The following is a 115,343-nucleotide window of genomic DNA, read 5'->3' as shown; positions in this document are numbered from 1 at the left end:
GGCCCGCCGTGTTCACGACCGCGCGCGGCAGCCACATGACCGCCGAGGACGGCCGCACCTACCTCGACTTCTTCGCCGGGGCGGGCACGCTCAACTACGGCCACAACAACCCGCTGCTGAAACAGCGCCTGATGGAGTACCTCGCCGGGGACTCGATCGTCCACAGCCTCGACATGTACACGGCCGCCAAGCGCACCTTCCTGGAGCGTTTCGAGGAGATCGTCCTCAAGCCGCGCGGGCTGGACTACAAGGTCCAGTTCCCGGGCCCGGCGGGCAACCACTCGGTCGAGGCGGCGCTGAAGCTGGCCCGCAAGTACACCGGGCGCGAGACGGTCGTCAGCTTCACCAACGCTTTCCACGGCATGACGCTCGGCGCGCTCGCCGTCACCGGCAACTCGATGAAGCGCACCGGCGCGGGCGTCCCGCTCGGCCACGGCGTCGCGATGCCCTACGACAACTACCTCGACGGCCGCACGCCCGACTTCCTGCTGTTCGAGACGATGCTGGACGACAGCGGCAGCGGCCTGGACAAGCCCGCCGCCGTCATCGTCGAGACCGTCCAGGGCGAGGGCGGCATCAACGCCGCGACCGCCGAGTGGCTGCGCGGGCTCTCCGACCTGTGCCGCCGCCACGACATCCTGCTCATCGTGGACGACGTCCAGATGGGCTGCGGCCGGACGGGCGCGTTCTTCTCCTTCGAGGAGGCCGGGATCGTCCCGGACATCGTGTGCCTGTCCAAGTCCCTGTCCGGCTACGGCCTCCCGTTCGCGATCACGCTCATGCGCCGCGACCTCGACGTGTGGGAGCCCGGCGAGCACAACGGCACGTTCCGCGGCTTCAACCCCGCGTTCGTCACGGCCGTCGGCGCGCTGGAGGAGTACTGGACGGACCCGGGCATGGAGCAGCAGACCCTCGCCAAGGGCCGGCTCGTCGAGCGGGGCCTGGACGAGATCGCGCTGCTCAACGCCGGCGCCGTCGAGACCGTGCGCGGCCGGGGCCTCGCGTGGGGCCTCGTCATGCGGGACCCGGAGCTGGCGCCGCGCGTCTGCGCCGAGGCGTTCGAGCGGGGCCTGCTCATGGAGACGTCCGGGCCCGAGGGGGAGGTCGTGAAGCTGCTGCCGCCGCTGACCACGTCCGAGGCGGACCTGTCGCGCGGCCTGGAGATCATCGCCGCGTCGGTGAGCGCGGTCCGCGACGCGGTGACCGTCTGACCCGCACCCGAAAGGAGAACGCCACCGTGATCGTCCGCTCCCTGAAGGACATCATCGGCACCGACCGCGACGTCCAGGCCGAGACCTGGTGCAGCCGCCGCTTCGTCCTCGCCGGGGACCGGGTCGGCTTCTCGCTGCACGAGACGATCCTCTACGCCGGTACCCGGACGCGGATGTGGTACGCGAACCACATCGAGGCCGTGTACTGCGTCGAGGGCGAGGGCGAGCTGCTCGACGAGGAGACCGGCGAGACGCACCGGATCGAGCCGGGCGTCATGTACCTGCTCGACAAGCACGACCACCACGAATTCCACGCCATCACCGATGTCCGCACCGTCTGCGTCTTCAACCCGCCCGTCACGGGCCGCGAGACGCACGACGAGAACGGGGCCTACCCCCTGCTGACCGAGGAGGACGCGTGAGCGTCATCGAGTCCCATCCGTCGATCGACGACACCTACCCGACCCGCAAGTCCGGCGAGGCGGCGCTGCTGTACCGGCAGGACCCCGTCGTGTACGGCCGTCCCGAGGACGGCCCGATCGACGCCGAGACGCTGCGGTCCTACGACGCCAACGGCTACCTGACCGTGGACGAGCTGCTGGCGCCCGACGAGGTCGAGACCTACCGCGCCGAGCTGCGCCGCCTCGCGTCCGACCCGCGGATCCTCGCCGACGAGCGGACGGTCACCGAGCGCGGCACCCGCGAGGTCCGGTCGATCTTCGAGGTGCACCGGATCAGCGAGGTGTTCGCCGCGCTGGTCCGCGACCCGCGCGTCGTCGGCCGCGCCCGGCAGATCCTCGGCTCGGACGTCTACGTCCACCAGAGCCGCGTGAACTACAAGCCCGGGTTCACCGGCAAGGACTTCTACTGGCACTCGGACTTCGAGACCTGGCACGCCGAGGACGGGATGCCCCGGATGCGCGCGGTCAGCATCTCGATCGCGCTGACGGAGAACTTCGTCCACAACGGCGGCCTGATGATCATGCCGGGGTCGCACCGGACGTTCGTGTCCTGCGTCGGCGCGACGCCCGCGGACCACTACAAGGAGTCGCTGGTCGGCCAGGAGATCGGCACGCCCGACCCCAACAGCCTGTCGATCCTCGCCGACAAGCACGGCATCGAGCTGTTCACCGGCCCGGCGGGCTCGGCGACGATGTTCGACTGCAACTGCATGCACGGGTCCAACGGGAACATCACGCCGTTCCCGAGGTCCAACGTGTTCATCGTGTTCAACAGCGTGGACAACGCCTGCGCCGAGCCGTTCTCGGCGCCCGGCCGGCGCCCGGAGTTCATCGGCGCCCGCGACTTCACCCCGGTCGTGTAACAACCGCGTCCAACCCCGACTCCGCGCCCGCCGGGACCCCCGCCGCCGACGGCGGGCGCGGACCCCCACCCCCTCAAGGAGATCGACGATGACGTCCTCACGACGTGATTTTCTGCGCACCGCCGCGCTGCTCGGCGCGGCCGTGCCCCTCGCCGCGGCGGGCTGCTCGACCACCGACCCCGAGCAGGAGCGGACCGGCGGCGGCACGCTGGAGCGGGCCAGGAAGGACGGCGCGATCCGCGTCGGCTTCGCCAACGAGGCGCCCTACGGCTACACCGACACGTCCGGCAAACTGACCGGCGAGGCCCCCGAACTCGCCCGGGTCATCTTCAGGGAACTCGGGATCGGCAAGGTCGAGGGCGTCCAGGTGGACTTCGGCGGCCTCATCGGCGGGCTGAAGGCCAAGCGGTTCGACGCCATCGCCGCCGGGATGTTCGTCACGCCCGACCGCTGCAAGGAGGTCGCGTTCGCCGACCCCGAATACGTCGCCAAGAGCGCGTTCCTCGTCCCGAAGGGCAACCCGAAGGGGCTCGTCCAGGCCACGGACCCGGGGAAGAAGGGCGTGAAGGTCGGCGTGCTGACCGGCGCGGTCGAGGCCGACTACGCCGCGAAGCTCGGCGTGAAGGCGGGCGACATCAAGACGTTCACCGACCAGGCCAGCGCCTACGAGGGCCTGAAGGCCGGACGGGTCGACTGCGTCTGGCTCACCCGGATCTCGCTCGCCGACGTCCTCGCCAAGCACAAGGGCGCGCCGTTCGAGGTCACCGCGCCGTTCGGCCCGGTCATCGGCGGCAAGGAGCAGTTCGGCGCGGGCGCGTTCGCGTTCCGTCCGGCCGACGCCGACCTCGTCAAGGCGTTCAACGGCAAGCTCGCGGAGCTGAAGTCGGCGAACCGGCTGCTCCCGATCCTGCAGCCGTTCGGGTTCACGCAGGCCGAGATGCCGACGGCCGGCGACACCGCCGCCAAGTTCTGCGCGAGCTGATCCGTCATGTCCGACGTCCTGGACGCCTACCCGCAGCTCCTGCGGGGCGCGTGGACGACCGTCCAGCTCACCGTGTACGGGAGCGTCCTCGCGCTGGTGCTCGCGCTGGTCTTCGGGCTGGCGGGCACCGCCCGCAGCGCGTGGGTCCGCGCGGTCGGCCGCGTGTACGTGGAGTTCTTCCGCGGCATGGCGACGCTCGTGCTCATGTACTGGTTCTTCTACGCGCTCCCGCTCGTCGGGTTCCGGTTCACGCCGATGGCCGCGGCCGTCCTGTCGCTCGGCCTCAACATCGGCGCGTACGGCGCGGAGGTCGTGCGCGGCGCCGTCCGGGCCGTCCCTAAGGCCCAGTACGAGGCGACGGTCGCGCTCAACTTCACGCCGGTGCAGCGCATGCGGCGGGTGATCCTGCCGCAGGCCGTCGCGCTGATGCTGCCGCCGTTCGGCAACCTCGTCATCGAGCTGATGAAAGGCTCGGCCGTGGTCTCGCTCATCACCATCGGCGACCTGACCTTCCGCGCCAAGCAGATCCAGAACGCCACCGGCGAGACGCTGTGGACGTACGTGGCGATCCTGCTGATCTACTTCGTGATCGCGCAGGCGCTGCAGTCGCTCGTCCGGCTCGCCGAACGGCGCGTGGACCGGATGCTCGGCCGCCGGGCGGAGGCGACCTGATGGAGTGGGACTGGCACTACACCGGCGACATCCTGCCCGACCTGCTGGACGGGCTGCGCGTCACCGTCACCGCGACGCTGCTCGGCTACGTCATCGCCGTCCTGCTCGGGCTCGTGTGGACGCTCCTGCGCCGCACGCCGAGCGCGGTCGTCAACCAGACCGTCCGGTGGGTCACCGAGTTCGTCCGCAGCACGCCGCTGCTCGTGCAGCTGTTCTTCCTCTACTACGTGCTGCCGACCTGGGGGATCACGCTCGGGCCGCTCACCGCCGGGGTGATCGGGCTCGGCCTGCACTACTCCACCTACACCGCCGAGGTCTACCGGGGCGGGATCGACGACGTCCCGCGCGGGCAGTGGGAGGCGGCCGTCGCGCTGAACCTCCCCCGGTCGCGGACCTGGCTGGACGTGATCCTGCCGCAGGCGATCCGCCGCGTCGTGCCGACCCTCGGCAACTACCTGATCGCGATGTTCAAGGACTCCCCGCTCCTGCTCGGCATCAACGTCGCCGAGCTGCTGAACACCGCGTACACCACCGGGACGCACACGCTGCGGTTCCTGGAGCCGATCACGCTGGTCGGCGTCCTGTTCGTGCTGGTCAGCGTTGTGTCGTCCGTTCTCGTCCGCCGCCTGGAGAGGCGCAGCCATGCCACCGACTGAGAAGAAGGCGCTGCCCGCCGGGCAGGCGCCGGGCCTGAAGTTCGAGAAGGTCGTGAAGCGCTTCGGCGCCAACGCCGTGCTCCGCGAGCTGGACTTCGCGGTCGCGCCCGGCGAGCGGGTGACGCTCATCGGGCCGTCCGGGTCCGGCAAGACGACGATCCTGCGCCTGCTGATGACGCTGGAGCGGCCCGACGGCGGGCTGATCTGGATCGGCGACGACACACTCTGGCACAGGGAGCGCGGCGGGAAGCGCGTCCCGGCCAACCAGAAGCACCTGCACGAGATGCGCAAGCAGGTCGGGATGGTGTTCCAGCAGTTCAACCTGTTCCCGAACATGAGCGTCCTGCGCAACCTCACCGAGGCGCCGGTGCGGGTGCTCGGCCTGTCGCGGGACGAGGCCGTCGAGCGGGCGACGTCCCTGCTGGACCTCGTCGGCCTCGCCGACAAGGCCGACGCGCACCCGACCCGGCTGTCGGGCGGGCAGCAGCAGCGCGTCGCGATCGCGCGGGCGCTGGCGATGCAGCCGAAGGTGCTGCTGCTGGACGAGGTCACGTCCGCGCTGGACCCCGAGCTGGTCGTCGGCGTGCAGGACCTGCTGCGCGACATCGCGCGCGAGTCCGACCTGACGCTGCTGTGCGTCACGCACGAGATGCGGTTCGCCCGCGACATCTCCGACCGGGTGCTGATGTTCGACCAGGGGCAGATCGTGGAGCAGGGGCCGCCGGACCAGATCTTCAACGAGCCGACGGAACAACGGACGCGGGACTTCCTCCAGGCCGTCCTCGCGACCTGACGGGGCGCCGCGGCTCAGCCGAACTGGATTCGGTACGGTGGCGGCGACCGACGGAAAGGGAGGAAGGTCGTGAACGCCGCCATCGCCGGACTCGGCATGACCGAGCTGGGCAAGGTCTTCGGGCGCAGCCCCCGCCGCCTCGCCGCCGACGCCGTCCGGCTCGCCGCCGCCGACGCCGGGCTGGACCTCGCCGACCTGGACGGACTCGTCGTCAGCCACGGCCTCGGCGGCTCCCCCGGCATCGAGCTGGCCGAGACGCTCGGGCTGCGCGACCTGCGCCTGCTCACCACAATGGACTCCTTCGGCGCGACGGCCGGGGCGATGGTGTCGTACGCGGCGATGTCCGTCCTCAGCGGCGCCGCAACGACGGTCGCCTGTGTCTTCGCGGACGCTCCCTTGCAGCCGCAGCAGTCGTCCGGGGCGGCCTACCAGCGCGACGCCCGCGAGTGGTACGGGTTCGGCGGGATGACCGCCGCGCTCGGGCTGCGCAGCGTCAACGCCTACTACGCGCTCGCCGCGCAGCGCCACATGGCCCGGTACGGGACGACGAGCGAGCAGCTCGGCGCCATCGCCGTCGGCACCCGGCAGTGGGCCGCGCGCAACCCGCTCGCCCAGATGCGCGAACCGATCACGCTCGCCGACCACCAGGCGTCGCGGTGGGTCGCCGAGCCGCTGCACCTGCTCGACTGCTGCCTGGTGTCGAACGGGGCGATCGCCGTGATCGTCACCGGCGCCGACCGGGCCGCGTCGCTCGCGCGTCCGCCGGTCCATTTGTGGGGGTGGGGGCAGGGGCACCCGGGGCACCGGCGCGAGCGCGGCAGCGGGTTCGGGCTGACCACCGGCGCGGCCGTGTCCGGGCCGGTCGCGATGAAGATGGCCGGCGTCACCGTGGACGACGTGGACGTCTGCCAGTTGTACGACTGCTACACCTACACCGTCCTCGTCTCCCTGGAGGACTACGGGTTCTGCGCCAAGGGCGAGGGCGGGCCGTTCGCCGCGTCCGGCGCGCTGGCGCCCGGCGGGTCGCTGCCGACCAATACCGGCGGCGGGCAGCTCTCCGGCTACTACATGTGGGGCATGACGCCGCTGTCGGAGGCCGTCATCCAGGCGCGCGGCGACGGCGGGGAGCGGCAGGCGCCCGCGAACGACGTCATCCTCGTCAGCGGGAACGGCGGCATCCTCGACCACCACTCCACGCTGATCCTCAGCCCGCACGCGAAGGGGGCCTGACCGATGCCGCTGGAGATCGGCGTGCTGCGCCGCGACTTCCGCACCGACCCGTTCTTCGACGGCGCGGCCGAGGACCGGCTCGTCGTCCGGCGCTGCGCGGCGTGCGACCGGTGGCTCGCGCCGGACGCCGCGTGCTGCCCCGGCTGCGGCGACGAGGACCCGGGCTGGGCGGAGGCGTCGGGCGCCGGAACGCTCGTGACCTGGACGACCGTCCACGGCCGTCCGGCCGCCGACGGGACCGTCCCGCCGCCCGCGCTGCTCGCGCTGGTCGAGCTGGCCGAGGGGCCGTGGCTCTACACGCGGCTCACCGGCGTGGACGCGCCGCGCGAGGGGCTGCCGCTCACGGCCGTGTTCGAGCATCCGGACGAGGGCGAGGCGTACCTTCTGTTCCGTCCGGCCTGACCGCTCAGCCGTACGGGTGCAGCGCGCGGCCCGGGCCCTTCTTCACCTGGTCGACGAACAGGGCGCCGAGGGCCTGCTGGCCGCGCACGGTCGGGTGGAAGCTGCGCGGCTCGGCCTCCAGCGCGGCGAGGTTCACCGCGAGGCCGTTCATGTACGGGTCGCCGCTGCCCGCCTCGTGGCCCGCGAACGCGCTGTAGGCGTCCACGTACTCGACGCTGCCGGCGCCGCCCGCCGCGTCGATCCGGTCGTCGGCCTCGGCGGCGGCCTGCTTGATCAGCGCGTCGAGGTCGTGGGTCTCGGCGTTCAGCCACTGCTGCTCGGACACGCTGATGTTGTCGCCCGCCGCGCCGTTGACCTCGGAGAACGCGCGCGGGTAGCCCATGATCAGGACGCGTGCGCGGGGTGCCCTGCGGGTGATCTGGTCGAGCAGGTCGGGGAGCGTCTGGCGGAGCGTCGCCATCCGCTTGGCGATGGCGCCGCCCTGGTCGGTGCAGCTTCCGCTCCACGGCAGCTTCACGACGCAGGCCGCGATGATCTTGGAGAAGCCGATGTCGTTGCCGCCGATGCTCAGCGTCACGAGCGTGGTGTCGGCGTGGACGCGGTCGATCTGCGGGGGCTCGCCGAACCGTCCGTGCAGGACGTCGTTCACCGTCGCGCCCGAGCAGGCGAAGAACCCGGCGCTCGTGAACCGGAACGCGCCGGCGACCGCGTGGTAGTAGGCGTTGGACGTCCGGTGGCAGCGGGCCAGCGGGTTCTGGTCGGCGACGGTCGTCTCCGCGCCGACGCCCGCCGAGTAGGAGTCGCCGAGCGCCGCGTACCCGCCGGACGCGGCGGCGACGGCGGGCGCCAGGGCCTGCCGCGCGCGGGGGGCGTCGCCGTGGACGCTCGCCAGGGGCGCCCGGCAGCCCGCGCCGAAGATCTCGCAGCGCGCGGCGGGGAACACGGCCAGCGGCACGATCGCCGCGAGGACGAGCGCCAGCAGGACGACGGCGGTCACGGCCCGTTCGCCGAAGCGCTCGCGGGCGCGGTGCGCCCAGGCGGCCGGTCCCGTCATCGTCGTCCCTCCCCCGTTCGTGAACGCAGACGTTGTCGGGTTCTGAAAAGTTCCCCGCGTCGTCCCGAAGAATATTTCTCTTCCGCTGGCCCCTACGCACAAACTCTGGCGAAATGGTTGAATGCGGACTAGCCGGGAATAGCCGCTGAAGGCCGGTAGGTGCTTCGGCGTCCGACCCGGCCGCTCCCCGCCCCGGAAGGGATCGACCTTGACGCCCCACGACGCGAGCGACGGCACCGCCACCGAGATCTGCTTCGACCCGTCCGGCCTCACGCCCGCCCAGCGCACCGGACGGGCCTGCGTGGTCTGCGGCAAGCGCTGGCCCGCACCGCCCGTCCGGGTCGGCCGCGTGGCCGGCGGCGGCGCGGTCTACGCCTGCGCCGACGACGCTCCGGTCATCGAGCGCGCCCGCGCCTTCACCGCCACCTGACCGTCCGCGCCGGGCTGCGGGACGGCACGGCGCACTCAGAACGGAACGCTCCACCGCCGGGCCCTCGGGAGGCCCGGCGGAGCTGCGCGTCCGTCCGGGCCGAGCGTAGGCCGCCGGACGAACCGGGACCACCGGGATTTCCCGGGTGGCGGCGGCGCGCGGCGTGGGACAGGATGCGTCGTCATGGGAACGGGGCGGGCCGCGCTGCGGCGGTGGCGGGACGGGCAGGGCGCGCTGCCGACCACGCCCGCCGGGGTGGAGTGGTGCGCGGTCGCCGTGGTCGTCGGCGTCCGGGCGGTCAATTTGGCCCAGCTCGCCGTCGCGTTCCCGCAGGCGCAGGCGCACGCGACCCGTCCGGGCGTCTTCGCGGCCGTGCTCGGCGGCTATCTCGCCGAGTCGGCGGTCGTCGCGGTGCTCGTCCTGCGCGCCGGCTCGTACCGCAACCGCCCGCTGGCCTGGGCGGACACCGGCGCGGCCTGCCTGGTGCTGCTGGCCCAGCCCGCGTTCAGCTCCGCCGCCGACCGCACCGGGAGCTGGACGGCCTTCGGGTTCGCCTGCACGCTGAGCACGGCCGTCGGCGCGGCCGTCGCGTTCGGGCGGCGGCGGGAGACCGCGCTCGTCGTCGTGCTGCTCGCCGGGTGCTATCTGGGCACGTCGCTGGACGTCCCCGCCGTCCACCGCTCCACCGTGCTCGGCAACGCCGTCGCCTACGCCGGGTTCGCGGCGCTCGGCCGGCTCCTCACCGGCTACCTGCGGCGGCTCGCCGCCGACGCCGAGCGGGCCCGGGCCGAGGCGGCGCGGGCCGCCGCCGAGACGGCGCGGCTGCGCGAGCTGGAGCGGCAGCGGGTCCTGCTGCACGACAACGTGGGCGTGCTGCGGCTGCTCGCGGGTGGAACGGTCCCGGCCGCGCTGGACGGGCCGCTGCGCGCCCAGGCCGAGGCGCTCGCCAACCGCGTCCGCGCGTTCCTGGACGAGCCCGACCGCGTCCCCGACGGCGCGACCCTCGTCGGGGCGGTGCGCGCGGCGGCGGGCGAGTACGCCGACCTGCCGCTGGAGGTCGTCACCGACCTCGCGGACGGCGTCGTGCTGGACCCGGCGACGGCGCGGGCCGTCCGGGCGGCCGTGGCGACGCTGCTGGCGAACGTCCGGCTGCACGCGGGCGCGACGTCGGTGGTCGTCCACGCCGACGCCGACCCCGACGAGGGCGAGTGGGAGGTCACGGTCGCCGACGACGGGCGCGGCTTCGACCCGGCCGCCGCGCCGCGCGGGTTCGGGCTCGGCGTGACGGCCGGGTCCGCGCTCGCCGCGCACGGCGTCACCGTCCACGTCCACTCGGCGCCACCCCGACCAACCGACCCCGACCGACCTCCCGTGCCACCCCGACCAACCGACCCCGACCGACCTCCCGTGCCGTCCCGGCCGGCCGTGCCCGGCGACGGGACGCGCGTCACGCTGCGCGGTGCGCTGCGGTGAGCGTCCGCGCCGTCGCGATCGACGACGACACGCTGATCCGGGACGGGCTGGCGCGGCTCGTCCCCGGCCTGGACGTTGTGGCTGCGTTCGCGGGCGTCCCCGACTTCCTCGCCGCCGCCCCGGCCGCCGACGTCGTCCTGCTCGACCTCGCGCTCGCCGGGACGGGCGCCCGGCCCGGCCCGCGCGGCCCGGACGCCGTCGCCGCCGTCGCGCGCGCCGGGTTCCGCGTCCTCGTCTACACCGGGGAGCGGCGGCGGGCGGTGCTCGTCGCGTGCCTGCACGCGGGGGCGCGCGGGATCGTCCACAAGGCCGAGCCGCTGGACGCGCTCGCGACCGCCGCCGCCGACGTGGCCGCCGGGCGGATCGTCATCACGCCGGCGCTGACCGGGCTCGCCGAGCTGGCCGGACGGCGCGGCGCGCTGCCGTCGCTGTCGCCGCGCGAACGGCAGGTGCTCGCCGGGCGGGCGCGCGGCGAGTCGTTCCGCGGCATCGCCGGGCGGCTGTTCCTCACCGAGAAGACCGCCGCCGGCTACATGGACCAGGTGAAGGCGAAGTTCGCCGCCTACCTGCGCGACCACTCCCCCGCCGACCTGGAGCGGGCCCTCGGGCTGGAGCCCCTCGGCCTCACCGACCGTCCCCCCGCCTGACCCCCGGGCCGGCCGCTCCCGCCGCCCTTCACGAAGGAGACCGCGTGCCCCGTTCCGGCATGCCGCGCGTCCTCGCCCTGCTCGCGGGGCTGTTCGTCGCGCTGAGCGTCCTCGTCCTGGCCCCGGCCGGGGCGCGCGGCGACGGGCCGTCCCTGCACGTCTCGCCCGCGCACCCGAACAACCGCGAACCCGTGACGGTCAGCGGGCGGTTCCCCGGCGCCGGGTCCGGACGCGACGTCCGGTTGGAGCGGGAGGGCGGCATGTTCGGCGGCGAGTGGGAGGCCGCCGCGAACGTCACGACGGCCCGGGACGGCTCGTTCCGCGTGCTGTTCTCCCGGCTCGACTCCGACGAGGAGTTCCGGGCGGTGCTGCTGTCGTCGGCGGGACGGGTCGTCGCGACGTCGGCCGCGCTGAAGGTGACGGTCGCCTACCAGTCGGTGGACCACCGGTGGAAGCGCGGCGATGCCGGGGCGAACCGGTCGGCGCTGTTCGACTGCTTCGGGGACAACCCCGACTGCACGAGCAACGATTCCGCCCATATGGGGCCGCTTTGGCTGATGGTGATCTTCGTGGCGTGCTTCGTCGCGGTCGCGGTGCTGCTCGTCTGGATCGGCGTCCAGATCCCCCAGCCCGCCGGGGGGATCGTCGCCGTCCTGTCTCTCGGTGCCTGGGTGCCGGTGTTCAACAACCTGGCGTTCGGTTACGCGTTGCCGCGCATCGGGCTGGAGGTGAACGTCATCGGGGCGACGTTCCTGTATCCGGCGTATCTGCTGGTGCTGCTGCTCGGCCTGGCGGTGATGATCGGGTATCCGCTGCTGGCGGGCGGCCTGATCGTGTCGGGGGCGGTGCCGCCGGGACGCGTCCTGCGGTTCATCGTCTACGCGATCGTGCTCGGCGTGCTGTTCGGGTGGAAGGCGATCTACGAGCACTCGGCGGCCATCGCGGCGGGACCGTTCGCGATCCGGACGCCGTGGCTGCACGACGCCCTGAACACCTGGGCGCTCGAATGGCCGGTGACCGCCCTGTGGGAGGTGCTGAAGTTCTTCGCGTCGGCGGACGGGCTGCTGCTGTTCGCCGTGATCGCGGCCGTGTCGGTGGCGCTGCCCGACCCGGGATCGCCCGGCGAGCTGACGGCCGGGTCGCTCGCGCAGGGCGCGGTGGCGAACGTCGCGGGGCTGATCGTCGGGACGGCCGTGATCACGATCGTGTCGATCATCGTGTTCGCGGTGCTCGTGCTCGCGGCGGTGGCGCTGATGATGTACGTGTTCTTCTACATCCTCGTGGCGTTCACGACGATCGCGTTCCTGACGTTCCTGTTCAAACGGTGACGCGCCGGTAGAGTCCGGCCGATGGACGAGCAGTGGAACCACAACGTCCACTACCACCCGCTCGTGCTCGGCTTCGTGCCGGACGGGTGCGGGCGCGCGCTGGACGTCGGCTGCGGAGACGGAACACTGATCCGGAAGCTCGCCGCCCGCGCGCGGCACGTGACGGGCGTCGACCGCTCCCCGGAGATGATCGCGGCGGCGCGCGCCCACTGCGGCGATCTCCCGCACGCGCGCTTCGCCGAGACGGGCTTCCCCGGCACCCACCCGGAGCTGTTCGCACCGGGGTCCGGGACCCCCGCGAGTCCTGGGGCGAGATGCGCCGGACGTCCCGCCGCGTCCTGCCCGGCAGCCGCTTCCGCCGCCGCCTGCTCTGGCTACTCCCTGCTCTGGCAGAAGCCCTGACCGCGCCCGGTGGTCGCGCCCGGCGGTCTTGCCGGTCAGAAGGTGGCGATCGGGTTGACCGGGCTGCCGGACGTCCCGGCGAAGCGGACCGGCGCGACCGCGAGCTGGAAGTCCCACTGGCCGAGGTCGGCGGCCGTCGCCGCGCACGCCTCCAGGTCGCAGTTGTCGAGCAGCCACAGGCCCATCGCGACGAGGCCCACCGCGTGGACGGGCATCAGCACGTCCCGGTAGCCGGACGGCTGGACGTCCTGCGGGGTGTCGGCGCCGATCAGCGCGACCCGGCGTTCGTGAAGCCAGGGCAGGCAGGACGCGTGCCATCCGGCCTGCGTGTGGCCGCCGCCCGCGCCGTTCTCGTGCCGGAACCGGCCGTACCCGGTCCGCAGCAGCACCGCGTCGCCGGGACCGACCCGCACGCCCTGCCGACGTTCGGCCGCTTCAAGATCCTCGGGGAACACACCCTCGCCCGGCTCCAGCCACGGCACGCCGCGGACGTGCGCGACGTCCAGCAGGACGCCGCGCGTGACGATCCCGTCCGCCGCCGCCGTGACGGCCGCCCACCCCGATCCCGTGGCGGGGTCGACCAGCGCGTGCGACCGCCCGTTGTACATCGCGCCGTCCCAGAAGATGTGGCACGGCGAGTCGACGTGGGTGACGGTGTTGCCGTGGAACATCAGGCCGAGCCGCTCGGACGAGAAGCCCCAGCGCCGGTCGTTGGCGAACGTGGGCGACGGCATGTGCTCGGCGCCCGGCATGTCGGCGGCGCACGGGCACGCCGTGGTCGACCGCTCCATCTCGTCCGGCACGGCGATCTCCCACGCGCACGACACGCTCCGGCCGTGCCGCACCGCCCGCGCCGCCGCGAGCCGGACGTCGTCGGTGATGTGGTTCAGCGTGCCGCGCTCGTCGTCGTCGCCCCAGCGCCCCCAGTTCGACAACGTGTCGAAGTACCCGAGCACGTCGTCCTGCGTGGGCATCGCCGCCGTCATCCCGCCCATTCCTCCGGTCGTATCAGGAACACTCACAGCGGACGCGGGGTCAGCTCACACCGGCCTCTTTCATCTCGCGCAGTTCGCGCTTCAGTTCCTTGATCTCGTCGCGCAGGCGGGCGGCGAGTTCGAACTGCAGGTCGGCGGCGGCCTGGTGCATCTGTTCGGTCATCTGCTCGATCAGCGACTCCAGCTCGGCGCGCGGACGCTCGCCGACGAGGTCGGCGGCGTGCCGGCCCGCCTCGCGGCTGCGCGACGCCAGCCCCGGCACGGGCGCCTTGCCGCGGCTCTGCTGTCGGCCCCCGCCGCCGATCAGGGTCTCGGTGTCGGCGTCCTCGCGGGCGAGGGAGTCGAGGATGTCGGCGATGCGCTTGCGCAGCGCGCGCGGCTCGATGCCGTGCTCGGCGTTGTACGCCTCCTGCTTGGCGCGGCGCCGCTCGGTCTCCTCGATCGCCCGCTGCATCGACGGCGTGACCTTGTCGGCGTACATGTGGACCTGGCCGGACACGTTCCGCGCCGCGCGGCCGATCGTCTGGATCAGCGACGTCTCCGACCGCAGGAAGCCCTCCTTGTCGGCGTCCAGGATCGCGACGAGCGACACCTCGGGCAGGTCCAGGCCCTCGCGCAGCAGGTTGATGCCGACGAGGACGTCGAAGTCGCCCGAGCGCAGTTCGCGCAGCAGCTCGATCCGCCGCAGCGTGTCGACCTCGCTGTGCAGGTAGCGGACCTGGATGCCGAGTTCCAGCAGGTAGTCGGTGAGGTCCTCGGCCATCTTCTTGGTGAGCGTGGTGACGAGGACGCGCTCGTCCCGCTCGGTGCGCTCGCGGATCTCGTGGACGAGGTCGTCGATCTGCCCCTTGGTGGGCTTCACGACGATCTGCGGGTCGACCAGGCCCGTCGGGCGGATGACCTGCTCCACCACGTCGCCCTGGACCCGGCCCATCTCGTAGGGCCCGGGCGTCGCGGACAGGTAGATCGTCTGCCCGATGCGCTCCAGGAACTCCTCCCACTTCAGCGGCCGGTTGTCCATCGCCGACGGCAGCCGGAAGCCGTGCTCGACCAGCATCCGCTTGCGGGACGCGTCGCCCTCGTACATCGCGCCGATCTGCGGGACGGTCTGGTGCGACTCGTCGATGACGAGCAGGAAGTCCTCGGGGAAGTAGTCCAGCAGCGTGTTCGGCGCCGTCCCGGCCGCGCGGCCGTCGATGTGCCGCGAGTAGTTCTCGATCCCGGACGCGGTGCCGACCTGCCGCATCATCTCGATGTCGTAGGTGGTGCGCATCCGGAGCCGCTGGGCCTCCAGCAGCTTGTTCTGCGCCTCCAGGACGGCCAGCGTCTCCGTCAACTCGGCCTCGATGTCGCGGATCGCCCGTTCCATCCGCTCCGGCCCGGCGACGTAGTGCGACGCGGGGAAGACGTACAGCTCCTCGTCCTCCGACAGCACCTCGCCGGTCAGCGGATGCAGGGTGGCGAGCTTCTCGATCTCGTCGCCGAACATCTCGATCCGGACGGCCAGTTCCTCGTACTGCGGGATGATCTCGATCGTGTCGCCCCGGACGCGGAAGGTGCCGCGCGTGAACGCCAGGTCGTTGCGGGTGTACTGCATCGCGACGAGGTCGCGGAGGAGCTGGTCGCGCTCGATCTCCTGCCCGACCCGCAGCGTGACCATCCGGTCCACGTACTCCTGCGGCGTGCCGAGGCCGTAGATGCACGACACCGAGGCGACGACGATCGTGTCCCGCCGGGTGAGCAGCGAGTTCGTCGCCGAGTGGCGCAGCCGGTCCACCTCGTCGTTGATCGAGGAGTCCTTCTCGATGTAGGTGTCGGTCTGCGGGATGTACGCCTCGGGCTGGTAGTAGTCGTAGTACGAGACGAAGTACTCGACCGCGTTGTTGGGCAGCATCTCGCGCAGCTCGTTGGCGAACTGGGCCGCGAGCGTCTTGTTCGGCTGCATGACCAGCATCGGCCGCTGCACCTGCTCGGCCAGCCAGGCGACCGTGGCGGTCTTGCCGGTGCCGGTGGCGCCGAGGAGCACCGAGTCCTTCTCGCCGCGCCGGACGCGTTCGGCGAGCTGCCGGATCGCCTCGGGCTGGTCGCCCGAGGGCTTCATCTCGGTGACGACCTCGATGGGCGCCACACGGCGCTTCAGGTCCGTGACAGGCCGCATGACCACCCTCCCGCGCGGGCCGCTCCGGACGTTCCGGCAACCGGCTCCCCACACTCTATGCAAGAGGTACGACAATCCCGGTCGGCCGATTATTTCCGCAGGTCAGGAGGCGGGTAGCGGCAGCCGGGCGGTGACGGAGTAGCCGCCGCGCGCCCCGGGACCGGCGGCGAACCGGCCGCCGAGCGCGGTGACCCGCTCGCGGAGCCCGACCAGGCCGTTCCCGCCGCTCGGCAGGCCGTGCCGGGGCCGGTCGCGCGGCGGCTCGTTGACGATCTCCACCTCGACGGCCTCGGGCAGGATCCGCAGCGCGACGGACGTGGCGGCGTCCCCGGCGTGCTTGTGGACGTTCGTCAGCGCCTCCTGGACGATGCGATAGACCGTCCGTCCGACGGCGGGCGGCATGGGCCGCTCCTCCCCGTGGACGTCCAGCTCGACCCGCAGCCCGGTCGCGCCGGACTGCCCGACGAGGTCGCGGACCTCGGCGACGCCCGGGACGTCCGACGCGACGGCCTCCTCGCCCTGCCGCAGCACCCCGACGACCTGCCGCAGCTCCTGGAGCGCCTGCCGGCCCATCTCGCCGATCACGGCGGCCGTCTCGGCGGCCCGCTCGGGGTCGTTGCGGGCGATCGCGCGCAGCGCCCCGGCGTGGACGACCATGACGCTGACCCGGTTGGCGACGACGTCGTGCATCTCGCGGGCGATGCGCGTCCGCTCCTCGGCGCGGGCGCGCTCGGCGAGCAGCCCCTGCTCGCGCTCCAGCCGCGCGGCGCGCTCCTGCAGCGAGGCGAGGAGTTGCTTGCGCGCGCCCATGTAGAGGCCGAGGACGAGCGGCAGCGCGGTGAACGCCAGCCCGAACCCGGCCTGCGCGACGAACGACCCGTCCGCGTCCGTGGGGCCGGTGAACACCAGCGACACCGCGTAGCCGACCCCGGTGACGGCGAGGGCGGTCCGCCGTGACGGCGCGTACGCGCCGAGCGAGTACAGGATGACGAGGACGGCGAAGCCCGCGCCGCCGGTGACCGTCCCGAAGACCAGGGAGAACAGCGCGAGCGTCACCGGGAACCGGCGCCGGACGACGATCGCCAGCGCCCCGACCGCCCCGCACGCCGCGACGACGCCGGGCGGGAGCCAGAAGTGCTGGTAGGCGAAGTAGAGGAACAGACCGTCCACGACGGCGAACCCGACGGCGAGCGCGACGTCCAGGACCGCCGACCGGACCGTCGGCCACCGCAGCGCGCGGGCGCACGGGGCGAGGACGGCGTGGATCCGGGCACGGGCAGGCGAACGCCCCGGCGGCGACGCTGCCGCCCGGGACGGTGCGTCGAACCCCCGCCCGTGCATGGTCAGGACCCTATAACCCCCGTTGAACCGGCGCGGACCCCGCGCGGCCCGGGCCGCCGCCCGCCCGCGGCCGGTGGCCCGCGTCCCCGGCCGTGGTTACGATGTCGGCGCCGACAAGGACGGGGATGCCGCCAATCATGACCCGATTCGCCGTGTGGCTCGGGAAGAACGCCGACGCCTTCGTCGCCCTCGTGATCGCCGTGGTGGTCGCGGTCCTCGGGCTCGGGGTGAACATTCCGCACGAGACCGAGGTGACCAACAGCGCGGTGCTGGCGGTGGTCGGGCTGATGGCCACGTCCGTCCTGCGGGACCGGGCGCGGCGCGGGCCGGTGGAGGAGGAGGTCCGCGACTCCCTGCGGGACTCGACGCGGACGCTCGCCGAGCTGGCCGGGCGGATGGAGCAGATCGAGCGGTTCGAGGGCGTCGTGGACGGGGCGCGCCGCGCGCTGGACGAGACGTCCGTCGTCCGCGTGGTGAGCCGGGCCCAGGTCGACCAGGTGCTGGACGAGGCGCGGCGCCGCACCGACCGATGGTTCTACAAGGGCGGCACCGGCTCGTACTTCCGGGACCGGACGCTGCCCGACTGCGTCGCCGAGGCCCGCCGCGAGCGCCGCACGCTGCTGTTCCGGGTGGAACTGGTGGATCCGACCGACGACGTGGTGTGCGAGACGCTGGCGCGGCACAAGGCGTCGCTGCCCGAGCCGCGTCCGGGCGACGTCGGCGGCCGGTGGACGGGCGAGCGGGTCCGCAAGGAGGTCATGGCGACGATCCTCGCGGCGTGCTGGCACAAACAGCGGTTCGCGATGCTCGACATCGACCTCGGCCTGTCCCGGACGATGACGACGCTGCGCTACGACCTGTCGGCGTCGCACGTGATCGTCACCCGGGACAACCCGGCGAGCGACGTGCTCGTCGTGGACAGCGGCAAGTTCTACTACGGCTGGTGCGCGGCGGAGCTGCAGACGAGCCTGGACCAGGCGCGGCGGGTGCCGCTGGAGCGGGCGCGGACGGTGCCGCTCGGCGACGAGCCGACGATCGAGGAGATCCGCCGCCTGTTCGAGGTGCTGGACCTGCCGGTCCCGCGTTCGTACACCGACCGCGACGTGATCGACATCGTCCGCAAGGCGCTGCGTCCGGGGGCGCCGTCGCCCGCGTGACCGGTCCGGAGGAGGCGCGTGAAACGGGACGAGCTGGCCGCGCACCTGTCCGGGACGCCCGACCACGGGGCGCTGCGGGCGTGGGCGCGGGAGATCCTGGAGCGGGCGGCGGGTCCGGGCGTCGCGGCGGTCCATCATCCGCTCGGGTTCGTGTGCCTGCCGGTGGAGCGGGACGGCGGCGCGGGCGTGTGCCTGCACGTGTGGACGTCGGAGCTTCCGGCGGCGGCGCCCACGACGTCCGCGATCCACTGCCACAGCTGGGAGCTGGACAGCTACGTGCTGTTCGGCGCGGTGGGGAACCGGCTGCCTGAGCTGGCGCCGGACGGGCGTCCGACGCACCGGCTGTTCGCGGTGACCAGCGGCCCGGACGGCGACGAGCTGCGCCCCACGGAGCGGACCGTCCGGCACGCGGCGGGCACGGCCGAGCGGTTCGGGGCGGGCGCGGTGTACCGGCTGCGGGCCGGGGTGTTCCATGAGAGCGTCGTCGCCGCGGACGGCGCGGCGACGATCGCGCTCGGGGCGGAGCGGCCCGGCCTGCCGAACCTGTCGCTCGGTCCGCTCGGCGGCGCCGCGCACCGGGTGGCGCGGCGGCCGTGCGAGGGCGCGGCGCTGCGGACGGTGGCGCGGGCCGCGCTCGCGGGCCTCAGCGGGTGAACACGCCGATGCCGTTGGCGACGGCGCGTTCGGACCCGTCGGACGGGTGGTTGCGGACGGTCGTGCCGCGCGCGCCGGGCGCCCGGGCGACGAGCGCGGACGAGCCGCCGCCGTCGAGGTTGACGGCGTCGTCGGCGCCGGCGCGGGCGAGCAGCGCGGACAGTTCGCCGAGGGTGAGGCCGCCGCTGTCCTCGGAGCGTCCGTCCACGACGACGAGGTAGACGCGGCGGCCGTCGCGGCTGACGCCCGCCGCCGTGCGCGGCGCCGCGCCTCCGGGGACGAGCCCGTCGGACGGCGCGCCGTCGCGCAGGATCGGGAACCCGCCGACGGCGAACCGCAGTTTGTGCGGCCCGGTGAGCCGGTATCCGACGCTGACGCGGTCGCCCGGACGCAGTTTGCGCAGCGACCGCGCCGCGCCGTCGCGGCCCACGAGCACGGTCGTGCCCGCCGGGATCGCGCCGCCGCCCACGCCCACCTTCACGGTGACGACCCGTCCGCCGCGCACGGCGACCTCGGCGGTGTCGGACGAGCACGGCCCGCGCCGGTCGGAGTCGGTGCCGCACACCGCGCGCCGCCGCGACGCCGTGCCCCACGCGGACGTGAACGCCCCCGCGCCGCCGACGGGCAGCGCGTACTGGTTGAGGCCGCGCAGCGCGACCTGCACCCCGCCGGACCGGACGCTGCCGGTGAGGTGCAGGCGCGTGACGTAGGCGCGGCGGGCCGCGCTGACCCCGAGGACGTCCTCGGTGGTCGCGGCCGGCGGGGGCTGCGGCCCGAACCGCTGCCCGTCCGGGACGGCGGCCTTGAGCGGGCGCCCGTCGTCGATCTCGGGCCCGTTGGACGCGCCGGTGGTCGTGATGTCGAAGAAGTCGCCGTTGATCCCGGCGACGGCCCGCCGGGACGCGGCCATCGCCGAGACCGTCCGCCGGGCGGCGACCGCGGGCGGGTGCAGCAGCCCGAGGCGCACGCGGCGCTCGCGCAGGTCGACCTCGACCAGGACGCCGCGGACCTTCCCGGCGGACCCGGACGTCTCGAACGTCCGCAGCACCGCGCCGGGCGCGATCCGGGCCGCGGCGGTGTAGCGCGGCGCGACGACGGCCCGCGCGGACGTGACGGTCCGGCGGGCGTCGGGCCGCTCGCCGGACCCGGCGCCGTCCCACGTCCGGGCGGACGGCGGGCCGCCGCCCCAGGCGGGCGCCGCCCCGCCCACGACGACCACGAGGGCACCGGAAGTGAACCTCTTCAGCACGGGTCACGCCTTTCTCAGCAGGAGCACGCCGTGCCCGAGCATGACGCATGACCGCGCGGAGAGTAGTGACATCGACACGAATGGTCAGTGAAAAGGTTCTAGGTCAGGAGAAGCGCGCACGTCGCGGCGGCGGTGCCGAGCACGGCGAGGGCCGTCCCGGCCAGGAGGAACCGGACGATCGGCACCTTGACGTCGAACCGGCGGCACCACTCGAACCACAGCAGCGTGGCCAGCGACCCCCACGGCGCGATGACCGGCCCGACGTTCGTCCCGATGAGCAGCGACAGGAGCTGGTCGTGGTTGGCGGCCGGGACGGCGGCCTCCCCCGCCACGTACGCGGGCAGGTTGTTGAGGACGTTGGACAGCCCCGCGCCGGAGAACGCGGCCCGCAGCGCGCCCGCGACGCCGTCGTCGCGGCCGACGAGCGCGGCCATCGCGTCGTCCAGTCCGAACCGCTCCAGCGTCGGGACGACGAGGAACAGGCCCGTCACGAACACGAGGAGCTGCCAGGGGATCAGCGCGGGCCGCAGCGCGCGCCGGTCCCGGACGGCGAACGCGGCCACCGCGATGACCGCGGCGACGGCGGCGGCGATCCCGAGCTGGAACCCGGTGTGGACGCCCGCGAGGATCGCGCCGACGAACAGCAGGCACGCCAGCGACGTCGCGCCGAACAGGACGCGGTCCCCGGCGGGCGCGGGCGGCGGCGGGTCGTAGCGGTCGGCGCCGCGCTCGCCGCGCCGCCAGAAGAACCACCACAGCAGCGCCATCGTCACCGCGAGGACGGCGAGCTGCGGCGCCCACATCCGCGCGGCGAACCGGGGCGTCTCCAGCGCGACGCGGTCGGCGGCGAGCAGGTTCGTCAGGTTGGACACCGGCAGCAGGAGGCTCGCGGTGTTGGCGAGCCACACGGTCGTCATGGCGAGCGGCAGCGCGGCGATCCCGGCGCGGGCGGCGAGCGCGAGCATGACGGGCGTGAGCAGCACGGCCGTCGTGTCCAGGTTGAGGAACGCGGTGAGGACGGCCGCGAACGCGACGCAGAGCAGGAACAGCGCGGGGTAGCGTCCGCGTCCGGCGCGGGCCAGCGCGCCCGCGATGCGGTCGAAGACCCCCGCCGCCTTGGTCAGCTCGGCGAGGACGATCACGCTGACGAGGAACAGCAGGATCGGGGCGATGCGGTCCAGGCTGGCGCGGGCGTCGGCGGCGGGGAGCAGCCCGGTGGCGACGAACACGACGCCGAGGGCGAGGACGCCGAGGCGGATCGCGTCGAGCACGCTCAGCCGGGAGGACACGGCGGCCATGATCGCACGTCGCCCGCGGGGCCCGCGCGGGGACGGCGCGTCACGCGATACTGAGCGCATGAGTTCCCCCGGCGACGCGCGCGGACAGGACCGTCCGACCGACTTCTTCATCAGCTACTCCCCGGCGGACGAGCGCTGGGCGTCGTGGATCGCCTGGCAGCTCGAAACGTCGGGGCACCGCACCATGATGCAGGCGTGGGACTTCGTGCCGGGCACGAACTTCATCGACTTCATGGACCGCGGGCTGACCGAGGCCAAGGTCGTCATCGCCGTCCTGTCGCGCAACTACCTGCGGTCCCGGTACGGGCGGTGGGAGTGGATGACCGCGCTGCGCGCCGACCCCGACGACCCGGCGCGCAAGCTCATCACCGTCCGCATCGAGGACTGCCCGATCGACGGCCTGCTGTCCACGATCACCTACGTGGACCTCGTCGGCGTGGACGACCCGGCGCGGGCGCGGGCGCTGCTGATGCGGCGGATCGAGGAGGCGCTGGCCGGGCACGCCCGCCCGTTCGAGGGGCCGGGGTTCCCCGGCGGGCCGGTGCCGCCGGGTCCGCCGCCCGCGCAGGACGCGCCCGCGCCCCGGATCGTCCGGTCCCCGACGGGCCTGGCGGCGGCCGAGACCGGCACGCAGCGCCCGCCGCTCACCGGGGAGCGCGCGACGCGGCGGATCCCGGTGCGCGCGCCGCACTTCCCGGCCGCCGAGGACGGCGCGGACGGGCCGCGCGAGACGCTGAGCGTCCTGCACGTGCCGGGGCCGCGCTTCGGCCGGACGCTCGGCGGCCCGGACGACCCGACGACCGCGACCGAACTCCAGGACCGCGTGTGGAGCGACGTCACGCGCCTCGCCGACCAGGGCGTCCCGCGCCCGGAGCTGCTGGTCGTGACGGGCAACCTCACGCACTCGGGCAGCCGCCGCGAGTTCACCGAGGCGCTGTCGTTCCTCACGAGCCTGCGGGCGCTGCTCGGGCTGGAGGCGCACCGGGTCGTGGTCGTCCCGGGCGAGCACGACGTGACGCGCGCGGCGTCGCAGGCGTACTTCGCGAGCTGCGAGGCCGACGACGTGGAGCCGCAGCCGCCGTACTGGCCGAAGTGGCGGCACTTCGCGGGCCTGTTCGCCGAGTTCTACCAGGGCCTGGACGAGCTGATCTTCGACAGCGCGCAGCCGTGGACGCTGTTCCCCGTCACGGACCTGAAGGTCGTCGTGGCGGGCCTGAACTCCACGCTCGCGCTCACCCACCGCCCCGAGGACCGGTACGGGCTCGTCGGCCGGGCGCAGGCGGCGTGGTTCACCGAGCGGCTGCGCCGGTTCGAGGCCGACGGGTGGCTGCGGATCGGCGCGGTCGCGCACTCCCCCGCCGCCGGGGAGCCGGACGCGGTGCGCGACGCGGGCGACCTCGACGCCGTCCTCGGCCGCCATCTGAACCTGCTGCTCCAGGACGCGCGGGCCGAGTTCGGCGCGGTGCCCGAGCTGGCGTCGGGGGCGCCGTCGGTCCCGTCGCCGGGCGCCGGACGGCACCAGATCGTCGTGGTCGGCCGGGACGGGCTGCGGCGCTGGATCCCGTCGGCGGAACGTCCGGGCCCGACCGTCATCGACCGCGTGTGGGTCGACGCGGGCGGCACGTTCCCGGCCCCGCGCGCCGCCGAGCCGCCCGCGCTGCCGCCGGGCGCCGAGACGTCGGCCGAGCCGCGCCGCGACGTCCGCGACACGCCGGGCCCCGACCCGACCGCGCGGCTGCTGGACCGGATCGCCGAGGCGTGCGAGACGCGGTTCGAGCGCGCCACGATCCGCCGGGTGGACGCCGACCCGCCGCACCTGCTGCTGACGCACCTGGAGTCGGGGTTCGTCCGCCAGTACCGGATCGGCGCGCACGTCGGGCCGCTCGCCGAGGACGACGTGGACGCGTTCGTCCGGCACGTCCACGCCGACGGCGCCGACCACGGCTCGGAGCTGGTCTTCCTCGGCCCGCCGCCGCCCCGCGCGCTGCGCGACGACGCGCTGCGGCGCGGGATCAGGCTGCGCAGCTTCACCGAGTTCCAGGGCCTGCTGGACCTGTCGGAGTACGTCGCGGGGCAGACGGCGCGGCTGACGTCGGGCGGCCTGTACCCGCCGGCGCTGTACGTCCCGCAGCGGTTCCGCGAGCTGGACCGGGTGACGGGCGAGGCCGACCGCGCCGGGGACGACGCCGTCGCCGAGATGCTGCGGCTGCTGTCGGCCGACCACGGCCGGTTCCTGCTGCTGCTCGGCGACTTCGGGCGCGGCAAGACGTTCGCGCTGCGCGAGCTGGCCCGCCGCATCCCGGCCGAGCTGCCGCACGTCGTCCCGATCCTCATCGAGCTGCGGGCGCTGGACAAGGCGCACTCGGTGGACGCCCTCGTCGCCGCGCACCTGGCGAGCCAGGGCGAGGAGCTGATCGACCTCAAGGCGTTCCACTACATGCTGCGGCAGGGCCGGATCGCGCTGCTGTTCGACGGGTTCGACGAGCTGGTCACCCGCGTCTCCTACGACCGCGCCGCCGACCACCTCGACACGCTGCTGCGCGCCGCGACCGACAACGCCAAGATCGTCGTCGCGGGCCGGACGCAGCACTTCAAGTCGCAGGCGCAGGTGCTCACCGCGCTCGGCGAGCGGGTCGGGGTGCTGCCGCACCGGCGCGTCCTCGGCCTGGAGGACTTCTCGCCCGCGCAGGTCCGGACGTACCTGGTCAACCGGTACGGCGACGAGCAGGCCGCCGACGAGCGGCTGCGGCTGCTGCAGGGCGTCGAGGAACTGCTCGGCCTGACCGCCAACCCGCGGATGCTGAGCTTCATCGCCGACCTGCCCGAGGAGCGGCTGCGCGCCGTCGCGCAGGCCCGGCACACCGTCAGCCCCGCCGACCTGTACCGCGAGATCCTGACGACGTGGCTGCGGTTCGAGGCGGCGCGGGCCCGTCCGGCGGGCGGCGCGCCCGGCCTGGACGTCGACGACATGTGGCGGGCCGTGACGACGCTCGCGCTGCGGTCCTGGGAGGGCAACGAGCAGGTCCTGCGGCTCAGCGAGCTGTCGGACGTCGCCGAAACGCTGGCCGGGCTGAGCCGCGACCGCATGTCGCCGCAGCAGGCCGCGCACGCGGTCGGGGCGGGGAGCCTGCTCGTCCGGACCGACGAGGGGCTGTTCGGGTTCATCCACGCGTCCGTCGCCGAATGGCTCGTCGCGCGGCACATCGCGGCGGGGTTCGCCGACGGCGTCCCGGACGAGCTGGCGCGCGGCGCGCTGAGCCAGCTCACCGTGGACTTCCTGTGCGACCTCGCCGACACCCGCGCGCTCCAGGAGTGGGCGGCGGGCGTCCTCGCCGACACCGCCGCCGGGGACGCCGCCCGCGCCAACGCGATCAAGGTGACGACGCGGCTGCGCACCCCCGCCCGCGCCGACCTGCGCGGCGCGAACCTCGCGGGCGAGGACCTGTCCTACCGCGACCTCCAGGACGTCGACCTCACCGGCGCGGACCTGACCGACGCGCGGCTCGTCGGCGCGAACCTGTCCCGCGCGGTGCTGCGCGACGCGACGCTCGCCGGGGCGCGGCTGGACGAGGCCCGCCTCACCGGCGCCGACCTGCGCGGCGCGGACCTGTCGCGGGCCCGGCTCGCCCGCGCCGACCTGCGCGACGTCGCGGTGGAGGGCGGCAAGTGGACGCGCGCCGCGCTGATCGGCGCGACCGTCCCCGACCGGATCGCCCGCGCCCCCGAGCTGTACGAGGCGGCGATCGCGCCCGGCAGCCCGATCGAGACGCAGCTCGCCCCGGCGGCGGTCGGCGTCCCGTACGGCTTCCACTTCCGGCAGAGCCGGCTGCCGCAGCCGCTCGCCTACAGCCCGGGCGGCGCGATCGTCGCGATCGGCGCCGAGGACGGCGGCGTGCTCGTCTGCGACGCCGTCACCGGGGCCCCGCTGCGCACCCTCCAGGGCCACCGGGACCGGACGTACGCGGTCGCGTTCGACGCGGCGGGCTCCCTGCTGGTCACGGGCTCGGCGGACGGCGCCGTCCGCGTCTGGGACCTCGCGACCGGCGCGTGCGCGCACACGCTGACCGTCCATCCCGAGGGCGTGTGGCCGGTGATCGTCGCCGGGTCCGCCCGCGACGGGTCCGCGCGGATCGCGGCGGGCGCCGCCGACGGCGTCCTGCGGATCTTCGACGCCGGGACGGGCGCGCTGCTGCGCGAGCTGCCCGGCCACACCGCGCCCGTCTACACCGCCGTGTTCGACCCGACGCTCACACTGCTGGTCACCGGCGACGCGGGCGGCACGCTGCGGGTCTGGGACGTCGCCACCGGCGAGCTGCGCCGCACCCTGACCGGCCACCGGGGCGCGGTGTTCCGCGCGGTGTTCCATCCCGGCGGGGCGCTGCTGGCGGCGGGCGACGAGGCGGGCGTCGTCCGGCTGTGGAACATCGCGACCGGCGAGATCGCCGACGAACTGCTCGGGCACACCGGCCGCATCTACGCCATCGCGTTCCACCCCGAGGGCCGGCTGATGGTCACCGGCGACACCGACGGGTCGCTGCGACTGTGGGAGGACGGCGACCACCGCCGCACCCTGTCGGGCCACACCGCCGCGATCTACCAGGCGGCGTTCAGCCCGGACGGGACGCGCCTCGCGACGTCCGACAGCGACGGCTCGGTCCGGCTGTGGGATCCGGCGACCGGCGCGCAGCGGCTCACCCTCGCCGGGCACCGGGGCGCGGTGTGGCCGTTCGCGTTCCGTCCCGACGGCGCGCAGCTCGCCACGACGAGCAACGACGGCACCGCGCGGCTGTGGGACGCCGGGACGGGCGACTGCCGCGTCGTCCTGCGCGGCCACGGGCGGCGCCTCACCGGGGTGTCGTTCAGCCCGGACGGCGGGCTGCTGGCCTCCAGCGGCAACGACGGCGTCGTCCGGCTCTGGGAGCCCCGGACGGGGCGGATGGTGCGCGAGCTGCACGGCCCGGCCGACAACCTCACCTCGGCGGCGTTCAACCCGGCGGGCGTGCAGCTCGCCACCGCGACCAACGACGGCGGCGTGCACCTGTGGCAGGCGGCGGCGGGCGTGTTCGAGCGGGAGGTGAACGTCGAGACCGACCACGTGTGGGCGCAGGCGTTCGGCCCGGCCGGGGACGTCCTCGCGACCGCCAACGACGACGACACCGTCCGCGTCTGGTACTGGACGACGGGCCGGGAGGTCTCCAACCTCGCCGAGCACCGGGGCCGCGTCCGGTCCATCGCGTTCGCGCCCGGCGGCGCGACCCTCGCGACGGGCTGCGACGACGGCGTCGTGCGGATCTGGGACCCCGAGGAGGGCACGCTGCTCGCGAGCCTCGCGGGGCACTCCGACCGCGTGTACCAGGTCGCCTACGACGCGACCGGGGAACTGCTCGCGACGGCGGGCAACGACGGGACCGTCCGGATCTGGGACGTCGAGGCCCGCCGCACCCGGCACGTCCTCACCCGGCACACGGGGCGGCTGTGGACGGCGGCGTTCGCCCCGTCCGGATCCCTGCTCGCCACCGCAGGGGACGACCTGGTCGTCCGGCTCTGGGACGCCCGCACCGGCCGCCACCTGCGCACCCTGTCCGGCCACACCCGCCGGATCTGGTCGGCGGAGTTCTCCCCCGACGGCACGACCCTCGCCACCGCCGGCGACGACGGCGCGGTCATCCTGTGGGACGTCGCCGACCGCGACGCCGCGTTCCGCCGCGTCACCCTGCTCGGCCTGCCCGAGGGCTGGGCCGCGCTCGCGCCCGACGGCCGGTACAAGTCCGAGGGCACCGCCGGGGGCGAGTTCTGGTACGCGATCGGGATGGTCCGGTTCGAGCCCGGCGAACTCGACCCCTACCTGCCCGAGGTCCGGCGGATCCCCCTGGAGGCGCCGTTCTAGGCCGAGGTGATCGTTCCGGCGCGGCGGCGGAGGTCGTCCCACAGGGCGTCCACCGCCGCGTGCAGGGCGTCCAGCGGGCCTGAGTTGTCCAGGACGACGTCGGCGGCGGCGCGGCGCTGTTCCCGTGTGGCCTGCGCGGCGATCCGCGCCCGCGCGGCCTCCTCGGTCATGCCGCGCCTGCCGGTGAGCCGTTCGAGCTGCGTCTCGACGGGCGCGTCCACGACCACGACGACGTCGTAGAGCGCGCCGAGGTCGTTCTCGACCAGCAGCGGGACGTCGTAGACGACGATCGCGTCCGGCGGCGCCGCGTCCATGATCTGCTGCGACCGCTCGGCGACGAGCGGATGGACGATCGCGTTGAGCGCCTTCAGGCGGTCGGGGTCGGCGAAGACGATCGAGCCGACCTTCTCCCGGTCCATGCCGCCGTCCGGCAGCAGCACGTCGTCGCCGAACTCGGCGACGACGGCGGCCAGGCCCGGCGTGCCCGGCTCCACGACCTCGCGCGCGATCCGGTCCGCGTCGACCACCACGGCGCCGTGCGCGGCGAGCCGCGCCGACACCTCGCTCTTGCCCGAACCGATCCCGCCGGTGAGTCCCACTGTCAGCACGGGACCCACCGTACTCACGGCGTGCGCGGCGCCGCGTCCAGGGGCTTGCGGAGGTGGACGAGCGTGAGGTGCCCGGCGACGCGCTCGCGGTGCGTCTCGGCGTACCCGGCGCGGCGGTAGAGGCGCAGGTTCGCGTCGCTGAGGTGGCCGGTGAACAGGACGCACGCGTCGGCGCGTTCCGCCACGGCCGCCTCCAGCGCGGCGAGCAGCGCCCGTCCGGTGCCCCGGCCCTGGGAGTCGGGGGCGACGACGAGCCGTCCGACCAGGCAGGTGCTCCCGGCGACCCGGCCGCGCACCGCGCCGACGATCCGGCCGCCGGACACGGCCTTGAGCACGACCGCGTCGGCGTCGGCGACCGCGCGGCGCATCTGGTCCAGCGACTCCACCAGCGGCGCGATGAACGGGTCGCCGTAGAGCTGCGCCTCGGTGACGTACGCGGCGCGCTGGACGGTCAGGATCTCCCCCGCGTCCGCCGGGTCCGCGACGGCGATCTCCACGTCGCTCATCCCGCGACGCGCACCGTGACGGTCACCGGACGGTGGTCGGACGGGCCGCCCGGCGCGACCCGGTAGTCGTCGAACGCCAGGTCGTCGGTGCCGAGGATCCAGTCGACGCGGGTGCCGTGCGGGCCGGTCGGGGCGCCGTCGCCCGTCCCGGCGCTGCGCAGGCCCGTGTCGGTCGTCAGCCGGATGATCTCGTCGGAGCCGGGTTCGGCGTTGAGGTCGCCGCCGATGATCGTCCGGGGCGCCCGCGACCAGGCGCGCAGCAGCGACGACGCCTCGCCGAGCCGTTCGCCCGGGCCGCCGTAGGCCAGGTGCGTGGACCACACGTCCAGCGTCGTGGACCCGACGGCGAGCCGCGCCCACACGTACCCGCGGATCTGCGACCAGTCGGCGCGCGGCATCCGCCCGGTGCCCGAGCGGCGGACCGGCAGCGAGGTGAGGATCGCGTTGCCGAACTGGCCGTCGGCGGCCGGTCCCCACAGCAGCTTCATGCCGAGCCGCCGCGACAGCCACACCGCGACGTCGGCGGTGCCGGACGGCAGCGACCCACGTCCGGTCTCCTGGAGCAGCACGACCTGGGGGCGCTGCGCGGCGATGGCCGTCGCGACCGCGTCCGGGTCGAGGCGGCCGGTGCCGTCGACGGCGTCGTGGATGTTGTAGGTGGTGATCCGGACGCGTCCGCCGCCGGGCGCGGAGGGCGCGTCGCCGGACGGGGACGCCGCCGCGTACACGGCCGTCCCGGCGAGCAGCACGAGCGCCGAGCCGCCCGCCGTCACCGCGCGCAGCGGCGCCCGCGCGGGCAGCGGACCGCCGCGCGCCGCCGCGATCGCCGCGAGCCCGCCGAGCAGGATCCCGGCGAGGCCGGGCAGGACGTTGTTCGGGACCGGCACGGCCTTCACCGCGCTGACCTGGTACGCGACGAGCACGACCGCGACGAGGAACGCGCCGAGGCCCGCCGTCAGGTCCACCCGCCACACGGCGCCGCCCGTCCCGGCGCGGCGCAGCGGGGCGCGGCACGCGACCGCCAGCAGCCACGCCGCCAGCAGTTGCCCGCCGACGACGACCGGCAGGATCTCGACGCCCGACACCGCGTACGTCCCCGCGATGGCGCCCGCTCCGACGCCGAGCAGCGTCCCGCCGAGCACGCACACCCCGCCCGGCACCGCCCGCACGGCCAGCCCGGACGCGAGGAACGCCAGCGCGAGGCCCTGCCCGACGACCACGACGACGTGCGCGACGGTCAGCGACTTCCAGCCCGCCGACGCCACGAACGCCGGGCTGGACAGCACGAGGATCTGCAGCGCGAGGAACGGGCCGAACGCGGCGGCGCCGAGCGCGTCCCGCCACGTCACGCCGGGCGGCGGCACCGGCCCGGACGCGATCTCCCGGTACAGCGCCGCCGCGCCGAGCCCGGCGAACACCAGGCAGACGAGCCACGGCCCGACGCCGTCCTGCCAGATCGGGTCCCAGGTCCCGAACGCCATCCGGACGGCGGTGTCGGCGGCCAGGCCCGCGACCGTCGCGGTCGCGAACCCGACGCCGGACAGACCGCGCGCGCCCTCGTACAGCGCGGCGACGGCGACCGTCCCGACGACGGCGCCCGCGACGGCCAGCCACGCCTGCGGCCCGGCGGCCTGCGCGGCGACCCGGACGAGCAGCAGCCCGCCGATCCCGGCCGCGAGCAGCCCGCGCGCGCCCGCCGCGCGGCGCACCAGCGGGGACAGCGCCCCGGCGGCGAGGACGACGAGGACCGCGACCACGGCGGATCCCGCGCCCGCGCCGTCCCCGTGGTCGAGCTGCGGCAGGGCGTACCGGACGATCTGCGCGAGGACCGCGACGGTGACCGCGATCAGCGTGAGGCGCGCCGGACCGCGCGGCACGATCGACGGCCCGGACGGCGCGGGGCCGCCGGGTCGCGGTGCGGGGGCGGTCGGCGGGGTGGCGCCGGTGCGGGATTCGGATTCGGTGCTGGCCAATGGAACGAACGCTCCGGGAGGGGGTCGTGGGGGCGGGAAACGGGTCACGGCCGGCCGACCCGTCCCGGATCGGCCTCCGACCGTGTTCATCCTGCCATCGCACGGCGCGCGGCGTCCGCGAACACCCCGCCCGGCCGGTTCACCCGCGGCGAATCCCGGCGCGTCCGGCCCGGAAAGCCGAAAGGCGGCCCCGGAACGAGGCCGCCGCAACAGCGAGCAACAAAACTCACCCCGAAGGGCGGCGAGCAGGGTGGATGACCCCTGCTCGCCGCCCGTCGGCGACTACTACTGGCCTCCGGAGAGCTTCTCGCGCAGGGCGGCGAGGGCCTCGTCGGTCGCGAGCGCGCCGCCGGTCTGCTCCTCGTCGGCACCGCCCGAGTAGGAGGTCTCGGCGCCGCTGCTCGTCGGAGCACCGCCGGTCTCGGCCTCGGCCTCGGCCTTGCGGGCCTCCTCGATCTGGCGCCGGTGGGCGTCGAAGCGGGCGCGGGCCTCGGCGTACTGCCGCTCCCAGGTCTCGCGCTGCTCGTCGAAGCCTTCCAGCCACTCGCCGGTCTCGGAGTCGAAGCCCTCGGGGTACTTGTAGTTCCCCTGGTCGTCGTACTCGGCGGGCATGCCGTACAGCGTGGGGTCGAAGTCCTCTTCGTCCACGCCGGCCGCGCTCTCGTTGGCCTGCTTGAGCGACAGGCTGATCCGGCGCCGGTCGAGGTCGATGTCGATGATCTTCACGAAGATCTCGTCGCCGACCTGGACGACCTGCTCGGGGATCTCGACGTGGCGCTCGGCCAGCTCGGAGATGTGGACCAGGCCCTCGATGCCCTCCTCGACCCGGACGAACGCGCCGAACGGCACCAGCTTGGTGACGCGGCCCGGCACGACCTGGCCGATCTGGTGGGTGCGGGCGAACTGCTGCCACGGGTCTTCCTGGGTCGCCTTGAGCGACAGGGAGACGCGCTCGCGCTCCATGTCGACGTCCAGGACCTCGACCGTGACCTCCTGGCCGACCTCCACGACCTCGGACGGGTGGTCGATGTGCTTCCAGGACAGCTCGGACACGTGGACGAGACCGTCCACGCCGCCGAGGTCCACGAAGGCGCCGAAGTTGACGATGGAGGAGACGACGCCCTTGCGGACCTGACCCTTCTGCAGGGTGTTGAGGAAGGTCTGGCGGACCTCGCTCTGCGTCTGCTCCAGCCACGCCCGGCGGGACAGGACCACGTTGTTGCGGTTCTTGTCCAGCTCGATGATCTTGGCTTCGAGTTCCCGGCCCACGTAGGGCTGCAGGTCACGCACGCGCCGCATCTCGACCAGCGACGCCGGCAGGAAGCCGCGCAGCCCGATGTCGAGGATGAGGCCGCCCTTGACGACCTCGATGACGGTGCCGGTGACGATGCCGTCCTCGTCCTTGATCTTCTCGATCGTGCCCCAGGCGCGCTCGTACTGGGCGCGCTTCTTGGACAGGATCAGCCGGCCCTCCTTGTCCTCCTTCTGGAGAACAAGGGCCTCGACGTGGTCTCCGACGGCGACGACCTCGTTGGGGTCGACGTCGTGCTTGATGGAGAGCTCACGGGAGGGGATGACACCTTCCGTCTTGTAGCCGATGTCGAGGAGGACCTCGTCTCGATCGACCTTGACGACGGTGCCTTCGACGATGTCGCCGTCATTGAAGTACTTGATGGTCTCGTCGATCGCCGCGAGGAAGGCTTCCTCGGACCCGATGTCATTGACCGCTACCTGCGGGGTGGTCGAGGTGGCCTCGGTGCTGCTCGTCATGTGTCGGCTGGCTCCGGATACGGACATAGTCGGTGTCTTCCGCGCGCGGAGGGCCTTTTTCCGCCCTGCCGAGGACCGGGTAGGGACGCGGGTTCACCGCGTCGAAGAACCGAACCGATGTCGACGACCTGACCGAGCGCGAGCCTGCTCCGTCCGAAGCACGCGCAAGCCCACAGCGCAGCGATCAGCATATGACAGCGACCGCACCCGGTCAATCTCCGGGCCGCAGCGCCGGACGAAACGGTCAGTACCGACGACCGTAGGGCCGGAACGACGGGGCGAGCCGCTTCTCCTCGGCCGCAGGGAACGTCACCGTCGCCGGATCCCCGTCCGATGTATAGCGTTCCATCGGGTGTTTGTCCAGGTAGTCCAACCAGGCCGTCGAGCAGAACTGACGGCAGTCGTTCTCCTTGATCTTCCCCTCGGACCGGACGCGGTCGATCGCCCACCGGTCGAAGCCGGTGGTGAACGGCGACGCCGACGGCTTCCAGCCCGCGAGGAAGACGCCCTTGAACCCGTACCGGGCGCCGTCGGCCCGCGCCCACTCGCTCTTGCGCGGGACGGCGCCGAACGGGTAGGCGAACGTGGTGGTGTGCGCGCCGGTCAGGGCGACGATCTGGTCCTCCATGCCGCCGATCTCGGCCCGGACGCCCTGCTTGGACAGCCGCGAGAGATCCGCGTGGGTGACGGTGTGGTTACCGATCTCGTAGCCGTGTGAGATGAGCCACTTCAACCCGTCGGCGGCGCGGTCGCCGAGCCCGAAGATGTCCTTGTTGAGGTAGAAGGTCGCCGTCGCCCGGAACCCCGGATGGGTGCGGGCGGCCTCCTGGAGGATCGCGACGGCCGTGTCGGGCGCGGGGTTGCCCGCCGCGTCCAGCCCGAAATGCCCGGGCGTGCTGTCGTCGAACGTGAGGACGACGGGGTGGCGGCCCGCCGGGACGTCGATCCGGCCCGCGACGAACTCGGCGGCGGTGATCGGCGCGTAGCCCTCGTCGGCGAGGCGGTTCACCTCGTCGCGGAACTCCTGCACCGACCGGTCGAGCGACAGCTCGGGCTTCTTCATGATCCGGTGGTACATGAGCACGGGGACCATGCCCAGCTCGTCGGCCCGCACGCGCGCGGCCTCGGCGGTGGCGGGCGGGATCGGCGCGGTCACGGACGGAGTCGGCGTCGGCGTCCCGCTCGCCCGAGGGCTCCCCGGCGCGACGGACGGCACCGGCGGGCGCCCCGCCGCGGCCTTCTCCCCAGCGGCGGCCCGGACGGCGGTCGCGGCCCGGCGCGCGTCCCGGTCCCCGGGCAGCGTCAGCCCGAGGACGACGGCCACGACGACGAGGACCGCGGCGAGCTTGTGGAGGAGCGGCACGGGCCTCCCGTCATCGGAACACCGTCATGATCGAACGACAGCGTACGACCCGGCGGCCCGCCACAACAGGGATCCGACACACCCGAACCCGCCCCGCTCCGGCAAACCCTCCCCCAAAGCCCGGCCGCTAGTGCGCGGCATCTTGCCAGGTGCCGCCGGTGCCCATGGAGACCTCCAGCGGGGCCTTGAGGGCGTAGGCGCCGGCCATCTGCTCGCGGACGAGGTCCCGCAGGGCGTCCGCCTCGCCGGGCGCGACCTCCAGCACCAGTTCGTCGTGGACCTGCAGCAGCATCCGGGAGCGGAACCCGCCGGCGCGCAGCGCGCGGTCGACGTTGAGGCTCGCGACCTTGACGATGTCGGCCGCCGAGCCCTGGATCGGGGCGTTCAGCGCCATCCGCTCGGCCATCTCGCGGCGCTGCCGGTTGTCGGACGTCAGGTCGGGCAGGTAGCGGCGGCGGCCGAGGATCGTCTCGGTGTAGCCGTCGCGGCGGGCCTGCGCGACGACGCCCTCCAGGTAGTCGCGGACGCCGCCGAACTGCTGGAAGTACTCCTCCATCAGCCCGCGCGCCTCGTCCGGCGGGATGCGGAGCTGCTGCGACAGCCCGTACGCCGACAGCCCGTACGCCAGCCCGTAGTTCATCGCCTTGATGCGGGCGCGCAGCTCGGAGTCGATCTGCTCGGGCGGCAGCCCGAACACCCGCGACGCGGTGATCGTGTGGAAGTCCGCGCCGGACCCGAACGCCTCCAGCAGCGCCTCGTCGCCGGACAGGTGCGCCATGATCCGCAGCTCGATCTGGCTGTAGTCGGCGGTGAGCAGCGACTCGTAGCCGGCGCCGACGACGAACGCCTCGCGGATCTGGCGTCCCTCGGCGGTGCGGATCGGGATGTTCTGCAGGTTCGGGTCGGTGGACGACAGCCGCCCGGTCGCCGCGATCATCTGGTTGAACGTGGTGTGGATGCGGCCCGCGTCGTCGGCCATCGGGATCAGCGAGTCCACGATGCTCTTGAGCTTGGCGACCTCGCGCCAGCGCAGGATGTGCGCGAGCACCGGGTGCTCGCTCTTGGCGAGCAGGTTCGTCAGCGCCTCGGAGTCGGTGGTGTACCCGGTCTTGGTGCGCTTGGTCTTCGGCAGGCCCAGCTCGTCGAACAGGACCTGCTGCACCTGCTTGGGCGAGCCGAGGTTGAACTCGTGGTCGACGGCGGCGTGCGCGTCCTGCTCCTCCTGCTTGACCTGGCCGCCGAGCGACGCCGACAGGCCCGCCAGATGGTCGGCGTCGACCGCGATCCCGGCGCGCTCCATCCCGGCGAGGACGCGCACCAGCGGCAGCTCCACCTCGTGCAGCAGCCGCGTCGCGCCGCGCCGCTCCAGGTCGCGGTCCAGGACGTCGGCCAGCTCCCCGACGGCGCGGGCGCGGACGGCGAGGTCGCGCGCGGCCTCCTCCTCGCCCGACCCGTCCAGCGTGAGCTGCCCGGAGTCCTCGGTCTCGCCGCGCAGCTCCCGGTGCAGGTAGCGCAGGACGAGGTCGCCGAGGTCGAACGTCCGCTGCCCGGGCAGCGCCAGGTACGCCGCGAGCGCGGTGTCGCTGGTGAGGCCCTCCAGCTCCATGCCGCGCGCGTACAGCGCGAGCATCGGCCCCTTGGCCTCGTGCATCGCCTTGGGCCGGGACGGGTCGGCGAGCCAGGCCGCCAGTGCCCGCTCGTCGTCGGCGATCAGCTCGACCGGGTCCAGCCGGACGGCCGCGCCGGACGCCGCCGCCAGCGCGATCCCGGTCAGCTCCCCGGTGCCGCGCCCCCAGGTGCCGGTGACCGCGACGCCGGTGCGGCCCTGGACGGTGTTCTCGGCCAGCCACGCGGCGAGCGCGCCGGGCTCCAGCTCGTCCAGCCGGATCTCGAAGCCCTCCTCGGCCTCGGGTTCCACCGCCGACAGCGACGCGTACAGCCGCTCGCGCAGGACGCGGAACTGCAGCGAGTCGAACAGGGTGTGGATCTCGTCGCGGTCCCACTGGCCGATCTTCAGGTCCAGCGGGGCGGCGTCCAGCTCGACGTCGCAGTCCAGCTTGTTGATCTGCTGGTTGCGCAGGACGTCGCCGAGGTGCTCGCGCAGGCTCTCGCCCGCCTTGCCCTTGATCTCGTCGACCTTGGCGACGAGCGTGTCCAGGTCGCCGTACTTCACCAGCCACTTGGCGGCGGTCTTCGGGCCGACGCCGGGCACGCCGGGCAGGTTGTCGCTGGACTCCCCGACCAGCGCCGCCAGCTCCCGGTACCGCTCGGGCGGCACCCCGTACTTCTCCTCGACGGCCGCCGGGTCCATCCGCTTCAGCTCCGACACCCCGCGCACCGGGTACAGCACGGTGACGTTCTCGTCGACGAGCTGGAACGCGTCCCGGTCGCCGGAGACGACCAGCGTCTGCATGCCCGCCGCGGTCGCCCGCACCGACAGCGTCGCGATGATGTCGTCGGCCTCGAACCCCGCGACCGACAGCCGCGGGATCCGCAGCGCGTCCAGCACCTCGAAGATCAGGCTGACCTGGCTGCGGAACTCGTCGGGCGTCTTCTGCCGGCCCGCCTTGTACTCGACGTACGCCTCGTGCCGGAACGTCGGCTCGGACCGGTCGAACGCCACCGCGATGTGCGTCGGCTGCTCGTCGCGCAGGACGTTGATCAACATCGAGGTGAACCCGTAGACCGCGTTGGTCGGCTGCCCGTCGGTGGTGGAGAAGTTCTCCACCGGCAGCGCGAAGAACGCCCGGTAGGCGAGCGAGTGCCCGTCCAGCAGCAGGAGCCGGGGCTTGTCAGGGGTCGGTACTGTCGTGGCCACGCCTTGACTCTAGTCTGCGCGTACGACAGTTCGAGGAGGCTTGATGGCAGAGGACCTGCGCGAACTCACCGCGCTGCTCAACGGGGCCAAGGGCGATCTCCCGCAGACCATGGGGATCGAGTTCGTGGAGGCGTCCGCCGAGCGCGTCACCGCCCGGATGCCGGTCGCGGGCAACACCCAGCCGTACGGGCTGCTGCACGGCGGCGCGTCCTGCGTCCTCGCCGAGACGCTCGGCTCGGTCGGCGCGGCCATCCACGCGGGCGCCGGGCGCATCGCCGTCGGCATCGAGATCAACGCCACGCACCACCGGTCGGCGACCGAGGGGACCGTCACCGGCGTCGCCACCCGCGTCCACGGCGGGCGCAGCCTCGCCACCTACGAGATCGTCATCACCGACGACCGGGACCGCCGGGTCTGCACCGCCCGCCTGACCTGCATGCTGCGCGACGCTCCGTGATCTGAGTCGCCCCCTTTGCGGTGGACCGTCCCCTCTCGCTACCGTTGATGAGAACGGCTCGGGATCGCCGAGTAGACAACGTACGCGTCCGGAGACGGGCCGTACGGCCCCAAAGGCGATCCCGGGCCCGGCATCTTTCCGGGCACGGTTCGGTCGCGGCCGTTCCCCGCGCATGGTGCGCGCGCCTACCGTTCGGGGATGCGCCCCCGCGCCGCTCTCCTCGGCCTCGTGCTGGTCCTCTCCGGGTGTTCCGGACACGACGACCGGCGTCCCGCCGTCTACGACCTGCCCGCCCGCACCGTCCGGCCCGACGAGACGGCCGTCCACGCGCCGCCGACGGCCAGCGGCGAACTCACCTTCCAGGTCATCGGCTTCACCACCGGCATGACCGGGCTCGCCGGAAGCCACGCCGACCGGTCCCCGCGGGGCCGCTACACCCGCGTCCGCATCGTCGTGGTCAACACCAGCCGCACCGACCAGGCCTACGACGCGCGCAACCAGAAACTCCTCACCGCGGACGGCGCCCAGTACACCCGCGACCTCGAAGCCACCCTCATCAAACGGCAGCCCGCCGAGGACCTGGAGATCGGCGCGGCCATGCGCGTCGAGATGGACCTCTGGTACGACATCCCGGCGACCGCGCGGCCCACCGCGCTCCGCGTCGTCGGGACGGCGCCGCTCGGGTCCGTCACCCCGACCGCGCCGCCCGCCGACATCCGGCTCCCCTGACGGGCCCGGCTCACGCCTCCCCGGGCTGCTCCGCCTCGGCCACGTCCGTCCCGCCGCCGAGGTAGGCCGCCCGCACCTGCGGGTCGTCCAGCAGCTCCGCCGCCGGGGCCGACTTCACGATCCGCCCCGTCTCCAGCACGTACGCCCGGTGCGCGATCTGCAGCGCCTGCGCCGCGTTCTGCTCCACCAGCAGGACGGTCGTGCCGCGCCGGTTGATCTCCTCGATGATCGAGAAGATCTGCTGCACCAGCATCGGCGCCAGGCCCATCGACGGCTCGTCCAGCAGCAGCACCTTCGGCCGCGCCATCAGCGCCCGCCCGATCGCGAGCATCTGCTGCTCGCCGCCCGACATCGTCCCGCCCATCTGGCCCTTGCGCTCGGCCAGCCGGGGGAACAGCTCGTAGACCTCCGCCAGCTCCTTGGCGGTGTCCCCGCGCCGCGCGTACGCGCCCATTGCGAGGTTGTCGGCCACCGTCATGCCCGGGAACACGCCCCGGCCCTCCGGCGACTGCCCGATGCCCGCCAGCACGCGCTTGTGCCCCGGCATCCGGCTGATGTCGCGGCCGTCGAACCGGATCCGGCCCCGCGACAGCGGACGCAGCCCCGAGATCGTCTTCAGCGTCGTCGTCTTGCCCGCGCCGTTCGCGCCGATCAGCGTGACGATCTCGCCCTCGGCGACCTCGATCGACAGGCCCCGGATCGCCGCGATCTTCCCGTAGTGGACGTGGACGTCCTCGACCTCAAGAAGCATCGGCGGGAGCCCCCAAGTACGCCTCGATGACCCGAGGGTCGTTCTGAATCTCCGCCGGCAGGCCCTCGGCGATCTTCTGCCCGAAGTCCAGCACGGCGATCCGGTCGCTGATGCCCATGATCAGGCTCATGTCGTGCTCGATCAGCAGCACCGTCCGGCCCGAGTCGCGGATGCGGCGGATCAGGTCCTGCAGCTCGATCTTCTCCGCCGGGTTCATCCCCGCCGCCGGCTCGTCCAGCAGCAGCAGCTTCGGCTCGGTCGCCAGCGCCCGCGCGATCTCCAGCCGCCGCTGGTCGCCGTAGGGCAGGTTCTTGGCGTTCTCGTCCACCCGGTGCGCGACGCCCACGAACTCCAGCAGCTCCCGCGCCTTCTCCCGGCCCTCGCGCTCCTCGCGGCGGTGCCACGGCAGGCCGAGGGACGCGCCCGCAAGGCCCGTCCGGTGATGCGCGTCCGCGCCCACCATCACGTTCTCCAGCGCGGTCATGTTGTGGAACAGCCGGACGTTCTGGAACGTCCGCGCCACCCCGCGCTTGGTCACCGCGAACCGCTTGCGGCCGTCGATGCGGTCGCCGTCGAACACGACCGCGCCCTCCGTCGGCCGGTACACGCCGGTGATCACGTTGAACACCGTCGTCTTGCCCGCGCCGTTCGGGCCGATCAGCGCGAAGATCTCCCCGGCGCGCACCGCGAGGTCCAGCCCGTTGATCGCGACGACGCCGCCGAACCGCATCGTGATCTGCTGGAGCTCCAGCAGGCCCGCCTGCCCGCTCATCCGGTCACCTCCGCCTTGGCCTCGTGCGGATCACCGTCGGGCCCCGCGACCTCCGCGCCGAGACCGCCCATGCCGCCCGTGCCCTCCTGCAGCTCCGCCTTCCGCCGCCGCGACGGCAACAGCCCCTCCGGACGCAGCGCCATCATCACCACCAGCGCCAGCCCGAAGAAAAGGACCCGGTAATCGTTCAGCGCCCGGAAACGCTCCGGCAGCCACGCCACCAGGAAGGCGCCCAGGATCACCCCCGGCAGGTTCCCCGAACCGCCCAGCACCACGGCCGCCAGAATCAGCGCCGACACCATGAACTCGAAGTTCTTCGGAATGATCGACGTCGCCTGCGAACCGTAGATCACGCCCGTCAGGCCGCCGATCGCCGCGCCGATCGCGAACGCCGCCAGCTTGAACTTGAACGTCGGCACGCCCATCAGCTCGGCCGCGTCCTCGTCCTCACGGATCGCCGCCCACGCCCGTCCCACCCGGCTCCGATTCAGCCGGACCACGAACACGATCACCACGATGATCGCCAGCAGCATCAGGTAGTAGTACGGACGCGAATCCAGCGCCCCGTACGTGAACGGCTGCAGACCGCCGAGACCGAGACCCGAGAACGGCTGCACGTCCGGCACCGCCCACTCCGTCAGCGTCGGCGGGTGCGGAATCCCCGAAATGCCGTTCGGCCCGCCGATCGAGTCGGTGTTCTGCGCCACGATCCGGATGATCTCCCCGAACCCCAGCGTCACGATCGCCAGATAGTCGCCCCGCAACCGCAGCGTCGGCGCGCCCAGGATCACCCCCGACGCCGCCGCGATCACGATGCCCACCGGCACGATCGCCCAGAAATCCCAGCCGTGCAGCTTCCCGAGCACCGCCATCGAATACGCGCCGATCGCGAAGAACGCCACATACCCGAGATCCAGCAGGCCCGCCTGCCCCACCACCACGTTCAACCCGATCGCCAGCAGGATGTACCCGCCGATCGGGAAGAACAACAAGTCCGACCAGTTGCTCGACGGCGACATGAAACTGCCGATCGAATCCGCCGGAAGAATCAGCGCGCCCAGGACCAGCAGCGCGTACACCGGCCACCGCACCCGTCCCGGCGCCGACGCCCAGCCGTCGCGCACCCGCGCGACCGTGCCGGTGACCGCCCGCAGCGACGCCATCGGTCCCCCTCCGCTCGTCTTCGCGCCGCTCATGCGCGCGCCCGCTGCAACGACTCGCCCAAAATCCCTGTCGGCCGGAACATCAGCACCAGGACCAGAACGCTGAACGCCACCACGTCCCGCCACTCCGCACCGAAGATCGACGACCCGTACATCTCCAGCAGCCCCAGCGCCATCCCGCCGATCAGCGCACCGCGCAGATTCCCGATCCCGCCCAGCACCGCCGCCGTGAACGCCTTGATGCCCAGCAGGAACCCGACCGTATAGACCGTCTCCTCGAAACGCATCATGTACAGCGCCGCCGCCACACCCGCCATCGCACCGCCCAGCGCGAACGTCGCCATCACGATCCGGTCGATGTTCACGCCCATCAGCACGGCCGTCTCCGGATCCTGCGCCGTCGCGCGGATCCCCCGGCCGAGCCGCGTCCGGCTCACGAACTGGTCCAGCGCCACCATCATCAAAAGCGCGCCGACGAAGATGATGACCTTGTCACTGCGGAAATCCACCGACCCGATCGAGAACAGGTTCACCGGATCGGTGAAATCGTTCGACTGCACCGGCAGATGCCCACCCGCCAGCGGCCGGTCGAAGAACCGCGGGATCACCACGATCGCGAACAACTGCTGCAGGAACAACGACGCGCCGATCGCCGAGATCAACGCCGCCAGCCGCGACCCGCCCGACCGCCGCAACGGCCGGTACGCCACCAGCTCCAGCAGCACCGCCGAACCGCCCGCCGCGACCGCCGCCACGACCGCCAGGACCACGATCAGGCCGATCAGCGCGAGCGTCCCCACCGGGGAATTGATGCCCAGCGCCTCCACCGCGCCCACCACCGCGAACGTGCCGATCATGAAGATCTCGGAATGCGCGAAATTGATCAGCCGCAGCACGCCGTAGACCATCGTGTAGCCGAGCGCGACCAGCGCGTAGATGGCGCCGAGCGAAAGACCGTCGACCGTGGACGGCCAAAACTGATCCAGGAAGTTCTGCACGATGAGCCGCCTTCGTCAGAAGGGGCGGGAACGCATGCGCGCCCCCGCCCCTGCGCGTCGACGGGAACCGCCCGCCGCAGCGGGCCGTCCCGCTACTTCAGCTTCGCCGTCTTCGCGTCGCCGACCAGCGGAAGCGTCGCGCCCTTGATCTCGTAGACGTAGATCGCGCTGCTCGCCGGGTCGCCCGTCGGCGTGAACTTGATCTGCTTCGAGACGCCGGGGACGTCCACCGTCGAGAGGAACTTGTTGATGTCCTCCGCCTTGGTGTTCCCCGCCTTGATCGCCGCGATGAAGGCGCTCGCCGCGTCATAGCCCTCGGCCGAGTAGATCGCCGTGTCCGTCTTGTACTTCGCCTTGTACGCCTCGGAGAACTTCTTCGACGCCGGGCTCGCCTTGCCCGTCGGGTCGATCAGGCACGGGCAGCCGATGACCGAACCGTCCGCGACGGTCCCGCCCGCGCCCTTCGCCAGACCCGGGTCCAGCGAACCGTCGCCCGACAGGAACCGGCTCTTCACGCCCGCCTGCCGCAGCTGCTTCACGAGCTTGCCGGCCTGCGCGTAGTACCCGCCGAAGAACACCGCGTCCGGCGCGAACGCCTTCACCTGGTTCACCGTCGCCGAGTAGTCCGACGCGTTCGGGTCGATCACGCCGACCTGCGTCGTCGCGCCCGCCGCCTTCACCGTGCTCTCGACCGTCGTCCCGAGCGGCTTCCCGTACTCGGAGTTGTCGTGGACCACGAAGACCTTCTTCGCGCCGAGACCGTTCGTGATGAACGTCCCGATGCCCGACCCCTGCACGTCGTCGTTGCCGACGATCCGGTGGAAGAACTTCCACCCGTTCTTCGACAGCGCCGCGTTCGTCGCCGACGGGGAGATCGACGGGACCTTCCCCTCCTCCAGGACCGGGTCGACCTGCTGCGACTCGCCCGAGAACGCCGGCCCGATCAGACCGACGATCTTGTCCTTGGTGAGCGCCGTCTTCGCCAGCGGCACGGCCTGCTCGCCCTTGCCCTGGCTGTCGTAGGTCTTGAACTTGATCTTGACCTTCGGGTTCGTCGCGTTGTACTCCTCGATCGCCAGCGCCGCGCCCTGCTTGGGCGGAATGACGATGCCCGCGCTCTCACCGGTCAGGTCGCCCATGAAGCCGATGGTGACCGAGTTCTTGTCGCCCGAACCACCCGAGTCGCCGCCGCAGGCGGAGGCACTGACCGCGAGCACCGCGCTGAGGGCCACCGCGCCCGTGGCCCGCATGATGTTGCGCCGCAAGGTGTCACCTTTCCATCCGGATCCGGGGGGATCAGGTACGAGTCCGAGCCCGGTGAACGCTCTCCCGCTGAAAACGGTCACTCCGGGACCAGGTATGTCGTACACCTCCCGGCCGAGAGGTAACAGGACCCGGCACACGAAGGGTTACTCACTCGTTATCCCCCCGTGCCCATTCGCGCAGCGCCACGGCCAGCGACGATGACGGAAAGTGAAGCCGGTTCGGCCCCCGCCGCCGGGGCTCCCGACCGGTTCCGGACGGATTCCCCGGCCTTTTTGTCAACACCGTTTCACCCGCATGACAGCCGTGTTACGGGCGGTGTCGTCGATTACGGCCCGTCCGAAACCCGGCATCCGGCCTCAGCCGGCCGCGTCGGACCCGCCGTCCTGACCCGACCCCTTCGACGCGCCCGCCACCACGGCCTCCGCCACCGCCCGCATCGTCAACCGCCGGTCCATCGACGTCTTCTGGATCCACCGGAACGCCTCCGGCTCCGTCCAGCCGTGCGCCTGCTGCAGCAGCCCCTTGGCCCGGTCGACGACCTTGCGCGTCTCCAACCGGTCCGAAAGCCCCGCGACCTCCGCCTCCAGCGCCCGCAGCTCGGTGTAGCGGCTCACCGCCACCTCGATCGCCGGCGTCAGGTCCGTCTTGCTGAACGGCTTGACGAGATAGGCCATCGCGCCCGCGTCCGTCGCCCGCTGCACCAGCTCCCGCTGCGAGAACGCCGTGAGGATGACGACCGGCGCGATCCGGTCCGCCGCGATGCGCTCGGCGGCGGAGATGCCGTCCAGCACGGGCATCTTGACGTCGAGGATCACGAGGTCGGGCCGGTGCTCGGCGGCCAGCCGGACGGCCGTCTCACCGTCCCCCGCCTCGCCCACGACCTCGTACCCGTCCTCCTGGAGCATCTCCTTGAGGTCCAGCCGGATGAGGGCCTCGTCTTCTGCGATCACAACTCGCCGAGCGGTCTCCGTCACGCCCCCGAGACTACCGGGACCGGCTAGCATGGTCGGAGCCAGGTGGGACTTCCCGCACGGGACACAACCAGGCGGGAATGTCCGAAAAAATTGGATAAATGCCGGGATGATGGAATAGGCAGACATTGATCCCTCAAAAGGATTTGTCCGAAAGGGCGTGCGGGTTCGAGTCCCGCTCCCGGCACTTGCACTAGCCCCCGAACCGCCATCCGCTATTGGATGGCGGTTTTTGTCATACCCGCCTGTGACGATCGGCGCATGTACGATCCACGACAACGCCCCCTCGCCCTCCGACTGCTCCGTGAGGGCTTCTCCCTCACGGAGATCAGCCGCCAGACCGGAATTTCACGGCAGACGCTCTACAACTGGAAGAAAGACCCAGATAAGGCCGCCGCGCGCGTGGTGCCCTCCTGCCCCAGGTGCCACGAGCGGGCGCTCGATCGACCCGCCTACTCCTACCTGCTCGGGCTGTACCTCGGGGACGGCCACATCGCCAACGCGCCCAAGGCGGGGATCTACCGCATGGAGATCACGTGCGCGGACAGTTGGCCCGGCCTGAGCGAGGAGGCCGCGCAAGCGCTCGCCGTCGTCATGCCCGGCCAGAAGATCGGCCGCAGGGCGAGCATCGGCTGCACCAACATCGGCGCCTACTCGAAGCACTGGCCGTGCATCTTCCCCCAGCACGGACCGGGCATGAAGCACACGCGCAAGATCGCGCTCGCCGAATGGCAGCGGGAGATCGTGGACGAGTTCACCGAGAAGTTCGTTCGGGGTCTGATCCATTCGGACGGCTGTCGCGCGATGAACCGCATCAAACACGTCCGGAACGGTGAGACGGTCTGGTACGAGTACCCCCGGTACTTCTTCACGAACGCGTCCGACGACATCCGGACGCTGTACACCGACGCTCTTGACCGGCTCGGGATCGCCTGGAAACAGAACAGCGCTCGGAACATCTCGGTCGCGCGGCGGGAGGCGGTGGCGCGGCTGGACGCGTTCGTCGGGCCGAAGTACTGATCGCGGGGACCGGCGGCCGGTGGTGTCCGGCCGCCGGGAAGGGTGTCAGTGGCCGGCGATGGCGTCGCCGATGCGGTGGACGCGCAGGGCGTTGGTGGAGCCGGGGGTTCCGGGCGGGGAGCCCGCGACGACGACCACGCGGTCGCCCTTCTGGTAGCGGCCGATTTCGAGGAGCGCCTGCTCGACCTGGCGGACCATCTCGTCGGTGTGGTTGACCTCGGGGACGATGAACGTCTCGACGCCCCAGACGTGCGCGAGGCGGCCCCGGATGGCGGGGACGGAGGTGAACGCCAGCAGCGGGATCGGCGAGCGGTAGCGGGAGAGGCGGCGGGCGGTCTCGCCGGACATGGTGAACGCGACGAGGGCCTGCGCGCCGACGGTGGCGCCGACTTCGGCCGCCGCGCGGGCGATGGCGCCGCCGACGGTCTCGGGGATGCGGTTGAGGGTGTGGGTGGCGTGGAGGGTGGATTCCTCGGCGGTGCAGACGATGCGGCTCATGGTCTCGACGGCGAGGATGGGGTATTGGCCGACGCTGGTCTCGCCGGAGAGCATGACGGCGTCGGCGCCTTCGAAGACGGCGTTGGCGACGTCGGAGGTCTCGGCGCGGGTGGGGCGGGGCGAGGAGATCATGGATTCGAGCATCTGGGTCGCGACGATGACCGGGCGGGCCTTTTCGCGGCAGAGTTCGATGGCGCGTTTCTGGACGATCGGGACCTGTTCGAGGGGCAGTTCGACGCCGAGGTCGCCGCGGGCGACCATGATGCCGTCGAAGGCGGCGACGATCTCGGGGAGGGCGTCGACGGCCTGGGGCTTCTCGATCTTGCCGATGAGGGGGACGCGGACGCCTTCCTCTTCCATGATCTGGTAGCAGATGTCGGCGTCGCCGGGAGTGCGGACGAAGGAGAGGGCGACGAGGTCGACGCCGAGGCGCAGGGCCCAGCGCAGGTCTTCTTCGTCCTTGTCGGTGAGGGCGGGGACGCTGACGGGGACGCCGGGTAGGTTGAGGCCCTTGTTGTCGGAGACCATGCCGCCGACGGTGACGGTGGTGTGGACGCGGGGGCCGTCGACGGCGGTGACTTCGAGGGCGACGCGGCCGTCGTCGATGAGGACGGTGTCGCCGGCGGCGACGTCGCCGGGGAGGCCGGTGTAGGTGGTGGAGACCTGTTTGCGGGTGCCGGGGACGTCCTCGGTGGTGATGGTGAACGCGTCGCCGAGGGTGAGGCGCACGGGGCCGTCGGGGAACCGGCCGATGCGGATCTTGGGGCCCTGGAGGTCGGCGAGGATGCCGACGCCGCGTCCTGCGGCGGCCGAGGCGGCGCGGAGGCGGTGGTAGACCTCTTCGTGGGCGGCGTGGTCGCCGTGGCTCATGTTGAGGCGGGCGACGTCGACGCCGGCGTCGACGAGGGCGCGGATCTGCTCGGCGCTGGAGCAGGCGGGGCCGATGGTGCTGACGATCTTCGCTCGACGGGTCACGGACACAAAACTACTTAGTTACTTGCTGGTATGGATATTCGTGCAGGATGTGGCCATCCACGATTCACGCAGTGGTCCAGCCCAAAGGTCTAGACCACCACGGAATCGGTGGATTCGGGCCGAAACCCTCGCCGGGATCGGTCAGGCGGCGAACACATCGACGGCCGTCTTGACGAACGCGGGGAGGTCGTCGGGCTTGCGGCTGGTGACGAGCGTGTTCGGCCCCGCCTCGCAGACCTGAACCTCCTCGTCCCGCCAGAGCGCGCCGGCGTTGGTCAGGTCGGTGCGCAGGCTCGGCCAGGACGTGAGGGTGCGTCCGTTCACGACGTCGGCCTCGGCGAGCAGCCAGGGCGCGTGGCAGATGGCGGCGACGGGCTTGCCCGCGTCGAAGAAGGCGCGGACGAACGCGACGGCCTCCGGGACGGTGCGCAGGAAGTCGGGGTTGGCGACGCCGCCGGGGAGCACGAGCGCGTCGAACGCGTCCGGCACCGAGGCCGAGAGCGGCGCGTCGACGGCGAGGGTGTCGCCCTTGTCGAGATGGTTGAACATCTGGATCTCGGTGTCAGTGGTGGAGATCAGGCGGACGTCGGCGCCCGCTTCGCGGAGCCCGTCGCGGGGTTCGGTGAGTTCGACCTGCTCGGTGCCCTCGGGCGCGGCGAGGACGGCGATGGTCTTGCCTTTCAGGTCGTGCGCCATGGTGGCCTCCTTGATCGTCCGGTTGCGCAGCCCCTTCCCGTGCTTTCGGGTGGTATGCAGGGATTCATGAATCCGTCCGGATACCGGGAGCGGGCCACGCCGCGCGGTGCGGGCCTGGCGTGCGTGTGGACGTCGGCGCTGCCGCGCTCGGCGGCGGGTCCGTTCGTGCAGCGCGTGGTCCCGGACGGCTGTGTGGACGTCTACTGGTCGGAGCGGGCGGGCCGCGTGTTCGTGGCGGGCCCGGACACCGGTCCGAATCCGGCGCCGATGATGCCGGGCGACCGGTTCGCGGGCGTGCGTTTCCGTCCGGGCATGGCGGGACGGGTCCTCGGCGTCCCACCGGCGGCCGTACGGGACGCGCGGATGCCTCTGGCCGACCTGTGGGGCGCGGACGCCGAGCGCCTGGAGCACGAGGCGGCTACCGGAGCCCCGGAGCAGGCGCTGACCTCGGCGCTGCTGGCGCGGGCGGCAGCCGCTCCCCCGCCCGATCCCCTGGTCCCCGGCCTGATCCCCGCGCTGGCGCGCGGTTCGGTGGCGGACGCGGCGGACGCTCTGGGCTTCAGCGAACGGCAGTTACGGCGCCGTGCGGTGGACGCGTTCGGCTACGGCCCGAAGACCGTCCAACGGGTGCTGCGCTTCCAGCGGGCGCTGCGGCTGGCCAGAGCGGGCACGCCGTTCGCGGAGGTCGCGCAGGCGGCGGGCTATGCCGACCAGACGCATCTGGCGCACGAGGTGCGGGAGCTGGGCGGCGCGCCGCTCGGCGCGTTCCGGTGAGATGCCGGATTTGGGACAGGCGTTCCCAGTAGCCTCGTCGTCCGGGCAACGGGAACAGGGGTCAACGTGATCATCGGATGGATGCGGGCGTTCGTGGACCGTCCGGCGGAGCTGCGGGCGGAGGCGGTGCGGTTCTGGGCGGCGGTGACGGGCACGGAGCCGGCCGACGGCGGCCTGCTGGTCCCGGCGAAGGGCGACGCGCACGTGGAGGTGCGGTCCGGCGCGGCGCTGGCCCTGGAGGTGGCGGACGTGGAGGCGGCGCTGACGGTGGCGCGGGCGCTCGGCGCCGAGGCGATCGAGGCGGGCGAGACCGAGGCGGTCGTCCGGAGCCCGGGCGGAACCGTGTTCCGTTTGGAGCAGTGGTCGGGCGCGGCCGAGCGGTCGCCGGTCGTGGGCGACGCAGACGTGTTCCAGGTCTGCGTGGACGTCCCGGCGGCGGCGTTCGACGAAGAGGTGGCGTTCTGGTCCCGCTGGACGGGCTGGCCCTCCCGGGAGGCGGCCCGGCCCGAGTTCGCGGTGGTCCAGCCCCCGGACGCGATGCCGTTCCGCCTGCTGATCCAGCGGCTGGAGGACGGCGGCCCCGGCGCGCACCTGGACCTGGCCTGCCCCGACCGGGCCGCGACGCGCGCCCGGCACGAGGAGCTGGGCGCCCGCGCGCTGCGCGAACTGCCGTGGTGGACGGTCATGGAAGACCCGGCGGGCGGGACGTACTGCCTGATCGCCGCACGCCCGGCAAGCTGACCGGCGCGGTGACCGGCAGCACGCCCGGCAGGCTGACCGGCGGCGCGCCCGGCGGGGTGATCGCCACGCGCCCGGCAGGGCGACCGGCGACGTGACCGGTGGAGTGACCGGCGCCGCGCCCCGGGGGGGTCCCGGGGCGCGGCGGACGGGTCAGGCGATCGGCCGCGCGGTCGGCGGGATCGGGTAGGGCAGCGCGGTGTGCCCGGTGCCGGAGAGGTAGGCGTCCACCCCGTGCGCGGCGGCGCGTCCCTCGGCGATGGCCCAGACGATGAGCGACTGGCCGCGTCCCATGTCCCCGGCGGCGAAGACGCCCGGGACGGTGGTGTGGTAGTCGCGGTCGCGGACGACGTTCCCGCGCTGGTCCAGTTCGACGCCGAGCTGCTCCAGCAGCCCCTGCTTCTGCGGCCCGAGGAACCCCATCGCGAGCGTGACGAGCTGCGCGGGCAGCTCCCGCTCGGTGCCGGGGACGGGCGTGAACCCGGTCTCGGGCCCGCCCACCTCGACGATCTTCAGAGCGCGGACGTTGCCGTCGGCGTCGCCGAGGAACTCGACGGTGTTGACGGCGTAGACGCGCTCGCCGCCCTGCGCGGCCAGTTCCTCGTGGGCGCTCTCCATCTTGAACAGCATGGGGTACGTCGGCCACGGCTGGCCGCCCGGACGGGCCTCCGGCGGACGCGGCATGATCTCCAGCTGCGTGACCGACGCGGCGCCCTGCCGGATCGCGGTGCCGATGCAGTCGGCGCCGGTGTCGCCGCCGCCGATGACGACGACGTGCTTGCCCTCGGCGGTGATGGCCGGGACGTCGGCGTCGCCCTCCTGCACCTTGTTGGCGAGCGGCAGGTACTCCATCGCCTGGTGGACGCCGTTCAGCTCGCGTCCGGGGACGGGCAGGTCGCGCCAGACGGTGGCGCCGCCCGCGAGGACGACGGCGTCGTACCGCTCGCGCAGGTCGTCGGCCGTGACGTCCTCGCCGACGTTCACCGAGGTCTTGAACTCGGTGCCCTCGGCGCGCATCTGGGCGATGCGGCGGTCGAGGTGGCGCTTCTCCATCTTGAACTCGGGGATGCCGTAGCGCAGGAGCCCGCCGACGCGGTCGGCGCGCTCGTACACGCGGACGTCGTGCCCGGCGCGGGTGAGCTGCTGGGCGGCGGCGAGCCCGGCGGGCCCGGAGCCGACGACCGCGACCCGCTTGCCGGTCTTGACGGCGGGCGGCTGCGGGTGGACCCAGCCCTCGGACCAGGCGCGGTCGATGATCTCGGCCTCGACGCGCTTGATCGCGACGGGGTCCTGGTTGATGCCGAGGACGCAGGCGCTCTCGCACGGCGCGGGGCACAGCTTCCCGGTGAACTCGGGGAAGTTGTTGGTGGCGTGGAGGCGTTCGATGGCCTCACGCCAGTCGCGCCGGTAGACGAGGTCGTTCCACTCGGGGATGAGGTTGCCGAGCGGGCAGCCCTGGTGGCAGAACGGGATGCCGCAGTCCATGCAGCGGCTGGCCTGCTTCTCCAGGCGGTCGGAGCCGAAGGTCTCGTAGACCTCGGTCCAGCTCTTGATGCGGACGTCCACCGGGCGGCGGCGGGGAAGCTCGCGCCCGACGGTCAGGAATCCCTTGGGGTCGGCCATGGTGGTCCCCCTCTCAGCTCTTGGCGGCGGCCATGATGGCCTCGTCGACGTCGCGGCCCTCGGCGCGGGCGGCCTCGGCCGCGTCCAGCACCCGCCGGTAGTCCCGCGGCATGATCTTCGTGAAGCGCCCGAGCGCGGCGTCCCAGTCCGCGAGCAGCGCTTCGGCGACGGCCGAGCCGGTCTCCCCGAGGTGCCGTTCGACGAGGTCGCGGACGAGCGCGGCGTCGTCGGCGGCGAGCGGTTCCAGGTCGACCATCTCGGGGTTGACGCGTTCGGCGACGAGGTCGAGGACGTAGGCGACGCCGCCCGACATGCCGGCGGCGACGTTGCGTCCGGTCGCGCCGAGGATCAGCGCGCGCCCGCCCGTCATGTACTCCAGCGCGTGGTCGCCGACGCCCTCCACGACGGCGGTGGCGCCGGAGTTGCGGACGCAGAACCGCTCGCCGACGACGCCGCGGGCGAACAGCTCGCCGGACGTCGCGCCGTACAGGATGACGTTGCCGCCGATGATCTGGTGCTCGGCGGTGAACGGCGCCTCCGCCGGGGGACGCAGCGTGATCCGGCCGCCCGACAGGCCCTTGCCGACGTAGTCGTTGGCGTCGCCGGTGAGCCGCAGCGTGACGCCGCGCGGGATGAAGGCGCCGAAGGAGTTGCCCGCCGACCCGGTGAACGCGATGTCGATGGTGTCGTCGGGCAGTCCCTCGCCGCCCCACTTGGCGGTGAGGCGGTGGCCGAGCATGGTGCCGACCGTGCGGTTGACGTTGCGGATCGGCAGGTCCAGCTTGACCTTGTCGCCGAACGCCAGCGCGCCCTCGGCGAGCTGGATCAGCGTGTTGTCCAGGGCCTTCTCCAGCCCGTGGTCCTGCACGGTGACCTGCCGCAGGGACGCGCCGGCGGGCAGCTCGGGACGGTGCAGGATCGGCGACAGGTCCAGCCCGGACGCCTTCCAGTGGTCGACGGCCTCGCGGGCGTCGATCAGCTCGACGTGCCCGATGGCCTCGTCCAGCGTCCGGAACCCGAGGGCCGCCAGGTACTCGCGGACCTCCTCGGCGATGAACTCGAAGAAGTTCACGACGAACTCGGGCTTGCCGGAGAACCGCTCGCGCAGCACCGGGTTCTGCGTGGCGACGCCGACCGGGCAGGTGTCCAGGTGGCAGACGCGCATCATGACGCAGCCCGACACCACGAGCGGCGCGGTCGCGAAGCCGAACTCCTCGGCGCCGAGCAGCGCGGCGACGACGACGTCGCGGCCGGTCTTCATCTGCCCGTCGGCCTGCACGACGATGCGGTCGCGCAGCCCGTTGAGCAGCAGCGTCTGCTGGGTCTCGGCGAGGCCGAGCTCCCACGGGGCGCCCGCGTGCTTCAGCGAGGTGAGCGGGGACGCGCCGGTGCCGCCGTCGTGCCCGGAGATCAGGACGACGTCGGCGTGCGCCTTGGACACGCCGGCCGCGACCGTCCCGACGCCGACCTCCGCGACGAGCTTCACGTGGACGCGCGCCGCCGGGTTGGCGTTCTTCAGGTCGTGGATGAGCTGGGCGAGGTCCTCGATGGAGTAGATGTCGTGGTGCGGCGGCGGCGAGATGAGGCCGACGCCGGGCGTGGAGTGCCGCGTCTTGGCGACCCACGGGTACACCTTGTGGCCGGGGAGCTGGCCGCCCTCGCCGGGCTTGGCGCCCTGCGCCATCTTGATCTGGATGTCGTCGGCGTTGGTGAGGTACTCCGACGTCACGCCGAACCGGCCGGACGCGACCTGCTTGATCGCGCTGCGGCGCAGGTCGCCGTTCTCGTCCGGGGTGAAGCGGCGCGGGTCCTCGCCGCCCTCGCCGGTGTTGGACTTGCCGCCGAGGCGGTTCATCGCGATGGCGAGGGTCTCGTGCGCCTCGGCGGAGATCGACCCGTAGGACATCGCGCCGGTGGAGAACCGCTTGACGATCTCCGATACCGGCTCGACCTCGTCGATCGGCACCGGCGGGCGGACGCCCTCCTTGAGCCGGAACAGGCCGCGGAGCGTCATCAGCCTGGCGGACTGCTCGTCCACGCGGCCGGTGTACTCCTTGAAGATCTCGTACCGGCGGGTGCGGGTGGCGTGCTGGAGCTTGAACACCGTGTCCGGGTTGAACAGGTGCACCTCGCCCTCGCGACGCCACTGGTACTCGCCGCCGACCTCCAGCGTCCGGTGCGCCGCCTCGTTCCCGCCCGGCGGGTAGGCGCGGCGGTGCCGCTCGGCGACCTCGGTGGCGATGACCTCGAAGCCGACGCCGCCGAGCCGGGACGTGGTGCCGGTGAAGCAGCGGTCCACGACCTCGCGGCCGAGGCCGATCGCCTCGAAGATCTGCGCGCCGGTGTAGGACGCGACGGTCGAGACGCCGATCTTGGACATGACCTTCAGGACGCCCTTGCCGTACCCCTTGACGAGGTTGCGGACGGCCGTCGGCGCGTCCACGCCGGTGAGCGCGCCGGTCGTGACGAGGTCCTCGACGGTCTCGATCGCGAGGTAGGGGTTGATCGCCGACGCGCCGTACCCGATGAGCAGCGCCATGTGGTGGCACTCGCGGGCGTCGGCGGTCTCCACGACCAGGCCGACCTGCGTGCGGGTCTTCTCCCGGATCAGGTGGTGGTGGACGGCGCCGGTGAGCAGCAGCGACGGGATCGCCGCGAGCGCCGAGTCCGACCCGCGGTCGGACAGGACGATGATCCGCGCGCCCGCGACGATCTCGCGGGACACCTCCGAGCAGATCTCCTCCAGCCGCGCCTGCAGCGCCTCGCCGCCGCCCGCGACCTCGTACAGGCCGTGGACGACGTGCGCGCGCAGGTGCGGCAGCGAGCCCTCGTCGTCAATGTGGATGATCTTGGACAGCTCGTCGTTGTCCAGGATCGGGGTGGGCAGCACGAGGCGGCGACAGGAGTGCGGCCCCGGGTCCAGCAGGTTGCCCTCCGGGCCCAGCGTGGACTGCAGGCTGGTGACCAGCTCCTCGCGGATCGCGTCCAGCGGCGGGTTCGTGACCTGCGCGAAAAGCTGCTTGAAGTAGTCGAACAGCAGCCGGGGGCGCTCCGACAGCACCGCGATCGGGGTGTCGGTGCCCATCGACCCGATCGGCTCGGCGCCGGTCCGCGCCATCGGGGACAGGATGATCCGCTGCTCCTCCAGCGTGTACCCGAAGGTCTGCTGGCGCTTGACGAGCGTCTCGTGCGTCGGGATCTCGCGCTCGCGGCGCGGCAGCTCCTCGAACCGGACGAGGCCCTCGTGCAGCCACTCGCCGTAGGGGTGCTCGGCGGCGAGTTCGGCCTTGACCTCGTCGTCCTCGACGATCCGCCCGGCGGCGGTGTCGACCAGGAAGATCTTGCCGGGCTGCAGGCGGCCCTTGCGGACGACCGACTCGGCCGGGATGTCCAGCACGCCGGCCTCGCTGGCGAGGACGACGAACCCGTCCTCGGTCACCCAGTAGCGGCCGGGGCGCAGGCCGTTGCGGTCCAGGACCGCGCCGACGACGGTGCCGTCGGTGAAGGTGACGCTCGCGGGGCCGTCCCACGCCTCCATCAGCGTGGAGTGGAACTCGTAGAAGGCCCGGCGCGCCGGGTCCATCTCGGTGTGGTTCTCCCACGCCTCGGGGATCATCATCAGCACGGCGTGCGGCAGCGACCGGCCGCCGAGGTGCAGCAGCTCCAGGCACTCGTCGAAGGACGCCGTGTCGCTGGCCTCGATGTCGATGACCGGGTTGATCCGGGACAGGTCGCCGGGGAACAGGTCGGACTTCAGCAGCGCCTCGCGCGCGCGCATCCAGTTCCGGTTGCCCTTGACCGTGTTGATCTCGCCGTTGTGGGCGACGAACCGGTACGGGTGCGCCAGCTCCCACGCCGGGAACGTGTTGGTCGAGAACCGCGAGTGCACGAGCGCGATCGCGCTGGCGAAGCGGCGGTCCGACAGGTCGGGGAAGAAGGGCTCCAGCTGCGGGGTCGTCAGCATGCCCTTGTAGACGATGGTGCGGCTGGACAGGCTCGGGAAGTACACCGCGACGTCCTGCTCGGCGCGCTCGCGCATGCAGAACACGACGCGGTCCAGCTCGATGCCGGTCTTGCCCGCGTGCGGGCCGGCCGCGGCGGCCGTCACGAAGAACTGCGCGAAGTGGGGCATCACTCGGCGGGCGGCGGGGCCGGCGAACGTCGGGTCGAAGGGCAGCTCGCGCCAGCCGAGGGCGGTCAGGCCCTCCTCGACGCACAGCTCCTCGATGCGCGCGACGGCGTCGGCGCGCTCCCGCCCGTCGGCGGGGAGGAAGGCGATGCCGGCCGCGTAGGAGCCGACCGGGGGAAGCGCGAAGTCGCAGACCTCGCGGAAGAACGCGTCCGGGATCTGGACGAGGATGCCGACGCCGTCGCCGTCGTCGGGCTCGGCGCCGACGGCGCCGCGATGGTCCAGGTTCTTCAGGACGGTCAGGGCGTTCTGCACGATGTCGTGGCTCTTGCGGCCGTGCAGGTCCGCGACCATCCCGACGCCGCAGGCGTCGTGCTCGTTGGCCGGGTCGTACAGCCCCTGGTCCTGGGGGCGGCCCGGCGTGAGGGCAGCAGCAGCCATCAACCCTCCCGTCGTCGTCGTGTCACTGCTTCGAGGTCAGTGCAGTCCCGGGACGACGTTGGCCCTGCTGCGGTGTGAAGACCTTACATCACTGCCGGGAACATGCCCGACTCAACCGGAACGCGAAACTTCGTGGACATCCCGGAACCCACGGGCGCGACCAGTGGTATAGACCAGCATACAGTCGCCTAAAGCGACGCTAACGGGCTGACCTGCGTGATCATCATCACCGGCCCCGGATGTTTAACGCGCGTCCAGGGCAACACGGCGGTAAAAACTGCCGTCCGGCGGTGTCCGGACGGACGTACGGGCCGTCGCCGCGCGCCCGCCGCCCCGGAAGCGGCCGGTCAGCCCGCGTCGGCCGCGCGGCCGAGAGCGGCCGGGGCCTTGCCGCCCTCGATGAGCAGGGCCAGCAGCGTCGCGTCGGACGCGTCGCCCGAGCCGTCCAGGCGCTCCGCCCACGCGATCACCGCGTAGTGGCCGACCGCGAGGCCCCGCGCCATGCTGAACCCGCCGCCGAACGCCGCGCCGTCCAGCGGGCGGACGAACCCGGCGGCCCGGCCCGCGTCCAGGCCCCGCACGAGGCGGTCGGCGTCGGCCGCGCCCGCCAGGTTGAGCACCGTCACGGCCAGCGCGTACCCGGGCTTCGGGTCGCGCGCCGTGTAGAGGGTCCGGACGGCCTGCGTGCAGCCCGACCGGGCCAGGTCCGCCGCGAAGCCGCCGCCCCAGACCGCCGCCGGGCAGCCCTCCAGCCGCTTGGCGCGCAGGGTCAGCCGCGCGCCGCCGTCGGTGCGGATCTCGCGGGCGTAGGACGGGAACGCCTCCCCCGCCGTCAGCGGCGCCGCGTCCCTGGACCGCTGCGCGATGGCCGCGAACGCCGGGGTGTTGGCGGTGCTGGAGTAGGACGCGGGCGACGGGCCGTCCTCGGGAACGTTCCGGGCGGCCGGGTCCGGCGCCGCCGCGCGGCGCGGGTCGTCGCCCCCGGACGCGACGACCGCGATCAGCAGGACGACGACGGCCAGCAGCGCCGCCGCAGCCGCGAAGTACAGCCGGTGGTCCAGGTTCGCGAGGGTGGTGTTGCGCCGGGGCCGCCGTACGGCCTTCGGCGGTGCGGGCGCCGGGGCCGGCCGCGGCTTCTCGCGCGGCGCCTTCGGGCGGCCCTGGCCGGTGGCGCGCCGTGTCCGCGCGGAGCGGGCCGGGGCGTCGCGACGGGGACCCGCGCGCCGCACCGGCCGCGTCGGCCGGGCCGGTCGCGGACGGGCCGTGCCGCGTCCCTGGTCCTCGTCGTCCACGGGGACCGCGCTACCGCCGGGCGGCGCGGGCCGTCACTTGCCCGCCCCGTCGGCCATCTGCACCCGCGCCCACACGAAGAACGCGGGCTTCTCCACCGGCAGGCTCGCGCTGACCGCCTGGTCCAGCGACTTCGGCAGCCCGCCTCCGGACTTCTGCACCCAGCAGACCACCGCGTAGTGCCCGTACGCCTGGGCGTAGGCGGCGCTGAACCCCTTGGCGAACGCCGGGGCGCCCGGCGCGGCCAACGGCAGGACGAACCCCGACCCGGTCGCCGGGTCCAGCATCCGCAGCACCTGCCGGACGCCGTCGGCGTCGGCCAGGTCCAGCACGGTGAACTGCCCGACGAACCCCTGCGCCCTGCTGACGTATGCGCCGCGCACCACCGCGCGGCACCCGGACTTCGCCAGCTGCGCCTGGAGCGCCGCGCCCCACGTCGCCGCCTTGCAGTCGGCCTTCAGGTCCGTCCCGGCGAGCGTGTAGGTGAAGCCGTTGGACGCGACGGTCTTGACGTCGTCGCCGAACACCTCGGCGAGCGTGACCGGACGCGGGTCGGCCGAGCGCCGCGCGATCGCGGACGTGCCCTCGCCGTCGTACTCGGGCGTGTAGGCCGTGGGGCTGAGGTGCGGGACGGGCTTGTCGCCGCCGCCCCGGGTCAGGAAGAAGGCGCCCGCCCCGGCCAGCACCAGCAGGACGGCCAGGGCCGCCCCGCCGTACAGCAGCAGCGGCCTGCGGTTCCCGCCGCCGGGAGCCTGGTCCTCGGCGGGCCAGAAGTCCTTTCCGCCACGTCCGGACGTCGTCCCGGACGCACCTGAGTCACGCGCCTCGATCACACCGGGAGCCTAGCGTCAGCGGCGGGGCGCTCGCTCCCAAAAGGCGGTTTCGTCCAGATATCGAATCGGGTGCTCAGGGGGCGTCCTTCACGGGCTCCGGACGGGCCCCGCCCGCCTCGGCCTCCTTGTCGCCGCGCGGCTCCGCGTCGGCGGGGTCGTCCGCGCGCGCGGGCTCGTCGGCCGCCGCCGCGGGCTCCGCGTCCTTCACGGGCTCGTCGGCCGCCGTGGGCTCGTCCACCGCCGCCGCAGGCTCGGCTTCCTTCGCGGGCGCGGACTCGTCCGCCGCCGTCACAGGCTCCGCGTCCTTCGCAGGCGTGGGCTCGGCATCCGCGGGCTCGTCGGCCGCCGTGGCGGGCTCCGCGTCCTGCTCGGGTGCGGGCTCGTCGGCGACCGTCGGGGGCTCGGCGTCGGTCGCGGGCGCGGGTTCGTCGGCCTTCGTGGCGGGCTCGTCGGCCTTCGTGGCGTCCGCGGGCTCGTCGGGGGTCGTCGCGGACGCGGGGCCGCCGCCGTCGGGCACGGCGCCGATGCGCTCGGGACCCGAGCGGTTCCGGGCCAGGTACAGGTACGCGACGGCCAGCAGGAAGATCACGATGGACGTCCAGTCGTTGAGCCGCAGGCCGAGGATGTGGTGCGCCTCGTCCACCCGCAGCGCCTCGACCCAGCCGCGCCCCGCCGTGTACGCCGCGACGTAGAGCGCGAACGTCCGGCCGTGCGTCAGGTTCCAGCGGCGGCCCGCCCACACCACGAGGATCGCGACGCCCACGCACCAGATCGACTCGTACAGGAACGTCGGGTGGTAGGTGGCGACGTCGGCGTACTTGGCCTCGCGGTGCTCGGGGTCGATCTTCAGCGCCCAGAACGTGTCCAGCGGACGGCCGTACAGCTCCTGGTTCCAGTAGTTGCCCCACCGTCCGACGGCCTGGGCGAGCGCGACGCCGGGCGCCGCCGCGTCGGCCAGCGCGAGCGCGGAGATCCCCCGGCGGCGGCAGCCGAGCGCCGCGCCGACCGCGCCGAGGATGATCGCGCCCCAGATCCCGAGGCCGCCCTCCCAGATCATCAGCGACCGCAGCGGGTCGCCGCCCGACCCGAAGTAGCGCTGCCAGTCGGTGATGACGTGGTAGAGCCGTCCGCCGACGAGCCCGAACGGCACCGCCCACACCGCGACGTCCACGACGACGCCGGGCTCGCCGCCGCGCGCCGTCCAGCGCCGCTCGGTCACCCACACCGCGATGACGATGCCGATGATGATCATGAAGGCATAGGCCCGGAGCGGGAACGGCCCGAGGTGCCAGACACCCTGTGAGGGGCTCGGGATGAACGCGAGCGGCTGCATGAGCGATGACGTTACCGCTTTCCGGACGGTGCCACGGCCGTCCCGGAACCCTGGAAAGCCGAACGCCACCGGACGGTGCTCCGTCCGGTGGCGCCGGGGGCCGCTACTTGCCGGCGGCGGCCTTCGCGACCGTGCCGGGCAGGTCGGCGAGCTGCTGGTCGTTGATCTTCTGGCCGTCCAGGAACAGCGTCGGCGTCGAGTCGACCTGGCGCTTCTGGCGCGCGTAGTCGGTCATCGCGGTGACCTGCGGGACCTTCTGCTGGTCGGTGACGCACTTGGCGAAGTTCGCGTCCGTCACGCCGACGTCCTTGCCCCACGCGACGAGGTCCTTGGGCGCGAAGCCGTCGGTGCCCTCGGTGGGCTGGAACTCGTACAGCGCGTCGTGGAAGGAGAGCCACTGCGGCGCCGGGACGCACAGGGCCGCCGCCGCCGACCGCAGCGAGTTGGCCTTCACCGGGTCCTGCTGCTGGCTGAACAGGTGGAACGGCCGGTAGACGACCTTGACCTTGCCCTCGGCGGCGAGCTGCTTGACCGTCTTGCCCTCGGACTGCTCGAACTGCTTGCAGGCCGGGCACTGGAAGTCCTCGAAGATCTCCAGCACGGGCTTGGTGACGCCGGCCTTGGCCATCACGATCGACCCGTCGGACTCGCGGGTGAGCGGCGCCTGCGGTCCCGTGTAGCCGTGGGCGACCTGGTTGCGCTTGCTCTTCTGGTCCGCGACGACGACCACGATCGCGACGACGGCGGCGACCGCGACCACGGCGCCGACGACGAGCGCGAGCAGGCGGACCTGCTTCTGGCGCGCCGCCTGACGGGCGCGCTCGGCGGCCAGCCGGTCGCGCGCCGACCGCTCACGTGCGGCCTTGCTCATGGAGTTCTCCTCGGGGGTTCCTCGATCTGGCCGATCCGCCGGAACTCATCGGAAAGGACAAGGACGAAAAGCAGGATAGTGACGATGTGGACCCCGGTGCACCACTGGCAGAGGTGCCGGAGGATCACCTCGGCGGTGATCAGATAGACCACGAACAGGACGCCGACGGACACCGCCGCGAGCCTGCTCCACCGCAGCAGCGGGAGCGGCGACCGCAGCAGCGGCGGCGTGATCAGCACCGCGAAGCCGACGAAGAACGCCAGCCCGAGCAGCGGCATCGGGATCCCGAGCAGCTCGGAGTACTTGCTCGTCGTGACGGCGCTGCAGTCGATCACGCCGCTCGCCGAGCACACCAGCGCCCGCGGACGGTAGTGCGCGACGGTCAGGTAGACCGAGATGCCGAGCCCGACGAGCGTCAGCGCCCAGGCCGGGTAGAGGAACCACCGCGCGACGGGAGGCGGTCCGGACCGGCCGGACGCGCCGTCCCTGCCGGTCTCCACGCGCTGCGCCATCCTGTTCCCCTCCGCGACCGCGACGACCTGTCCGGGCCGCGGCGCTCCGCGACCCGGACACACCCTAGAGGACCCCGGATAAGGTCCGCGTACGGCGACGCGCGGACGGTTCAGGCGCGTCCCGCGCGGACCCCGGCCGCCAGGTCGGCGGCGAGGGCGCGGACGGCCGCGACGCCGGACGCGGTGTCGGGCGCGTCCAGCAGCCGCCGGATGAACGCCGACCCGACGATGACGCCGTCGGCGAACCCGGCGACCTCGGCGGCCTGCGCGCCGTCGCTCACGCCGAGCCCGAGCCCGACCGGCAGGTCCCGGCCGTTCTTGTCGAGGATCGCGCGGGTGCGCTCCACGAGGCGGGGCGCGCCGGTGTCGATGGCCGTGCGGGTGCCGGTGACGCCCATCAGCGACGCCGCGTACACGAAGCCCCGGGACACGTTCGTGATCTTGTCGATGCGCTCGTCGGTGGAGCTGAGCGCGACGAGGAACACCCGGTCCAGGCCGTGCGCGTCGGACGCCTCCAGCCAGGGACCGGCCTCCTCCGGCGTGAGGTCCGGCGTGATCAGCCCGGTGCCGCCCGCTGCGGCGAGGTCGCGGGCGAACGCGTCCACGCCGTAGCGGTCGACGGGGTTCCAGTACGTCATGACGAGGGTCGCGGCGCCGGTGGCGGCGACGGCCTCGACGGTCCGGAACACGTCGGCCAGGCGCGCCCCGCCGACGAGGGCCCGGTGGACGGCGTCCTGGATCGTGGGGCCGTCCATCATCGGGTCGGTGTAGGGCAGGCCGATCTCGATGACGTCGCAGCCGGCCTCCACCATCGCGGTGGCGGCCTCGATGGCGCCGTCCACCGACGGGAATCCGGCGGGCAGATACCCGACGAGCGCGGCGCGGTTCTCGGCGCGGGCCCGGTCGTAGGCGGCCTTGACGCTCACTTGGCCTCCCCCTCGGGCATCAGGCCGAAGTACGCGGCGGCCGTGTGCATGTCCTTGTCGCCCCGTCCCGACAGGCAGACGAGCAGCGTCGCGTCCGGGCCGAGTTCGCGGCCGACCTGGAGCGCGCCCGCGAGCGCGTGCGCCGACTCGATCGCCGGGATGATGCCCTCGGTGCGGCACAGCAGCGCGAACGCCTCCATCGCCTGGGCGTCGGTGATCGGGCGGTACTCCGCGCGGCCGGTGTCGTGCAGCCAGGAGTGCTCGGGGCCGACGCCGGGGTAGTCGAGCCCGGCGGAGATCGAGTGCGACTCGATCGTCTGGCCCTCCTCGTCCTGGAGGAGGTAGGTGCGCATGCCGTGGATGACGCCGACGGACCCGCCGGTGACGGTCGCGGCGTGCCGTCCGGTCTCGACGCCGTCGCCCGCGGCCTCGAAGCCGATGAGGCGGACGGACGCGTCCGGGATGAACGCGTGGAAGGCGCCGATGGCGTTGGAGCCGCCGCCGACGCAGGCGAGGACGGCGTCCGGCAGCTTCCCGGTCAGCTCCATGACCTGCGCGCGGGCCTCGACGCCGATGACGCGGTGGAACTCGCGGACCATCATCGGGAACGGGTGCGGGCCCATCGTGGACCCGACGCAGTAGTGCGTGTTCTCCACCGTCGCGACCCAGTCGCGGAACGCCTCGTTCACGGCGTCCTTGAGGGTGCGGCTGCCCGCCTTGACCGGGACGACCTCGGCGCCGAGCATCCGCATCCGGGCGACGTTGAGCGCCTGGCGCTCGGTGTCGACCTCGCCCATGAACACGGTGCACTCGAGCCCGAGCAGGGCGGCGGCGGTCGCGGTCGCGACGCCGTGCTGGCCCGCGCCGGTCTCGGCGATCAGCCGGGCCTTGCCCATGCGGCGGGCGAGCAGCGCCTGCCCCAGCACGTTGTTGATCTTGTGGGAGCCGGTGTGGTTGAGGTCCTCGCGCTTGAGGAGGACCCGCGCGCCGCCCGCCTCGGCGCCGAACCGGCGGGCCTCGGTGATCAGGCTCGGCCGGCCGGCGTAGGTGGTGAGCAGCTCGGTCAGCTCGGCGGTGAAGACGGGGTCGCGGCGGGCGGCCTCGAACTCGGCGGTCAGCTCGTCCAGCGCGGCCATCAGGGCCTCGGGGGCGAAGCGCCCGCCGTAGACGCCGAAGCGTCCGGCCGCGTCGGGGACGGATGCGGGCACGGCGGAGCCGCGCTCGGAATGGATGGTCATCGAAGAGTGCGTCCTGTCAGGCGATGGAAGGCGGTCCGGTCAGTGCGACGTCGGGACGGCCCGCCATCGCTCGCGCAGCGGCTCCATCAGCATGCCCGTACCCTACCGGTTCCCCGTCAGCTGCCCTGCCGCAGCGCCGGGTGCGCGCCCGCCGCGACGAGGTCGGCGACGGCGGCGCGCGGGTCCCGGCCGCGGACCAGGCTCTCCCCGACCAGGACGGCGTCGGCCCCGGCGGAGGCGTAGGCGAGCAGGTCGTGCGGGCCGCGCACCCCGGACTCGGCGATCCGCACGACGTCCTTCGGGACGAGCGGGGCGAGCCGGGCGAACACGTCGCGGTCCACGCGCAGGGTCTTCAGGTCGCGGGCGTTGATCCCGATGACCTTGGCGCCCGCGTCGACCGCGCGGGCCACCTCCTCCTCGGTGTGCGCCTCGACGAGCGGCAGCAGCCCGATCGACTCGGCGCGCTCCACGAGGGACACCAGGGCGTCCTGGTCGAGCGCGGCGACGATCAGCAGCGCGACGTCGGCGCCGTAGGCCCGCGCCTCCCACAGCTGGTAGGACGTGACGATGAAGTCCTTGCGCAGGACCGCGATGTCCACGCTGGCGCGGACGTCGGCGAGGTCGGCGAGGCTGCCACCGAACCGGCGGCCCTCGGTGAGCACGCTGATGATCTTCGCGCCGCCCGCCTCGTAGTCGCGGGCGAGCGCGGCCGGGTCGGCGATGGCGGCGAGCGCGCCCTTGGACGGGCTGCTGCGCTTGACCTCGGCGATCACCCCGACGCCCTGCCCGCGCAGCGCCGCGAGGGCGTCCCGGGGGGCGGGGGCCTGCTCGGCGCGGGCCTTGAGGTCGTCCAGCGACGTCTCCCGCTGCCTTTCGGCGAGATCGGCACGCACGCCTTCGATGATCTCGTCGAGCACGCTCACGGTAGGCCCCCAGACTCGGTCGATCGGTGGCCCCGATCGTATCCGCAGGGTCCGACGCTCCCGAACGTCGGGGCGGCGCCGGACCGCCCGGATTCACTCACGGCGCCAGGACGTGTGCGAACGGCAGATTGCGGACGATCCAGTACACGAGCGCGATGCCGAAGGCCGTCCAGCCCGCGGCGGGCGTGAACAGCGCGGAGCGCATCCGCTCGCCGTGCGCCGCGAGCCACGTCCAGCGGCCCCACAGGTAGAGCGCGACGGGCAGCAGCAGGAACGCGAGCGGGTTCGAGCCGAACGCCGCGCCGACGTGCCCGTGGACGAGCGAGTTCACCATCCGCAGGCCGCCGCAGCCGGGGCAGTAGTAGCCCGAGATGGCCAGAAACGGGCAGGACGGGTAGTGGCCGTGCTCGTGCGGATCGACCAGCCCGATGAGCGTCACCGCGCCCACCGTCACCGCCGCGACGACCGCGGGCCCGGCGAGGGCGCGCGGGACGGGACGGCGCGCGGTCAGCGTTCGGCTCACCGCTCCAGCCTAGGCGTCCAGGACGTACCCGACGCCGCGCACCGTCCGGATCGAGCCGCCGTCGCCGAGCTTGGCGCGCAGCTGCGCGATGTGGACGTCGACCGTCCGGCTGCCCGACGACGACGCCGGACCCCACGCGCCCGCGAGGAGCTGCTCCCGGGTGAAGACGCGGCCCGGGCTGCCCGCGAGGAACCGCAGCAGATCGAATTCTGTGGCGGTGAGGGCCACCGGATGCTCACCGATTCCGGCCGTCCGCGCGGCGGGGTCGAGGACGAGCGCGCCCGCCCGCAGCGGCTCCGCGCCGTCGTCCCGGCGCAGGGCGGCGAACACGGCCGCGACGAGCGTGCGGGGGCCGAACGGACGCGTCAGCCGGTGCGGCCCGAGATCGCCGGGGCCGGGCCCGGTCACGGCGAGGACGGGCGCGGCCCCCGCCGCGTCGGTGACGCGCCGCACCAGCGCCGCCGGGGCCGGGGACACCGACAGGTCCAGGACGACGGCGGCGGGACGGGCGCGCGCCGTCCGTCCCGCCGCCCGCTCGGGGTCGCGCTCGATCTCCACCTCGAAGCCCTCGCGGGCCAGGTAGCGGCGCTCCAGCTCGGCGACCGCCGGATCGTGCTCGGCGACCAAAACCAGGTCGGCGCCGCCCGTCACCGCCGGCGGCCCGCAGGACGCTCGGCGTCGTCAGCGGTGTCGTCGGCGGCGGTCGGGTCCTCGCCCCGGTCCAGCGACTTCCACAGCGCGGCGGGGTCGTCGGACGCCTCGGGACGCGCGACGGCGGCGCGCTCGTACCGCGCCGACATGCCCGGCCAGCGCGCCCCGCGCACCAGCGCGACCAGCCCGCCCGTGGCCAGCAGGACGCCGCCCGCCGCCGAGGCGAGCCACCACAGCGACGTCGTGACCTCCGGTCGCGCCCCGAGCCGCAGCAGCGCGCTTTTCTCCCCGGCCACGGCGATGACGTGCGCGTGCCCGACGGCGGTGACCGACGCGTAGACCATCAGCCCGCCGAACACCGCGAGCAGGGCGCCCACCGCCGACCGGCCGCGTCCCGGGACGGCGAACAGCGCGGCGAGCCCGGCGAGCCCGGCCCACCCGAGCGCGCCCGCCCAGCCGAGGTCGCCGCCGGTGAGATGCCCGGTGAACGGCGTGATGGCGCCGCGGGCACGGACCGCGGCCCACGGCCGTCCGGCCGCGAGCAGCGTCAGCCCGGCGCCCGCCGCGCACAGCAGCGCCGCGAGACCGCGCTCGCGCGCCGCCGAGCCCTCGCGCCCGCTCATGACGAGACGGCGGGCCGCTCCCCCACCACCGCGTCCAGGACGTCGGCGTCCCAGCAGGTGCGGTCGCCGGTGTGGCACGCGCCGCCGACCTGGTCCACCTTGACGAGGACGGCGTCGGCGTCGCAGTCGAGCGCGACGGACTTCACCCACTGCTGGTGCCCGGACGACTCGCCCTTCACCCAGTACTCCTGGCGGCTGCGCGACCAGTAGGTGCAGCGGCCGGTGGTGAGGGTGCGGTGCAGCGCCTCGTCGTCCATCCACCCGAGCATGAGCACCTCGCCGGTGTCGTACTGCTGGGCGATGGCCGGGACCAGCCCGTTGGGGTCCCGCTTGAGACGTTCGGCGATCTTGGGGTCCAGGTTGGACGAGGAAGACATGCTCCCTATTGTGCCGTGCCCCCGGCGGCACCCGCCCGGAGTCGTCCCCGGGCCCCGGCCCGGCCGGGGCGGCGCAACATAAAACGGCCCGCGTCCCTGGCCGGGACGCGGGCCGTTTCGACGACTGTGGGCGGTGTTACAGGGGGGTCACCTGGTCGGCCTGCGGGCCGCGGTTACCCTGCGTCACCTCGAACTGGACGCGCTGGTTCTCGTCCAGCGTGCGGTACCCGGAGGTCTGGATGGCCGAGTAGTGCACGAAGACGTCCGGCCCGCCGCCGTCCACGGCGATGAAGCCGAAGCCCTTCTCGGCGTTGAACCACTTCACGGTGCCCTGCTGGGGCATGTCTTTCTCCTTGCGGCAAAACGTGGGTCCACACCTCGCGGACCCAGTGCGGTCGCCGCGGAACGCTCTCGCCTCCGGTACGGTCCCGGAAAAGCCAAAACGCCCGCTGTCATCAGTCCGCGGGCGTCTGGACAAACGATCGAGAACCACGACTGCAACCGACGACCCCACCGTATCACCGGTTCCGCGTAAAACGGAGGGGCGGCAAGGCCCGTGATTCACCTCTCGGCGAACTGCCCCGCCAAAATCCCCGACCCTTCTCCGTCAGGGCGTTGACCGCGCCGGTCGGGAGCCTCTCGCCGGACGCGCCCGACGGCCGTCCGCCCGCCGCGTACGGGGCGTTCCGGACGTCCGGCCCGCACGGCCGCGCACAATCGCACGACCTGCCAGGTTCGCGATGAACACCGATGTCCGGAGCGCCGCAGGACGCCGGGACGACGCCGCACGTCGCCCCGCAGGTGCTCACTTTTCTTAGGACAAAACGGACCATTTTGATACGCGCCCACAAGGTTTCCCCGGGCGCGCGTCGACCGGCGCCCGGCGGCGGCCCCGCCGCACGGCCGCGATGTCCCCGTGATGAACAAGAAACCCGGCGTTGATGGCCCATTCGTCCACTTCGGAACGCACGCCCGGGCACGCCGCGGGAGGTCGGCGGCGAATCGGCCGGATCGGCGGCGGGAACGGCGCGCGGGCCGGGAGGTGAGTGGCGGTTCGGAAGCCTCGATGCGGTCGGACGGGAGCGGACGGACGGCCCGGCGCGCGACCGGGACCGTGCCCCGGACGAGAGTACGCGCACGAACCCCCTGCTCCGATCGTACGCGGATCAAGCCGGGAATAGCCGTCATCGTCGGATGGTAGGCATAACCAGGCCGAAACCCCCGCGAAGCGCCTCGCGGGGGCTCGTGCCGTGCGCCGAGAACGACGAAGGAGTCCGCCGTGCCACCGAACGCTCCGCCCAGCGCGCCGTCCCAGAAGCAGAACGCCCCGCGCCGGGTCGATCCGCGCATGCTGCGGGAGGGGCTGGGGGTGATGGGGGTCGCCGTCCGGGCCGAGCCGCGCGCGTTCGCGGTGGCCGTGGGCGCGAGCGCGCTGTACGCCGCGACGACCGTCGGCACCGCCCAGGTGCTCGGCCGCGTGACCGAGCACGTCGTGCTGCCCGCGTTCGCGGCGGGCCGGACGACGGCGGGCGCGCTGACGGCGTCGGCCGCCGCGATCGTCGGGGTCGCGTTCCTCAAGGCGCTCGGGGTGGCGGGCCGCCGCTTCTACGCCGGGCTCGTCCAGTACCGGATGCAGGCCGCCTACCGCCGGGCCGTGACGCGCCGCTACCTGGAGCTGCCCGCCGCCTGGCACGCGCGGCACCCGGCGGGCGAGCTGCTGTCGAACGCCAACGCCGACGTCGAGGCGGTGTGGGCGCCGCTCGCGCCGCTGCCGATGGCGATCGGGGTCGCGTTCATGCTGGTCATCGCGGCCGTCGCGATCGTGCTGGTGGACCCGGTGGTGGCGCTGGTGGCGCTGCTGGTGTTCCCGGCGGTCGCGCTGCTGAACGTCTTCTACCAGCGGCGGCTGGCCCCGGCGGCGACGCGTGCGCAGCGGCTGCGGGCCGGGGTGAGCGAGGTCGCGCACGAGAGCTTCGAGGGCGCGCTGGTCGTCAAGACGCTCGGCCGGGAGGCCGCCGAGACCGAGCGGTTCGCGCGGCGGGCGACCGAGCTGCGGGACGCGAACATCGCCGTCGGACGCGTCCGCGGCCTGCTCGACCCGCTGCTGGAGGCGCTGCCGAACCTCGGCGTGCTGGCCGTCCTGCTGGTCGGGACGATGCGCGTCGAGGGCGGCGCGATGACGGCGGGCGACCTGGTCAGCGTGGCGTACCTGTTCACGCTGCTGGCGTGGCCGATCCGCGCGCTCGGCTGGGTGCTGGCGGACGTGCCGCGCAGCGTGGTCGGGTGGCGGCGCGTCCGGGCCGTCCTGGACGAGCGGGACACGATGCCGCACGGCGACCGGGACGTCCCGGGCGACGGCGCGGCGGCGCTGGAGGTCCGCGGCGTCCGGTTCGGGTACGGCGCGGGCGACGTCCTGCGGGACGTGTCGTTCGACGTCGCGCCGGGCCGGACGGTCGCGGTGGTCGGGCCGACGGGCGCGGGCAAGTCCACGCTGACGAACCTGCTGGTCCGGCTGGTGGACCCGGACGATGGCGCGGTGCTGCTGGACGGCGTGGACGTCCGCGAGACCGGCCCCGGCGTCCTCGCGGCGAACGTCGCGCTCGTCCCCCAGCACGCGTTCCTGTTCGACGACACGGTCCGCGGGAACGTCGCGCTGGGCGCCGACGTGACCGACGACCGCGTGTGGGAGGCGCTGCGGCTGGCGCAGGCCGACGGGTTCGTGGCCGGCCTCGCGCACGGCCTGGACACCCGCGTCGGCGAGCGCGGCACGACGCTGTCGGGCGGGCAGCGGCAGCGGCTCGCGCTGGCGCGGGCGCTCGTGCGGCGGCCCCGGCTGCTGGTGCTGGACGACGCGACGTCCAGCGTGGACCCGAGCGTGGAGGCGCGGATCCTGGCGGGCCTGCGGGACAGTTCGGCGGGCGTGACGGTCCTGGTCGTCGCCTACCGCAAGGCGACGATCGCGCTCGCCGACGAGGTCGTCTACCTGGAGCACGGCGCGGCGCAGGCCCGCGGCGCCCACGCCGACCTGCTGGAGCGCTCCCCCGGCTACCGCGACCTCGTCACCGCCTACGAGCGGGCCGAGGCCGAGCGGGCGGCGGACGCGAGCGGCGAGGAGGCCGTCCGATGACCGCCCCGGTGACCGCGCCCGTGACCGGGCTGAGCGGCGCGGCCGACGCCGAGGGCGCGCTGCGGACGCTGCGGCGCGGCCTGCGCCTCAGCCCCGAGTTCACGGCGGGCCTGCCCGTCACGCTGGTCCTGGCGCTGCTGGCCACGGCGGGCCGCGTGGTCGTCCCGGTCGCGGTGCAGCAGACGATCGACCGGGGCCTCGGCGGCGACGACGGCCCGGACCTGGCGTTCGTCCGCCTGATGGTGCTGGCGTGCGCGGGGGCGGTGCTGCTGACGGCGGTGTGCGCGTACGCGATGAACGTGCGGCTGTACCGGACGTCCGAGACCGGCCTGACGAGCCTGCGCGTGCGGGCGTTCCGGCACGTCCACGACCTGTCGATGCTGACGCAGAGCGGTGAGCGGCGCGGCGCCCTGGTGTCCCGCGTGACCGGCGACGTCGACCAGATCAGCCAGTTCATGCAGTACGGCGGACTGATGATGATCATGGCGACGGGCCAGCTCGTCGTCGCGACCGTGCTGATGGCCGTCTACTCCTGGCCGCTGGCGCTGCTGGTCTGGGCGGCGTTCGTGCCGCTCGGGTTCGCGCTGCGCCGGTTCCAGCGGATCATCTCGGCGGCGTACACGCGGGTCCGCGAGCGGATGGGCGACCTGCTGGCCGCCGTCAGCGAGTCGGTCGTCGGCGCGGCGGTCATCCGCGCGTACGGCGCCCAGGAGCGCACGGCCCGGCGCGTGGACGCGGCCGTGGACGGCCACAAGACCGCCCAGACCCGCGCCCAGGCGACGGTCGCGCTGACGTTCCCGACGTCGGAGCTGGTCGCGGCGGTCGCGACGGCGGCGGTCGTCGTCGCGGGGACCCTGCTCGGCATCGGCGGGCACCTGAGCGCCGGGAAGCTGGTGGCGTTCCTGTTCCTCGTCACGCTGTTCGTCAGCCCGATGCAGACCGCGACCGAGGTGCTGAACGACGCGCAGAACGCCATCGCGGGCTGGCGGCGGGTGCTCGGCGTCCTGGACACCGAGCCGGACGTCGCCGACCCCGGCGAGCGCGGCCGGACGCTCCCGCGCGGCCCGATCGAGGTGCGGTTCGAGGACGTCGGGTTCGCCTACCCCGGCGGCCCGCCCGTCCTGCACGACGTGAACGCGGTCATCGCGCCGCGCTCGCGGATCGCGGTCGTCGGCGAGACCGGGTCGGGCAAGACGACGTTCGCCAAGCTGCTGACGCGGCTGATGGACCCGGTGTCCGGCCGGATCCTCGTGGACGGCGTGCCGCTGGACGAGATCCGCTTCTCCTCGCTGCGGGAGCGGATCGTCATGGTCCCCCAGGACGGGTTCCTGTTCGACGACGCGCTCGGCGCGAACCTGCGGTACGGGCGGCCGGAGGCGTCCGACGACGACGTGCGCCGCGCCGTCGCCGACCTCGGCCTCGCGGGCTGGCTGGACGGCCTGCCGCGCGGCCTGGACACCCCGGTCGGGCAGCGCGGCGAGTCGCTGTCGGCGGGCGAGCGGCAGCTCGTCGCGCTGGTCCGCGCCTACCTCGCCGACCCGGACCTGCTGGTGCTGGACGAGGCGACGTCGGCGGTCGACCCGGCCACCGAGATCCGCATCCAGCGGGCGCTGGAGCGCCTGACGCGCGGCCGGACGGCCCTGTCGATCGCGCACCGGCTGTCCACGGCGGAGGCGGCGGACGAGGTGATCGTCTTCGCGGCGGGCCGGATCGTCCAGCGCGGCCCGCACGCCGAGCTGGCGGCCGTCCCGGGCGTCTACGCCGACCTCTACGCGTCGTGGACGGCCCAGCGTGAGCTGTAATGGGACGGGCGACCGCTCCGGCGGAGGGAACAAAACACTTGCCCGGATTCTGGTCGGCTGCGCATTCTGGCGAGGTGAGCGACATCAGGGAAGCGGCGACCACGCTGCACGGACAGTTGCAGCGCGGCCTCGGACGGGCGGCCCGCCGGGCGGCGGACCGCCCCGGCGCGGGCGAGTACGTGTACGACTGTGTCCGGCGCGATCCCCGGTGGGACGCGCGCTGTGACGACCGCTCCCTGTATTACGCCCGGTTGATGGTCGACCTCGAACTGCCCGTCGGCCCGGTCGCCGAGCACCTGTTCGACCCGGACGACCACGCCGAGGGCGACGAGACGCGCGTCCGGCTCGCGCTGGACGTCCTCGCCGACCTCGTGCGGCTCAGCCGCCGCGAGGCCGCGTCCGCGCTGCGCCGGTACGCCGAGGAGGGCGCGCACTGGTTCGAGGCGGTCGAGACGCTGGTCCGGCTCGGCGACCCCCGGCTCACCGACGGGCTGGAGACGCTCGTCGCGGCGCGCTGCGACGACGACGCGCTCGCCGACCTGTTCGCCGGCTCCGGCGGCCCGGTCGCGGCGGCGTGGGCGGCGCGCTCCCCCCGGATCGCCGCCGCGCTGGACCGCCGCCGCGGCCGGGGTCGGCCCGTCCCGCCGGTGGCCGCCGCGCGGTCCCGCCGCGACCGCACCGACGACGAACTGCTCGACCTCGCGCGGCGCCGCGACGACGGCTCGATCGCCGCGATCTTCGAGCTGGGGCGGCGGCGCGCGCCCGTCCTGCTGGACCTCGCCGAAGAACTGCTGGCCCGGCCGAGCCGGTGGGGCGGCGCGGTGGCCCGCGCCCTGTGGGACTACGGCCCCGAGACGCTGCCGCGCGCGCGGGACTGGGCGGCCGAGCGCGGCGGCTGCCGGGGCGTCGGCCTCGGCCTGCTCGCCCGGCACGGCACCCGGGAGGACATCCCGCTGCTCATGAACCATCTGGACGACGCCCTGGAGCGCCGCGACTGGGCCGCGTCCGCCGCCCCGATCGAGGGCCTCGGGCGGCTGCGGGCGGGCGAGGCCGTCCCGCTGCTGAAGACGGCGTGGTCGGAGTCGTCGTACTCCTACCTGCGCCCGCGCGTGCTGACCGCGCTCACCCGGACGGCCCCGCACACGGCCGAGGCGTTCACCGCCGAGGGCCTGTGGGACTGCGAGGAGGCCGTCCGGGCGATCGCCGTCCAGACCGCGCCGCTCACCGACGACACCCGCGTCCGGCTGCGGCGCCTGCATCTGGACGAGGCGGAGGACCCGGGCGTGCGCGCGGCGTCGGCGGCCCGTCTCGTCTGACTGTCGGACCCGGCCGTTACCCTGCGGATCATGCGGACCATCAGCACCGACGAGCGGCGCGCGCGGCTCGCGCTGCGGCACCGGCTCGCGCCGGGACGGCGCACCGACGACCCCGCCGAGACCGCCCGGTCGCTCGTGGCGCTGCACGCCACCGATCCGGCCACCGTGTACCTGTCGGCGGCGGCGCGGAGCCGGAACCTCGTTCCGTCCGCGCTGGAGGCGGCGCTGTACGACGACCGGACGCTCCTGCGGCTGCTCGCGATGCGGCGGACGATGTTCGTGGTGCCGGTCGAGCTCGCGCCCGTCCTCCAGGCGTCGTGCGCGGACGCGCTGGCCGCCAAACAGCTCGCCAAGTACAGCGGGTACATGGAGAAGTCGGGCGTCCCGGACGCGCGGGCGTTCTTCGCCGCGACCGCCGAGGAGGCCCACGCGACGCTGCTGAAGCTCGGCAGGGCGACGGGCGCGCAGCTCTCCAAGGAGGTCCCGGCGCTGCGGACGACCGTCCAGCTCGCGCCCGGCAAGTCGTACTCCACCCCGACGAGCATCACGACGTGGGTGCTCGTCACGCTCGGGCTCCAGGGCCGGATCGTGCGGGGCCGCCCGAACGGGTCGTGGATCAGCAGCCAGTACGTGTGGCAGCCGATCGAGGAGTGGATCCCCGGCGGCGTCCCGGTCATGCCCGCGAAGGAGGCCCGCGCCGCGCTGGTGCGCGAATGGCTGCGCGCGTTCGGCCCCGCGCCGGTCAGCGACATCAAGTGGTGGACGGGCTGGACCGTCGCCGAGGTCAAGTCGGCCCTCGCCGAGATCGCCACGGTCGAGGTGGACCTGGACGGCGTTCCCGGGCTCGTCCTCGCCGACGACGTCGACCCGGTCGCCGCGCCGGAGCCGTGGGCGGCGCTGCTGCCCGCGCTGGACCCGACGCCGATGGGCTGGAAGGAGCGCGACTGGTTCCTCGGCCCGCACGCGCCCGCGCTGTTCGACCGCAACGGCAACATCGGCCCGACCGTCTGGTGGGACGGGCGGATCGTCGGCGGCTGGGCGCAGCGCGCGGACGGGGAGATCGCCGTCCGGTTCCTGGAGGACGCCGGGGCCGACGCCCGCGCGGCGGTGGCCGCCGAGGCCGAGCGGACCGCGGCGTTCTACGGGACCATCCGGGCCGTCCCGCGCTTCCGCACGCCCCTGGAACGCGAGCTGTCCGCCTGACGCGCGAGGATGGGTCCATGCCCGCTGAACGGATGCTCCCCACGCCCGAGGCCGAGGACCTGATCGCCCTCACCCGCGAGATCGTCGGCAAGGAGCTGGCGCCGCGCGCCGCCGGCGCCGAGGAGGCGGGCGCGTTCCCGCGCGAGGTGTTCCGGACGCTCGGCCGCGCCGGGCTGCTCGGCCTCCCCTACCCCGAGGACGCGGGCGGCGGCGGCCAGCCCTACGAGGTCTACCTCCAGGTGCTGGAGGAGATCGCGGCCGTGTGGGCGTCGGTCGCGGTCGGGGTGAGCGTCCACAGCCTGGCGTGCTTCGCGCCGCACGCGTTCGGGTCGGCGGAGCTGCGCGGGCGCCTGCCGGACCTGCTCGGCGGCGACCTGCTCGGCGGGTACGCGCTGTCGGAGGCGCAGGCCGGGTCGGACGCGGCGGCGCTCGCGACCCGGGCCGTCCGCGACGGCGACGGCTACCGGATCACCGGCACCAAGATGTGGATCACGCACGGCGGCGATGCGGACTTCTACGTGCTGTTCGCGCGGACGTCCGACGACGGCGGCCGGGGGATCTCGTGCTTCCTGGTCGACGGCGACCAGCCCGGCCTGACGTTCGGGCCGCCCGAGCGGAAGATGGGCCTGACCGGCTCCACGACCGCGCAGCTCCACTTCGACGACGCGCCCGTCCCGGCGGAGCGCCGCATCGGCGCCGAGGGCCAGGGCTTCCCGATCGCGCTCGCCGCGCTGGACTCGGGCCGGCTCGGCATCGCCGCGTGCGCGACCGGCCTCGCGCAGGGCGCGCTGGACCACGCCGTCGCCTACGCGGCGGAGCGGACGCAGTTCGGCCGTCCGATCATCGAGCACCAGGGCCTCGGGTTCCTGCTCGCCGACATGGCCGCCGCCGTCGAGTCGGCCCGCGCGACGTACCTTGAGGCGGCGCGGCGCCGCGACCGGGGCCTGCCCTACGCGCGGCAGGCGTCGGTGGCCAAGCTCGTCGCGACGGACGCGGCGATGCGCGTGACGACCGACGCCGTCCAGGTCCTCGGCGGCTACGGCTACACCCGCGACTTCCCGGTCGAGCGGTACATGCGCGAGGCGAAGGTCATGCAGATCTTCGAGGGCACCAACCAGATCCAGCGCATGGTCATCGCCCGCCACCTGGCCCGGTCCGTCCGGCCGTAGCGATGGCCGGGCCGACCGAGAACGTGCGCACGCGGCGGACGCGCAAGCTCCTCCGCGAGGCGCTGACCGAACTCATCGCCGAGCGCGGTTTCGAGCGCACGACCGTGAGCGCCATCACCGAACGCGCGATGGTGAGCCGGGCCGCCTTCTACCGCAATTACCAGGACAAATACGATCTGGTGGAGACCATTTTCGCCGAGGCGGTCGCCCTTCTCACCGCGCATCCGCCGGACGGAAACGACGAGCCCGTCGAGCGGCGGTGGATCGCCTTTTTCGAGCACTTCGCCGAGCACCACCGGATCTACGCGGCGCTGCTCGGCGATTCGGGCGGCCAGTGGTTCGCGGGCCGGATGCGCGCGCGGCTCACCGACCTGATCACCGCGCACCTGCCCGACGCGTCCGCCGCCGGGCCGCCGGGCGGCGGCCCGGCCGGGGCGGGCCTGGTGCCCACGCTGATCTCGGCCCTGTTCGTCCAGTCGATCGCGTGGTGGCTGGCCAACGGCCGGCCCGCGACGGCCGCGGAGATGGCCGACCGGTTCGGCAGGATCGCGACCGCGGTGGTGCACGAGGTCAACAGCTGGCCGCCCGCCTCAGCGTGACAGTTTCCGCCAGCTGTCTCGACTGAGCCATCGCGGCCGGACTGATACTTGCCGCACCTCTCCGCAGGACGGCACGCTTCAAGCACCGGGCAGCGCGACGACATATTCGCGCTACGAACTACTGGACCGCCCGGGCTCTGGAGGAATGGAACATGCGTATCGTCCGCGTGCGCGAATTCGGCGCGCCGCAGGTCATGCGGATCGAGGAGACCGACGCGCCGCGTCCGGCGGCCGGCCAGGTCGCGGTGGACGTGAAGGTGGCCGGGGCGACCTATGCCGAGACGATCGTCCGCTCCGGGCGCTACCCGCTGCCGCTCCCCTACGACCCGGGCATCGAGGTCGGCGGCCGGGTCACCGAGGTCGGGCCGGGCGTGGACCCGTCCCTGCTCGGCGCCCGGGTCGTCGCGACGACGCTCGGCAACACCGGCGGGTACGCCGAGGTCGCCGTCGCCGAGGCCGGCAACGTGTTCGCCGTGCCGGACGGCCTGACGCTCGACCGGGCCGTCCCGGTGTTCCAGGCGGGCGCGGTGGCGGTCGGCGTCCTGGCGGCGATGCGGGTCCGGGCGGGCGAGAGCGTGCTCGTCACCGCCGCCGCCGGGCGCATCGGGTCCGTGCTCGTCCAGCTCGCCAAGCGGCTCGGCGCCGAACCCGTCATCGGCGGCGTCGGCGGCCCCGGCAAGCTCGCCGCAGCCGCCGGGTTCGGCGCGGACGTCACCGTCGACTACGGCGACCCCGGCTGGGTCGAGGCCGTGCGGGACGCCACCGGCGGGCGGGGCGCGGACGTCGCGGTCGACGCGATCGGCGGCGACGTCGGCGCGCAGGCGCTCGCCGCCGCCGCGAACGGCGGGCGCCTCGGGATCTACGGCTTCGCGTCCGGCGCCTGGACGCCGCTCGACGCGATCGAGATCGTCCGGCGCGGCCTGTCGGTCGTCGGCCCGCTCGGGATCGCGTTCGCCAAGCCGCTCGACGAGCAGCGCGCCGACGCCGAGCGGGCGCTCGCCGCCGCCGTCGCCGGCGACCTCACCACCCGCGTCCACGCGGTGTACCCGCTGGAGGACGCCGTCCTGGCCCACCTCGACCTGGAGAGCAGGCGGACCGTCGGCGCCGTCCTGCTCGCCGTCTGACCGCATCCATCGACCAGCGCATCAGGAGTCGCCCCCATGACCTCGACCCTCGTCTACGCGTTCCTGGCCGGCCTGCTCGGCGCGAACGGCTTCCCCCACTTCGTGAAGGGCATCAGCAAGGAGGAGTTCGCGAACCCGTTCAGCACCGCGCCGATCGTGAACCTGCTCCTCGGCTGGCCGCTGCTCGTCATCGCCGTCTACCTCGGCGGGCTCGCTCACATCGGCGCGCATCCGGTGGCCGCGCTCGCGGCGGGCGCGGTGGGCGTGCTGCTGGCGGGCGTCTTCCACGCGCAGGTCGGCGCGCTCGGCAAGAAGCCGGAGCCCGCCCGCGAGCGGTGACGCCGTCCCGGTCCGCCGCTCCCCGCGCGGCGGACCGTCAGCGGACGGGGTTGCCGGCCGCGCGCAGGGCCGTCTTGACGTCGCCGACCGTCATGTCGCCGAAGTGGAACACGCTCGCGGCGAGCACCGCGTCGGCGCCCGCCGCGACGGCCGGGGCGAAGTGCTCCACCGCGCCCGCGCCGCCGGACGCGATCACCGGGACGGTCGTCGCCGCCCGGACGCGCTCCAGCATCTCCAGGTCGAACCCGGCCTTGGTGCCGTCCGCGTCCATCGAGTTCAGCAGGATCTCGCCGACGCCCAGCTCCGCGCCGCGCCGCGTCCACTCGACCGCGTCGATGCCGGTGCCGCGCCGTCCGCCGTGCGTGGTGACCTCGTAGCCGGACGCGGTCACCGTGCCGCCCGTGACGCGGCGGGCGTCCACCGACAGCACGACGCACTGCGACCCGAACCGGTGCGCGGCCTCCCGCAGGAACTCCGGGCGCGCGATGGCCGCCGTGTTGATCGACACCTTGTCGGCGCCCGCGCGCAGCAGCCGGTCCACGTCGTCCACCGTGCGGACGCCGCCGCCGACCGTCAGCGGGATGAACACCTGCTCGGCCGTGCGGCGCACCACGTCGTAGGTGGTGGACCGGTCGCCGCTGGACGCCGTGATGTCGAGGAACGTCAGCTCGTCGGCGCCCTCGGCGTCGTAGCGGCGCGCCAGCTCCACCGGGTCGCCCGCGTCGCGCAGGTTCTGGAAGTTGACGCCCTTCACCACGCGGCCCGCGTCGACGTCCAGGCAGGGGATGACGCGCACGGCCACGCCCATCAGCGCACCGCCTCCAGCGCCTCTTCCAGCGTGAACGCGCCCGCGTAGAGGGCCTTGCCGACGATCGCGCCCTCGACGCCGTCGCCGGTCAGCTCCGCCAGCGCCCGCAGGTCGTCCAGCGACGACACCCCGCCGGACGCCACGACGGGCTTGTCGGTGCGCGCGCAGACCTCGCGCAGCAGCTCGGTGTTCGGGCCGCGCAGCGTGCCGTCCTTGGTGACGTCGGTGACGACGTAGCGCGGGCAGCCGTCGTCCTCCAGCCGCGCCAGCACCTCCCACAGGTCGCCGCCCTCGCGCGTCCAGCCGCGCGCCGCGAGCGTCGTGCCGCGCACGTCCAGGCCGACGGCGATCCGGTCCCCGTGCGAGGCGATGATCTTGCGGCACCACTCCGGGTTCTCCAGCGCGGCCGTGCCGATGTTGACGCGCGCGCAGCCCGTCGCGAGCGCGGCCTCCAGCGACGCGTCGTCGCGGATGCCGCCCGACAGCTCCACCTTGACGTCCAGCCGTCCGGTCACCTCGGCGAGCAGCTCGCGGTTGGAGCCGCGCCCGAACGCCGCGTCCAGGTCGACCAGATGGATCCACTCCGCGCCCGCCTTCTGCCAGGCCAGGGCCGCGTCCAGCGGGGCGCCGTAGGAGGTCTCGGTGCCCGCCTCGCCCTGCACGAGCCGGACGGCCTTGCCGTCCGCGACGTCGACGGCGGGAAGGAGCGTCAGTGTCATGGAACTTCCTTGTCGGAACCGATGGGGGTGGGCGGCCGTCAGCGGACGGTCGCGAGCCAGTTCGCGAGCACCTGCGCGCCCGCGTCGCCGGACTTCTCCGGGTGGAACTGCGTCGCCGACAGCGCGCCGTTCTCCACGGCCGCGACGAACCGGTCGCCGTGCTCGGCCCAGGTGACGAGCGGGGGCCGCAGGTTGCCGTTGGCGTCGGGCTCCAGCTCCCAGCGGCGCACGCCGTAGGAGTGGACGAAGTAGAAGCGCGTCCCGGCGTCCAGGCCCGCGAACAGCGCGGACCCCTCGGGCGCGTCGACGGTGTTCCAGCCCATGTGCGGCAGGATCGGCGCGTCCAGGCGCTCCACGGTGCCGGGCCACTCCGCGCAGCCCTCGGTGCTGACGCCGTGCTCGACGCCCTTGCCGAACAGGATCTGCATGCCGACGCAGATACCGAGGACGGGTCGGCCGCCGGCCAGCCGCCGCCCGATGATCTGGTCGCCGCGGATCGCGCGCAGCCCTTCCATGCACGCCGCGAACGCCCCGACGCCCGGCACGACGAGCCCGTCCGCCGCGAGCGCCGCGTCCCAGTCCCCGGTGACGGTCACGTCCACGCCGTGCCGCGCGACGGCCCGCTCCGCCGACCGCAGATTCCCCGACCCGTAGTCGAGCACGACGATGGAAGTCATAGCGCGCCCTTGGTGGACGGAATGCCGCGGACCTTGGGGTCGAAGGCGACGGCGTCGCGCAGGGCGCGGGCCAGGGCCTTGAACTGCGCCTCGACGATGTGGTGCGCGTTGCGGCCGTAGGGGACGTGGACGTGCAGCGCCACCTGGGCGTTCGCGACGAACGACTCCAGGATGTGCCGCGTCATCGTCGTGTCGTACTCGGGGCCGATCATCGGCGCGAGGCCGTCCGGCTCGGAGTGGACGAGGTAGGGCCGCCCCGACACGTCCACCGTGACCTGCGCCAGCGCCTCGTCCAGCGGGATCGACGCGTCCGCGAAGCGCCGGATGCCCGCCTTGTCGCCGAGCGCCTGCCGGAACGCCTGCCCGAGCGCGATCGCGGTGTCCTCGATCGTGTGGTGGGCGTCGATGTGCAGGTCGCCCTGCGTCTTCACGGTCAGGTCGAACGAGCCGTGCTTGCCGAGCTGCGCCAGCATGTGGTCGAAGAACCCGACGCCGGTCGCGACGTCGACCTCGCCCGTGCCGTCGAGGTCGATCTCGACCAGGACGGACGTCTCCTTCGTCGCGCGCTCCACGCGTCCCTTGCGCATCACAGGACCTCCTTCAGGGCCGTGCGGAAGGCGGCCGTCTCCTCCGGCGTGCCGACGCTGACGCGCAGCCAGCCGGGCGGCCCGACCTCGCGAATCAGCACGCCGCGCTCCAGCAGCCCCTCCCACACCGCGCGGCGGTCGGAGAAGGAGCCGAACAGGACGAAGTTGGCGTCGGAGTCGGCCACGGTCAGCCCTTCGCCGCGCAGCCAGGCGACGAGCGCGTCGCGTTCGGCGCGCAGCGCGTCCACGGTGCCGAGCAGTTCGGCGCGGTGCGCGAGGGCCGTCCGCGCGACGGCCTGCGTGACGGCCGACAGGTGGTAGGGCAGCCGGACGAGCAGCAGCGCGTCGATCACGGCGGGGTCGGCGGCGAGGTAGCCGAGCCGGGTGCCCGCCATCGCGAACGCCTTGGACATCGTCCGAGTGACGATCAGCCGGGGGCGGCCGGGCAGCAGGTTCAGCGCGGACGGCGTGCCGCCGCGCCGGAACTCGGCGTACGCCTCGTCCACGACGACCATGCCGGGCGCCGCGTCCAGGACGGCCTCGATCGTCGCCAGGTCCAGCGCTGTGCCGGTCGGGTTGTTGGGCGAGGTCAGGAACACGATGCTCGGCTCGTACTTCTCGATCGCGGCGACGGCCGCCGCCGGGTCGAGCCCGAAGTCCTCGTCGCGGTGGGCGTCGACCCAGGCCGTCCCGGACACCTTGGTGATGATCGGGTGCATCGAGTAGGACGGCTCGAACCCGAGCGCGGTGCGTCCCGGCCCGCCGAACGCCTGGAGGATCTGCTGCAGGATCTCGTTGGACCCGTTCGCCGCCCACACGTCGCGTCCGGTGCGGCCCGCGCCGGGGGTGTCGGCGTTGAGGAAGTCGGCGAGGTCGGCGCGCAGCAGCGTCGCGTCCCGGTCGGGGTAGCGGTTGAGGCCGCCCGCGACGTCCTCGACGGCCTTGCCGAGCGCCGCGACCAGCGCCGGGGACGGCGGGTAGGGGTTCTCGTTGGTGTTCAGCGCGTACGGGACGTCGAGCTGCGGCGCCCCGTACGGCTCCCGGCCGCGCAGGTCGTCGCGCAGCGGGAGGTCGGCCAGGGACGTCACGACGGGACCTTCCAGTCGAAGCGGGCGCGGACGGCGGCGCCGTGCGCGGGCAGGTCCTCGGCGTCGGCGAGCACGACGACGCGCGCGGCGGCGTCGGCGAGCGCGGCCTCGTCGTAGCGGACGACGTGGACGCCGCGCAGGAACGACTGCACCGACAGCCCCGAGGAGTGGCAGGCGCACCCGCCCGTGGGCAGGACGTGGTTGGACCCGGCGAGGTAGTCGCCGAGCGACACCGGCGCGTGCGGCCCGACGAAGATCGCGCCCGCGTTGCGGACCCGCGCGGCGACCGCGTCGGCGTCGGCGGTCTGGATCTCCAGGTGCTCGGCGGCGTAGGCGTCGACGACCTTCAGCCCGGCCGCGACGTCGTCCACGAGCACGATGCCCGACTGGCGTCCGGCGAGCGCGGCGGTGATCCGCTCGCTGTGCTTGGTGCGGGCGACCTGGGCCTTCAGCTCGGTCTCGACGGCGTCGGCGAGCGCGGGCGCGTCGGTGACGAGGACGGCGGCGGCGAGCGTGTCGTGCTCGGCCTGGCTGATCAGGTCGGCCGCGACGTGGACGGGGTCGGCGGTCGCGTCGGCGAGGATCGCGATCTCGGTCGGCCCGGCCTCGGAGTCGATGCCGATGACGCCCTTGAGCAGCCGCTTGGCGGCGGCGACGTAGACGTTCCCGGGCCCGGTGACGAGGTCGGCGCGCGGGCACTCGTCGGTGCCGTAGGCGAACATGGCGATCGCCTGCGCGCCGCCGACGGCGTGCACCTCCTCGACGCCGAGCAGCGCGCACGCGGCGAGGATCGTCGGGTGCGGCAGGCCGCCGAACTCCTTCTGCGCGGGCGAGGTCACGGCGAGCGAGCCGACCCCGGCCTCCTGCGCGGGCACGACGTTCATGACGACGCTGGACGGGTACACGGCGCGTCCGCCCGGCACGTACAGGCCGACGCGGTCCACCGGGATCCACCGCTCGGTGACGGTACCGCCCGGGACGACGTTGGTGGTGACGTCCGTGCGGCGCTGGTCGCGGTGGACGAGCCGGGCGCGCCGGATCGACTCCTCCAGCGCGTCGCGGACGGGCGCGGCCAGCGCGGCGAGCGCCGCGTGGACCTCCGCGACCGGGACGCGGCTGCGCTCGCGGTCCACGCCGTCGAACGCGCGGGTGTGCTCCCGGACCGCCGCCGAGCCGCGATGGCGGACGTCGTCGCAGATGGGCCGCACCTTGTCCAGGGCGGCCTCGACGTCGAGATCGGCGCGGGGCAGCACGGAGCGCAGGTCGCCCGGGAGCGAGCCGCGCAGGTCGATACGGGAGATCACGGCCCCAGTCTACGGAGCCCCGGGACGCCGCCGCGCCTCGTCTCACGTGCCGAGACCGTCACCCCGGACCGTCATACCAGGAGGTCTCCGGAGAGAACGGTCACGGCGCGTCCGGTGAGGACGACGCGGTCCCCCGCGAGCCGGACGCCGACCCGTCCGCCGCGCGCCGACGCCTGGTAGCCGGTGAGGGCGTCGCGGCCCAGGCGCTCCGCCCAGAACGGCGCGAGGGCGCAGTGGGCGGAGCCGGTGACGGGGTCCTCGGCGTCGCCGGGCAGGGAGCGCGGGGCGAACGTGCGGGACACGAAGTCGTGGTCGGCTCCGGCCTCGGCGGGCGCGGTGACGATCACGAGCCGGGCCTCGGCGTCGGCCAGGACGGCGATGTCGGGCGCGACGGACCGCACGGCCGCCGCGTCGGGCAGTTCCACGACCCAGTCGGCCAGGGTGTTGCGGCCCGTCCAGCCGAGCGGCGCGCGCAGCCCGGGGGTGAACTCGGCGGGCGCTGGCGCCGCGACCGGCGGACGGGCCGGGAAGTCCATCTCCAGCGTCCCCTCCGCCCCCGGACGGACGGTCAGGATCCCGCTGTGCAGCGTCCGGAACCGGATCTCGTCCCCCGCGGGCACGACCCCGCCGTGGTAGAGCGCGTGGGCGGACGCGAGCGTCGCGTGCCCGCACAGCGTCACCTCGTTCAGCGGCGTGAACCAGCGCAGCTCGAACGTCCCGTCGTCCGCGGGCCGGACGAACGCCGTCTCCGAATGCCGCATCTCGGCGGCGACGTCCTGCATCCACGTCTCGTCGGCGGGGGCGTCGAGCAGGCAGACGGCGGCGGGATTGCCCTTGAACGGCCGGTCGGTGAAGGCGTCCACGACGGAGATCCTCATGGCCGCGAGGCTAGCGGAGCTTCAGCATGTGAGATTTCGACGGTTCGTCCCGTCGCGGCCCCGCCGTACCCTGGGCGGCGTCCCCCGAACCGACGACGGAGGTCCCCCGTGACCGAGCGGCTGCCGCTGTTCCCCCTCGGGACCGTCCTGTTCCCGGGCATGGCGCTGTCGCTGCGGGTGTTCGAGGACCGCTACCTCGCGCTCGTCCGCGACCTGCTGGACGGCCCCGGGCCGCGCCGGTTCGGCGTCGTCTCGATCGAGCTGGGCCACGAGGTCGGGCCGGGCGCGGCGCTGCGGCTGGCGGAGGTCGGGTGCGTGGCCGAGCTGCGCGACGCGACGATCCAGCCGGACGGCAAGTACGACGTCGCGGCGGTCGGCGGCCGACGGTTCCGAATGAAAGGCACCGATGCGTCCCGTCCGTATCTGCGGGCCGAGGTCGAGTACCTGCCCGAGGAGGAGGGCGCGGACGTGGACGCGGCGGCCGTCGCGGCCCTGTCCGCGTTCCGCCGGTACCGGCGCGCCCTCGCCGCCGCCGGGGCGGGCGTCACGGACCCGACGGCGCCCGCCGACCGGGTGCGGCTGTCCTACGAGATCGCGGCGGCGGCCGTCCTGGACGGGCACGACAAGCGCCGCCTGCTGGCCGCCGAGGACGCCGCGCAGCGCCTGCGCGCCGCCCGCACCATGATCCGGCGCGAGACGCGGCTGCTGCGCGCCTTCCCGGCCCTCCCCGGGACCGCGTTCCTGGACGGCTCGTTCCACCCCAACTGACCGGGCAGACTGGTCGCCCATGGCGGCGAAGAACAAGGGCGGCACCCCCGCGACGGTCGCGGCGGCGCGCGCGGGCGTGGCGTTCACCCTGCACGAGTACACCGTCGACCCGAACGCCGGGTCCTACGGGGAGGCGGCGGCGGACGCGCTCGGCGTCCCGCGCGAGCGGCTGTTCAAGACGCTGGTGGCCGAGGTGGACGGCGCGCTGACCGTCGCGATCGTCCCGGTGTCGGCCACGCTGGACCTCAAGGCGCTGGCGGCGGCGACGGGCGGGAAGCGGGCCGCGATGGCCGATCCGCGCGCCGCCGAGCGCGCGACCGGCTACGTGGTGGGCGGGATCAGCCCGCTCGGGCAGCGGCGGCGGCTGCCGGCCGTGCTGGACGCGTCGGCGTCAGGGTTCGCGACCGTCTACGTCTCGGCGGGGCGGCGCGGGCTCCAGATCGAGCTGGCCCCCGGCGACCTCGTCCGGCTCTCCGGCGCCGTCCTCGCCGCCGTCGCGCGGGGATAGCCGCTTGACGAACAGCTCCAGCACGCCGTAGAGCGCGACGGCCGCGATCGGCCAGAAGACGAGCAGGCCGGTGGCGCGCAGGTCGGCGACGCCGGTGACGGTCGCGCCGTCGGCGGCGTGCCGGAGCGCGCGGTGGTAGGAGCCGAGGCCGATCATGTGGCCGGTGCGCCAGGCGAGGACGGCCGCCGCGGCCCCTCCGGCGGCGAGGCCGAGCAGCAGCGGGACGTCGTTGCCGCGTCCGCCCCGGAGGTAGGCGACGGCGCCGCAGCCGAGCCCGGCGATCACGGCGATCAGCGCGAACCGCATGTCGGTGCCGATCGGGCCCCGGCTCTCGGGGTCGGCGAGATACGGCGCGCCGCCCACGACGACGTACTTCACGGTCGGCGCGACGGCCCGCCACAGCAGGCCCGCGAGGGGTCCGAGGACGGCGACGAGGAGACAGGTCGCGATCCACGTGCGCAAGGCCCTCACGACCGGTGCCCGCACCTCGTACGCTCCTGTCTACGTCCCGTTCCCGACGACGAAAGCCTAGCCCGCCCTGGTGACCCGAACGACAACCGGCAGGTGCCCGATTCCCACCCCAGAACGGCCCGATCCCTGGGATAATGTGCCCGACATGTCCGGATTCAGCCCCGCCTTCGAGCGTCTCGGCGCAGCGCTCGCGGCCGTCGTCCTGCAGCAGCAGGAGACGCTCGCGGAGTTCCTGCCGCGCGAGGACTGGAGCGCCGACCTCACCGCCCGGACGTACACCAGCGGCGGCGTGACCGTCCGGGTCTCCCTGCTCGGCAGCTACGCCGCGCGGGAGCGGACCTGGCTGTGGGGCTGGGCCAACCCGCAGTTCGGCGCGGACCACCCGGCGGTCGTCCCGACCCTCGGCATCCGGACGCTCGGCGAACGGCTCGGCATCCCCGAGTTCACCACGCCCGAGGTCGACCTCGGCTGGTACGAGGGACCGGCCGGGCACGGCGGCGAGCTGGTCGCGATGGCGGCCGGGGGCGTGCTCGGCGGCGGCGGGTACATCGGCGCCGGATACGACGGCGGCTCGGCCTACCTGCACGTGGACGACCCGCAGGCGCCGCCCGCCGCGTGGGACCCGGTGCCCGTCGCGCGCCTGCTGACCAACGCCGTCAGCCTGTTCCCCGCCGACCCCCGGCTGACGCTGGCGCGGCTGCTGAGCCGCCACCGCGTCCCGTACCGGGAGACCGAGACGTCGATCGAGGCGCGTCCGCCGGGCGGCCCGGCCCGCGCCCACTTCGACGCGCGCGGCCGGTTCGCCGGCTGGGAGGCGGAGCTGACGGCCGTCCGGCACTGATCCGGCACTGATCCCGCGCGGCTGGTAGACCTGACGGCCATGAGCGCCGAGATCGTACCGGTGGTGTCCGCCGCCGACCGCGAGCACGCCTACTCCGTCCGTTTTACGGTGTTCGTCCGGGAGCAGGGCGTGCCGCAGGACATCGAGCTGGACGCGGCGGACGCCGCCGCCGACCATCTGCTGGCCCGGATCGACGGCCGTCCGGTCGGGACGGTCCGGCTGCTGCGCCGCGACGGCACCGGCGTGCTCGGGCGGCTCGCCGTCCTGCCCGAGGCGCGCGGCACCGGCCTCGGGGCGGCGCTGGTCCGCGCCGTCGAGGACCGCGCCCGCGCGGCGGGCCTGACGGCCGTCGAGCTGCACGCGCAGCTCGCGGCGCGCGGTTTCTACGAACGGCTGGGATACGCGGCGTTCGGCGCCGAGGACGAAGAGGCGGGCATCCCCCACATCTGGATGCGCCGCCGTCTCGAAAACGCCTGAAAATCGCGCCACCGATCCAGTGCGCCATTCCTAGCCCCTGCCTCCCAGGCGTTATCGGGAACGTCGCGAGGGGCGCCGAATTCAGCTCGCGCGGCGAACTCGGAAAATCGCGGAACTGGCCCGGACGGCACAGTGCCGAAGATCCAGAACACCCCGCCCGAAACGCGTGACTCATCCCCTGATGGCCTTGTGAGCTGCGTAAATGTCACCCCGGCGCCACCCCGAGGCCCGATCGACATACCCGTTTGATCCGTTATTCCGGAGCAATACCGTACGCGGGACGGGCAAGAACCTGTCCGGGTGGTCACTTGAAGCCATCCCTGGGACGAGAGTGCACGGTGGTTCAATACCGGGGTCACCGTGCTTGTTTTAGCCTTCGGTGTCATGAGTGCTGCGGAGTATGCGGCAGGTGAGACCGGAACGCGAACCCGCGAGGCTAATGCCGTCAGGGACGGGCTCAACATCGGTTTCTCCTCCGGAATGTCAGGGCTCGCCTGGGGTGCTGCGGCGATCCCGGCCGGGCTGTCCGTCCAGCAGGCGTGCGCGCTGAGCATCCTGGCGTTCAGCGGCGCGTCCCAGTTCGCCATCGCCGGGGTCGTCAGCGGCGGCGGCGCGCTGTTCACCGGGACGCTCGGGGCCGTCATGCTCGCCGGGCGCAACGCCCTCTACGGCCTGCGGCTCGCCGACCTGCTCCGCGTGCAGGGCTGGCGGCGGGCGGTCTGCGCGCATTTCGTCATCGACGAGACCACCGCCGTCGCCACCGCGCAGCCGGACCGGGCCAGCGCCCGCGTCGGCTTCTTCGCGACCGGCATCCCCACCTACGCGCTGTGGAACATCACGACGTTCATCGGCGCGATCGGCGCGACCCGGCTCGGCGATCCGGAGCGGTACGGGCTCGACCTGCTCGGCCCGGCGATGTTCCTCGGCCTGCTGTGGCCCCGGCTCACCGCCGGGGCCACCGAGGTCCGCGTCGCCGTGCTCGGCGCGCTGATCGCCGTCCTCGCCGTCCCGGTGCTCCCGACCGGCGTGCCGATCATGGTGGCGGCGTTCGCGGCGCTGCTCGGGCTGCGCGAGCGGCAACGCGAGCGCGAGCGCGTGAAGGAGCCGGTCCGATGAACGTCTGGATCGCCGTCACCGTCACCGGCGTCGGCTGCTACCTGCTGAAGCTCGCCGGGCTCGTCGCCCCGCAGCGCGTCCTGGAGGACCCGCGCGTGCGGCGGTTCACCGAACTCGTCCCCGTCGCGCTGCTGGCGTCCCTGGTCGCGGTGCAGACCGTCACCACCGCCGGCGACCTGCGCCTGGACGGCGCCCGCATCGCCGGCGTCACGGCGGCCGGGATCGCGTTCCTGCTGCGCGCCCCGTTCCTCGTCGCCCTCGTCACCGCCGCCGTCGTCGCCGCCGGGCTGCGGCTCCTGTGACCGGCCGCTCAGCCGTCGTCGGCGACCGCGTCCAGCGCCCGCGCCAGATCGTCGGGGTAGGGGCTCTCGAACTCCACCCAGCCGCCGTGCCCGGGATGCTCGAACCCGAGCCGCACCGCGTGCAGCCACTGCCGCCGCAGCCCGAGCCGCGCCGCGAGCGTCGGATCGGCGCCGTAGGCCAGGTCGCCCGCGATCGGATGCCGGATCGCCGACATGTGGACCCGGATCTGGTGGGTGCGGCCGGTCTCCAGGTCGACGTCCAGCAGCGTCGCCGCCCGGAACGCCTCGACCGTGTCGTAGTGGGTGACCGACGGGCGCCCGCCCGCCACCACCGCGAACCGGCCGTCGCCGGACGGGTGCCGGTCGATCGGGGCGTCGACAGTGCCCCGGAACGGGTCCGGATGGCCCTGCACGAGCGCCTGGTACCGCTTCTTGACCGTCCGCTCCTTGAACGCCCGCTTCAGCCGCGAGTACGCCGTCTCGCTCTTGGCCACCACCATCGCGCCGGTCGTGTTCGCGTCGAGCCGGTGGACGATCCCCTGCCGCTCGGCCGCGCCGCTCGTCGCGACGGTCCGCCCGGTGCCGAGCAGGCCGCCGAGGACGGTCGGGCCCGTCCAGCCGGTGGTCGGGTGCGCGGCGACGCCGGTCGGCTTGTCCACCACGACGATGTCGTCGTCCTCGTAGAGGATCCCGAGGCCCGCGACGGGCTCGGCGACCGGCGCGGGCGGGGCGGGCGGCGGCGGCAGCGTCACCTCCAGCCAGGCCCCGGCGTGCAGCCGGTCGGACTTGGCGACCTCGCGGCCGTCCAGCAGGACGTCGCCCGCCGCGATGATGTCGGCCGCCCGGCCGCGTGACAGGCCGAACAGCCGGGACAGGGCCGCGTCGGCGCGCTCGCCCTCCAGCCCGTCCGGGACGGGCATGCTCCGCACGTCGCTCACCGGGTCTTCTCCTCCGGCGCGCCGTCGCGCTCGTCCGTCGCGTCGTCGGCCGCGTCGTCGGTCGTGTCGTCGGTCGTGTCGCGGCCCGTCACGCGGGTGCCGTCGAGCTGCAGCCCGCGCGCCGCCAGCAGCACCGCCAGCACGCCGCCGCAGACGATCGCCGAGTCCGCCAGGTTGAACACCGGCCAGTGCGGCCACTCGATCCAGTCGACCACATGGCCCTGGAACGGCGCGGGGGCGCGCAGGACGCGGTCGACGAGGTTGCCGAGCGCGCCGCCGAGCAGCAGCCCGAGGCACACGGCCCACGGGACGCTGCGCAGGTTGCGCGCCGTCCGGACGATCGCGACGACCACGCCGCACGCGATCACGGTGAAGATGATCGTGTAGCCGGTGCCGATCGAGAACGCGGCCCCGCTGTTGCGGGTCTCGCGCAGCGTCAGCAGTCCGCCGAGCAGCCGGATGGGCGCCCGGTCCTGCAGCGTCGCCACGACGATGATCTTGGAGATGACGTCCAGGGCCAGCGCGGCGCAGGCCACCGCCACCAGCACGCCGACACGGCGCGGCCGAGGCGATCCCCCGGATCCCTCGGCCCCGCCCTTCTTCGGGTCAGTTGAGTCGCTCAGCGACGTTCCTCGCGTTGTTTGCATGTCACACACAGGGTGGCACGCGGGAACGCCTGCAAGCGCGCCTTCCCGATCGGGAGGGCGCACGACTCGCAGACGCCGTACGTGCCGGCGTCCATCCGCTGGACGGCCCGCTCGTTCTGGGCGAGCAGGTCACGCGCATTGTAGGACAGCGCCAGCTCGTGTTCGCGCTCGTAGGTCTTGGCGCCCGCGTCGGCCTGGTCGTCGCCCGCGCCGTCGGCGGAGTCGCCCTCGGCGATCTGCGAGGCCGCGACGGTGATCTGCGCCTGGAGCGCGTCGATCTCCGCCTGCAGCCCGGCCCGGACGACCGACAGCTCGGACTCGGTCCAGCGCTCCTCGCCCTCCCGGACGGGCAGCACCTCGGCGACCGCCGTCACCGGCGCCTCCTCGGCGGTCCGCGCGGTGACCGTGGCCGTTTTCACCTTGGCCTTCGCGGTGCGGGCCGAGGCCTTCGCCTTGGGTCGCGCCGTCCCCGGCTTGGCGGCCGGTTTGCCCGCGGGCTTGCGGGCGGGCTTGGCCGGGGCCTTGGCGGACGCGCGTCCCTTGCGGGCCTTCTCGGCCTCGGCGGTCGCGTCGGCGCCGCTCTTGTCGACGGGCACTGCGGGCAGCATGGGGTCCCCTTTCACCGGACGGGCAACGAGCTGCGGTGGCTCTCATATGCCCTCGCGTCCGGCAAAGGAAAACCCGGCGTTCCGGCGAGAGAACGGCGAGACGCCCGGGAGGTCGGTCGGGGCGACACGGGAGGTCGGGGTAGGTCCGTCCGGGGCCGGCACCGCCGGGAAGAGGGACCGGTTCGCGTGCGTTACAGTGGCCAGCAGCAGTCTGAGCGGCAGGCCGTGATGGGGACGCCTGCCGCCGTGCGCGGCCATGAGCGATCCGGGGACGGTGCGAGCCCGGCGGTCGGCGCGGCGGTCCTGATCACCCCGGAGCCGCCGGAGGAAACGGCGCGCGCGCCGGAGTAGAACCGGCAGCCGTGACTGGAACGAAGCGGGCCGCGTCGCGCGGCCAAGGAGGGTGGTACCGCGGGGCCTTCGGTCTCGTCCCTCCGGTCCTCGTGCGTTGTCCGCGTCGATCCGGAGGCCCGCCACCGTGACCCGTCAGTTCCGGCCCCTGCCCGCGCAGGTCGATCTTCCCGCGCTGGAGCGGGACATGCTGCGCCGCTGGCAGGACGGCAAGATCTTCGAGCGCTCGCTGGAGCGCACCGCCGACGGCCCGCGCTGGATCTTCTACGAGGGCCCGCCGACCGCGAACGGGATGCCCGGCGTCCACCACGTCGAGGCGCGCGTCTTCAAGGACATCTTCCCCCGGTTCAAGACCATGCAGGGGTACCACGTGCCCCGCAAGGCCGGCTGGGACTGCCACGGCCTGCCCGTCGAGGTCGCCGTGGAGAAGGAACTCGGCCTCACCGGCAAGAAGGACATCGAGGAGTACGGGGTCGCGGAGTTCAACGACCGCTGCCGCGAGTCCGTCCAGCGCCACGTGGACGCCTTCGAGGAGATGACCGCCCGGATGGGCTACTGGGTCGACATGTCCCAGGCCTACCGGACGATGGACCCGTCCTTCGTGGAGTCGGTCTGGTGGTCGCTCAAGGTCGTCTTCGACAAGGGCCTGCTGTTCCGCGACTTCCGCATCACGCCGTACTGCCCGCGCTGCGGCACCGGCCTGTCCGACCACGAGCTGGGCCAGCCCGGCGGGTACGAGACGGTGACGAGCCCGTCGGTGTACGTCCGGATGCCCGTCACCGACGGCCCGCTCGCCGAGCTGAACGCCTCGCTGCTGATCTGGACGACGACGCCGTGGACGCTCGTGTCCAACACCGCCGTGGCCGTCCACCCGGACGTCACCTACGTCGCGGCCCGTCCCGCCGGGTCCGACGAGGTCCTGGTCGTCGCCGAGCCGCTGCTGGAGCAGGTCCTCGGCGCGGACGCCGAGCGGCTCGCCACGCTGTCCGGCCGCGAGCTGGAGCGCACCCCGTACCGGCGGCCGTTCGACTTCGTACCGATCCCCGGCGCCCATTTCGTCGTGCTCGGCGACTACGTGACGGTCGAGGACGGCACCGGGCTCGTCCACCAGGCCCCCGCGTTCGGCGCCGACGACATGACCGTCTGCAAGAACTACGGGCTGCCGGTCGTCAACCCGGTCGGCCCCGACGGGCGCTTCACCGCCGACGTCCCGCTGGTCGGCGGGGCGTTCTTCAAGGACGCCGACGAGCCCCTGACCGCCGACCTGCGCGCCCGCGGCCTGCTGTTCCGCGGCGGCCACTTCGAGCACAGCTACCCGCACTGCTGGCGCTGCCACACCCCGCTGCTGTACTACGCGCTCCCCGCCTGGTACATCCGCACCACGGCCGTGAAGGACCGGCTGCTGGAGGAGAACGCCCGCACCAACTGGTTCCCCGAGACCGTCAAGGAGGGCCGGTACGGCGAGTGGCTGCGCAACAACGTCGACTGGTCGTTGTCGCGCAGCCGGTACTGGGGCACGCCGCTCCCGCTGTGGGTGTGCGGCGAGGACGACGCGCACGTCACCTGCGTCGGGTCGCTCGCCGAACTCGGGGAGCTGGCCGGACGCGACCTGACCACCCTGGAGCCCCACCGCCCCTACGTGGACGACGTCGCGTTCCCGTGCCCGGAGTGCGGCGCCGAGGCCCGCCGCGTCCCGGACGTCATCGACGCCTGGTACGACTCGGGGTCCATGCCGTTCGCGCAGTGGGGCGCGCCGCACCGCAACAAGGACGTGTTCGACGCGTCCTACCCCGCGCAGTACATCTGCGAGGCGCAGGACCAGACGCGCGGCTGGTTCTACTCGCTGATGGCCGTCGGCACGCTCGTGTTCGACCGCTCGTCGTACGAGAACGTCGTCTGCCTCGGCCTCATCCTCGCCGAGGACGGCCGCAAGATGAGCAAGCACCTCGGCAACGTCCTGCGGCCCATCCCGCTGATGGACCAGCACGGCGCGGACGCGCTGCGCTGGTTCATGCTGGCCAGCGGGCTGCCGTGGGCGTCGCGGCGGGTCGGGCACGGGGTGCTGGAGGAGATCGTCCGCAAGGTGCTCCTCACCTACTGGAACACCGCGTCGTTCTTCGTCCTGTACGCCAACGCGGCGGCGCAGGGCGGCGGACGGGCCTGGACGCCCGACCGCCGCGCCGAGGCCCCCGCGCCCGCCGACCGCCCGCTGCTGGACCGCTGGGCGCTCGCCGAGCTGCACCGGACCGTCCGCGAGGTCGGGGACGCGCTGGAGGTCTTCGACACCGCCCGCGCGGGCCGCCGCCTCGCCGAGTTCGTGGACGACCTGTCCAACTGGTACGTCCGGCGGTCCCGCAAGCGGTTCTGGGACGGCCCGGAGTCCCCCGAGGGCGCGGCGGCGTTCGCGACCCTCTACGAGTGCCTGGAGACGCTGACGCGGCTCATGGCGCCGCTCGTCCCGTTCATCACCGACCACGTGTGGGACGTCCTGCGCGAGGAGGACGCGCCCGAGTCCGTCCACCTGACGTCCTGGCCCGAGGTGGACGAGACCCTGCTCGACGCCGCCCTCACCGAGCGGATGGCGCTCGTCCGGCGGCTCGTCGAACTCGGCCGCTCGGCCCGCGCGGCGAGCGGCGTCCGCACCCGGCAGCCGCTCGGCCGCGCGCTCGTCGGGGCGCCCGGCTGGGCGGACCTGCCCGCCGAGCTGCGCGGCCAGATCGCCGACGAGCTGAACGTCGCGGCGTTCGAGGAGCTGTCCTCGGTCGGCGGCGACCTGGTCGAGTACGAGGTCAAGCCGAACTTCCGGGAACTCGGCCGCCGGTTCGCCAAGGACACCCCGAAGGTCGCGAACGCCGTCAAGGCCGCCGACCCGGCCGCGCTCGTCACCGCGCTGCGCGCCGGCGGGGCCGCGCCGCTGGACGTCCCCGGCGTCGGCCCGGTGCAGCTGGCGCCCGCCGAGCTGATCGTCACCGAGCGCCCGCGCAGCGGCTGGGCCGTGGAGAGCGCGGCGGGCGAGACGGTCGCGCTCGACCTCACGGTCACGCCGGAGCTGCGCCGGGCGGGGCTGGTGCGGGAGGTGGTCCGGCTCGTCCAGGACGCCCGCAAGGCCGAGGGCCTGGAGATCACCGACCGGATCGAGCTGTGGTGGCACGCCGCCGGGGACGACCTGGCCGAGGCGCTGCGCGCGCACGGCGGGGAGGTCGCGGGCGACGTGCTCGCCACGGCCGTCCGCGAGGGCCGTCCGGACGAGGAGCTGACCCAGCGCCGCGACGACGAGCTGGGCCTCGGCTTCTGGCTGCGCAAGGCCCGCTAGCCCGGCGGACGGGGCGGCCGGCCGCGCGAACCGGCCGCCCCGATCTTCGGCAAGGGGTTCAACGCGACACATCGTGTTTGCGATGATGGCGGGGTGAACCTTCCCGAAGACCCCGCGACGCCCGATCCGGCCCCCGCCGGCCCGGCGTCGTTGCGCGCGTCCGACGCCGACCGCGACCGCGTCGCCGACCGGCTCCGCGAGGCCTTGGCCGAGGGCCGGATCACCCCGGAGGAGCACGCCGAGCGGATCGACGCCGTCTACCGGGCCCGGACGTACGCCGAGCTGGAGCCCGTGCTCCACGACCTGCCCGCCCCGAACGACCCGCCCGCTCCGGCCGTCTCGCTCCGCAAGGAGCCCGAGGCCGCGCCGCCGCCCGCGCCGCAGTCCAGCGCGCTCATCGCGATCTTCTCCGGCGCCGAGCGCAAGGGCCGCTGGCTCGTGGAACCGCACACGTCCGCGACCTGCGTGTTCGGCGGCATCGAGCTGGACTTCCGGCGCGCCGTCCTGTCCCAGCGCGAGGTCACCGTCAACATCACCGCGATCTTCGGCGGGGTGGAGATCACCGTCCCGCCGGGCGTGCGCGTGGTCAGCTCGGTCGCGACCGTGTTCGGCGGCGTCGAGCCCGTCGAGGACGAGCTGGACCCCGACGCCCCGACGATCCGGCTCACCGGGCTCGTCCTGTTCGGCGGCGTGTCCGTGCGGCGCCGGGAGGTGGGCGCGAGCCGCGCCGCGCTGCGCCGGGAGCGCCGCGAGGAGCACCGCCGCCGGATCGAGGACCGGCGCGCGGAGCGGGAGGAACGGCTGGCCGAGCGGCGCCGGGAGCGCGACGAACGGCGCGAGGCCCGCTGAGACGGCGGACGGCCGCGTCCCGGAGCGGGAGGCGGCCGTCGGCGGGCTGTTCTCGGGGTCAGCGCGCGCGTTCGCGGTCGGGCTGGCAGACCAGGCAGGGCGTGCAGCCCCGGGCCTTGGCCTCCGCCCGCGACAGCGCCTCCAGGTCGTCGGCCTCGTCGCCGATGTCCTCGATGAGCGCGCAGTCGATCCGGTGGTAGCGCTTGGTGCCGCTGAGGATGCGGACGGGCTCGTCGTCGCCGCCCGCCGCGGGAGTCCCGCCCGCGGGCGCGGAACGCCCGGCGTGGACGGGCGTGTCGTCGTGCGTCGCCGCCGGGTCGGACACGCGCGGACGCGGCGCGTTCGTGGATCCCGGGAACGCCAGCGGGTCGTCGAACGACCCGGGCAGCGGGTCGGTCAGCGGATCCGGGCGCCGGGGCGGTTCGCTCGGCAGCGCGGCCAGCGGGTCGGTCAGCGGGTCGGTCAGCGGGTCAGGTGCGGCCGGACGGAACGACTCCGGCGGCAGCCCGGCGAGCGGGTCGACCGCGCGCGGCTCCGGCTCATAGGCCGGCTGCTCCCGGACGGGCTCGTACGGCGTCTCGTACGACGCGTCGTAGCTCGGCTCGTACGGCGCCTCGTACGCGGGCTCCGCCGCGGGCGGTCCGCCCGGGACGGGCCACGCCGACGGCACCGGGCCGGACGCGGACGGGTCGGACTCCAGCGCGCCCAGCGGGTCGGGCTCGTGCGGCGCCGGGGGCTCGGCGGGCGGCTCGGGCCGGGGTTCGGGCCGGGCCTCGGGCTGCGGTGCGGGCACGGGCGCCGGCTGGGGCTCGGCCGGGACCGGAGGTTCGGGCAGGGCCGCGAAGGACGCCGTGGAGGACACCGGGGGCGACGACGCCGTGGGGGCCGGGTCGGCGGCGGGTTCGGCGTCGGGGCCGTCCGTTCCGCCGGACTTGAGCAGCGAGCGCCGGGTCGGCAGCGGGGCGGGGGCCGCGCCGTCCCCCGCGCCGGACTCCTTGACGGCGGTCGCGGCGGATCCTTCGGCGGTGGCCGCGCCTTCGGCGGAGGCCGCCGGGACCGACACCGCGGCGCGCGCCGCCAGCGCGGTGTCGGGCATGCAGGCGGTGCAGGGGCTGAACCCCTCCTCCTTCGCCTCGGCGTACGTCAGCTCCTCCCCGGTCCGCCCGGCGAGCTGCCGGCACGTGTCGAGGTGGTAGCGCTTGCGGCCCCGCACGACATGGACGACCGCGTCGGCCGGGACCTCGGGGGCCGGGCCGGAGACCGCGCCGTCCTCGTCGTCGGCGTCCTTGCCGTCCTTGGCCGCCTTGCGGTCGGCCTTGCGCTCGGCCTTGGTGCGCTCCCTGCGGCGGCGGTCGGCCGCCGCGGCGGAGGCGCCGGAGCCGAACAGCTCCTTGCGCCGCAGGATCACCCCGACGATCAGGCACAGCAGCGAGACGATGCTGACGCCGATGGACACGTAGATCACCGTCAGCGCGTCCACGCCGAAGACCTGGGCACTCGTTCCCTCGCCGGCGACGATGCCCGCGACGAGCAGGGCTATCGCCGCCACCACCAGGACGCCACTCAGGATGATCACAGGTAACTCCGCTCTACAGGCGTTCCCCGAGCCGTCGCGACGGTTCGGGGCGGGTCCACCGACGTGCCGTCGCGCCGCCGGGATGGCACGCGGGCCATCCACGGCGCGGCGACCGGGAAGACACTACCGCCTGTCCGGACTCGGTCAGCGCCGCTCGTGCGGCGGATTGTCGCCGCCCGCGTGGAACGCGCCCGTCGCCGAGTGCTGGACCTGCTGCTGGGCGTGCTGGGGCTCGGCCTGCGGCGGGAACGGGTTCGCGCCGGTCGGGTTCGTCCCACCCTGCCGGTTCTCGCCGTGGCCCAGAGTGTTCTGCGGGCCGGTCTGCGGACCCGTGACGCTTCCGAGGTTCGACGCCGGGACGGGGAATCCGCCCGTCTCGGTGCCGCCCGCCTCGACGTCGCGGAGCAGGCCCTCCAGGTAGACCTTCAGGCGGCTGCGGTACTCGCGCTCGAACGCGCGCAGGTTGTCGACCTCGCGCTCCAGCTCCTCGCGCTGCTGCACGAGGGAGCCCATGACCTGGCGGTGCCGCTCCTGGGCGTCGCGGTCGAGGGCCTCGGCGCGCGAGCGGGCCTCGGTGACGATCTGGTCGGCCTGCCGACGGGCCTTGCCGAGGATCTCCTCGGCCTCGCGGCGGGCGCGGCCGAGCGTCTCGTCGGCCTCGCGCCGCGCGTCGGCGATGGCCTGGTCGGCGGTCTGCTGCGCGAGCGCGAGGACGCGCGCCGCGGTGTCCATGTTGTCCTCGCCGGAGGGCGCGCCGCCCATGCCGAGGCCGAGCGGGGCGGGCTCGGGCTCGGGCTGCGGCGGGGGCGGCGCCTGCTGGGGCTGCGGCGCCTGCTGCTGCGGCTCGGGGCGCGGGGGCTCGGGCAGCTTCTGCACGTCGGGCTTGGGCTCCACGATCGGGGCCGCCATCGCCGGGACCTTGCCGCGCAGGCACTCGGCCAGCTTCGCGCGAAGCTCCTCGTTCTCCTGGATGAGGCGGTCCAGCTCGGCCTCGACCTCGTCGAGGAAGGCGTCCACCTCCTCCTCGTCGTACCCCGGCCTCAGCCTGGTGGTACTGAACTGCTTGTTCCGCACGTCTGCGGGTGTCAGCGGCATGTTGGTCTCCTTGGCGCGCTTGGAGTCTGTCCGTTAGGACGGTATCCGATCAGAGCCTCCACACGAAGATGATCAAGGGATCACCGCCTGCACGACCCAGATCAGGACCCAGACCACAAGGATGAGCAAGGTGAAGCTGAGGTCCAAGGCCACGTTACCCAGACGGACCGGCGGTATGAAACGCCTGAAGAGTTTCAGTGGCGGGTCGGTGATCGTGTAGGTCGCCTCGGCGATCACCAGCAGCAGCCCGCGCGGTTTCCAGGACCGCGCGAACGACTGCAGCACCTCCAGCACCAGCCTTCCGACCAGGAACAGGAGGAAGAGATACAGCAGGGCGACGAGCACCTGTTCGAGGATTCGCACGTACTACCTTCGTCTGTGGCCGTCAGCTCTGGTTGAAGAACCCGCGTTCCGCCATCCGGGCCTTGTCCTCCGCCGTCACCTCGACATTGGCGGGCGAGAGGAGGAACACCTTGTTCGTAACACGCTCGATGCTCCCGTGCAGCCCGAACACCAGACCCGCCGCGAAGTCGACGAGACGCTTGGCGTCGCTGTCGACCATCTCGGTGAGGTTCATGATCACCGGCGTCCCCTCGCGGAAGTGCTCGCCGATGGTCCGCGCCTCGTTGTAGGTCCTCGGGTGCAGCGTAGTGATGCGCGCGAGGTCCGTGGTGCCGGACTCGTACAAAGCGACGGGGCGGCGCTCGGTCGCGGGAACGTGGTGATCACGGTCCACCGCGTCGTCGGCTCGGGTAAGCTGACCGCCGGGCTCCTCGCCCGGGCGGCGACCCGCAGCGGCGTCGGCCTCGTCGTCGTAGACGTCGTCATCGTAGTAGTCGCCGTAGCGGTCGTCCTCCACAAGGCCGAGGTAGACCGCCATCTTGCGCATCGCGCTGGCCATACGCTCCTCCTGTGGCCCAGGCCCCCGGCGCCCCGGACGCCGCTCGCGGACGGTGCATTCGCGCGGCCCCCGTTTGAGCAGGTGCCACTGGGTGGGACATTACCTGACGATTGCCCGTCGGCCTCCGAGCAACGCCGTACCGATCCGCAGGTGTGTCGCGCCGCACTCGATCGCGTCCTCCAGATCCCCGCTCATTCCGGCAGAGATCACCGTCGCGGCGGGATGATCGGCGCGCAGTCGCGCGGCGATCACGGCGAGTCGCGCGAAGGCCGCCCGCGCGTCGCCGCCGAGCGGGGCGACCGCCATGACCCCGGCCAGTTCGAGGTCCCCGGCCGCGGCGATCTCCGCCGCGATCTTCGGGACGTCGTCCGGCGCGGCGCCGCCCCGGCCCGCCTCGTCGTCCAACGAGACCTGGACGAGGCAGCGCAGCGGCCGTCCGGTGCGCGCGGCGGCGTCGGCGAGGGCCCGGACGAGCCGGACCCGGTCGACCGACTGCACGACGTCGGCGTACCCGGCGACCGACCGGGCCTTGTTGGTCTGAAGCTGCCCGACGAAGTGCCGGGTCAGCGGCAGGTCGGCGGTCGCCTCGGCCTTCGGGCGGGCCTCCTGGTCGCGGTTCTCGGCGACGTCGGCGATCCCGAGCCCGGCGAGCAGCCGCACGTCGGACGCGGGAAAGGTCTTGGTGACGGCGATCAGCGTGAGGTCGTCCGGCGACCGTCCGGCCGCCGCGCAGGCGGCGGCGATCCGGGCGCGGACGTCGGCGAGGTTGGCGGCCAGCTCGGCCGTCCGCTCCTCGGGCGTCATCCGGCGAGCCAGACGAACCCGGCGAACCGCCCGGTCGTGCCGTCCCGGCGGTAGGAGAAGAGGTCCGGCGTCTCCAGGGTGCAGCGCGGGTCCGTGTGGACGTCGGCGACCCCGGCGCGGGCGAGCTGCCCGGCGATCCCGGCGCGGATGTCGAGCGCGGGCGTGCCCTGCCGGGTCGTCGCATGCGCCTCGGGGACGACCTCCGCCACCTCGTCGCGCATCGCCGCGGGCACCTCGTAGCAGGACCCGCACGCGGCGGGACCGATGGACGCGGTGATGCGCGCCGGGTCCGCGCCGAGGTCGACCATGCGGGCGACGAGCGCGGGCACGACCCCGGCGGCGGTCCCGGGCCGGCCCGAGTGGGCGGCGCCGACGACCCCGGCCGCCGGATCGGCGAGCAGGACGGGCGCGCAGTCGGCGACGAGCACCGCGAGCGCCAGCCCCGGGACGGTCGTGACGACCGCGTCCACGGCCAGGTCCGGTTCGGGCGCGGTGACGTGCGCGACGTCCGCGCCGTGGACCTGCCGCATCCAGACGGTGCGCGCCGGGTCGGTGCCGAGCACGGCCGCCGCGCGGCGCCGGTTGGCCTCGACCGCGCGCGGCTCGTCGCCGACGGCGCCGCCGAGGTTCAGCGCGCCGTACGGGCCGGAGCTGACGCCGCCGGACCGGCCGGTGAACGCGGCGCCGACCCCGGCGCCGAGCCGCACCGGCGTGATCACTTCAGGAAGTCGGGGACGTCGAGGTCGTCGTCCTCGTCGAACACGACCGGACGGCGGCCCCGCGAGGACGCGGCCGGGCCGTCGCCCTCCCCCGTGTGCGCGCGGCCGGCCGGCGGGTCGGCCGGGCGCGGCGCGGGCGGGCGCGCGCCCTCGGGACCGTCGCCGGACGGCGCCGGGTCGGGCTCGGCCGCGTCCGCGCGGTCGGCGGGCGCGGGCGGCTCGGGCCGGGACTCGGGCTCGCGGCGGCCGGGCGGCGGGCTCGCGGGCCGGGCCTCGGCGTCCGGCGCGGGCGCCGGGACGGGCGCGGCGGCGGCCTGCGCGATGGTCTGCGGCGGCACGGGCGGCTCGGCGCGCCCGATCCGGCTCGGGATCGGGTTGACCGGTGTCGCCGCGACCGGCGGCGGCGTGGGCCGGGGCGGCGGCGGGAGCCGACGCGGTTCGGCCTCGGCGGGCTTGCCGGGGTGCAGTTCGTCGAACCCGGCGGCGATCACGGTGACGCGGACCTCGTCGCCGAGGGCGTCGTCGATCACGGCGCCGAAGATGATGTTGGCGTCGGTGGCGGCGGCGTTGGACACCAGTTGCGCCGCCTCGTTGATCTCGAACAGGCCGAGGTCGGACCCGCCGGAGATCGACAGCAGCACGCCGTGGGCCCCGTCGATGCTCGCCTCCAGCAGCGGGCTGGAGATCGCCATCTCGGCGGCGGCCACGCTGCGGTCGTCGCCGCGCGCCGAGCCGATGCCCATGAGCGCCGAGCCCGCGCCGGACATGACCGACTTGACGTCGGCGAAGTCCAGGTTGATGAGGCCGGGCGTGGTGATGAGGTCGGTGATGCCCTGGACACCGGACAGGAGCACCTGGTCGGCGGCCTTGAACGCGTCCAGGACGCTGACCTGCCGGTCGGAGATCGACAGCAGCCGGTCGTTCGGGATGACGATGAGCGTGTCGACCTCGTCGCGCAGCGTCTCGATGCCGGCCTCGGCCTGCATCGCGCGGCGCTTGCCCTCGAAGGAGAACGGACGGGTGACGACGCCGATCGTCAGCGCGCCGAGGGACCGGGCGATGTTCGCCACGACGGGCGCGCCGCCGGTGCCGGTGCCGCCGCCCTCCCCGGCGGTGACGAAGACCATGTCGGCCCCCTTGAGGACCTCCTCGATCTCCTCGCGGTGGTCCTCGGCGGCCTTGCGGCCCACGTCCGGGTTGGCCCCGGCGCCGAGGCCGCGCGTCAGCTCGCGGCCCACGTCCAGTTTCACGTCGGCGTCACTCATCAGCAGCGCCTGGGCGTCCGTGTTGATCGCGATGAACTCGACGCCCTTGAGTCCCTCCTCGATCATCCGGTTGACGGCGTTCACGCCGCCGCCGCCGATGCCGACGACCTTGATGACCGCGAGGTAGTTCTGCGGTGCTGCCACGACGAGGGGCCTTTCCGCTCGCTCTGCCGACCGGTCGGAGACGGTCCACTGGGACCGGTTCCGCCGCGGTGTTCCTGACCATTGCCCACGTCGCCTGCTCGGGAGCGCGGCGGCCGAGGCCGTCGCCAACCCTCACCCTCAACGTGAGGTTTACAGTTATGTCAACCTGAGGACTGATACGGACAGTAGGGCGGGCTTCCACCAGGGTCAACTAACCTGCCGCCAACTGCACCGGCGTGTCGCAGACCGCACGAGTTGCCCGGTTGGGGCGCCTGCGCGCCCCGGCCGGCGCGGTGGTCCCGCCGTTTCCGTCCGAGGCTCAAGCGTGCCCGATCCGGACGCAGGAATCGCCCCGACACACGGGCCGGGCCGTCACCGGGTGGTGATCACGTCCGGGGAGCCGACGTCGATCGTCCGGGGTCCGCGCCCGGCCGGGGTGCGCATCAGGGCCTCGGCGAGGCGGGCCTTCTCGGCCGATCGCTCCGGCGAGCCCCACACGATCGTGAGCCCGCCGCGCAGCCGCAACGTGACCGATTCCACGGTCGGCGCGGTCACCTCGACGACCTTCGCGCGCAGCCCGCCGGGCAGTTCCCCGACGACGCGCAGCGCCGCGAGCGTCGGCGGGTCGGTCGGGGACGGCGCCCCGACCGTCAGCAGCGGGACGTCCGGGACCGCCGTGCCGTCCCGCACCGGGAACCCGCCGGTGTCGACCTGGTAGTAGCGCCCGCCGCGCTGGTAGGCGGCGACCGGGACGCGTTCGCGCACCACGATCCGCACCGTCGCGGGCCAGTGCCGCTCCACGCGCACCGACGCGACCTCGTGCAGGGTCGCGACGCGGTGCTTGACGTCGTCGGGGTGCAGCCGCACCATCGGCAGCCCGAGCCGGATGCCCGCCGCCGCCGCGACCCGGTCGGGCGTGAGCAGCTTCGTCCCGGTGACCTCGACGTGCCGGACGACCAGCAGCCGCGACCCGAGCAGCGCCCAGCCCGACGCGCCCAGCACCGCCGCGACCAGCAGCCCGACGAACAGCGCCTTCCACCGGTCGGGACGGCGCGCGCGCCGCGCCGTCGTGTCGCGTGCCGACCGTCCCGTCCCCGCCTCCGTCATGATCCCCAGGATGGCGGGACCGCGCCCGCCGGTGCGGGATCCCACGCCGGGACGGTCAGGACGCGGCCGAGATCGCGTCGAGGATCTTCGGCCCGAGCCGCGTCACGTCCCCGGCGCCGAGCGTGATCACGACGTCGCCGGGGCGCGCCAGCTTGGCCAGCGTCGCCGGGACGGTCTCCTGGTCGGGCGCGTACACCGTCTCGACGTCGGCCGGGACGGCGTCGGCGACGAGCGCGCCGGTCACGCCGGGCTCGGGGTCCTCGCGGGCGCCGTAGACGTCCAGCACGACCGCGACGTCGGCGCGGCCGAGCGCGGCGCCGAACTCGGCGGCGAAGAAGCGGGTGCGGCTGTACAGGTGCGGCTGGAACACCGCGACGATGCGTCCGCCGCCGTCGCGCTGCGCCACGTAGTCGCGGGTGGCGTCGAGGTCGGCGATCACCTCGGTCGGGTGGTGGGCGTAGCTGTCGAACACGTCGACCCCGGCCGCCGAGCCCTTGCGCTCCAGCCGCCGCATCGCGCCGCCGAACTCGCGCAGCCCCTCGCGGACGGCGCCGAGGTCCAGGCCGAGCGCCTGCGCGACCGCCACGCACGCCGTCGCGTTGAGCGCGTTGTGCCGTCCGGGGACGCCGAGCGCGACCGCGCCGACGCCCGGCACCGTGAACTCCGAGCCGAGGCCGCGCGGGACGAAGCCGGTGACGCGCAGGTCCGCGTCCGCCGACTCGCCGTAGGTCCGGACGGTCAGCCCCCGGGCCCGCGCGTGCTCGACCAGTTCGGCGACGACCGGGTCGTCCGCGCCCGCGACCAGCGTGCCGCCGGGAACGATCCGGTCCACGAACCGGACGAAGTTCTCCTTGACCTTCTCGAACCCGCCGTAGTTGTCGAGATGGTCGGCCTCGACGTTGGTGACGATCGCGATCTCGGGCGCGTACCGCAGGAACGAGCCGTCGCTCTCGTCGGCCTCGGCGACGAACACGTCCCCCGAGCCCTCGTCCGCGCCGAGCCCGGTCGTGACGAGCTGGCCGCCGATGCAGTACGACGGGTCCGCGCCCGCGCGCTGGAGCGCGACCGTCAGCATGGACGTCGTCGTGGTCTTGCCGTGCGTGCCCGCCACCGCGACCGCGCGCCGTCCCGCCATCAGCGACGCCAGCGCCTCCGACCGGTGCAGGACCCGCAGCCCCCGCTCCCGCGCCGCCGCCAGCTCCGGGTTGCTCTCCCGGACGGCCGTGGACACCACGACCGTGTCGGCGTCCCCGAGGTGCGCGGCGTCGTGGCCCACGTGGACGCGCGCGCCGAGCGCGGCGAGCTGGCCGAGCAGCTCCCCGTCGCGGGCGTCGCTGCCCGACACCGCGATGCCGCGCCGCAGCATGATCCGCGCGACGCCGGACATCCCGGCGCCGCCGATCGCGATGAAATGGACCCTGCCGAGGTCACCGGCGGGCACGGCCGCGCCGGGGCTGATCGAACTCATCGGGTGGCGTCCCCTCGTCTCCCGCTCCGCACGCCGGCGGGACTACCGGTCCCCGCCCCGCCCGTGGGCGGCGCGGACGACCTCGTACACCATCTGGGCGAGCGCCACGTCGGCGTCCCGCCGTCCCATCCGCCCCGCCGCCTCCGACATCGCGGCGACCCGGCCCGGGTCGGCGAGGACGGGCAGCAGGTGCCGGACGATCCACTCGGGGGTCAGGTCGGCGTTGTCGACGAGCATCCCGCCGCCCGCCGCGACGATCGGCTCGGCGTTCAGCTTCTGCTCGCCGTTCCCGATCGGCAGCGGCACGTACACCGCGGGCAGCCCGACGGCGGCCAGCTCGGCGCACGTCATCGCCCCGGCCCGGCACATCGCCATGTCGGCGGCGGCGTAGGCGAGGTCCATCCGGTCGCAGTACGGGATCGTCACGTACTGCGGGCCGCCCTGCGCGGGCTCGGGCTCCTCGGTGTTCTTCGGCCCGACGATGTGCAGGACCTGGATCCCGGCCTGCCGGAACGCCGGGGCGGACGCGACCGCCGCCTGGTTCAGCGACCGGGCGCCCTGCGACCCGCCGAAGATCAGCAGCGTCGGCAGGTCCGGCAGCAGGCCGAAGTAGGAGCGCGCCTTGTCGCCGACCGCGAGCCGGTCCAGCGCGGCGATCTCGCGGCGCAGCGGGATCCCGACATAGCGGGCGTTCGGCAGCGGCGAGTCGTGGTGGGAGACCGCGACGTTGTCGGTGAACCGCGAGCCGAGCTTGTTGGCGAGACCAGGCTTGGGGTTGGCCTCGTGGACGATGATCGGCACCTTGCGCTTGCGAGCCGCGAGGTACCCGGGCGTGGCGACGTAGCCGCCGAACCCGACGAGGACGTCGGCCTGCGCCTGGTCCAGGACGTTCGCCGCCGCGTTGATCGCGCCGCGCAGCCGTCCCGGGACGGTCAGGAGCTGCGGCGTGAGCGTGCGGGGCAGCGGGACGGGCGGGATCAGCGCCAGCTCGTAACCCCGCTGCGGCACCAGCCGGGTCTCCAGGCCGCGTTCGGTGCCGAGGCACGTGATCCCGGTCTGGGGGTCGTCGCGGCGCAGCGCGTCGGCGAGGGCCAGTGCGGGCTCGATGTGTCCGGCGGTGCCGCCGCCGGCGAGGACAACCCTCATGCTCCTTGACAACTCCTCAACTGTTCCGGTGCGCCTGCTTGTCGGGGGATTCAGCGCCGTGCCAGGCCCAGCCAGCTTAGAGCCCGCACCACCGGACCGGGGCCGCGCGCGGCCAGCGCCTGCCGCGCGCCGGGTTCGCGCTTCGCGAACGCCAGCAGCATCCCCAGCGCGATCAGCGTCGGGATCAGCGCCGAACCGCCGTAGGAGACGAGCGGCAGCGGGATCCCTGTGATGGGGAACACGCCGATCACCGCGCCGATGTTGACGATGGCCTGGACCAGCAGCCACGACGTCGCGCCCGCCGCCGCGAGCCGGGTGAACGGGTCCTTGACGCGGCGGGCGATGCGCAGTCCCGCGTAGGCCAGCAGCCCGAACAGGTGCAGGACGACGAGCGTCCCGACGAGCCCGAACTGCTCCCCGACGATCGCGAAGATGAAGTCGGTCTCCGGATGCGGCAGGAACCCCCACTGGGCGCGTCCCTCGCCGAGGCCGGTGCCGAACCAGCCGCCGGACGCGACCGCGAACAGCCCCTGGATGCCCTGGTAGTAGCTGCCGTGCGCGTTGCCCTCGGGGTCGAGGAAGCCGGTGAGCCGCGCCATCCGGTACGGGCTGACGACGGCGAGGATCGACACGACCATCGCGACGAGCCCGACGACGCCGACGAACAGCCGTCCCGGCGCGCCCGCCACCCACAGCAGCGCGAGCAGGATCGTGAGCAGCACCATCGTGGTGCCGAGGTCGTCGCCGAGCATGACGAGCACGGCGAGCAGGCCCGCGCCCGGCAGCAGCGGCATGAGCAGCGGGCGCCACTCGGTGAGCTGGCCGAGGCGTTCCTTGCGGGCGAGGATGTCCGCGCCCCACAGCACGAGGCCGAGCTTGGCGGGCTCGGACGGCTGGAGCTGCACCGGCCCGAAGCTGATCCACCGCGTCGCGCCGTTCGCCGACTGGTTCAGGCCGGGGACGAGCACGAGCGCGAGCGCCACGACCGACAGCAGCAGGAGCGGGTAGGCGAGCGTCCGGAACGTCCGGACGGGCAGCCGCGACGCGCCCCACATGCCGAGCACGCCGAGCACCATCCACATGGCCTGCTTCTGCACGAGCGTGTACGCCGAGCCGGTCTCCTGGAGCTGCTTGACGCTGGACGCCGCCAGCACCATCGTCAGCCCGAGCGCCAGCAGCATGAACGTGCAGCCGAGCACGAGGTAGTAGGAGGTCAGCGGCCGGTCGAGCAGCCCCACGGCCGCCACGACCTGCTCGCGCAGCCCGGGCCGACGGGTGCGGCCGTCCTCCGCGGGTACGGCGCTCATCGCACCCCCTACCGGGACCCGGCCAGCCGCCGCACCGCCGCGGCGAACGCGTCGCCGCGCGCGCCGTAGTTCGGGAACATGTCGAACGACGCCCCGGCGGGGGCGAGCAGCACCGTGTCGCCGGGGCGGGCCAGCCCGGCCGCTGCGGTCACCACGCGGTCCATCGCCCCAGTGTCGGTGTCGGGGACGTCCACGACCGGGACATCCGGCGCGTGTCGCGCGAGTGCCGCCGCGATCCGGTCCCGTTCGGCGCCGAGCAGGACCGCGCCGCGCAGCCGCCCGGCGACGGACGCGACGAGGTCGTCCACGTCCGCGCCCTTGAGCAGGCCGCCCGCGATCCACACCGCCGACGCGCACGCGGCCAGCGAGGACACGGCGGCGTGCGGGTTGGTGGCCTTGGAGTCGTCCACGTAGTCGACGCCGTCCACGGTCGCGACGTGCGCGATGCGGTGCGGGTCGGGGACGAACGCGCGCAGCCCCGCGCCGACCGCCTCGGACGGGACGCCGAACGCGCGGGCCAGCGCGGCGGCGGCGAGCGCGTTGGCGACGTTGTGGGGCGCGAACGGCCGGACGTCGGAGGTCCGCCCGAGTTCTTCGGCGGCCGTCACCGGGTCGGGGACGAACGCGCGGTCGACGAGCAGGTCCTCCACGACGCCGACCTGGCCGGGCGCGGGGACGCCGAGCGTGAACGCCCGCGCGTCCGGGCCGCCGAGCGCCGCCGAGCCGGGGTCGTCGGCGTTGACGACCGCGATCGTCCCCGGCGCGAAGATCCTGGCCTTGGCGGCGGCGTACTCGTCCAGCGACCCGTGCCAGTCCAGGTGGTCGGGCGCGATGTTCAGCACGGCCGCCGCGTGCGGCGTCACCGTGGACGACCAGTGCAGCTGGTAGCTGGACAGCTCGACCGCGAGGACGTCGTGCTTCTCCAGCACGGCCTCCACGATCGGGGTGCCGACGTTGCCGACCGCGAGCGTGTCGTGCCCGGCGGCGGTGAGGATCGCGGCGAGCATCCGCACGGCGGTGGTCTTGCCGTTGGTGCCGGTCAGCGCGAGCCACGGCGCGGCGCCGGGGCCGCGCAGCCGCCACGCCAGCTCGACCTCGCCGAACACCTCGATCCCGGCGGCGCGGGCGGCGGCGAACAGCGGCGCGTCCGGCCGCCAGCCCGGGGACGTGACGACGAGATCGGCGCCGTCGGGCAGCGTGTCGCCGTCGCCGAGCCGGACGTCCACGCCGTGCCCGGCCAGCTCGGCGGCGTCGGTGCGGCGGCGCTCGTCGTCGCCGCCGTCCACCACCGTGACCCGCGCCCCGCGCTCGGCGAGGACGCGCGCGGCGGCGCGGCCGGACACGCCGAGGCCCGCCACGCACACGCGCCGGCCGGACCACTCCCCCGTCGTCACTTCTTGGGCATCCATTCCAGGTAGAACAGGCCGAGTCCGATGCCGGTGAACAGCGCCGACATCAGCCAGAATCGCACGACGATCGTCGTCTCGACCCAGCCCGACAGCTCGAAGTGGTGCTGGAGCGGCGCCATCTTGAACACGCGTTTGCCCGTGAGCTTGAACCCGCCCACCTGGATGATCACCGACAGGGTGATCATGACGATGAGGCCGCACAGGATCGCCAGCAGGAACTGGGTCCGGGTGAGGATCGCGAGGCCGACCAGGACGCCGCCGAGGGCCAGCGAGCCGGTGTCGCCCATGAAGATCTTGGCGGGCGGGGCGTTCCACCACAGGAAGCCGAGCACCGCGCCGAGCATCGTCGCCGCGACGACCGCGAGGTCGAGGGGGTCGCGGACGCTGTAGCAGTTCTGGGCGAGCGCGCCGTCGAAGCAGCTGTTGCGCAGCTGCCAGTTCCCGATGATCACGTAGGCGGCGAGGACCATCGCGGCCGGGCCCGCGGCCAGGCCGTCCAGCCCGTCAGTCAGGTTGACGCCGTTGGACATCGCCGCGATCAGCAGCAGCGCCCACAGGACGAACAGGTACGGGCCGATCGTCGGGCCGAAGTCGCGCAGGAACGACAGGCGCGGGGACGCGGGGGTCACGTCGTAGCCGTTCGGGAAGTTCAGCGCGCCGACCGCGAACACCACGCCGATCAGGACGATCCCGATCATCTTCGCGCCGCTGCGCAGGCCGAGGCTGCGCTGCTTGAAGACCTTGATGTAGTCGTCCACGAAGCCGACGAACCCGAGGCCGGTCATCAGGAACAGCACCAGCACGCCCGAGATCGTCGGGGGCGTCCCGGTGAACAGGTGCGCCGCCGCGTACCCGATGAGCGAGCCGACGATGAACACCGCGCCGCCCATCGTGGGCGTCCCGCGCTTGCTGAGGTGGGCCTCGGGGCCCTCCTCGCGGATCATCTGGCCGTAGCCGAGCCGCCGGACGATCCGGATCCACACCGGGGTGCCGAGCATGCTGAACAGCAGAGCGATGCCCGCTCCGATGAGAATGTTGGTCATCGGCGCCCGCCTCCCGCGGCCGGCCGGCCGTCCGCCAGCAGGGCCTCCGCGACCCGTTCCAGCCCGGCGACGCGAGAGCCCTTCACCAGCACGACGTCTCGCGGCCGGAGCCGCTCGCTGAGCACGGTCACCGCCGTGCCGACGTCATCCACCTGTACGCACTCTCCCGTCCATGACGCCACCTGCCCGGCCCCTTCGGCCATCGCCGACGCCGCGCCGCCGACCGTGATCAGGCCGTCGAATCCGCTGCGCGCGACATGCTGCCCGATCTTGGCATGTTCCGCCACAGAAGAGTCCCCGAGTTCGGCCATCTCGCCCAGAACCGCGAAGGCGCGGCGGCCCCTGGCCATGTGCCGGACGACGTCCACGGCCGAGCGCGTCGAGTCCGGATTGGCGTTGTAGGCGTCGTTGACGACCGTGACGCCGTCCGCGCGCTCGGTGACCTCCATCCGCCACCGGCTCGCCGGGACGGCGTCGGCCAGCCCCGCCGCGATGTCCGCCAGGCCGACGCCCGAGGCGCGTGCCGCCGCCGCGGCGGCCAGCGCGTTCAGGACGGCGTGGGCGCCGTGCAGCCGCAGCGCGACCGGGGCGCTCCCCTCCGGCGTCACCAGCGTGAACACCGGGCGGCCCGCGTCGTCCAGGCGCTCGTCCACGGCGCGGACCTCGGCGTCGGGGCCGCGCCCGAACAGCACGATCGGCGCCTTCGTCCGCGCCGCCATGCCCCGGACCAGCGGGTCGTCGGCGTTGAGGACGACCGTGCCGTCCGGGCCGACCGCCTCGGGCAGCTCGCCCTTGGCGCGCGCGATGCCCTCCGGGCTGCCGAACTCGCCGAGGTGCGCGGTGCCGACGTTCAGCACGACGCCGACGTGCGGCGGGGCGATCCCGGCCAGGTAGGCGATGTGACCGACGCCACGCGCGCCCATCTCCAGCACCAGGTGCCGGGTCGCGGCGTCCGCGCGCAGGACCGTCAGCGGCAGCCCGATCTCGTTGTTGAACGAGCCCGGCGGCCACACCGTCGGCCCCGACCGCTCCAGCAGGTGCGCGATGAGGTCCTTGGTGGACGTCTTGCCCGCCGACCCGGTGACCGCGACGACGCGCGCGTCCGGCAGCCGTGCCAGCACGCCGCGCGCGAGGCGGCCGAGCGCCTCCTGCGCGTCCGGCACGACGACGGACGGGCCGCCCTCGACCGGCCGTTCGGCCAGCACCGCCGCCGCGCCCGCGGCCAGCGCCGCCGGCGCGAAGTCGTGCCCGTCGGCGCGCTCGCCGCGCAGCGCGACGAACAGCGCGCCCGGTTCGACGGCCCGCGAGTCGATGACGACGGGCCCGGCCACGACGGTCGCGGGATCGCCGTGCGCGACGCCCCCCGTCGTCTCCGCGACCGCCGCCAGTGGAAGTGGGATCACGCCTGCGTCCCGTCCCCTCTCAGGTGGCCCTCCGGCCCGCCCCCGGCGGCGCCGGCCCGGCGCAGCGCCGCGCGCACGACCTCCCGGTCGTCGAACGCGATGACCTCGCCGGCCACGTACTGTCCCTGCTCGTGGCCCTTGCCCGCGACGACGATCACGTCGCCGCGCCCGGCCCGGCCGATCGCCAGCCCGATCGCGGCGGCGCGGTCGGGTTCGACCACGATGTGCGCCCGCTCGGGCTGCGGCACCTTGAGCCCGCCCTCGACCATAGCGGCGAGGATCGCGAGCGGATCCTCCGACCTCGGGTTGTCGCTCGTGAAATAGGCCGCGTCGGCGAGCCGCGCCGCCGCCTCGCCCATCAGCGGGCGCTTGCCCCGGTCGCGGTCGCCGCCGCAGCCGAGGACGATCGCGAGCCGTCCCTCGGTGACCGGCCGCAGCGCCGTCAGCACGGCCTCGACCGCGCCGGGCTTGTGCGAGTAGTCCACGAGGACGGCGAACTCCTGGCCCTCGTCCACCGGCTCCAGGCGTCCGGGGACGCCGCGCAGCGACGCGACGCCGCGCACCGCCGCCGGCAGGCCGATTCCGGCCTCCACGAGCGCCACGACGGCCGCGAGCGCGTTGGCGACGTTGAACGGCCCGGGCAGCGCGACCGACGCGTCCGCCTCGACGCCGCCCGGCCCGACGATCCGGAAGGCGCTGCCCGCCGGGCCGCCGCGCACGTCCTCGGCCCGCCAGTCGGCGGCCGGGTCGCCCTGCGCGGAGACCGTCGTGATCGGGATCGACGCGATCTCGACCAGCTCGCGGCCGTAGAGGTCGTCGACGTTGACCACGCCGACCTTGCTGTACTCCGGCGTGAACAGTTTCGCCTTCGCCAGGAAGTAGTCCTGCATGGTCGGGTGGTAGTCCAGGTGGTCCTGCGAGAGGTTGGTGAACACCGCGACCTCGTAGCGCGCGCCGCCGACCCGTCCCTGCGCGAGCGCGTGGCTGGACACCTCCATCGCCGCCGCGCCGACGTGCTGCTCGCGCATCATCGCGAACAGCGCGTGCAGGTCGGTGGCCTCGGGGGTGGTGAGCGCGCTCGGGACGCGCCGGTCGCCGATGCGCATCTCGACGGTGCCGATCACGCCCGTCTCGACGCCCGCGGCGCGCAGGCCCGCCTCCAGCAGGTAGACGGTCGTGGTCTTGCCGCTGGTGCCGGTGACGCCGATGAGCGTCAGGTCGGTCACCGGGTCCCCGTAGACGTAGGACGCGGCGGCGCCGAGGCGGGCGCGCGCGTCGTCCACGACCAGGACCGGCCGGCCGGCGGCCTCGGCGGCGGTCCGCCCGGCCGGATCGGTGAGGATCGCGACGGCGCCCGCGGCGGCGGCCTGCGGCGCGAACTGCGCGCCGTGCGCGCGGGTGCCCGGCAGCGCGGCGTACAGGTCGCCGGGACGCACCGCGCGCGAGTCGTGGGTGATCCCGGTCAGCTCGACCGCGCCGGCGGACGGGCCGGCGGACGGGTCGTCGGCGCCGAGCAGCGCCGCCAGCCCCGACAGGGACCGGGGTGTACTCGTGGTGGGGCGCATGGCGTCTCTTTCAGCACGAATTGAACGATTTTTCCGGTGAGCCCGGTCCAGAACTCACGGCGACAGAGGTTACTCCGCGCCGTCAGTCCCGGACGTGGATCCGCACCTTCGGCGGCCTGCTGCCCGTCGGCGGGATCTTCCGGGCGGCGAGGGCGGCCTCCATCACGTCCCGGAACACCGGCGCCGCGGCGTCCCCGCCGAAGTGGCTGCCCTTCGTCGGCCGCTGCAAGACGACCTGCACGACGAGCTGCGGATCGTCCGCCGGGGCGAACCCCGCGAACGACGCGGTGAACCCCGCGCCCCGGTAGCACCCGCACGCGGGGTTGGCGATCTCGGCCGTGCCCGTCTTGCCCGCCACCCGGTAGCCCGGGATCTGGGCGAGGGGCGCGGTGCCCTCCTTGGTCGTGACCCCCTCCAGCATGTCACGGATCTGCCGGGCGGTCTCGGCGCTGACGACCCGCCGCTGCGCGGGCGCCGACGCCGCCGTGAAGCCGCCGTTCTCGTCCACGCTCCCGGCGATGAGGTTCGGCGCCACCCGGACGCCGCCGTTGGCGATCGTGGCGTAGACGCTCGCCATCTGCACCGCGTTCACCGACAGGGTCTGGCCGAACGCGATGGGGTACCGGTCCGTCCCCGACCACTGCGACGGCGGGCGCAGCACGCCCGGCGTCTCGCCCGGCAGGCCGATCCCGGTCTTCTGCCCGAACCCGAACGCCCGCTCGTACGCGTACAGCGTCTCGGGGCTGATCCGCTGGCTCGCGAGGATCGTCCCGACGTTGCTGGACGTGGCGAGCACGCCCGCGAACGTCAGGTCCTCGGGCGGGTGCGGGTGCGAGTCGTGGAAGACCGTGTCGTAGAACTTGACGCGGTCGGGGACGTGGAACGGGGTGTCGGGCCGGACGCCGCCCTTCTCCATCACCGCCGCCGCCGTGATCACCTTGCCGGTGCTGCCCGGCTCGTACGCCTCCTGGACGACCGGGCTCCCCCACGACTTCGCCTTCGTGTACTCGTTCGGGTTGTAGCCCGGCGCGGACGCCAGCGCGAGCAGCCGTCCGGTCCTCGGCTCCATGACGATGACCGTCCCGCTGCGCGCGCCCGTGGCCCGCACCTGCTTCTCGATGGCCTGCTGCGCCTTGAACTGCAGGTCGCGCATCAGCGTCAGCCGGACGCCCTTGCCCGGGACGGGCGGCTTCTTCTGGTCCTCGCCCATCGGGATGTGCTGGCCGTTGGTGCTGATCTCGACGCGCTGCCAGCCGTCGCGTCCGGCCAGCGAGGAGTTCAGCGCGCTCTCCAGCCCGGCGCCGCCTTCGCCCTCGGCGTTGACGAACCCGATCACGCCCGCCGCGAGCGAGTCGTTCGGGTACTCGCGCCGGTACTCCTGCTCGGTGCGAATGCCCGGCAGGTCCAGGTTCATTACCAGCCGCGCCTGGTCGGGCCGGACGCCGTGCGCGAGGTACTCGAACCGGCTGTCGGGCGCGCTGATCCGCTTGAGGACGGTCGCCGGGTCCAGCGACAGCATCGGCGCGAGCGCCGCGACGACCTGCTGCCGCTTCTCCGGCTTGATCACGCTCGGGTCGGCGACGATCGCCTTGGCCTCGACGGTCATCGCGAGCGGGTTGCCCTGCGCGTCGGTGATGTCGCCCCGGACGGCGGGCAGCTCGATCGGCTGGAGGCGCTGCTTGCGGGCCTGCGCGGTGTACTTGCCGGACTCGATCGTCTGGAGCTGGACGAGGCGGCCCGCGAACAGCGACAGCACGAACGCGACGACCAGCAGCGTCCCGTTGAGGCGCTTCAGCGGGTCGCGGCGGCGGAACGGCGTCTTCGGGCGCGCGGGGCGGCGCGGCGGGCCGGACCGCGGGCCGCGCGGACCGCCGCCCCCGCCCGCGCGCTGCGCGCCCGCCTTGGCGGCCCGGCCCGCGCCGGGCTTGGCGGCGCCGGCCCTGCCCGTGCCAGATCGGCCCGTGCCGGATCGGCCCGTGCCCGACGTGCCCGTGCCCGACTTGCCCGTGCCGGATCGGCCCTTGCCCGGTTTGCCCGTGCCTGACGTGCTCGTGCCCGACTTGCTCGTGCCGGGCTTGGGCACCCCGGGCTTGGCCGTCCCCGGCTTGGCCGTGCCGGACTTGCCCGTGCCGGACTTACCCGTGCCCGTGCCGGGTTCGCCCGGGCCCGGCGTGCCGGTGCGGGGCGGCGGCGGCGCCTCGCGGGCCGGACGGCGCGGCCGGGCGCCCGGCGTCCTGCCGGTGTCGCCCGCGCCGCGTCCGGACGCGCGCGGCCCGGCGCGGTCGTCGCGGCCCGGGGCGCCCCGCCCGCCGGGCCGGGGCGTCCGGCGGCCCCCGCCGGACGGCGGTCCCGCCGGTCTCCTGCTCATGCCGTCCTTCTCCGCCCGTCCCGGATCACGGGGTCTCCGCACCGCCCGGCGCGGTCGGGACGCCGTCGCCCGGCACCACCGCGCCGGGGATGCCGAGCACGCCCGCCGCCCCGGCCGCCGCGGCGGCGGCGCTCGGCACCGGGCGCATCGACCCGCCGATCGGACGGCCCGTGTCGGCGTCCAGCCAGGCCAGCGTGTCGGGCTGGCGCATCCCCAGTTGCTCGGCCTTCTTGCGCAGGCTCTCCGGCGACTCCTCGCGCGCGATCTCCTCCTCCAGGCCCTGCTTCTGCTGGGCGAGGATCTTGTTGTCGCGCTGGAGGCGGGTGAGCGTGAACGCGTCCTCGGCGAGGACGGTGTTCAGCAGCAGCAGGCTGACCAGCGCGCCGCCGAGCAGCCCGACGATGAGCAGCACGAACGGCGCGCGCGGCGCCGACCCGCGCGCCGGCCGCGCCGCCCGCTCGACGCGCGGCTCGACCCGCGCGTCGGTGCGGGCCTCGGTCCGGGCGTCGGTGCGCGGCTCGGTGCGCGGTTCCGGGCGCGGCTCGGCCGCGGGCCGGGCGCGCGGCGCCGTCCGGGCGGCCGGACGCGCCGTGGCCGCCGCACGGCCCCGCGCGCGCCCGCGCGGTCGCTCGTCCTGCGCCCCCGGCGGACGCGTCGTCGTGGTCATGTCGCCTCCCGGACCCGCTCGGCGGCGCGCAACCGCACCGATCCGGCACGCGGGTTGGTCGTGGTCTCCGTGTCCGACGGCAGCTCGGCCCCCCGCGTCAGCAGCCGGAAGCGCGGCTGGTGCTCGGGCAGCGGGACGGGCAGGTCGGGCGGGGTCGTGTCGGCCGCCTGGGCGGCGAGGAGCCGCTTGGTGATGCGGTCCTCCAGGGAGTGGTAGCTGAGGACGACGACCCGGCCGCCGACCGGCAGCGCGTCCAGCGCGGCGGGCAGCGCGCGGCGCCAGGTCTCCAGTTCGCCGTTCACCTCGATCCGCAGCGCCTGGAACGTTCGCTTGGCCGGGTTCCCGCCGGTGCGGCGGGTCGCGGCGGGGATCGCGGTGCGGACGAGGTCGGCGAGCTTCGCCGTCGAGTCCAGCGGGGCCTCGGTCCGCGCCCGGACGATCGCGGCGGCGATCCGCTGCGCGAACCGCTCCTCGCCGTACTCGCGCAGGATCCGCGCCAGCTCGGCGGGCGGGTAGCCGTTGACGACCTCGGCCGCGGTGAGGTCCTGGGTGCGGTCCATCCGCATGTCGAGGGGAGCGTCGTAGGAGTAGGCGAAGCCGCGGTCGGCCTCGTCCAGTTGCGGGGACGAGACGCCGAGGTCGAACAGGACGCTGTCGAGCGCGGGCACGCCGAGGCGCGCCAGCACGTCCGGGATCTCGTCGTACACGGCGTGGACGAGCGTGACGCGGTCGCCGAAGGGTTCGAGCCGCCGCGCGGAGCGCTCCAGCGCGGTGGTGTCGCGGTCCAGCCCGATGAGGCGCAGGTCGGGATGGGCGGCCAGCATCGCCGCGGCGTGCCCGCCCATGCCGAGCGTCGCGTCCAGATGGACCGGCGCGCGGCCGGTGACGCGGTCGACGGCGGGTGCCGCGAGTTCCAGAACGCGGTCGAGCATGACCGGTACGTGACCGGCCTCGGCCGCGTGGTCGCCCACGGTCAAGTCCTCTACCCCCTTGTAGCAAGCCGCCGCGCTCGCGGTGTTCTGCGCGGCTCGCCGGTGCCGCACGGCCCCCCGGTGCGTCCGGCGGCCTCGTCCGGCCAGGTCCCCATCCGCTGCCCTGAGGAAGTGATCCGCGTGCGCGACGCGGGGGGTCGCCGTCTGGCACCGGGGAAGCTGCGCCAGAGGGCTCGGAGAGCGGCTGGAGACCTGGCCGAACGTGGGCCCGTTGCCGGTCGCGGACCGGCGCGCGTGGTCACAGGATCCCTGGCAGCACCTCCTCGGAGACGTCGGCGAACGCCGGTTCCTCGGCTTCCAGGTAGGTCTCCCAGGCCGCGGTGTCCCAGATCTCCAGGCGCGTGTTCGCGCCGATGACCGTGCACTCGCGGCTGAGGCCCGCGTAGGCCCGCAGCGGGGCCGGGATCGTGACGCGCCCCTGCTTGTCGGGGACCTCGTCAGAGGCCCCGGCGAAGAAGACGCGGCTGTAGGCGCGCACGGAGCGGTCGGTGACCGGCGCCGCGCGCAGAGCCTCGGTGATGCGCTGGAACTCCGCCGTCGGGAAGACGTACAGGCAGCGCTCCTGGCCCTTCGTGATCACCAATCCCCCCGACAGCTCCTCGCGGTACTTCGCAGGCAGGAACAGCCGTCCCTTGTCGTCGAGGCGCGGATTGTGGGTGCCGAGGAACACCGGCTCCCACCTCCCGCACCGCATGAGTCGCTACTGCGCCCCACGGCGCTCCACTGTACTCCACTCTTCCCCACCGTCAACCGCGAAAACGCGTCCCACGCCGCGAGATCATCGGAGATTGCGCAGGTCAGAAGGGGTGGTGCGGAGTGGGGGGCGCGCGGCCCCGTCGACCCGGTCAAGACGCGGAACGGTCGCGCGGCGCCACGAGGCCGAAATGGGCCGGAGAAGAGGCGGGGAATGGCAGCGGTTTCCGTAGAGCACAATGGGCACCCGTTCCCCGGGAACAACGCGGCGCCCGCGCCGAGGACGTACTGTCGTTCGAGGCGCGCGAGGGCGGGCGGCGGAGCTGTGGGCGAGGAGGGTCGCAGGTGGCAGTTGGGACGCACGACGGCGAGCCGGTCATGGAGGCCGCCGCGGGACTCGATGACCTGGCCCGGGTCGCGGGGGCGATCCGGCGTGCCGTCGAGTCGGTCGTGGAGGGGAAGGCGTCCGCGGTCCGGCTGGCGCTGACCGTCCTGCTCGCCGAGGGTCACCTGCTCATCGAGGACGTCCCCGGCGTCGGCAAGACGCTGCTGGCCAAGGCGCTGGCGCGGTCGGTCGACTGCTCGGTGCGGCGCGTCCAGTTCACCCCCGACCTGCTGCCGAGCGACATCACCGGCGTCAGCGCCTACGACCAGGAACTGCGCGAGTTCGAGTTCAAGCCGGGGCCGGTGTTCGCGAACATCGTCGTCGGCGACGAGATCAACCGGGCGTCCCCGAAGACCCAGTCGGCGCTGCTGGAGTGCATGGAGGAGCGCCAGGTCACGGTGGACGGGACGACGTACCCGCTGGAACCGCCGTTCATGGTCGTCGCGACGCAGAACCCGGTCGAGATGGAGGGGACCTATCCCCTGCCCGAGGCCCAGCGGGACCGCTTCACCGCGCGGATCTCGATGGGCTACCCCGATCCGGCCGCCGAGCTGGAGATGCTGGACGTCCACGGCGGGCGCTCCCCGCTGGACGGCCTCGCCCCCGTCGCGGACGCGGCGGACGTGCGGCGCCTCATCTCCGTCGTGCGCGGCACGCACGTCGCGCCGTCGGTGCGGCAGTACGCGATCGACCTCGTCACCGCGACCCGCAACCACCCGGACCTGCGGCTCGGCGCGTCCCCGCGCGCGACGCTGCACCTCGTCCGGGCGGCGCGGGCGTACGCGGCGCTGGACGAGCGCGACTACGTGCTGCCCGACGACCTCCAGGACCTCGCCGTCCCCGTCCTCGCGCACCGGCTGCTGCCGACCGCCGAG

104 protein-coding genes and 1 tRNA gene (2 of these 105 only partly in view) are annotated in these 115,343 nt (G+C 73.8%); 40 read left to right on the top strand and 65 right to left on the bottom strand.

Annotation, left to right across the window (positions count from 1 at the left end):
• From ectB to GQ466_RS08850, 9 genes are all read left to right on the top strand, one after another.
• On the top strand, positions 1–1,211 hold the 3' portion of the coding sequence (gene ectB, locus GQ466_RS08890) for a diaminobutyrate--2-oxoglutarate transaminase (RefSeq protein WP_161102207.1). Its footprint begins 55 nt before the window's first position; only the last 1,211 of its 1,266 coding nucleotides appear in the window; its start codon lies beyond the left edge, outside the window; it ends in the stop codon at positions 1,209–1,211.
• A gap of 26 nt (positions 1,212–1,237) precedes the next feature.
• Entirely contained in the window at positions 1,238–1,633 is a 396-nt protein-coding gene (locus GQ466_RS08885; protein ID WP_161102206.1) for an ectoine synthase, read from the top strand.
• Positions 1,630–2,535, top strand: a complete 906-nt coding sequence (gene thpD / locus GQ466_RS08880; RefSeq protein ID WP_161102205.1) for an ectoine hydroxylase — start codon at positions 1,630–1,632, stop codon at positions 2,533–2,535. Before GQ466_RS08885 ends, thpD begins: the two co-directional genes overlap by 4 nt.
• A gap of 88 nt (positions 2,536–2,623) precedes the next feature.
• Positions 2,624–3,517: an ectoine/hydroxyectoine ABC transporter substrate-binding protein EhuB gene (ehuB, locus tag GQ466_RS08875; protein ID WP_161102204.1), complete on the top strand. Its 894-nt coding sequence runs from the start codon at positions 2,624–2,626 to the stop codon at positions 3,515–3,517.
• 6 nt (positions 3,518–3,523) lie between these two features.
• Positions 3,524–4,189, top strand: a complete 666-nt coding sequence (gene ehuC / locus GQ466_RS08870; RefSeq protein WP_161102203.1) for an ectoine/hydroxyectoine ABC transporter permease subunit EhuC — start codon at positions 3,524–3,526, stop codon at positions 4,187–4,189.
• A complete protein-coding gene (gene ehuD, locus GQ466_RS08865; protein WP_202420024.1) occupies positions 4,189–4,845 on the top strand; it encodes an ectoine/hydroxyectoine ABC transporter permease subunit EhuD in 657 nt (218 codons plus the stop codon). Before ehuC ends, ehuD begins: the two co-directional genes overlap by 1 nt.
• Entirely contained in the window at positions 4,832–5,638 is an 807-nt protein-coding gene (ehuA, locus tag GQ466_RS08860; protein WP_161102202.1) for an ectoine/hydroxyectoine ABC transporter ATP-binding protein EhuA, read from the top strand. The genes ehuD and ehuA overlap by 14 nt, the downstream gene beginning before the upstream one ends.
• 69 nt (positions 5,639–5,707) lie before the next feature.
• Positions 5,708–6,868, top strand: a complete 1,161-nt coding sequence (locus tag GQ466_RS08855) for a thiolase family protein (protein WP_337193376.1) — start codon at positions 5,708–5,710, stop codon at positions 6,866–6,868.
• A gap of 3 nt (positions 6,869–6,871) precedes the next feature.
• Complete coding sequence (locus GQ466_RS08850; protein ID WP_161102201.1) at positions 6,872–7,270, top strand: Zn-ribbon domain-containing OB-fold protein; 399 nt, start codon at positions 6,872–6,874, stop codon at positions 7,268–7,270.
• A gap of 4 nt (positions 7,271–7,274) precedes the next feature.
• Here the strand turns inward: GQ466_RS08850 and GQ466_RS08845 are convergent, their stop codons facing one another.
• The gene (locus GQ466_RS08845) at positions 7,275–8,324 is read right to left on the bottom strand and encodes an SGNH/GDSL hydrolase family protein (protein ID WP_161102200.1); all 1,050 of its coding nucleotides are present in this window, start codon (positions 8,322–8,324) and stop codon (positions 7,275–7,277) included.
• A 208-nt stretch (positions 8,325–8,532) separates the two neighbouring features.
• Between GQ466_RS08845 and GQ466_RS08840 the strand changes: the two genes are divergently transcribed.
• From GQ466_RS08840 to GQ466_RS08820, 5 genes are all read left to right on the top strand, one after another.
• On the top strand, positions 8,533–8,754 hold the full coding sequence (locus GQ466_RS08840) for a hypothetical protein (protein WP_161102199.1): 222 nt from the start codon (positions 8,533–8,535) through the stop codon (positions 8,752–8,754).
• Between the two features lie 183 nt (positions 8,755–8,937).
• The gene (locus GQ466_RS08835) at positions 8,938–10,227 is read left to right on the top strand and encodes an ATP-binding protein (protein ID WP_161102198.1); all 1,290 of its coding nucleotides are present in this window, start codon (positions 8,938–8,940) and stop codon (positions 10,225–10,227) included.
• Positions 10,224–10,874 (top strand): LuxR C-terminal-related transcriptional regulator, encoded by a 651-nt coding sequence (locus GQ466_RS08830; RefSeq protein ID WP_337193375.1) that lies wholly within the window; start codon positions 10,224–10,226, stop codon positions 10,872–10,874. The genes GQ466_RS08835 and GQ466_RS08830 overlap by 4 nt, the downstream gene beginning before the upstream one ends.
• Before the next feature lie 44 nt (positions 10,875–10,918).
• Complete coding sequence (locus tag GQ466_RS08825) at positions 10,919–12,202, top strand: hypothetical protein (protein ID WP_161102197.1); 1,284 nt, start codon at positions 10,919–10,921, stop codon at positions 12,200–12,202.
• A 21-nt stretch (positions 12,203–12,223) separates the two neighbouring features.
• Positions 12,224–12,604, top strand: coding sequence for a methyltransferase domain-containing protein (locus tag GQ466_RS08820; protein ID WP_161102196.1), 381 nt, complete (start codon positions 12,224–12,226; stop codon positions 12,602–12,604).
• A gap of 35 nt (positions 12,605–12,639) precedes the next feature.
• On the opposite strand, the gene GQ466_RS08815 is transcribed toward GQ466_RS08820, so the two are convergent.
• The 3 genes from GQ466_RS08815 to GQ466_RS08805 form a co-directional block, all read right to left on the bottom strand.
• Positions 12,640–13,590, bottom strand: coding sequence for a cyclase family protein (locus GQ466_RS08815; protein WP_237417621.1), 951 nt, complete (start codon positions 13,588–13,590; stop codon positions 12,640–12,642).
• A 49-nt stretch (positions 13,591–13,639) separates the two neighbouring features.
• Positions 13,640–15,757 (bottom strand): excinuclease ABC subunit UvrB, encoded by a 2,118-nt coding sequence (gene uvrB / locus GQ466_RS08810; protein ID WP_161102195.1) that lies wholly within the window; start codon positions 15,755–15,757, stop codon positions 13,640–13,642.
• Between the two features lie 102 nt (positions 15,758–15,859).
• Complete coding sequence (locus GQ466_RS08805; RefSeq protein WP_161102194.1) at positions 15,860–17,098, bottom strand: sensor histidine kinase; 1,239 nt, start codon at positions 17,096–17,098, stop codon at positions 15,860–15,862.
• A gap of 137 nt (positions 17,099–17,235) precedes the next feature.
• Here GQ466_RS08805 and GQ466_RS08800 point away from each other — a divergent pair, with 137 nt between their 5' ends.
• Entirely contained in the window at positions 17,236–18,255 is a 1,020-nt protein-coding gene (locus tag GQ466_RS08800) for a hypothetical protein (protein ID WP_161102193.1), read from the top strand.
• 18 nt (positions 18,256–18,273) lie between these two features.
• The gene (locus tag GQ466_RS08795) at positions 18,274–18,909 is read left to right on the top strand and encodes a hypothetical protein (RefSeq protein WP_337193374.1); all 636 of its coding nucleotides are present in this window, start codon (positions 18,274–18,276) and stop codon (positions 18,907–18,909) included.
• On the opposite strand, the gene GQ466_RS08790 is transcribed toward GQ466_RS08795, so the two are convergent.
• Positions 18,899–20,158, bottom strand: a complete 1,260-nt coding sequence (locus GQ466_RS08790; RefSeq protein ID WP_202420023.1) for a phosphodiester glycosidase family protein — start codon at positions 20,156–20,158, stop codon at positions 18,899–18,901. The two genes, GQ466_RS08795 and GQ466_RS08790, sit on opposite strands and share 11 nt — an antisense overlap.
• A gap of 98 nt (positions 20,159–20,256) precedes the next feature.
• Positions 20,257–21,456 carry an ArsB/NhaD family transporter gene (locus GQ466_RS08785; RefSeq protein WP_161102192.1) on the bottom strand — a complete coding sequence of 400 codons (1,200 nt, stop codon included), beginning with the start codon at positions 21,454–21,456 and terminating at the stop codon, positions 20,257–20,259.
• Positions 21,457–21,514: 58 nt separating this feature from the next.
• Between GQ466_RS08785 and GQ466_RS08780 the strand changes: the two genes are divergently transcribed.
• Positions 21,515–27,343, top strand: a complete 5,829-nt coding sequence (locus GQ466_RS08780) for a WD40 domain-containing protein (protein WP_161102191.1) — start codon at positions 21,515–21,517, stop codon at positions 27,341–27,343.
• Here GQ466_RS08780 and coaE read toward each other — a convergent pair.
• The 6 genes from coaE to polA form a co-directional block, all read right to left on the bottom strand.
• Positions 27,340–27,951 carry a dephospho-CoA kinase gene (gene coaE / locus GQ466_RS08775; RefSeq protein ID WP_161102190.1) on the bottom strand — a complete coding sequence of 204 codons (612 nt, stop codon included), beginning with the start codon at positions 27,949–27,951 and terminating at the stop codon, positions 27,340–27,342. The genes GQ466_RS08780 and coaE overlap by 4 nt on opposite strands.
• Before the next feature lie 14 nt (positions 27,952–27,965).
• Positions 27,966–28,457 (bottom strand): GNAT family N-acetyltransferase, encoded by a 492-nt coding sequence (locus tag GQ466_RS08770; RefSeq protein WP_161102189.1) that lies wholly within the window; start codon positions 28,455–28,457, stop codon positions 27,966–27,968.
• A complete protein-coding gene (locus GQ466_RS08765) occupies positions 28,454–30,430 on the bottom strand; it encodes an endonuclease/exonuclease/phosphatase family protein (RefSeq protein ID WP_161102188.1) in 1,977 nt (658 codons plus the stop codon). The genes GQ466_RS08770 and GQ466_RS08765 overlap by 4 nt, the downstream gene beginning before the upstream one ends.
• A 285-nt stretch (positions 30,431–30,715) precedes the next feature.
• On the bottom strand, positions 30,716–32,200 hold the full coding sequence (gene rpsA / locus GQ466_RS08760; protein WP_161102187.1) for a 30S ribosomal protein S1: 1,485 nt from the start codon (positions 32,198–32,200) through the stop codon (positions 30,716–30,718).
• Positions 32,201–32,444: 244 nt separating this feature from the next.
• Positions 32,445–33,563, bottom strand: coding sequence for a polysaccharide deacetylase family protein (locus GQ466_RS08755; RefSeq protein WP_161102186.1), 1,119 nt, complete (start codon positions 33,561–33,563; stop codon positions 32,445–32,447).
• A 127-nt stretch (positions 33,564–33,690) separates the two neighbouring features.
• On the bottom strand, positions 33,691–36,381 hold the full coding sequence (gene polA / locus GQ466_RS08750) for a DNA polymerase I (protein ID WP_161102185.1): 2,691 nt from the start codon (positions 36,379–36,381) through the stop codon (positions 33,691–33,693).
• Positions 36,382–36,424: 43 nt separating this feature from the next.
• Between polA and GQ466_RS08745 the strand changes: the two genes are divergently transcribed.
• Positions 36,425–36,838: a PaaI family thioesterase gene (locus tag GQ466_RS08745; RefSeq protein ID WP_161102184.1), complete on the top strand. Its 414-nt coding sequence runs from the start codon at positions 36,425–36,427 to the stop codon at positions 36,836–36,838.
• A gap of 198 nt (positions 36,839–37,036) precedes the next feature.
• Positions 37,037–37,567 (top strand): DUF4352 domain-containing protein, encoded by a 531-nt coding sequence (locus GQ466_RS08740; protein ID WP_161102183.1) that lies wholly within the window; start codon positions 37,037–37,039, stop codon positions 37,565–37,567.
• A 10-nt stretch (positions 37,568–37,577) separates the two neighbouring features.
• On the opposite strand, the gene GQ466_RS08735 is transcribed toward GQ466_RS08740, so the two are convergent.
• The 6 genes from GQ466_RS08735 to GQ466_RS08710 all read right to left on the bottom strand — a co-directional run bounded on the left by GQ466_RS08735 (position 37,578) and on the right by GQ466_RS08710 (position 43,521).
• A complete protein-coding gene (locus GQ466_RS08735) occupies positions 37,578–38,318 on the bottom strand; it encodes an ABC transporter ATP-binding protein (RefSeq protein ID WP_161102182.1) in 741 nt (246 codons plus the stop codon).
• On the bottom strand, positions 38,308–39,090 hold the full coding sequence (locus GQ466_RS08730; RefSeq protein WP_161102181.1) for an ABC transporter ATP-binding protein: 783 nt from the start codon (positions 39,088–39,090) through the stop codon (positions 38,308–38,310). Before GQ466_RS08730 ends, GQ466_RS08735 begins: the two co-directional genes overlap by 11 nt.
• On the bottom strand, positions 39,087–40,253 hold the full coding sequence (locus GQ466_RS08725) for a branched-chain amino acid ABC transporter permease (protein ID WP_161102180.1): 1,167 nt from the start codon (positions 40,251–40,253) through the stop codon (positions 39,087–39,089). Before GQ466_RS08725 ends, GQ466_RS08730 begins: the two co-directional genes overlap by 4 nt.
• A gap of 29 nt (positions 40,254–40,282) precedes the next feature.
• On the bottom strand, positions 40,283–41,254 hold the full coding sequence (locus GQ466_RS08720) for an ABC transporter permease subunit (RefSeq protein WP_161102487.1): 972 nt from the start codon (positions 41,252–41,254) through the stop codon (positions 40,283–40,285).
• Between the two features lie 89 nt (positions 41,255–41,343).
• On the bottom strand, positions 41,344–42,516 hold the full coding sequence (locus GQ466_RS08715; RefSeq protein WP_202420021.1) for a branched-chain amino acid ABC transporter substrate-binding protein: 1,173 nt from the start codon (positions 42,514–42,516) through the stop codon (positions 41,344–41,346).
• Positions 42,517–42,873: 357 nt separating this feature from the next.
• The gene (locus GQ466_RS08710) at positions 42,874–43,521 is read right to left on the bottom strand and encodes an ANTAR domain-containing response regulator (RefSeq protein WP_161102179.1); all 648 of its coding nucleotides are present in this window, start codon (positions 43,519–43,521) and stop codon (positions 42,874–42,876) included.
• A 70-nt stretch (positions 43,522–43,591) separates the two neighbouring features.
• Between GQ466_RS08710 and GQ466_RS08705 the strand changes: the two genes are divergently transcribed.
• Both GQ466_RS08705 and GQ466_RS08700 read left to right on the top strand, forming a co-directional pair.
• Positions 43,592–43,675 (top strand) — tRNA-Leu (locus tag GQ466_RS08705).
• 74 nt (positions 43,676–43,749) lie between these two features.
• Complete coding sequence (locus GQ466_RS08700) at positions 43,750–44,508, top strand: helix-turn-helix domain-containing protein (protein ID WP_161102178.1); 759 nt, start codon at positions 43,750–43,752, stop codon at positions 44,506–44,508.
• A 45-nt stretch (positions 44,509–44,553) separates the two neighbouring features.
• Here GQ466_RS08700 and pyk read toward each other — a convergent pair whose 3' ends face one another.
• Both pyk and GQ466_RS08690 read right to left on the bottom strand, forming a co-directional pair.
• A complete protein-coding gene (pyk, locus tag GQ466_RS08695) occupies positions 44,554–45,981 on the bottom strand; it encodes a pyruvate kinase (RefSeq protein ID WP_161102177.1) in 1,428 nt (475 codons plus the stop codon).
• A 141-nt stretch (positions 45,982–46,122) separates the two neighbouring features.
• Positions 46,123–46,677, bottom strand: a complete 555-nt coding sequence (locus GQ466_RS08690; protein ID WP_161102176.1) for a type 1 glutamine amidotransferase domain-containing protein — start codon at positions 46,675–46,677, stop codon at positions 46,123–46,125.
• Between the two features lie 66 nt (positions 46,678–46,743).
• Here GQ466_RS08690 and GQ466_RS08685 point away from each other — a divergent pair, with 66 nt between their 5' ends.
• Positions 46,744–47,451, top strand: a complete 708-nt coding sequence (locus GQ466_RS08685; protein ID WP_161102175.1) for a helix-turn-helix transcriptional regulator — start codon at positions 46,744–46,746, stop codon at positions 47,449–47,451.
• Positions 47,452–47,517: 66 nt separating this feature from the next.
• The gene (locus tag GQ466_RS08680; RefSeq protein ID WP_202420020.1) at positions 47,518–48,192 is read left to right on the top strand and encodes a VOC family protein; all 675 of its coding nucleotides are present in this window, start codon (positions 47,518–47,520) and stop codon (positions 48,190–48,192) included.
• 150 nt (positions 48,193–48,342) lie between these two features.
• Here the strand turns inward: GQ466_RS08680 and GQ466_RS08675 are convergent, their stop codons facing one another.
• The 15 genes from GQ466_RS08675 to GQ466_RS08605 form a co-directional block, all read right to left on the bottom strand.
• Positions 48,343–49,812 carry a glutamate synthase subunit beta gene (locus tag GQ466_RS08675; protein WP_161102174.1) on the bottom strand — a complete coding sequence of 490 codons (1,470 nt, stop codon included), beginning with the start codon at positions 49,810–49,812 and terminating at the stop codon, positions 48,343–48,345.
• Between the two features lie 13 nt (positions 49,813–49,825).
• Entirely contained in the window at positions 49,826–54,382 is a 4,557-nt protein-coding gene (gene gltB, locus GQ466_RS08670) for a glutamate synthase large subunit (protein ID WP_202420019.1), read from the bottom strand.
• A gap of 347 nt (positions 54,383–54,729) precedes the next feature.
• Positions 54,730–55,674, bottom strand: a complete 945-nt coding sequence (locus GQ466_RS08665; protein ID WP_161102173.1) for a hypothetical protein — start codon at positions 55,672–55,674, stop codon at positions 54,730–54,732.
• A gap of 33 nt (positions 55,675–55,707) precedes the next feature.
• A complete protein-coding gene (locus GQ466_RS08660; protein ID WP_161102172.1) occupies positions 55,708–56,505 on the bottom strand; it encodes a hypothetical protein in 798 nt (265 codons plus the stop codon).
• Positions 56,506–56,578: 73 nt separating this feature from the next.
• Positions 56,579–57,838, bottom strand: a complete 1,260-nt coding sequence (gene lgt, locus GQ466_RS08655) for a prolipoprotein diacylglyceryl transferase (RefSeq protein WP_161102171.1) — start codon at positions 57,836–57,838, stop codon at positions 56,579–56,581.
• Between the two features lie 103 nt (positions 57,839–57,941).
• A complete protein-coding gene (locus tag GQ466_RS08650; protein ID WP_161102170.1) occupies positions 57,942–58,709 on the bottom strand; it encodes a DsbA family protein in 768 nt (255 codons plus the stop codon).
• The gene (locus tag GQ466_RS08645) at positions 58,706–59,221 is read right to left on the bottom strand and encodes a vitamin K epoxide reductase family protein (protein WP_161102169.1); all 516 of its coding nucleotides are present in this window, start codon (positions 59,219–59,221) and stop codon (positions 58,706–58,708) included. The genes GQ466_RS08650 and GQ466_RS08645 overlap by 4 nt, the downstream gene beginning before the upstream one ends.
• 110 nt (positions 59,222–59,331) lie before the next feature.
• On the bottom strand, positions 59,332–60,147 hold the full coding sequence (gene trpA / locus GQ466_RS08640) for a tryptophan synthase subunit alpha (RefSeq protein WP_161102168.1): 816 nt from the start codon (positions 60,145–60,147) through the stop codon (positions 59,332–59,334).
• The gene (trpB, locus tag GQ466_RS08635) at positions 60,144–61,385 is read right to left on the bottom strand and encodes a tryptophan synthase subunit beta (protein WP_161102167.1); all 1,242 of its coding nucleotides are present in this window, start codon (positions 61,383–61,385) and stop codon (positions 60,144–60,146) included. Before trpB ends, trpA begins: the two co-directional genes overlap by 4 nt.
• 116 nt (positions 61,386–61,501) lie before the next feature.
• Positions 61,502–62,308: an indole-3-glycerol phosphate synthase TrpC gene (gene trpC / locus GQ466_RS08630; RefSeq protein ID WP_161102166.1), complete on the bottom strand. Its 807-nt coding sequence runs from the start codon at positions 62,306–62,308 to the stop codon at positions 61,502–61,504.
• A gap of 97 nt (positions 62,309–62,405) precedes the next feature.
• Positions 62,406–62,831 carry a DUF2752 domain-containing protein gene (locus GQ466_RS08625; protein ID WP_161102165.1) on the bottom strand — a complete coding sequence of 142 codons (426 nt, stop codon included), beginning with the start codon at positions 62,829–62,831 and terminating at the stop codon, positions 62,406–62,408.
• Between the two features lie 9 nt (positions 62,832–62,840).
• Entirely contained in the window at positions 62,841–63,482 is a 642-nt protein-coding gene (locus GQ466_RS08620; protein ID WP_161102164.1) for a winged helix-turn-helix domain-containing protein, read from the bottom strand.
• Positions 63,479–64,105, bottom strand: coding sequence for a Trp biosynthesis-associated membrane protein (locus GQ466_RS08615; protein ID WP_161102163.1), 627 nt, complete (start codon positions 64,103–64,105; stop codon positions 63,479–63,481). Before GQ466_RS08615 ends, GQ466_RS08620 begins: the two co-directional genes overlap by 4 nt.
• Positions 64,102–64,482 (bottom strand): phosphoribosyl-AMP cyclohydrolase, encoded by a 381-nt coding sequence (gene hisI / locus GQ466_RS08610; protein WP_161102162.1) that lies wholly within the window; start codon positions 64,480–64,482, stop codon positions 64,102–64,104. Before hisI ends, GQ466_RS08615 begins: the two co-directional genes overlap by 4 nt.
• A 136-nt stretch (positions 64,483–64,618) precedes the next feature.
• Positions 64,619–64,825, bottom strand: coding sequence for a cold-shock protein (locus tag GQ466_RS08605; protein ID WP_161102161.1), 207 nt, complete (start codon positions 64,823–64,825; stop codon positions 64,619–64,621).
• Positions 64,826–65,830: 1,005 nt separating this feature from the next.
• On the opposite strand from GQ466_RS08605, the gene GQ466_RS08600 reads away from it, so the two are divergent.
• The 8 genes from GQ466_RS08600 to GQ466_RS08565 all read left to right on the top strand — a co-directional run bounded on the left by GQ466_RS08600 (position 65,831) and on the right by GQ466_RS08565 (position 75,161).
• Complete coding sequence (locus GQ466_RS08600; protein ID WP_161102483.1) at positions 65,831–67,609, top strand: ABC transporter ATP-binding protein; 1,779 nt, start codon at positions 65,831–65,833, stop codon at positions 67,607–67,609.
• A complete protein-coding gene (locus GQ466_RS08595) occupies positions 67,606–69,411 on the top strand; it encodes an ABC transporter ATP-binding protein (protein ID WP_161102160.1) in 1,806 nt (601 codons plus the stop codon). The genes GQ466_RS08600 and GQ466_RS08595 overlap by 4 nt, the downstream gene beginning before the upstream one ends.
• 74 nt (positions 69,412–69,485) lie before the next feature.
• Positions 69,486–70,727 carry a hypothetical protein gene (locus GQ466_RS08590; protein ID WP_337193373.1) on the top strand — a complete coding sequence of 414 codons (1,242 nt, stop codon included), beginning with the start codon at positions 69,486–69,488 and terminating at the stop codon, positions 70,725–70,727.
• Positions 70,728–70,757: 30 nt separating this feature from the next.
• Positions 70,758–71,930: a winged helix DNA-binding domain-containing protein gene (locus GQ466_RS08585; RefSeq protein WP_161102159.1), complete on the top strand. Its 1,173-nt coding sequence runs from the start codon at positions 70,758–70,760 to the stop codon at positions 71,928–71,930.
• Positions 71,931–71,947: 17 nt separating this feature from the next.
• Positions 71,948–73,099, top strand: coding sequence for an acyl-CoA dehydrogenase family protein (locus GQ466_RS08580; RefSeq protein ID WP_161102158.1), 1,152 nt, complete (start codon positions 71,948–71,950; stop codon positions 73,097–73,099).
• A 2-nt stretch (positions 73,100–73,101) separates the two neighbouring features.
• A complete protein-coding gene (locus GQ466_RS08575) occupies positions 73,102–73,698 on the top strand; it encodes a TetR/AcrR family transcriptional regulator (RefSeq protein ID WP_161102157.1) in 597 nt (198 codons plus the stop codon).
• 152 nt (positions 73,699–73,850) lie between these two features.
• Positions 73,851–74,822, top strand: a complete 972-nt coding sequence (locus GQ466_RS08570) for a zinc-binding dehydrogenase (protein ID WP_161102156.1) — start codon at positions 73,851–73,853, stop codon at positions 74,820–74,822.
• 36 nt (positions 74,823–74,858) lie between these two features.
• Positions 74,859–75,161: a hypothetical protein gene (locus tag GQ466_RS08565; RefSeq protein ID WP_161102155.1), complete on the top strand. Its 303-nt coding sequence runs from the start codon at positions 74,859–74,861 to the stop codon at positions 75,159–75,161.
• 37 nt (positions 75,162–75,198) lie between these two features.
• Here the strand turns inward: GQ466_RS08565 and hisF are convergent, their stop codons facing one another.
• From hisF to GQ466_RS08530, 7 genes are all read right to left on the bottom strand, one after another.
• Complete coding sequence (hisF, locus tag GQ466_RS08560) at positions 75,199–75,969, bottom strand: imidazole glycerol phosphate synthase subunit HisF (RefSeq protein WP_161102154.1); 771 nt, start codon at positions 75,967–75,969, stop codon at positions 75,199–75,201.
• The gene (gene priA / locus GQ466_RS08555; RefSeq protein ID WP_161102153.1) at positions 75,969–76,688 is read right to left on the bottom strand and encodes a bifunctional 1-(5-phosphoribosyl)-5-((5-phosphoribosylamino)methylideneamino)imidazole-4-carboxamide isomerase/phosphoribosylanthranilate isomerase PriA; all 720 of its coding nucleotides are present in this window, start codon (positions 76,686–76,688) and stop codon (positions 75,969–75,971) included. Before priA ends, hisF begins: the two co-directional genes overlap by 1 nt.
• Before the next feature lie 38 nt (positions 76,689–76,726).
• On the bottom strand, positions 76,727–77,365 hold the full coding sequence (hisH, locus tag GQ466_RS08550; protein ID WP_161102152.1) for an imidazole glycerol phosphate synthase subunit HisH: 639 nt from the start codon (positions 77,363–77,365) through the stop codon (positions 76,727–76,729).
• Positions 77,362–77,955 carry an imidazoleglycerol-phosphate dehydratase HisB gene (hisB, locus tag GQ466_RS08545; protein WP_103563142.1) on the bottom strand — a complete coding sequence of 198 codons (594 nt, stop codon included), beginning with the start codon at positions 77,953–77,955 and terminating at the stop codon, positions 77,362–77,364. The genes hisH and hisB overlap by 4 nt, the downstream gene beginning before the upstream one ends.
• On the bottom strand, positions 77,952–79,040 hold the full coding sequence (locus GQ466_RS08540; RefSeq protein WP_337193372.1) for a histidinol-phosphate transaminase: 1,089 nt from the start codon (positions 79,038–79,040) through the stop codon (positions 77,952–77,954). Before GQ466_RS08540 ends, hisB begins: the two co-directional genes overlap by 4 nt.
• The gene (gene hisD, locus GQ466_RS08535) at positions 79,037–80,344 is read right to left on the bottom strand and encodes a histidinol dehydrogenase (protein WP_161102151.1); all 1,308 of its coding nucleotides are present in this window, start codon (positions 80,342–80,344) and stop codon (positions 79,037–79,039) included. Before hisD ends, GQ466_RS08540 begins: the two co-directional genes overlap by 4 nt.
• Positions 80,345–80,415: 71 nt before the next feature.
• Entirely contained in the window at positions 80,416–81,222 is an 807-nt protein-coding gene (locus GQ466_RS08530) for a PhzF family phenazine biosynthesis protein (protein ID WP_161102150.1), read from the bottom strand.
• 108 nt (positions 81,223–81,330) lie between these two features.
• On the opposite strand from GQ466_RS08530, the gene GQ466_RS08525 reads away from it, so the two are divergent.
• Complete coding sequence (locus GQ466_RS08525; RefSeq protein WP_161102149.1) at positions 81,331–81,990, top strand: LON peptidase substrate-binding domain-containing protein; 660 nt, start codon at positions 81,331–81,333, stop codon at positions 81,988–81,990.
• A 19-nt stretch (positions 81,991–82,009) separates the two neighbouring features.
• Complete coding sequence (gene ybaK, locus GQ466_RS08520) at positions 82,010–82,498, top strand: Cys-tRNA(Pro) deacylase (protein WP_161102148.1); 489 nt, start codon at positions 82,010–82,012, stop codon at positions 82,496–82,498.
• Here the strand turns inward: ybaK and GQ466_RS08515 are convergent.
• A complete protein-coding gene (locus GQ466_RS08515) occupies positions 82,382–82,969 on the bottom strand; it encodes a hypothetical protein (RefSeq protein WP_337193371.1) in 588 nt (195 codons plus the stop codon). The genes ybaK and GQ466_RS08515 overlap by 117 nt on opposite strands.
• 145 nt (positions 82,970–83,114) lie before the next feature.
• On the opposite strand from GQ466_RS08515, the gene GQ466_RS08510 reads away from it, so the two are divergent.
• The 4 genes from GQ466_RS08510 to GQ466_RS08495 all read left to right on the top strand — a co-directional run bounded on the left by GQ466_RS08510 (position 83,115) and on the right by GQ466_RS08495 (position 85,705).
• Complete coding sequence (locus GQ466_RS08510) at positions 83,115–83,810, top strand: DUF6882 domain-containing protein (protein ID WP_161102147.1); 696 nt, start codon at positions 83,115–83,117, stop codon at positions 83,808–83,810.
• A 39-nt stretch (positions 83,811–83,849) separates the two neighbouring features.
• Complete coding sequence (locus GQ466_RS08505) at positions 83,850–84,287, top strand: GNAT family N-acetyltransferase (RefSeq protein ID WP_161102146.1); 438 nt, start codon at positions 83,850–83,852, stop codon at positions 84,285–84,287.
• Positions 84,288–84,767: 480 nt separating this feature from the next.
• Entirely contained in the window at positions 84,768–85,403 is a 636-nt protein-coding gene (locus GQ466_RS08500) for an AzlC family ABC transporter permease (protein ID WP_202420016.1), read from the top strand.
• On the top strand, positions 85,400–85,705 hold the full coding sequence (locus GQ466_RS08495) for an AzlD domain-containing protein (RefSeq protein ID WP_161102144.1): 306 nt from the start codon (positions 85,400–85,402) through the stop codon (positions 85,703–85,705). Before GQ466_RS08500 ends, GQ466_RS08495 begins: the two co-directional genes overlap by 4 nt.
• A gap of 8 nt (positions 85,706–85,713) precedes the next feature.
• On the opposite strand, the gene GQ466_RS08490 is transcribed toward GQ466_RS08495, so the two are convergent.
• The 3 genes from GQ466_RS08490 to GQ466_RS31375 all read right to left on the bottom strand — a co-directional run bounded on the left by GQ466_RS08490 (position 85,714) and on the right by GQ466_RS31375 (position 87,664).
• Positions 85,714–86,643 carry an RluA family pseudouridine synthase gene (locus GQ466_RS08490; protein WP_161102143.1) on the bottom strand — a complete coding sequence of 310 codons (930 nt, stop codon included), beginning with the start codon at positions 86,641–86,643 and terminating at the stop codon, positions 85,714–85,716.
• Positions 86,640–87,191, bottom strand: a complete 552-nt coding sequence (locus GQ466_RS08485) for a signal peptidase II (protein WP_337193370.1) — start codon at positions 87,189–87,191, stop codon at positions 86,640–86,642. The genes GQ466_RS08490 and GQ466_RS08485 overlap by 4 nt, the downstream gene beginning before the upstream one ends.
• A gap of 71 nt (positions 87,192–87,262) precedes the next feature.
• On the bottom strand, positions 87,263–87,664 hold the full coding sequence (locus GQ466_RS31375) for a TraR/DksA family transcriptional regulator (protein ID WP_337193399.1): 402 nt from the start codon (positions 87,662–87,664) through the stop codon (positions 87,263–87,265).
• A 712-nt stretch (positions 87,665–88,376) separates the two neighbouring features.
• Here GQ466_RS31375 and ileS point away from each other — a divergent pair.
• Positions 88,377–91,562, top strand: coding sequence for an isoleucine--tRNA ligase (ileS, locus tag GQ466_RS08475; protein ID WP_161102140.1), 3,186 nt, complete (start codon positions 88,377–88,379; stop codon positions 91,560–91,562).
• A 93-nt stretch (positions 91,563–91,655) separates the two neighbouring features.
• A complete protein-coding gene (locus GQ466_RS08470) occupies positions 91,656–92,411 on the top strand; it encodes a DUF1707 domain-containing protein (protein ID WP_161102139.1) in 756 nt (251 codons plus the stop codon).
• A gap of 58 nt (positions 92,412–92,469) precedes the next feature.
• Here the strand turns inward: GQ466_RS08470 and GQ466_RS08465 are convergent, their stop codons facing one another.
• The 19 genes from GQ466_RS08465 to mraZ all read right to left on the bottom strand — a co-directional run bounded on the left by GQ466_RS08465 (position 92,470) and on the right by mraZ (position 114,060).
• Complete coding sequence (locus GQ466_RS08465; RefSeq protein ID WP_161102138.1) at positions 92,470–93,987, bottom strand: hypothetical protein; 1,518 nt, start codon at positions 93,985–93,987, stop codon at positions 92,470–92,472.
• A gap of 144 nt (positions 93,988–94,131) precedes the next feature.
• On the bottom strand, positions 94,132–95,082 hold the full coding sequence (locus GQ466_RS08460) for a DivIVA domain-containing protein (RefSeq protein ID WP_161102137.1): 951 nt from the start codon (positions 95,080–95,082) through the stop codon (positions 94,132–94,134).
• A 72-nt stretch (positions 95,083–95,154) separates the two neighbouring features.
• Positions 95,155–95,445: a YggT family protein gene (locus tag GQ466_RS08455; RefSeq protein WP_161102136.1), complete on the bottom strand. Its 291-nt coding sequence runs from the start codon at positions 95,443–95,445 to the stop codon at positions 95,155–95,157.
• A gap of 22 nt (positions 95,446–95,467) precedes the next feature.
• Positions 95,468–95,983, bottom strand: coding sequence for a cell division protein SepF (locus GQ466_RS08450; protein ID WP_161102135.1), 516 nt, complete (start codon positions 95,981–95,983; stop codon positions 95,468–95,470).
• A gap of 99 nt (positions 95,984–96,082) precedes the next feature.
• A complete protein-coding gene (locus GQ466_RS08445) occupies positions 96,083–96,787 on the bottom strand; it encodes a YggS family pyridoxal phosphate-dependent enzyme (protein ID WP_161102134.1) in 705 nt (234 codons plus the stop codon).
• Complete coding sequence (gene pgeF / locus GQ466_RS08440; protein ID WP_161102133.1) at positions 96,784–97,506, bottom strand: peptidoglycan editing factor PgeF; 723 nt, start codon at positions 97,504–97,506, stop codon at positions 96,784–96,786. The genes GQ466_RS08445 and pgeF overlap by 4 nt, the downstream gene beginning before the upstream one ends.
• Complete coding sequence (ftsZ, locus tag GQ466_RS08435) at positions 97,503–98,915, bottom strand: cell division protein FtsZ (protein WP_161102132.1); 1,413 nt, start codon at positions 98,913–98,915, stop codon at positions 97,503–97,505. Before ftsZ ends, pgeF begins: the two co-directional genes overlap by 4 nt.
• A 372-nt stretch (positions 98,916–99,287) precedes the next feature.
• Positions 99,288–100,022, bottom strand: coding sequence for a cell division protein FtsQ/DivIB (locus GQ466_RS08430; RefSeq protein WP_161102131.1), 735 nt, complete (start codon positions 100,020–100,022; stop codon positions 99,288–99,290).
• 55 nt (positions 100,023–100,077) lie between these two features.
• On the bottom strand, positions 100,078–101,490 hold the full coding sequence (gene murC, locus GQ466_RS08425) for a UDP-N-acetylmuramate--L-alanine ligase (RefSeq protein ID WP_161102130.1): 1,413 nt from the start codon (positions 101,488–101,490) through the stop codon (positions 100,078–100,080).
• Between the two features lie 42 nt (positions 101,491–101,532).
• Positions 101,533–102,636, bottom strand: a complete 1,104-nt coding sequence (gene murG / locus GQ466_RS08420) for an undecaprenyldiphospho-muramoylpentapeptide beta-N-acetylglucosaminyltransferase (RefSeq protein WP_161102129.1) — start codon at positions 102,634–102,636, stop codon at positions 101,533–101,535.
• Between the two features lie 50 nt (positions 102,637–102,686).
• Positions 102,687–103,943, bottom strand: coding sequence for a putative lipid II flippase FtsW (ftsW, locus tag GQ466_RS08415; RefSeq protein ID WP_161102128.1), 1,257 nt, complete (start codon positions 103,941–103,943; stop codon positions 102,687–102,689).
• 8 nt (positions 103,944–103,951) lie between these two features.
• Complete coding sequence (gene murD / locus GQ466_RS08410; protein ID WP_161102127.1) at positions 103,952–105,352, bottom strand: UDP-N-acetylmuramoyl-L-alanine--D-glutamate ligase; 1,401 nt, start codon at positions 105,350–105,352, stop codon at positions 103,952–103,954.
• Entirely contained in the window at positions 105,334–106,395 is a 1,062-nt protein-coding gene (gene mraY / locus GQ466_RS08405; RefSeq protein WP_161102126.1) for a phospho-N-acetylmuramoyl-pentapeptide-transferase, read from the bottom strand. The genes murD and mraY overlap by 19 nt, the downstream gene beginning before the upstream one ends.
• Entirely contained in the window at positions 106,392–107,798 is a 1,407-nt protein-coding gene (locus tag GQ466_RS08400) for a UDP-N-acetylmuramoyl-tripeptide--D-alanyl-D-alanine ligase (protein ID WP_161102125.1), read from the bottom strand. Before GQ466_RS08400 ends, mraY begins: the two co-directional genes overlap by 4 nt.
• The gene (locus GQ466_RS08395) at positions 107,795–109,363 is read right to left on the bottom strand and encodes a UDP-N-acetylmuramoyl-L-alanyl-D-glutamate--2,6-diaminopimelate ligase (protein ID WP_161102124.1); all 1,569 of its coding nucleotides are present in this window, start codon (positions 109,361–109,363) and stop codon (positions 107,795–107,797) included. Before GQ466_RS08395 ends, GQ466_RS08400 begins: the two co-directional genes overlap by 4 nt.
• Positions 109,364–109,445: 82 nt before the next feature.
• Positions 109,446–111,731, bottom strand: a complete 2,286-nt coding sequence (locus tag GQ466_RS08390) for a peptidoglycan D,D-transpeptidase FtsI family protein (protein WP_202420013.1) — start codon at positions 111,729–111,731, stop codon at positions 109,446–109,448.
• Positions 111,732–111,756: 25 nt separating this feature from the next.
• Positions 111,757–112,398: a cell division protein FtsL gene (gene ftsL, locus GQ466_RS08385; protein ID WP_161102123.1), complete on the bottom strand. Its 642-nt coding sequence runs from the start codon at positions 112,396–112,398 to the stop codon at positions 111,757–111,759.
• Positions 112,395–113,375: a 16S rRNA (cytosine(1402)-N(4))-methyltransferase RsmH gene (gene rsmH, locus GQ466_RS08380; protein WP_161102122.1), complete on the bottom strand. Its 981-nt coding sequence runs from the start codon at positions 113,373–113,375 to the stop codon at positions 112,395–112,397. Before rsmH ends, ftsL begins: the two co-directional genes overlap by 4 nt.
• A gap of 253 nt (positions 113,376–113,628) precedes the next feature.
• A complete protein-coding gene (gene mraZ / locus GQ466_RS08375; RefSeq protein WP_161102121.1) occupies positions 113,629–114,060 on the bottom strand; it encodes a division/cell wall cluster transcriptional repressor MraZ in 432 nt (143 codons plus the stop codon).
• A 368-nt stretch (positions 114,061–114,428) separates the two neighbouring features.
• On the opposite strand from mraZ, the gene GQ466_RS08370 reads away from it, so the two are divergent.
• Positions 114,429–115,343, top strand: the 5' portion of a protein-coding gene (locus tag GQ466_RS08370) for an AAA family ATPase (RefSeq protein ID WP_378186506.1). Its footprint extends 81 nt past the window's final position; only the first 915 of its 996 coding nucleotides appear in the window; its start codon is at positions 114,429–114,431; its stop codon lies beyond the right edge, outside the window.

Source organism: Actinomadura rayongensis, from assembly GCF_009831215.1.
Lineage (GTDB): Bacteria > Actinomycetota > Actinomycetes > Streptosporangiales > Streptosporangiaceae > Spirillospora > Spirillospora rayongensis.
The sequence above is the reverse complement of the archived record's forward strand: the minus strand, read 5'-3'. Positions and strand labels throughout refer to the sequence as shown.

Coding starts and splice junctions, on each gene's coding strand:
- hisH (WP_161102152.1), bottom strand. CDS start 77,365: ATGACTTCCATCGTCGTGCTCGACTACGGGTCGGGGAATCTGCGGTCG.
- hisF (WP_161102154.1), bottom strand. CDS start 75,969: ATGGGCGTGGCCGTGCGCGTCATCCCCTGCCTGGACGTCGACGCGGGC.
- GQ466_RS08495 (WP_161102144.1), top strand. CDS start 85,400: ATGAACGTCTGGATCGCCGTCACCGTCACCGGCGTCGGCTGCTACCTG.
- GQ466_RS08770 (WP_161102189.1), bottom strand. CDS start 28,457: ATGAGCGACGTGGAGATCGCCGTCGCGGACCCGGCGGACGCGGGGGAG.
- GQ466_RS08690 (WP_161102176.1), bottom strand. CDS start 46,677: ATGGCGCACGACCTGAAAGGCAAGACCATCGCCGTCCTCGCCGCGCCC.
- GQ466_RS08850 (WP_161102201.1), top strand. CDS start 6,872: ATGCCGCTGGAGATCGGCGTGCTGCGCCGCGACTTCCGCACCGACCCG.
- GQ466_RS08710 (WP_161102179.1), bottom strand. CDS start 43,521: ATGCTAGCCGGTCCCGGTAGTCTCGGGGGCGTGACGGAGACCGCTCGG.
- GQ466_RS08730 (WP_161102181.1), bottom strand. CDS start 39,090: ATGAGCGGGCAGGCGGGCCTGCTGGAGCTCCAGCAGATCACGATGCGG.
- trpB (WP_161102167.1), bottom strand. CDS start 61,385: ATGACCATCCATTCCGAGCGCGGCTCCGCCGTGCCCGCATCCGTCCCC.
- priA (WP_161102153.1), bottom strand. CDS start 76,688: ATGACACTGACGCTCCTTCCCGCCGTCGACGTCGCGGACGGCAAGGCC.
- GQ466_RS08565 (WP_161102155.1), top strand. CDS start 74,859: ATGACCTCGACCCTCGTCTACGCGTTCCTGGCCGGCCTGCTCGGCGCG.
- ehuA (WP_161102202.1), top strand. CDS start 4,832: ATGCCACCGACTGAGAAGAAGGCGCTGCCCGCCGGGCAGGCGCCGGGC.
- GQ466_RS08745 (WP_161102184.1), top strand. CDS start 36,425: ATGGCAGAGGACCTGCGCGAACTCACCGCGCTGCTCAACGGGGCCAAG.
- ehuD (WP_202420024.1), top strand. CDS start 4,189: ATGGAGTGGGACTGGCACTACACCGGCGACATCCTGCCCGACCTGCTG.
- GQ466_RS08650 (WP_161102170.1), bottom strand. CDS start 58,709: ATGAGCAAGGCCGCACGTGAGCGGTCGGCGCGCGACCGGCTGGCCGCC.
- GQ466_RS08505 (WP_161102146.1), top strand. CDS start 83,850: ATGAGCGCCGAGATCGTACCGGTGGTGTCCGCCGCCGACCGCGAGCAC.
- GQ466_RS08800 (WP_161102193.1), top strand. CDS start 17,236: ATGACCCGATTCGCCGTGTGGCTCGGGAAGAACGCCGACGCCTTCGTC.
- GQ466_RS08785 (WP_161102192.1), bottom strand. CDS start 21,456: ATGGCCGCCGTGTCCTCCCGGCTGAGCGTGCTCGACGCGATCCGCCTC.
- GQ466_RS08685 (WP_161102175.1), top strand. CDS start 46,744: ATGAATCCGTCCGGATACCGGGAGCGGGCCACGCCGCGCGGTGCGGGC.
- GQ466_RS08820 (WP_161102196.1), top strand. CDS start 12,224: ATGGACGAGCAGTGGAACCACAACGTCCACTACCACCCGCTCGTGCTC.
- GQ466_RS08460 (WP_161102137.1), bottom strand. CDS start 95,082: ATGCCGCTGACACCCGCAGACGTGCGGAACAAGCAGTTCAGTACCACC.
- GQ466_RS08510 (WP_161102147.1), top strand. CDS start 83,115: ATGTCCGGATTCAGCCCCGCCTTCGAGCGTCTCGGCGCAGCGCTCGCG.
- GQ466_RS08595 (WP_161102160.1), top strand. CDS start 67,606: ATGACCGCCCCGGTGACCGCGCCCGTGACCGGGCTGAGCGGCGCGGCC.
- GQ466_RS08615 (WP_161102163.1), bottom strand. CDS start 64,105: ATGAGCGGGCGCGAGGGCTCGGCGGCGCGCGAGCGCGGTCTCGCGGCG.
- GQ466_RS08395 (WP_161102124.1), bottom strand. CDS start 109,363: ATGCGCCCCACCACGAGTACACCCCGGTCCCTGTCGGGGCTGGCGGCG.
- mraY (WP_161102126.1), bottom strand. CDS start 106,395: ATGACCAACATTCTCATCGGAGCGGGCATCGCTCTGCTGTTCAGCATG.
- GQ466_RS08725 (WP_161102180.1), bottom strand. CDS start 40,253: ATGGCGTCGCTGCGGGCGGTCACCGGCACGGTCGCGCGGGTGCGCGAC.
- GQ466_RS08780 (WP_161102191.1), top strand. CDS start 21,515: ATGAGTTCCCCCGGCGACGCGCGCGGACAGGACCGTCCGACCGACTTC.
- GQ466_RS08450 (WP_161102135.1), bottom strand. CDS start 95,983: ATGGCCAGCGCGATGCGCAAGATGGCGGTCTACCTCGGCCTTGTGGAG.
- GQ466_RS08390 (WP_202420013.1), bottom strand. CDS start 111,731: ATGAGCAGGAGACCGGCGGGACCGCCGTCCGGCGGGGGCCGCCGGACG.
- ehuB (WP_161102204.1), top strand. CDS start 2,624: ATGACGTCCTCACGACGTGATTTTCTGCGCACCGCCGCGCTGCTCGGC.
- murG (WP_161102129.1), bottom strand. CDS start 102,636: ATGAGGGTTGTCCTCGCCGGCGGCGGCACCGCCGGACACATCGAGCCC.
- GQ466_RS08815 (WP_237417621.1), bottom strand. CDS start 13,590: ATGACGGCGGCGATGCCCACGCAGGACGACGTGCTCGGGTACTTCGAC.
- GQ466_RS08700 (WP_161102178.1), top strand. CDS start 43,750: ATGTACGATCCACGACAACGCCCCCTCGCCCTCCGACTGCTCCGTGAG.
- uvrB (WP_161102195.1), bottom strand. CDS start 15,757: ATGCGGCCTGTCACGGACCTGAAGCGCCGTGTGGCGCCCATCGAGGTC.
- GQ466_RS08570 (WP_161102156.1), top strand. CDS start 73,851: ATGCGTATCGTCCGCGTGCGCGAATTCGGCGCGCCGCAGGTCATGCGG.
- GQ466_RS08645 (WP_161102169.1), bottom strand. CDS start 59,221: ATGGCGCAGCGCGTGGAGACCGGCAGGGACGGCGCGTCCGGCCGGTCC.
- ybaK (WP_161102148.1), top strand. CDS start 82,010: ATGGCGGCGAAGAACAAGGGCGGCACCCCCGCGACGGTCGCGGCGGCG.
- ehuC (WP_161102203.1), top strand. CDS start 3,524: ATGTCCGACGTCCTGGACGCCTACCCGCAGCTCCTGCGGGGCGCGTGG.
- murD (WP_161102127.1), bottom strand. CDS start 105,352: ATGGATGCCCAAGAAGTGACGACGGGGGAGTGGTCCGGCCGGCGCGTG.
- GQ466_RS08845 (WP_161102200.1), bottom strand. CDS start 8,324: ATGACGGGACCGGCCGCCTGGGCGCACCGCGCCCGCGAGCGCTTCGGC.
- GQ466_RS08430 (WP_161102131.1), bottom strand. CDS start 100,022: ATGACGGAGGCGGGGACGGGACGGTCGGCACGCGACACGACGGCGCGG.
- GQ466_RS08500 (WP_202420016.1), top strand. CDS start 84,768: ATGTCAGGGCTCGCCTGGGGTGCTGCGGCGATCCCGGCCGGGCTGTCC.
- GQ466_RS08530 (WP_161102150.1), bottom strand. CDS start 81,222: ATGAGGATCTCCGTCGTGGACGCCTTCACCGACCGGCCGTTCAAGGGC.
- GQ466_RS08600 (WP_161102483.1), top strand. CDS start 65,831: ATGCTGCGGGAGGGGCTGGGGGTGATGGGGGTCGCCGTCCGGGCCGAG.
- GQ466_RS08575 (WP_161102157.1), top strand. CDS start 73,102: ATGGCCGGGCCGACCGAGAACGTGCGCACGCGGCGGACGCGCAAGCTC.
- GQ466_RS08675 (WP_161102174.1), bottom strand. CDS start 49,812: ATGGCCGACCCCAAGGGATTCCTGACCGTCGGGCGCGAGCTTCCCCGC.
- GQ466_RS08740 (WP_161102183.1), top strand. CDS start 37,037: ATGCGCCCCCGCGCCGCTCTCCTCGGCCTCGTGCTGGTCCTCTCCGGG.
- GQ466_RS08605 (WP_161102161.1), bottom strand. CDS start 64,825: ATGCCCCAGCAGGGCACCGTGAAGTGGTTCAACGCCGAGAAGGGCTTC.
- GQ466_RS08805 (WP_161102194.1), bottom strand. CDS start 17,098: ATGCACGGGCGGGGGTTCGACGCACCGTCCCGGGCGGCAGCGTCGCCG.
- rpsA (WP_161102187.1), bottom strand. CDS start 32,200: ATGACGAGCAGCACCGAGGCCACCTCGACCACCCCGCAGGTAGCGGTC.
- GQ466_RS08445 (WP_161102134.1), bottom strand. CDS start 96,787: ATGACGCCCGAGGAGCGGACGGCCGAGCTGGCCGCCAACCTCGCCGAC.
- GQ466_RS08735 (WP_161102182.1), bottom strand. CDS start 38,318: ATGCTTCTTGAGGTCGAGGACGTCCACGTCCACTACGGGAAGATCGCG.
- ftsW (WP_161102128.1), bottom strand. CDS start 103,943: ATGAGCGCCGTACCCGCGGAGGACGGCCGCACCCGTCGGCCCGGGCTG.
- lgt (WP_161102171.1), bottom strand. CDS start 57,838: ATGCAGCCGCTCGCGTTCATCCCGAGCCCCTCACAGGGTGTCTGGCAC.
- GQ466_RS08585 (WP_161102159.1), top strand. CDS start 70,758: ATGCGGACCATCAGCACCGACGAGCGGCGCGCGCGGCTCGCGCTGCGG.
- GQ466_RS08835 (WP_161102198.1), top strand. CDS start 8,938: ATGGGAACGGGGCGGGCCGCGCTGCGGCGGTGGCGGGACGGGCAGGGC.
- hisI (WP_161102162.1), bottom strand. CDS start 64,482: ATGTCTTCCTCGTCCAACCTGGACCCCAAGATCGCCGAACGTCTCAAG.
- murC (WP_161102130.1), bottom strand. CDS start 101,490: ATGAGTTCGATCAGCCCCGGCGCGGCCGTGCCCGCCGGTGACCTCGGC.
- ftsL (WP_161102123.1), bottom strand. CDS start 112,398: ATGACCACGACGACGCGTCCGCCGGGGGCGCAGGACGAGCGACCGCGC.
- GQ466_RS08580 (WP_161102158.1), top strand. CDS start 71,948: ATGCCCGCTGAACGGATGCTCCCCACGCCCGAGGCCGAGGACCTGATC.
- gltB (WP_202420019.1), bottom strand. CDS start 54,382: ATGGCTGCTGCTGCCCTCACGCCGGGCCGCCCCCAGGACCAGGGGCTG.